Here is a 115,343-nt window from a genome sequence, read left to right on the forward strand (position 1 = left end):
CCTTTTCGTATTGAATTGTTTGATGAGGAAATTGAATCTATTCGTACTTTTGATCCTGAAACCCAGCGGTCATTAGAAAAAATTGAGCAGATTCAGTTATTTCCGGCACGGGAATTTCCGTTTACGGATGAGTCCATCAAGCATTTTCGTCAGGCCTTTAGAGCTGCTTTTCCTGAAGTATCGCCAAAAAATACGTTGTATGTGGATGTCAGCAAAGGCATTACGCCCAACGGTATTGAATACTATTTGCCGCTGTTTGTAGAGCAAACGGCGGCTTTGTTTGACTATTTACCGTCATCGGCAGTTTTAGTGGTATCTGATACTTTTGATGCGACCGCACAGGCTTTTTATGCAGAAGCCGATGAGCGTTTTCAGCAACGAAAATATGATATTGAAAGGCCGGTATTAAAGCCTGAACAGTTGTTTTTATCGGCTGAGGAATTGGCGACAAGAACCGCCGCATTCGCGCGTATTACCCTGGATAATAACGAGACGGTTAATGGCATTGCTTTTGCCTGTCATCCGTTGCCTAATGTAACGCTGGATGCCAAGCTCAATGAGCCAGCCAAGGCTTTGCAGCAATTTATCCAGGCATTTGACGGTAAAATACTTTTTGTGGCGGAATCGGCAGGACGCCGGGAAGCTCTGATTGATAAGTTAAGGTCTTATAAAATCACCGTTAAACAGGTAGATAGCTGGCAGGCATTTTTAACGTCCGAGGTATCGCCGTGCATGTTGGTCGCACCGATGGAATATGGTTTATGGCTAGGGCCTGATCAAAATAAATCACCCGCCATTGCCATTATCACGGAAAGCCTGTTATCCGGCGAAAAAGTTCTGCAACGGCGCAGAAGGCGCAAGTCTGCGGCTCGTGAGTTGGAAAATATTGTCAATAATCTTAATGAATTGACCATAGGTTCACCGGTTGTGCATCAGGAACATGGAGTCGGTCGCTACCTGGGGTTACAAACCCTTGAAGTGGGCGGTATTAAAGCCGAATTTCTGACGTTGGAATATGCCCATAACGACAAGCTTTATGTACCCGTTTCATCATTACATGTGATTGGTCGTTATACAGGCATGAGCCCTGAAAATGCACCTTTACATAAGCTGGGTGGGGATCAGTGGGGAAAACTTAAGAGCAAAGCTATCGCGCGTATCAGGGATGTTGCTGCGGAATTATTGGAAATTCATGCTAAAAGAGCATTGAAGAAAGGTCATGCTTTTGTTATTGAAGATGCCGATTATCAGGCGTTTGCCGATGCCTTCCCCTTTGAAGAAACTCCCGATCAACAATCTGCCATTGAAACCATATTGGAAGATATGGCCAGCCCTCATCCAATGGACAGGGTGATTTGCGGCGATGTGGGTTTTGGTAAAACCGAAGTTTCGATGCGGGCGGCATTTATTGCCGTGCAAAGTGGCAAGCAGGTAGCGGTATTGGTGCCGACTACTTTATTGGCTCAGCAGCATTATCAAAATTTTCGGGATCGTTTTGCCGATTGGCCGGTTCGTGTTGAAGTGATGTCGCGTTTTGTTAGTCCCAAGCAGCAAAAACAAATTGCCGAAGAATTGGCCGACGGCAAAGTCGATATTGTTATTGGTACGCATACCTTATTGTCCAATGAACTTAAGTATAAAGCGCTGGGACTGGTGGTTATTGATGAAGAACACCGCTTTGGTGTGCGTCAAAAAGAACACTTTAAAAAAATGCGTAGTGAGCTGGATCTTCTGACCCTAACCGCCACGCCTATTCCACGAACCTTAAATATGGCGATGGCAGGATTGCGGGATATTTCCATTATTGCCAGCCCACCGCCTAATCGTCATGCGATTAAAACCTTTATTAGTGAATGGGTCGATGCCCAAATCAGGGAAGCTTGCCTGCGCGAGATTAAACGCGGCGGCCAAGTGTTTTTTCTGCACAATGAAGTCAAAAGTATGGACAAAATGGCCAGGCAACTGGCCGAATTAATACCGGAAGCGCGGATTGAAATAGCTCATGGCCAATTGCCGGAACGTGAACTTGAGCGCATCATGCTGGATTTTTATCATCAGCGCTTTAATTTATTGTTGTGCTCCACGATCATCGAAAGTGGTATCGATATTCCCAGCGCCAATACCATTATTATTGATCGGGCCGATAAATTAGGGCTGGCACAATTACATCAATTGCGCGGTCGAGTGGGTCGATCACATCACCGGGCTTACGCGTATTTTATCGTGCCGCCAAAATCCTTAATGAGCAAAGATGCGATGAAGCGACTGGAAGCGGTTGAAGCCTCCGGCGATTTAGGCGCAGGGTTTATGCTGTCATCACATGATATGGAAATTCGTGGTGCCGGTGAGTTGCTGGGTGATGATCAAAGCGGTCAAATTCAGGAAATCGGTTTTAGCTTGTACACAGAACTGCTGGAGCGCGCGGTTAATTCCTTAAAATCAGGTAAACAGCCGGAACTGGATACGCCGATGAACAGAGGCGCTGAAGTTGATCTACAAACAGCGGCACTTATTCCTGAAGATTACCTGCCCGATATTCATGCGCGATTGGTGTTGTATAAACGCATATCCAGTGCCGATACGTTAGCCGATTTACATGAACTTCAAGTAGAAATGATAGACCGTTTTGGCTTGTTGCCAGAGCCGGTTAAAACCTTGTTTAGTGTTACTGAATTAAAACAAAAAGCGGAAAAATTGGGCATCAAAAAAATAGAAGCCAATGTTGCAGGTGGGCGGATTATTTTTACCTCGGAACCCAATATTAATACAGAACAGTTGATTACCCTGATACAAACTCAGGCAAAATGTTATAAATTTGACGGTGTGGATAAGTTAAGATTTATCAAGCCGTTTGAAACGACAGAACAAAAACTTGAGTTTATCAACAGGCTAATGGCAACATTAAGGCTGGAAGCCGTTAAGTAGCCCCAGTATTGCGTTCAGTGTATTGTCGTCTTGGAAAAAAGAACCAGTACAATCACGCCGGCGATTATCAGGGTAATGCCAATAATAGCCGCCATGTTGAGTGCCTGATGATAGATTATCCAGCCAATCAGTGCGAGCAGGGCTATGCCAACACCGGACCAGATGGCATAGGCGACACCGAGCGGTATGGTACGCAATGTCAGTGAAAGAAAGTAGAATGACGATGTGTAGCCAATAACGACAAGCAACGAGGGAACCCAGCGCGTAAAACCTTCTGTGGTTTTAAGTGCGGAAGTTGCAATAACTTCAGACATGATTGCTATTGACAGATAGATCCACTGCATGGTTTTACTAAAGCCTGAGGTAAAGTTGGCCGGACGTTGGCCAAAGAAAGTATAAAAGAAGATAACGACGTTTCGATTATGTTTGTTGTCAGGCGTATCTTACAGTAATTTGTAAACATCTATTTAATTGCCTTTTGTCTAACGCGTTATCGACCAACGATAATGATCAACTATTTCAGGAGAGTAACCCCATCATGCAAATACAAATTTTAAAACCCGATGAAGCTGATCAATTCTACTTCGATGAAGGTTGTTTTATTTTGGAATTATCAAATTCACCAGAAGATCCGGGTATGTCTATTGCCAGAGCCACGGTTAAGGCCGGGGTGACCACCAAATTGCACCGTTTAAACGGCATTGTCGAAAGATACGTTATTTTGTCAGGGAGTGCAAAAGTTGAGGTAGGTGAGTCGGGGGAGCAACAGTTATCAGCAGGCGATGTGGTTATTATTCCATCCTTGTGTTCGCAAAGAATTACCAATACGGGTACAGAAGATCTGGTTTTTTTAGCCATCTGCACACCACGTTTTACTGAAAAAGCCTATGAAAATATAGAGTAGGTTTGGGGATAATTATTCAGCCCCCGGCTTTGAAAAAGAGGAGTTAGGGGCAAGCCATTCCGAGAGTGTGTTGATTTTTGGTTGTAACTGACTGGCAAATCACGGCCAATACCGGACACCGAACAACACTGAAGTTATTGGTGCTTGCTTGAATTTATTTTTGAGAGAAAATATTTTTTTAGTTTGTTGTTGTGTTCTATCAGTTTAGTCGGTGGATTAAGCGGTGTGGAACTTAATGGCATAACAAAGTGACTATCAAAAATAAATATGATAGAATCGACAAAAATAAATAAAAGCTATAAGGATATACACTAATACTGCTACCGCAAATATAAAAAACAAAGTCAGAGGCTTAAACATGCCTCGTTTCTTGGCACCATCAGCAAAGGAAAGGGTTTTGGTCGGCGTTTGACTGCTCTTGGCTGGCTCTTACGTTTTTGTTTTCCAATGGCCGTTGATGCCATCGCTTTTAATAATTCACGCAAGGCGCTTATGAGTTGGTTCCCTGTCAAGCCTACCATCTGCTTGGCGGCTTGAATGACCAGTTGCACTGCTGACCTGAAACTCAGTTGGCGGGGTATCTTCTCATGCAGGCTGGCTGCCTGTGCCAAATTGCCACGAATGATGTTGTATGCCAATAAGTGGATAGCTATCTCCTTGCTTACCATGTCAGGTTTTTTGCACCGTAATATTTCCATGCCCATATTGGTTTTGATGGAACGAAAATCCAGCTCAATTTTCCAGCGCTGCTTATAAAGCATAGCCAGCTCTTGCTTATGAAAGCCCTTTGCATTTAGTAAGGTGGTCAAATAGATTCTGCCGTTTACCGCAAACTCTCGGACGGTAATCGATTCCGGCAAGTCGCTATAGTCCTGCTTGGACATCCACACCGGTTTCCGTTTGGGTTTCGTCCAGTCAATCAAATGATCTCTTGCACCCAGGTAGACACCCAAGCTGAAATCTACTTTTTTCCGGGCATGTAGTGGAAATAGCACAGGAATTTCACGAGCCTGCAAGAGCGCAATAATGGCGAAGGTACAGTAATAGCGGTCCGCCATCAGCAAGTCGCCAACTGACAGGCTGCCAAACAGTTGACTGAGTAACGATGTTTCGCCAGTTCCTTTGCCTTGATAGGCTCCCAGGCTATAGTCGAGCACGGTTCCTGCAGCCAAAGAAATCAACACAACCATGCGAGCAATCGGAAAGCCCAAACCAGGCTTTTGACTATCCAGCTGAGGAAAGTCTGCCTGATTCTCTGGTGTATCTGGCATTTGCACCGTTGCTCCATCAGTAAGGACAACGTTATAACCCTTCCATCGCCACGCGGCCAGAGACTGGTTATGAAGACGCAAACCAGCAGCTGTGGTGGCTGCTCTGAGTTCCTTTAGTGGTAAGCGTTGTCGGGCTTTACAGTAAGGTCCCGTGTTAACCGTATTGGCTGATTGTCCATCGACGATACGATCAATCAATACGCCTGCCACTGCCTGTTTACAGGAACCGTCATCACTTAATACTTGGAAAATGAAAGCTTTAAGCGTGACTAAGGGCAAGAACACCGAGGAGCGTTTATGCGGGGTATTGGCGATAATGTTGGTAATGCTGTCGGCTGAAAAAAATCCTCAACACCTAGTCCTTGGGATTGCAAAAATGACTTTTTGAAGCGGTCAATTTGCTGCTGAATACGGTTTTTTTTAATAGCTGGCATGGTTAAGTTATTGATCAGACTTTGTAATACTCAAAATTCTACCAGAATAGTGCTTGATCTTTATCTTATTATTTGCGTATCTAACTGTAACTTATAGATTAATTACATTTGCGGTAGCAGTATTAGGATATACACCTTATTTTGGGATTTTAAAAGACACCTTTTTAGGTGTCTACTTTACGTTAGGCTTTCCAAAAGAAAAAATAAAAAGAGATAATATGACTATGGTTTTTTGCAGAGGTTATGGGAAAGAACTTCATGAAACAGCTTCAATGTGTCCGCATTGTGGCTTTGTTCAACCAATTCAATCTGTACTTATAAAAGATTCACAATGGATGTCAGTGACCGCACTTGTATTATCGGTCATGTATTTTCTTAGTTGGTTTAATCTGCCTGATTGGGATAAGGATGTGAAGGTTGGGCTGTGGATGTTTTCAATTTCTAGTCTCGTACTTGCTGTTACAAGCATACAACAAAAAAGGAACGGTAAAATATTTTCGTTTATCAGCATTGCTGTATTTGTCATTACTATGCTCATACTAATTGGGAAATCAACGTAGATATTAAAAGTGCAATAAAATGGGCTGAGGTACGAAGCCCATCAATCGAGAAACAATCGCCTAACTCAACGTTCCAGCGGAGCTTCGCTACGCTGAACTTTGTGTTATGTTAAAAAATAAACCTTAATTTCTCGAGAGAAAATATATGAGTGAACTATCGATACTTATGGCGTTTGTTTGGATTATTGCAGAGGTTATTGGTTACTTTAGAAAAACAGAATTTTCACAGCGCATGAAAACGGGAGCAAAATGGTCAGTAGCGTTTGTTTCTTTAAGCACTTATAAAATCTATAAAATCGATGGAGCTGATAAAACTTCTTTGGTATATTTCGCCAGCGCAGTTTTCTTATATACAGCAGTTGCTATAGCAATTTATTTTTATAGGTTAAAAGCGTTTAATTTCATCAAAAAACAATTCGAAACCTCTACAGGCAATATTTCTGAATCAGAAAAGAGCATAGGAAAACTAATTGTTTTTCAATTTTCTAATGGATTAACTCAGTTAATTGCGATCATTGCGGGTTTTTATACTGGAGTTTTAATAAATGGTCTTGTGTTAGCGGCTATTATGCTTGTAAATCTTTCCGTAGCTGGATAATACATTGAAAAAATCAGATAGCGATTTTTTAAGCAACAATTTATCAATTGATATAGATTGGCTGGTACAAGAATTAAACTCTCCAAAAATAATCCAATTCAAACAAATACTGGGCTTATTTATTTCTAGTGCGATAGATTTGCTTGGGAAAAATAATTCAGAAAAAGAAATACTTGAACTTTTTAAATTATCCATTGCATCAAACAATAATGAGAAATTATACGAAATCATTGATTCACTAAGGCAGGCGTTCACATCTTATGCGTCAGGCGGGTTATTTGACCTGTATATTTATCAATCAAATGAATCATGGTATCCAAAAATAGTGCTTAAATCTGTACTTAAGCCTAATGACATTTCAGTTTTATCAAGTTCTATTGATGTATATCGAGGTTGTGATATTTCAGAATTTAATAGTAAGAGATACGGTCAGTCTTGGAGTACATCAATTGAAGTAGCCAAAAAATTTGCATACCAACACTATAATTCACAACCTTGGTATAAAAAAGAAAAAAGGTGTGTTTTGAAAGCAACAATAAAAAAAGAATCTGTATTTTTCTCACGACAAAATCACTACGAGAAAGAAATAGCTGTGAATATTGAAAAATTATCCAATGTACAAAAAACATAACAAAAACATGTACTCGGACAAAATAAAGTATCAGGCGATTACCGATAGCGTCGGTGTGCCAATTAACACGCAAAGTCCACTCGATATGGGCGGCGCGTTCATCTGGTTGTTCTTTTCGTTTATCAATCGCCAAGAGAAGGCTAAAAAACCGACCTCCGCAGGAAGTCAGCAATGAACTCAATAATTCCAAAATATCTATTCTGCGCGTTAGTTGTTTTTGCCCTGCTTGGTAATTCTGCGTTCGCAGAAGACACTTCATTTCGTTGGGTTCAGTTAGCCTACGGTATCTCGCTAGACGTTCCGTCACATTGGACGGTATTCTCGCAAGACAACCGCAGAAATCTCGGCGCTGCTGGCCAAGCAATAACTGACAACGCTGGCATTAAAGAGCTGAGTGGTCGTAAAGAATCCTTGCTGGCGATGAACGCCGCACCCAATCCAACCGGAGCAATGATTGGTGTAAGCATTACATCGCCACCTGATTACACGCAGAACGATCTTGCGGCTGTAACGCCAGGAGACCTTAAAGAGGTTAGCGCAGAAGCGCTAGGCATGTTTAGAAAGCTTGAAGCATCTGGCGGACCAAAGATCATTGAGATGCAGCCTGTACGCATTGAAAAATTCAATAATTATCGCGTTTTGGTTATGCCGTACGTTCGTACAGGCATTAATGGGCCTTCACCTTGGCAAGTGACGCAATACAAAATTCCTGTTTCCAATCGGCTTATCGAGATAACTCTATCACACAGGCAATCGGATGCCATTGTTTGGCGGCCAATACTGGAAAGAGTAAAGCGCTCGGTGCAGTTCTGATGTATCCCGACAACAAATCGCTCAACACGGACGTTCAAAAGCGGCGCTTCGCTCTGCTTTAGAACGTCGGTTAGCTCAAACGTTATGTGCCTCTTGCCGAACGAAGTTTAGTGATGATCTGAAGGTCGGTGAGAGATGTAATTCGGTGAAGGGAATATGATATGAAAAGAGTAAGAAATGAAATGGTATGAGTTACTAGCTTCGATTATAAGCGCTGGCTTCTGGGCATGGATTGGTTTAATTTTTTTTGGAGGTGCGATCGGTACTACAATTATTTTCTTTCCCTTCGGCACTTTGCCTATCCTATTCTTTGTAGGGGTAATTTTATACTTTTATGCTGATGATCTGTATCAGAAAAATGTTGGAAGTAAAGTAAGTAGTGGAATTACTGAGTTTCCCCTTGAAGCCTCTATGTGCTTATACGGTACCAATGAAAATAAGATCAACTTCAGTGAAGATGGCAGTAGTGTAGTTCTAACCATTGAAACTCCCAGCTATATCAATCTAGATACTCCTGCTAATGTAAGAGAATATCTGAAAGAAAAAATGCGGGGCATTGACAGCGTTGATCTCAATTGGGTGGATCAATACACCATAACTGCTATTAGCGAAAACGAAGAAGTTGGGTCGCACCAGATAGTTGTTTCCATTCCGGATGAGGTGGTGTTAACTGATAAATACATTAACCATGAGATCAAAAATGTTGGAAGAGTTTTCAAACGAAACAACGCGGGAAACTCTATTCGGTGGTTGCTATATCCTCAAGGAGAACGTCGAACCGAGAGAAAAGACGGAAGGCTATTTGTATACATAGACCGTTTGCAAATAGTCCCTGGGATTCTTGATGAAAAGCAGAAAATAATGTCAGAAAAGCAGATTACTAGAAATATAAAGAACCGCCTATGGAATAGAGTTGATGTTAAATGCATCAGTCTAGATGAAAAAACTTATTGCGGAGAAATACTGGGCGTTTAATCGATTAATTCAGGAATCATATTTGTTTAGCTTATTTATGGGTGCATTTAAACAAACGACAGGATTGTTTCATAGGATTTCTTACAAAGTCATATCTGGCGTGGCTTTGATCTACTTTCTGGCTTCCCAAAAAAGCACCCGTTTTTGATAGCTAAAATTGGGAAGTGGGTAATTGACGCTAAGCCTTATCAGCAATTCTCATTATGACGAAAACCTATCCAATTTCAGGCTTTGGGGGTCGGTTGATTGGGCTTCCCGGCTTATAAGACCAGCCTTCCAGCATGAAATCGAGCAGGTGCTCCCAGTTATCGAAACAAAGGTAGGTAGTCAGTGCCTTCATATCATCGAACAAACGTCTGCGTGAAGGTAGCCATGTCGGGTTAGCGATAGCGTAACCCGACATTTTAATTATTCATAGCCAATATTATCAGCCCCGTAACAAATGTGTCGGGTTACGGCTTTCGCCTAATCCGACGGGACTAACAGTAATTTTATTTTCAGCCAGTTATGGCGTGGCGTTAACAGAACCAGCGCAACATAAGGATCAACACAGTAAAATCAATACGCCACGAAAGATAAAGCCCTGCATGGGCTTAATACATCAGCATAGGGTGTCAGCCCTATGAAATTAGAATATCTATAAACCCCAAGCCCTGCAAGGGCGAAATCAAGCGGCTTAGGGTGCATGATTATCGTCGCTAAGGTATTATGCCCTTGCAGGGCTTTAGCATTGTTTTTTTGATTTCTGGCAATAAATGCCCCTTCGACTTAACTACATCGTGGGAACTTTAAATAAAATTCAGACTGATTCCAGTTCTATTCTTACTTTTTTTCCAAGAGCGGCAGCGGCACTCATTAAGGTTGTAAGGGTTAAACTGGTGTCTTTTTCATCCAACAACCTATTAAGCGATGCTCTGCTGGTATGCATTTTTTTTGCCATTGCCGTTTTACTCAGCTTAAGCGAAGACATACCTTCTGAAATTTGCCAAGCAATAACACGTTTTGTTGCTACGGCAGTTACTTCTTCGAGAATCGCTTCTTCGCTAAGAAAGTCGTCAAAACTGCTGCCAATATGAAGGTTTTCTTTGTGTTGATTATTCATCTTTTCCCCCGTAATGTCTTTAATCTTTGTTTTGCCAAATCAAGCTCTGGTTTTGGTGTTTTTTGATCTTTCTTGATAAAGCCATGCAGCAGAATCATTGTTTTGTTGACGATTACAAACAGAACTCGCGCTATCCGATTATCAAGCTGTGTCTGACTTCCCAAATGTCGCCTTCAATGTGATCGACTAACGGCATACCAAGAGGCCAACCGAATTGCACCGTTTTAATATCTTCGCCAATAGTTTTTCTATCTTGAGCAGATAAATCTTTTAACCATTCTCTAACGGGTTCGCTACCTGCTTCAGTTGCAAAAAAATTAACAGAAAGTATTGGTGTCACATTTGTAGTGTATCAAAAAAGATACGCAAAGAATAGCATGTAAAACAAGAATAGCCATGTAAGTAATCGTTCAAAAGTCTTTTAACATCCGGTTTTTGAGCTTGACTGAGGTAATCCCGGATAAATCAAGCTGTTTTTGTTAGTCATTCGGTTGGCTATCTGATCTCGGCTATGATTTGATGGACTCAATGGGCATCATTTTTTAAAATCAATGAATAAAAACTTTAATATCAAGTATAAGAAAAATGCTGTTCTGAACCCTTTATTTACCACCGACATGCATTGGCAGTAATACACAGGGTTATCAACGCTCTATAAAACCAAGGTGCAAAAACTTAAAGATTGAGTTAAAGATATCCTTAAGCACAGCTAAACCCTTAGGCCTGAAAAAAATATCCACAGTAAGGCACTAATCTTTTCATCAAAATGCCCATGCCAGTTATAATGAAATTAGTTCAATTCAATTTAATTATAATTAGAGAGACCGAGATGGATAAGATGACTGAAGAAGATCGTAAGCGTATTCTCGAAAGCCCCCCGGTAGGAACTTTTGCACTGATGTCGGCAGTTATTGGTGGTATGGTCGTTGCATGGCTATTTCTTTATTACGGCGTATTTTTGCCGCGAGGCTAGGGTTTCATTATGCAAACAGAACCATTAAAAGCGAAATGTGGACAGGTTTTTCGAAATTTTTGTGCGCAAGTTCAAGCCATTCATATTGATCAATTAGAACTAAAATGGATCACTATCTCAATGCTGGTGATCGCGCTTTTTGTTGGAATTATCACCATTGATGCATTTTTTCACGGTGTCAATCCACCCAGTAAAGTCGAAACTATTGATTCCGCCAGTCTGCATTTAAATAAAGAATTTGCTGAGGAAAATCTGGGCGTACAAATCGATGACAAAGGCGATATCACCATCAGAATGGTTGCCGGGCGTTATTCCTTCTTCCCCAAACACATTAATGTTCCTGCGGAGACTTCATTAACTTTTCGTTGGGTTAGTATGGATGTTTTACACGGTGTTCATATTCCCATGACGAACATGAGCACCATGATTGTGCCGGGTTATGTTGCGGAAATAACAACTACTTTCCCAAAGCCGGGTGAATATCCGGTTTTGTGTAATGAATATTGTGGCTTGGGCCATAACCACATGTGGAGCAATATTTCGGTCATCGCTAAAGAAGACTGGAAAGCTCCGGTAAAGTCGCCTGCTAAAGGAGGATCAAATAATGAATGATGCCGAAGAACGAAAGCTCGCGTTAAGCCACCTTTGGGTCGCTTTTATTGCCTTTATCGTCGCTTGTTTCATGGGTGAGTATCAAGTGCTGGAACGTAGCGGTTTTATTCCTGCACTAAACTCCCCAAGTGCCTATTTTGCCTCGGTGAGTACTCATGGGGTATTGATGGCATATGTCCTGACGACTTTTTTTATTATGGGCTTTGGTTATTACATCGCGACCACCAGCTTAAAGCAACCGGTATGGAACAAGCCGTTGGCATGGGGTGGTTTCTGGTTGGCATTAATTGGTGTTGTTATGGCGGCCATCCCTTTGTTGACCGGTAAAGCCTCTGTACTGTATACGTTTTACCCGCCCGTTGTTGCGCATGCCGCATTTTATATCGGCGCTACCTTGCTCGTCGTTGGTTCTTGGGTTTGGTGTGTCATTATGCTGGTGATGTTTGTGCAATGGAAAAAAGCCAACACGGGGCAACCTGTACCTTTAGCCATGTTTGCAACCACCATGAATGCGTTGTTATGGTTATGGACCAGTGCCGGTGTTGCCTTGGAAGTGCTTTTTCAATTGATTCCCCTGTCTCTGGGCTGGATTGATACCCTTGATCCGGGGCTGTCCAGAACCTTGTTCGCCTGGACGCTGCATCCCATTGTTTATTTTTGGCTGATTCCTGCTTATATCGCTTTTTATGTGTTTGTCCCTAAACAGGCAGGCGGTTTTCTGTTTAGTGATGAAATGGCCCGATTGGCTTTTATCGTTTTGGCCGTATTTGCTTTGCCAATAGGCTTTCATCATCTTTATATGGATCCGGAGCAAGCTAAGGGTTGGAAATTGTTACACGGCATCGGCACTTTCGTGGTGACTTTACCGACTTTGGTAACAGGATTTACTGTCATTGCCTCCCTTGAAATTGCCGGGCGTTTGCGTGGTGGTAAAGGCTTGTTTGGCTGGATAGGTAGCTTGCCCTGGACCAATACCATGGTATTGTCGGTTATTTTATCGTTATTGATGCTGATTTTTGGCGGCTTTGGTGGCGTAGTTAATGCCAGTTATGCGATGAATGGCATGATTCATAATACCGCTTGGGTACCGGGCCATTTTCACCTGATTTTTGCTGGCACTACCGTTATCATGTATTTCGCCATTGCCTATTACTTATGGCCTATGCTGGTTAAAAAACCATTATTTTCCAGTTCAATGGCTTTACTTCAGTTATGGACCTGGTTTATAGGCATGAGTATTCTGACGACCCCTTGGCATGTCCTGGGCTTATTGGGCCAGCCACGCCGTATTTCTACAGTTGTTTATAATAGTTTATTGACGTTGGCCTGGAAACCTTATGAATTTATGATGATATTTGGCGGTTTAATACTGTTGGGTTCGGCGTGTTTGTTTATCTATAATCTGGCGAAAACGCAATTTAACGCCTCGACTGAAGTCTTTGACGGGGAAATTGAATTTGCCGAGCCGATACATGCGGTAACGTCTCTTCCTGAATGGCTGAATGATTTTAAAATCTGGAACAAAGTGATTGCTGTTTTAATGGCTATCAGTTTTGGCTACCCCATCTTACAGTTCTTTATAATGGACACTTACGAATCATCGTCATGGGGATTTTAAGCATGAAACGACTATTACTATTACTGCTTTTTATTGTCCCTGTTGCTGTTAATGCTGAACCACCCTCTAAAGTGGCGTGGACACCTGAAGCGCTTAAATTTGTCAAGAACGGTAATCTTGACAAGGGTAAAGAACTGGCAGAATCTTGTAAAAGCTGTCATGGCGACAAAGGCCAGGGCATGAAAGCAGAAATCATTGATGATGAAACGCTGCCATCAATTCCCGCACTGGCAGGTCAGGTTGCCAATTATACCTACAAACAGTTGCGTGACTATGCTGATGGCAGTCGTAGTCATATTCAGATGACTGGTGTGGCTAAAGGGCTTACAGAACAGGATGCCGCAGATCTGGCGGTTTGGTTTGGCTCCTTACCGGCTGTCGAAAATAAATCAGGAAAACAAAATCTCGACAGAGCTGAAAAAATGGTTGAACAGGGTGACGGTAAACGCATTTTGCCGCCTTGTTTTGTTTGTCATGGGTCAAAAGGTCAAGGCGAAAAGCAGGATATTCCGGCACTGGCAGGACAGCATGCTGATTATTTTACAAGAACCTTGCTGGAATATAAAAACGGCCAACGTCACAACGATGTTTACAGCCGTATGCGTCTGATTGTTCAACAGCTAAGTAATGATGAAATCAAAGAGCTTGCTTTGTATTATCAGCAACTTAAATAGTATTTGTTAACCATCATCAGCGTCGGACATCGCTTTATAGGTGTCCGACCATTCATCTCAAGGTCAGGCAACAATAAAACGTTGCCTGTCTTATTCAAGCTGACTTCCCAAACTACTGCATAATTGGTCTGTTAAAATCATGTGGTTTTCACTCATTACATTTTATGTGACAGGTTTGGGCCTTGTTGGTAGCGTATTTATCTAAAAAGCATTGTTACCCTAACGAGTCGCCATGAATCAAAAAGAAACAAATAACCGTGACGCAGCTGATGCTTTTGATGGTAGCGAAATGATGCCCGTATTGTTTATCGGCCATGGCAGTCCCATGAATGCCATTGAAGATAATGACTTTACCAAGGGGTGGCGACAGGTAGCTAAAACCTTGCCTAAGCCTAAAGCTGTTTTGTGTATTTCAGCGCATTGGGAAACTCCCGGTACCCTGGTTACTGCTATGGAGAGACCGCAGACTATTCATGATTTTGGCGGCTTTCCTCAAGCGTTATTTGACGTACAGTATCCGGCTCCGGGCAGTCCATGGCTGACAGGATTGGTAAAGGCAACGATGCAGAAAACCATTGTAGGTTTGAATAATGACTGGGGTTTGGATCACGGTACTTGGAGTGTACTGGTACAAATGTTTCCTGCCGCTGATATTCCGGTGGTCCAACTAAGTCTGGACTATACCAAGTCGGCAGTTGAGCATTATGCCTTGGCAAAAGAATTGTTCGCCCTTCGGCAGCAGGGTGTTCTTATTATCGGCAGCGGCAATATGGTACATAATCTTGGCCGGCTGGTGATCAAGGATAACGGCCCTGGCGGTTTTAACAAACCTTTCGGATTAGATTGGGCTATCGCGGCTAACGAGCTTTTTAAGAGTCTGATTAACGATAACCGTCATTCTGAACTGGCTGATTATTTGTTATTGGATAATACGGTGAGATTGGCGGTGCCTACTCCGGAACATTATTTGCCACTACTTTATATACTCGCTCTAAAACAAGAAATTGAAACGGTCTCCTATTTTAATGACCAAATTGTCGGCGGTTCGCTTGCGATGACTTCGCTGATTATTGATACTAACTTGAAAAATGCTCAATACGCCCGGCAAATTTCGTTGGGGGGTCATTGATTAGGTGAGGGTAGGGCTATTTTGGTTTATGGTGAAAGTGAAAGGGATCAATACTGAATCAAATGTTTTTAAAAGTTTGCTTAAATAAAAAGTGAGGATAGGTTACTCTAAAGAAGGTAAGCCAAAGGTACGTTGCAAATAGCTCTTGCCGTTTGCTTGGCTTTAATTGATTTCATAAAACGATTTAGCCTGACGGAGATTGTATGAATCCACTGATTGCAAAAATGCTTGGCTTGGTAAAAAGTGATCAAAAAATAGAAAGTACCATTGATCTTTCCGATGATGATGATAATACTACTATTAGTACAGCTGCTGTGCCTCAAGCCGAGGAACCTGAGCCACTTCATCAAGGTAAAAGACGCTTAAAGGAAAGTTACACCAGTCACTGGGATTTGGATTATTTACCAAGAAAAGAAGTCGATGAAATAATGGCCAATCTTCATAATCATAAGGATTAAACAGTTAGTCAGCTTGAGAACAGGCTTTCCATACACACTATTTTATTAATAGTGAGGTAAAAACCACTCATATTAATATTGATTTTACTTCCGATTTTTTGCTGTAAAGCAACCTAAAACAGGCTAATGAGATGGATCCCGCTTTGCCAAAAAACTCATGTTCAGATTGCAGGTTAGCTGATTTATGTCTTCCTTATGGACTACAAATAAATGAGATAGAGCAACTTGCAAGTATTATAAAAAATAAACGGCCTTTACAAACTGATGAACTATTGTATGCACAGAATGATCAGTGCCAAAGCTTGTATGCAGTTAAGTCCGGTTCTTTTCGAAGTTTCATTATCAATGCCGAGGGTATTGAGCAAACGCTGGGATTTTATTTGCCAGGCGAGCTAATGGGTTTGGATGCTTTATTGCATGGACGCTTTAGTTGTTCTTCGGTTGCCCTTGAAACGGCGTCAGTCTGCGAATTGCCTTTATCTCGCTTAAATGATTTATATGCTCAAATACCGGGCCTTCAACACCAGATGATGCGGATTTTAAGTAAGGAAATTGCCTCGGATCGTGAACAAATATTGTTGCTTGGACATCGTACGGCAAAAGAAAGAATGGCAACATTTTTATTGATGCTATCCATACGCTATGGTGCTTTGGGGTATTCAAACACTGACTTTAACTTGAGTATGCGTCGCCAGGATATTGCAAATTTTTTGGGTCTTAGTAATGAAACGATCAGTCGCCAATTAACTGAGCTCAGTAAAGCGGGTGTTATTATCGTTAAGCAACGGGTTATTCAAATTATTGATCTTAATTTACTCAAGTCGATTGTCGAACCCTGTTACAGGGAAGCACTTGCTGTAAACTGACAGAGTAAAATCCATTAATATTGAAGGTGGTGATATTGCCGGTGAAATAGTTTATGTTTGCTGCGATTGATGATGTTTTGCACCCAAGAATGGACAACTGATCAGTTGTCCATTCTGGTAGCATCCACTCTACATCAACTTAATCCGCTTGAAAAAGCGCCTATTTTGCTAATGATGATGAAGTCTTTTCAGCCGCTGGTTTACTGGGGCCGGTACCTGAATCGCAGGCTGTAAGTGTCATGGTAGCAATAACAAGCAATAATAAATGGCTGATAATTTTCATGTGTTCTTCTCGTTTGTTAATATAAATAGACAGTTGCTGCTACCTGAAAATACCGGGGTAAGCAGAGTTTTTATCCTTATTCGGGAGCGGCTATTCTTGCATTAAAAGTTTAATTTGATATTGATCCAGATCAAGAACTCGTTAAATAAAGTAACTTCGTTTTTCTTATTGCGGGGCGTTTCATGGCCATGATCCAGAAACCATGGATAGCAATATTGGATTACGCAAACCAAATTTTAGCGATATAAAGCTAAGTTTGATCTGATTTTTCGCATCCCAGAGCCCAGGATTTTGGACAAATCTCGCTTTACTCTCACTACAAAGACGACGTTGCTTTTATTTTTGGAGATACTTATGGGCTACAAGCCAAGATTTAGTATTTCAATGGGATTGTTATACATAACTTTTTAACCTGAAAGACAGTGCTCTTCAACTATAACAAAATCACAGACATGGCTTAATATACAAAGCTCATTATTTCCTTGGTTATCCTTAACAGCCAATCAGATGATGATTTTAGTGACCTAAAAATCATTTCGAACGGCTATAACAAGGTGATTTTATGCAGAGCAGAGATACCATGCTGATTTTATAAAATGATAAGATAACAGTGTAAGTGGCCTAATAGTGAGCTATTTGTTCAAAAAATGACTTATTTGAAGTCATGTGCAACTTACCGCGTTTTTCGGTCGATAATTTTACAAGTGGCTCAATATATAAATAATAAAGTTTTTTCAATGACTGCCATTGGCATACAGATGAATTTCCTGTCGCAAAGTTGCTTGCTATAAAGTGGCCGGTAGAAATTGGCAGTAATCAGCAATCGACTAATATCCGTCTTATCTTTTACAATTTTATTGTCATATTACTTTTTACATTTAACGTTCAGCTAATGTTTGAACAATCGCACAACGGGCTTGGTTAACAATAGGTACATCTTTAAGCCAACCGCCTTGCGATTCCACTTTGGACTGTAAAAAGACTTCAATGTCTGCGTGACCTACCTTAATCATGGCTTCAATATAAAAACCCTCCAAGCTAATCTCATAATCTTCACCGCCTATGTGCAATTCGATGTTTACAACTTCATAATTTTTCATTTTAACTAACCTCTTTATTTAAAAGTTGATTGTTTTATATCAAATCTTGTGTGCATAAACATACTTCATCTTTCCTTACTTTGGATGCGTTTAAATAAACGACAGTGTAGTTATTATAGATATCAGGTATTGATAAACATTTTTTAGGTAAACCGGCGATTCAATGTTTAATAGCGGAATAAATACCCTTTAAGCCGGCAGTTGACTTATTTAGCTAGTTAATAGCAGTATAAAAGATAAGTCGTATCCTGTTGTTAAGTTTTATATCTGGAAAAGGCTTTACTTGACATGAATTATGGTTTTATCTTAGCCGCAAAACGAATAATATCGGGAAATAGTTGGAGATAGATAGCAAGCTTTCCTAAAATATCCACTGCATCGCTTGGCGGTTTGATGACACGCGTCTTAACATGCTCAATGATTTCAAGTAACATTTTTTTGCCCCGAAATCGATTGATTCCAACTTCCAGCAACGGTGCGAAAAAAGGCGCGATTACGAGTGTTGTCATTAATCCGCTGGTCGCACCAACCAAACCTACCCAAGCAGGAGCTCCGGTTAGGCTAACCCATAGACTGCCCCACCAGGACAGATTGCTTGTATAAATAGCTGTTGCAGCGGCTTGGCCTGTGGCAAGGCTACTTCCAAAGCCACTGGCTCCCAAACCTTTACCCATTAAGCCGGTCAATAAAAACATCAATGCTTCTCGTGAACCTTCAACAGGAAGAGACATTCGTTCAATATGATGGGAGAGTTGTTTTTCAACTTCCTCACGCTGATTGATTGGAAGTCCGTTAAGTAAACCACTTAATTCGGCATCGAAATTAGCTTGATAATGAGCGACATAATCTTGAAGCTTTTTGTCCAAACCTTGTAAATCAAGCAACTCGACTTCAATCGCGGTATATAATTCAAGTTGCTTACCCGATAAAGAAATAGAATTAAGTTTTTGTTCCGGTTGATTTTTCTTAACGCTAGTGACAGACTTGATAAAGCCCCAAGCAGATCGAGGTAAAGTCACTAATTCCTTAGGGATATCGCCTCGATGTCGCCAATGGCGACTTAAGACAACACTCGGAGAAGCAAAATGCTTCCAATAGATTGGCGTTACACGATTTTTTGCCTCGTTAAGGTGTAAATCAACGATGTCGTTTAAATTTTGTCGGTGTTGTTCGATAGTTTGTGCATAACAACAAGGAAAGCTCTTGTCCAGAAGCTTTGCTTGATCGTTTTTATTACCTGACTGAGACATTTAATTCACCAGTTTTGAGCTTGTCGAACAGTTGGGGAAATTAGCCCGTGTAAAAATAGCAATACAATTTATCCATGTTCTTAGCATCGGCTTCGTGCTTTACCCCCTCGTCCTTTATATATTTTTATCAGGATCAACTATAACATAAACAGGGTGTGTCGCAATTTGTATTGGCTGACATTATGCATATAGACAGCGGTACTCCGGTCAAGGAAATCCCGGTCAGTCAATTCTAGTGAATCAGCTGAGATTAATAAACAAGAATGGCAATGGAGGGATTGGTAATCTTCTTGTGTATTTTTCAATATATTTAAAATCGGAAGTACACTTTTAAATGCTAAAGCAGCTTATTTTTAAAGTTAGTCATTATAGGTATTTATACGGATTGATTTTTCTATTTTAGAAAATATAATTTCAAAAGTTTTGTTCGTGTTTGGTACAACTCTTAGCTTTAGAACATATGACTTGTTCCAATAAGCTCGTGGCGTTGACTGTTATTTTCAGTATCGCCTTTACAATTAGAGGTTGTGCTAATAATACACCTGCTCAAAATTAGGCTGTTACTAAAACTTGTTTATTTAAGGCAAGCTAAAAAAAAGCAACGACAATTCCAATAAAACCAAGCGGAGAGGTATCACCGTCTCTATTAGTATAAATCCTGATGGCTCACTTAATTTATTCTATAAGAGTAAGCCCCGTGACAAAGGCATCTGCCAACTTTCAAAATAACAACAGGAAATTATTCATGAAAAAATTATTAGTTTGTTTACTGATGGGTACTTTATTAATTGGCACAGCATTTACGGTAGAAGCGGCTAAAAAAATCGCATTTGGTAAAGGCAAAAGTTCTGCCTCTGTCAGTGGCAAAGTACAAGGCAGCAATGATGTGGACTATGTAATACGCGCCAGTGCGGGTCAAACCATGATGATTGATTTTAAAGCCAGCAAAGGTGCAGCTTATTTCAATGTATTACCACCAGGAAGTACAGGTGAAGCCATTTTTGTTGGTTCAAGTGAAGGCAATCATTTTAAAACCGTATTATCTGGCGATGGTGATTATACCATTCGTGTTTATTTGATGGGCGGCGCGAAAGATAGCGACAAACCTGTAACCTATACCTTGAAAGTTAGCGTTCCAGTCACAGCTAAATCTGCCAGTTCAGGTATAGCCAAAAGCGGGACAGCCGTCGCCGAAAAATCCTGTCTTGCAGCCGTTGCCAAAAAAGTGGGCGTCAGCGCAAGCAAACTGAAAGTGATTGATATTAAGAGTGCAGAGGCTGGTATTGGTGTAAATATTCAAGTGCCTGATGCTACTGCACCTTGGTCATGCTTGTCTGACAAGAAAGGTCATGTGCAAGGTGCCAGCTTTACTGGTTCAGAAGGGGATAAGTAATAATCAGCGGATAGCCGATTAAATCTGTTGTTAGGAGTCCAAAACAAGTTTTGGATATTTTAAATCCGTCCAGGTTATTTCTTGGGCTCCGAACTATAGAGAGCTAAATTAAAACATATAAAACATAGAGTTAATCCACTACCTGTCAGCTCAGCACAAGAAGTTCTTAGGAGTGTTTTGTCAGCAAAGCATCACCTAGACAGTGGCTGATGGTTACACATAAACAGTAATATAGAGGTAAATACAATGGATACTAATAGCTTGTTGGTTATATTGGTAATTGGTGCCATCTCAGGCTTTCTGGCTGGCACCGTTATGAAAGGCGGCGGGTTTGGTCTTATCGGCGATATTATTGTCGGCATAATCGGCGCTGTGGTGGGTGGTTATGTATTTGGGTTTTTTGGCATCAGTGTAGGTATCGGACTCATTGGCTCAATTATAACTGCCACGGTAGGCGCGATAATCTTGCTTTTCGTCATTAGAATAATCAAACGCGGCTGAAAAAAATCTGTTAATCCTTATATAAAATGCCCAACAGTAATTGGGCATTCTCATTTTTTAACAAAAAAATACCAGTGATAAAAATATTATTAGCAACCTTGTTAGCCAGTTCGTGACTCTATGGTACAAGCACTGTGTTGGCTGAAAAAACCAACACCCGTTGAAAAAAATCAGGCCAGTGAATCGTTACCATCCGTAACCTGACTTCCTGAGGAAGCTTCACCTTGATCCTAGAACTCATGTTGCTTGTTGTTTAGGAACGTGCATGATATAAAATCACCAAACATTAGACAGGAATGAACAACGTAAATCCCTGCATTTTTTCGCTCCAATTATCGGGTTACTTTATCGCTCCATGCCAGCTTACAAAATGTATTGGTGTTTCAAATGGCAAGCTTATTTCATGTACTTGCTTTTGTTTGATGCCGGTAATAGGTTTTTGCTGTGTCTGTCCGTAACTGTTTAACGCCAGGAGTTGCCTGATGCTACGAAAACTAAAACATGCCATCGCCTCCGCGTGGATATTGGGCAACATTTTTATCTTGCCGGGAATTCCCGCTTTTGCCGAATCGCTTGGGGTAGATGAGGTGTTGCGTGTATTGGGAATGGATAAGGGACAGATTGCCGAACTAGCGCAGGGCGAGCCTGTCGCTTATGCCTTAAGCGAAGGCAGCGCCGACGAGCTTGCCGTAGGCTTAACCTGGTATCTTCCGGTTTCTTTGGACAAGGTCGCAGGACAATTGCGGCTGGAGGATCCTGATCCGCTGGACGTTGATGTTAAAGCTCACGGATTATTAACGGAGCATAGCGGGGCGGGTTCGCTTGCACCTGTCGTTCTGTCCAAGGAAGAAGCCCAAGCATTGTTGAATGCCGAGCCTGGGGATGAATTCAACTTGTCCGCCCATGAGATTGATAAACTTAAAGTTTTCAAGCAGACGCTTAAACGGACGCCCCAAAGGGCCATCGAAGACGCAGCCGGAGAGCATTTTCGGGAGATTCTGTTACAGCGTTATGAAGCCTATCGGCGCGGTGGAACGAATGCGATAGCGCCTTATGCGCGGAAGGAGAGTACAGCCAAGCCTTCCCTGGAATTGCGCCAGGCGGCAAACGCAAACGCTATTCTGTCGCATTACTTTCCAGCCTTGCACAAGGTTTGGCTGGACTATCCGAAAGCTTTGCCGCCGGGAGCCAGCGAGGTGTTCCCCTGGGTAGAAAAAAACGTGGAAGGTCGGTCTGCGACCATCCTCAGACACCGCATCAATATGGATTGGAATGGCGGCATCTTGGTATTGACAAGGGAGATCTATGCACCGCATTCCTACAATTCCAGCCAATGGATAACAGGGAGCCTGCCCTATCGTGGCGGTACCGTGGTCTTTCAGCAGGTGCGGAGCTTCACCGATCAGGTGACAGGAGTCGCCAGCAATGTCAAGCATATCGTGGGTAGGGAGTTGCTGAAAGACAAAATGATCAAGTCATTTGATCGCCTTTGCAGTGTCTTGGGTCAATGTAATTGATTAGCTGATAGGCCTGGTTTCTTGATACTCCTGTTGAAACTCGTTAAATTCTTTTTGCCAGGGCTCTTTACTGTAGCCCCAATTGCCCTCGATCAGAAGTTTTTGCCCTAGCGCGACTTCGGCTTTTACCTGAGGTAGGACAGTCTCGTCATCTTCATCCCAAAGTGCCTGGGCATAAAACAGATGGTTAAGCGGATGCTCTGGATGTTCTTTGACAGCCTTTCCTAACAGTTCCAACGCCTTGTCGCGGTCACCGATGCCATTGGGCCAGGTTGGGGCTTTGAGATAAAGCATTCCCAAAAGTCGTAGTGGTCCACCGTGATCAAGATCCGGGCTCAAGGCTAGCGCCTGTTTCATTTCATCTTCCAACCGGCCAAGATTCCCTATGGCCAGCGTGGGGTGTTCGCGTACAGCCATACCAAGGTTGGCGGCCAGGTAATAATGTACGGCACCTTCACCGGTACCTCCGTGCGCCAGGGCGGTTTCGGCAAAACTTACACCCTCGGCGGCAAGTTTTTCACGGTTTTCCTGGTTGGTTTCGCGTTCGGCAAGGTGCATACATATATGGCTGCCCAGCGCGGTACGATGTGCCGCTGAATCGTGGGTGTTGCGCAAAACGGTCAGTGCGCATTTCAAGGTATGGGTATCGGCCAAGGGGCCGAGTTGATCTTGTCCTGCGATCAGCGAAGCTACGGTTTGCTTGGGGCAGCCGGAAAGCTGGTCAGACTGGACATGGTCGCGCTCAACTCCGGCGCAGCCGGTCAGGAATGCCAGAAATACCAGTATTGAAACGTTAGGAAGAAGTTGTGCTTTGCTCAAGTCCTTATTTTCCTTCTGTCCAGAGTTTGACCATAGGCTCGAACACAGTCGCGTTGACGCTGGTGAAAGATTCCACGCCGAACAGGTCGCAAAGTTTTTTACCTTCGGTGTCGGTACACATCCCTTCAAGCGCCTTACCGAAGCGGGCGCGTTCTTCCGCAGTTGTGGTGGCGTTGTTGGCCACCACCCCCATCAGCGGGATATCTTCAGACGTAAAGACAGCTTCAAGAGGTGTATTCATCTTAAGTGAAGCGAGTCCGTTGAATTGTTGCTCGTTCAAAATGACGGCATCCAGTTCTCCTGTGTCCAAAGAACGCAAGGCGCGGATGGCCTGATTGGACGGTTTCAGGACAAAAAAACTGGTGGGATCGTATTTCCCGGCAAAAACGATCTTGCCGATGAAGGATGGTTCTTCCAACACCGTGCCACCCAGGGTTTTACCTTTCAGCTCATCCAGGCTCTTGTACTTATTTTTCTGTACCATTACCCGGTAACGATCACTAGTGCTGGTTTTGATCTTGGGTTGAACCACTGGTATCAACTTGTGACTAGTGCGAAGTTCCAAATAGAGACCCAAGGAGATAATAGCGAACTTGGGATTTTTTTCAGACATCTGTTTGCTGCATTCGTCTAATTTGGTGGTGAACAAGCTGTTGAAGCTGTTTGCCTGCCACTGGCCGACGCGTTCTACCACCCGCAGCATGGAGCTCATTGCTCCATTGGCGTCCTTGGCATTGACGGAGCCGCCAGGGTAGCACACCACAATCATTTCTGGATTGGGTGTGGCATTTATGGATAAGGGGGCCAACAGGCCGGCAAGTAAAATGAGGTAAATTTTGCGCATTACGGTTTTCTCTTTGAATCAAGTAATTGTCCGATGGCTGGGGCCACCACCAGGGTTGCAGTCAGGCAACACAGCAGCCCAAGAGTGATGCTCATGCCCAGCGAAGAAACGCCTCGGTAGCTGGCCAGAGTGATGGCACCAAGACCAGCCAATTCAGTGCCTGCAGCCAGCCCGATTACCTTGCCGGCGGAAAGGGTGACTTGCAAGGGAGTATAGCCCTTCAATTCGTTCCAGCGATAGCTGAACCACACGCCATAATCCACCGCCAACGCAATCACCAGAGGCAGAGCGACGATATTGGCGAAATTGTAGCGAATGCCGCCCAATGCCATCAGCCCCAGCATCCAGCCGCCACCAATCAGCAAAGGCAGTGCCGCCAGCGCGAAGCCGCGGACGCTGCGTGTGACCACCATGATCCAGAGCAGGCAAAGCCCCAGAGCCAAGTTTGTGCCACTAGTGAAACCTTCTACCACGAGCTTGGAAAATACTTGGTGCGTGGTCGGGAATCCGGTCGCTTCCGGCGAGACGTTATACACGTCTTTTATCAAGGCGTCGAGGTTATCGGGTTCGTATACGGATTTCGCAGGGAAGGCATAGACTGCGATGCTACCGTCAGTACCAAAGAAGCGGTCACGTAAAGCGGACGGCAGCTGTTCAGGACTTAGGGGTCGAGCTTGCTGCCATGCGTTGATGACTTTGAGTCCGTCATTGGTTTCTGATAGCAAAGCGCGCAAAAAGCTTTCGCTACGTATCCGTCCCTGTTCGCCGTCTGTGGCGAGTTTGGCCGAAATAGCTGAAAGCTGTCCGCGCACATTCTCCAAACTTTCGACCAGTTTGGAATGCCCTGCCGAGAATGCCTGCTCCTGGGCATCATCAATGATGGTGGAGCTGTTTTCCAGCAGTGTTTGCAATAACTCGAATGATTTTTTTGTCAAGCCAGCACTAGTGAGCTCGCCGATCTGCCTGGTGTAGTCTGTTTGGGCGAACGATTTTCCGATACTCATGGCTTTACGGAGGCGTTCGTCAGCGTCCGCAGGAAACAGGTTGGTCAGTGACTGCGCTTGGGCAATCGTCTTGAGCTTGCCCGCCTCGCTGGTGATTCGCCGGGCCTCGGCCATGTCCTTGGCTGTGAAAATGATGACTTCGGCCTGGTAGTCACTCTCCGCTACCATGCGGCGTTGGTAATAAGCCGCTTGGGAATTTTTAGGCAACATGCCCAGCAGGTCGTAGTCGAATGGGATGCCCAGGCCCTTCATTCCGCCGAAGACAGCGCAACCTATGGCCATTACAACAAGAGCCACCGCGACGGGTTTGGGGAACGCGCCGCTGTATTTTCCTGGTCCGGTGGGAGCGGGTGGTGTAATGATTTTCAGCTTGGGTGGCAGCAAGGCGTAAAGCGCAGGTTGGACCATCCAGGTGCTCATCAGAATCATCACTACGCCTTTGGCCGCCACGATGCCCAGTTCGGCAAAGCCGGGGAAATCGACTGTGGCCAAGGCGCTGAAAATCAGTAGTGATGCCCCGCCTGCTGTCAGGACGGCTATAAAAGATGAGCCAATACCCGCACCGATGGCTTCAACCAAGGGTTTGCCTGATCTACGCTCCTCAGCAATGCGCGAGGAGGTGAAAATACCGTAGTCCGCTCCAAGACCGAACAGGATAGCGATAAAGGCGGCAGTAATGATGGTCAGATGGCCGACGGTGACAAGGGCCAGGCCCAAGCTCCATAGTACACCAAGCCCCATTGGTATGAAAATTAGTACGGCCCAGCGCATGCTGCGCACCACCAGCAGGATCAGTGCGGCGATCAGACCGGCGGAGGTGAATATTACCATTGTAATATCCTTGCGGATATTGACGTATTCTTCATACTCAATGGCCGGTAATCCGGTCAGGCCAACGATGGGCGGAGTGTGTCCGGCAGCTTTAGCTTGTCCTGCCAAGGTTGCCGATACCTGTTTGACTTTATCGACGAAAGGGCCAAGGTTAACAAAATCACCGGAAGGGTTTTTCGGGTGAACGAACAAAAACAGCATCTTACCGTCGTGTGAAGCAAAATAACCATCGGCCTCGTTTTTAGCCAGCAGTCGGTTCCAGTCCAAGCGGGTCGGCACTGTTTCCGCAGATAGCCAGCGCTGCCACTCTTCCAGGAAAAACGCCGTCAAGTTCAGGCCGGCTTCTGCGGTTTGCAGGTCAGTGTCTGTGCCTCCCAGCGGTGGGTGGTCATTGCTCCAATTCAGCGCTTTGCGCAGGTTTTCTTCCAACCCTCCACCATCCGGTTTGGGCTGTTTTGCCATCGTAGCCAGCTTGTCCAGTGCCTCGGTCGGCATTAGCAAGTAGGAGTGTTCCAGGAAGAACGTCATGTCGAGACGGGAGGTGGCTTGACCGATCTCGGGCTCTGACTGGAGTTTGACAGCCAGATCGTTGGCAAAAGACTCCAGTTCACTACGGGGGGCACCCTCCAGAACAATCATCAGATCCGAGGCGGCACCAAAGTTTTTCAGGAAACTGTTGAAGCGTTTCGCCACTTCCGTGTTCTGGGGAAGCAGCGCCTGCCGAGAGGTGTAGACCGGAAGCTGTGCGGTCGCCCAGCCGGCCAGAATCGACAGTACCAGGGCCACTCCCAAAACCCGCCAAGGATTTCGGGCAAAGCATTCGGCGAGTTTGGCTGCGCGCTGAGTTATTTTCATTGATTTAGGGTTGCGTTAATCATTCCGATTGAGTAGCCTGCGGTGTTTCTTTTCGGGCCAGATGTTCTTCCCATTTGCGCGCGGTAAGTCGCTGGAACATTGGCACCACGGGATTAAGTTCGATAGGCGGTTCATCCCAGTAGGTTTCGTAGGCCAACATCTCTGCTTCCAACGCGACACCGTCTTCTTCGAGTATGGGTTTAAATACCAAAGGCTTGGCGATATTCAGTACTATTTGAGTCAGCCACTTGGGAGTTTTCATGGAAATCAGCGGAATCGTCAGGGCATCGAAATAAAACAGGAAAAACACCCGCGTGGTCCGTTCGTCGATGGGCAGCATAAACGACCAATTCTTGATGCTGTCACCGGTGTTGGTCCATTGATAGGGGTATTGGTAACACAGCTCGATAGAGCGGGTATTGACTCGATTGCGATCAACGAAAATCCCGGAAATTCTACCGCCGGCCATGTATGCATCATAAGTCAGATAAACTCTGTCGTCATCGGCTTCGTGGTGGGTCAATTTAGCATCGATGAAGGGTTTGTATTTGCGGTGTAGGAAAGCATGAGAAAAATCGCAGATATTGTCCATGACCATGGAATGATGGGTGTGCCAGGTTAAGTCCGAGACAAAGTTGGCCCACGGGCTGTCGCCGGTAAGCTCAGGAATTTCCGGGATTTTGTGTTCACCTGCCAGTTCCGGATCGCCGGGAAACAGCCAGATAAGACCATAACGGACTTGTACCGGGTAGGTTCGCAGTTGCTTTTTGATAAGCGGCTTGCCAAAGCTGTCATGCGAGTAGTCTTCCAGTCGTCCGTCCCTGTTGAAGGACCAACCATGGTAGCTGCAACGCAGATTGCACTGATCCACTGCGCCAAGGGTGAGCTTGAGTTGGCGGTGCAGGCAACGGTTCTGCAAGGCAACGAGTTTACCGTCATCGCCACGGTACAGGGCAATTGATGTGTTCCAGAAAGTGACCTCTTTTACTTGTTCTTTTTTAACTGCGCTGTCGTATTCCACTACATACCAGTGATTTGGATCCATTCCGGAAGCGCGTGCCTTTTGCCGGGGATTCTTGGCTTCAGCAAAGGCCGGGGGGGATTTTGTCTGTGTGTTGTTCATGATTAAAGCCCTTGTTTGTAGCTAAGGTGATAAATCGTTTATTTGGGCTTGACGATCAAGCCCCTGCGCACGAAATCTTCGTAGGCTTCCCGAACTGCTTGGATTAATTGGGTGGGCTGGTAGCCCAATTCTTGTTTCGCTTTGAGGTGGTCTGCCCGGCGGTGCATCTGAAGCAAGCGCACAGCACCCGGCGTAAAGCGCCGGGGCAGATTCGGGAATGCCCGGAACCAGGTTTTGTCTGCGACTTCGGCCAGTGTGGCCATCAGCATCGGTGACAGCCGTAGCCGTGGCAATGGCCGGCCGGTGACTTCCCGGAACATCGCCATCAGATCGTCCACGCTGGCATAGGCGGTACTGATAATATATTTCTGTCCGGAACGTCCATGGCGCATGGCTAAAACATGTCCTTCGGCTATATCATGGCTGGACACGAACTCGAAGCCTCCGGGAATATAAGCGCTGAGAGAGCCGTGTGCATAATCGATGAGTACGCGACCCATACGAGAGGGCACATAATCGTAAGGGCCGATGATGGCGCAGGAGGTGGCGACGACCACATTCAAACCGTTGGCGTGAGCCTTGAGGCATTCATGCTCGGTAAGATGCTTGGTAAAACCGTAGGGTAGATGGTGATCAAAGGGATAGAAGGGCATCTCCTCGTGGCTGGAAATATCCCGCTCATAACCTGTGGCGCTGAGAGAACCCGAAACGACTACCTTGTCAATGCCGTGGAGCTTGGCTGCTTGGAGGATATGGATGGTACCGCGAACGTTGGTATCGAATATTTCTCGTTTATGGGCCGCATTACCTTCGATCGTTGAAACCAGAGCCGCGCAATGGTAGATGCGAGCGCATCCGTACACTGCAGTTGACACCTCTTCGCTGTTGCGCAGGTCGGCTAGGACGCGCTCGACGTCAAGGCCGTCCAGTGCGCCATTGTCGCGCTCGGCGCGGATCATTACCCGCACTTGTTCACCCTCTGCCAGCAGGCGGCGAACCAGATTGGCACCCAAGTGTCCGGTGGCCCCTGTAATCAGTGTGATGCCGGCGCTCATGTCATTAATCCGTGGGAGTAACAACAAGAATGGAATCGAAAGATCAGGTAGATGAATTTAGGTATCATGGAGCCCTCTTTAAAAGCTGTCTAAAAAACATCAAGCGTATTTTGCACAGCGTTATTCTGATCATTTCAATCATATTTTCAAAAGTCCACTTTAATATTGCTAAACACTTTGCCAAGCGGCGATTGTGATTTAACCACGAGAAGGTGTGTTAAAACAACCCTACTTTTCGGTAAAACGGTGTAATTGCCTTTAATCAATCTTCCTTACAGGTTTAAACCTAGGCCTTAAGGCTGAATGGAGCGCCCTGCAACAAGCGAAGGGAGGTTGCTTTATCGGGCGCGGATTGGGGAAGGGGTGCAGACCCCTTCCCAACCTTTGGCTTCATTCCAAAAGGATGTTTCCTCATTATTGCTTTTTTTAGAAATAATGAAGTTCAAGTTTCTCACCGATAAATTTAACGGAGATTCCTCGATAATGTGCATTATCTGAACAGGAAGATGCTTATTACAGGAAGATGCTTATTATAAGTTTGGCTTAATTTGGCGATTCATGCGGCGCAATACGCTATGATATTGGTGCCCTACGGATTGCACCTTTCCGTGTTTTATTTACGCAGAAAACAGGCTGTAACCCTTATAATTTAACCCTTATCAGTAAGCTGATTGCACTTTACGAACAAGATTTTAATGCTTTTAATTGTATCCACAATACGTATAACTACCTATCAATCTACTAGCTAAAAAAATAGGCGGCTTTATCATGCCAATGCACATTTTTAAAACATTAAAGACTGTTTTAAGGTATTATGATATGGATTTAAGCTTCACGATACTGGCCATTGACAAGGTATTTAGCGCGATCGCTCCTTGTAAAAGAACTGGCTTACCAGCATACCCAGACTCAGTCTCTAAGCAACCGGCGTTGTAATTGGATACACAACCAAGCGGCCGCAATCGCCAATAACCAACGACCACCCATTTCGCAAAACACCATCCATTCGACGAACCACGGCACCGGCCGCGGGTTTTGACCGGTTAGTGCAATATTTTGAAATGAAATCTCCAGTTTTCCCAACAGCAGCGACGGCAAAGTCAACATAATAACCAGAGCGGCTGTCAGTAAACTCAAGATAATTAACAAATACCGTTGCGTCCAGTTTTGCACCGGCCAAACCAGTAGTACTGACATTTCAATGACCAGCGGAACCAGGAGGTGCAACAAGTGAGACGATGATTTCAACTTGGTGCCCGGTGCAATGAATTGGCCGGCGTTCAGATAAACAGGGCGAAGCACCCAGGTGGATAATTCAATCGAATGGTCAAGTTGGGATTGCGCTGACTTTATTAGTTTCAAGTTTGGGGAAATTTCGGATGTCATGGTCATGATGACCACTATAGTGGACCCCAAAATCCGGACAGTCGATTAAGATGGTGTCTTCCATAAAAAAAGTAGACAGGAATGAGTGAAAAAAACGTAAGATTTTGACGGGGGCACAAAAAGCTAAAATAGCGTTAGAAGCTTTGAAGGGGCAAAAAACGGTAAATGAGATTGCTCAAGAGTATGGCGTTCATCCTACCCAAATTGGTTTATGGAAGAAGGCCTTATTAGAAAATGCCAGCCAACTGTTTGAGGTAAAGCGTGGCTCGAAGCCCCTTGATCCTCAGAGCGATCCGGTACGATTGTATGCCAAGATTGGTCAGCTTAATATGGAACTGGACTGGCTTAATACCCGCACGGGGCACTAGAAAAAAGTCAGGAATCAGTTTTTAAGCGAAAGACAGAGCTGGATCGATCCCCATGATGAACTGGCGTTGGTTCGGCAGTGTAAATTAGCGAGTATTGCCCGATCCACCGTCTACGCTAACAAGACAGTAGTTGTGAATGAATACGAGCTGTTATTGCTGCGCTTGCTGGATGAAGAATATACCCGCCATCCTTTTTATGGCAGCAGGAAAATGACAGTCTGGCTACGCGGACAAGGGCATGGCGTGAACCGAAAACGAGTGCAGCGTTTGATGCAAATACTGGGGTTGGTTGCCATGGTGCCTGGTCCTAATACCAGTAAAAAACATCCGCAACATAAGGTTTATCCGTATTTACTCAGAGGATTAGCTATTGTCCGACCGAATCAGGTCTGGAGTACGGATATAACTTATATACGACTCGCGCATGGCGTTATGTATCTGGTCGCAATCATTGTTGGTACAGTCGTAAAGTGTTGGCGTGGAAGGTTTCAAACACCATGGATGTTGGTTTTTGCCTGGACTGTTTGACTGAGGCGCTTAATCAATATGACGCACCAGAAATTTTTAACACCGATCAGGGATCGCAGTTTACCAGCACCTTATGGGTCAATAAATTACTGGAACACAGCTGTAAGATTAGTATGGACGATCGGGGTCGTGCCTTGGACAATATTTTTGTTGAACGGCTATGGCGTAGTGTCAAATACGAGGACATTTACCCGAAAAACTATGTCATTGTGCCTGAATTGTTGTTGGGTCTGACCGCGTACTTTATATTCTATAACAGTGAGCGGTTTCACCAGGCATTGAGCTATAAAACGCCCAATGAAGTTTATCGGACAGGCATCGGCGGCGGCGTAAAAGTAGTTGATCATTTTAGTGACAAACGGGTTTCTTCAAAAGAAGAAGTGGGACAGCGCCAATCTGCTGTAACGGAATCGATGCCCTCTTAATTAGGCTTAAATATTGTCTGGACAATGGGGTCCACTTTACCACGACGTTCAATTCCCAGTATCTTCAAATGCTAAATGAGACTGAAGGAGTGCTGTATTTCTAACGGAAAATGAGTCTGACAAACGTTTGCATATCGTTCATGATAAGAGAATGAAACCTATCATGAACATAAACGACCTCAATACCATTGAACAAATGGAAGAGTTTTTAACCGGCAGCCAAGCCGTCGCTGAACACCGCCTGCACAGCATTCGGATTAGCTTGCAGACTGATCCCAAGAGTCATGGGCGCCCTTGGTTTTGATGTCAATTCTCTGAATAACGACGCGTCAACATAGATTCGGTTTAACTTGTCTCTCTGTACCATACCTGCTAATTATGAATTAGCTTTTCCTCAATGCTCACTACCAGCACTCTTAAGACAAGCAGCTTGAGGGGGTTTAAAGCCAGTTTCCGACAACAGACTTTGATGGGCCTACCATCCCTTCCAATGAGCTTATACACATCTGACCATTATTTTCATCTAGTGCCAGCCTGTGTGCCTGTGGCGCACTCCAAGATTTTCAGCGAATAAATACATTCAACTTTATACTACCATTCCCGCTGGAATATAAACGGGAATTTTACAAGAAGACTGCTTAAGAAAGTGTCCTGTTTTACTTGATCATTACAGGCAGGATAGGGTAGTTGACACCGGACATAAACGGTCGGATACTGCTCAATCCGTAAAATTGCATGGCTTAAGGAACTAAAATCGTTAAAAATAAAATTACGCAACAGTATCCGATTGTTTTCGAGAGTAGATGTAGTAAAGTTTTTACTCTAGCGACTTTAAAGAATGTTTGTTAGGTTAGGTCATTAGCTGTTCCACTGCTCCCAACCAACCAAAAAACACTACATGTAGTATATTTTGAATAATATAAACTACTAGGTTCTGTTGACGTTTCACCTCAGCCATAAAAGCACCGAGGAAAATGATAGCATCCCCATGTAATTAATAGCTTTTTTCTCATATCGTGTAGCAATTCTGCGATAGTGCTTGAGCTTACCGAACATACATTCAATGGCATGCCGCTCCTTATAATGCCAATAATCGCACTCAATATCTTCTTTTCGGTTCGATTTAGGTGGGATAACCGCTTTTATTTCACGACTGGCTAACCACTCCCGCAACTCGTTCGTGTCGTAGGCTTTGTCTGCTAAAACGGCTGAAGCATTAACATTTTCCAATAAAGATATGGCTTGCTTGCATTCAGCCTCCTGCCCGCCTGTCAGGATAAATTTGATGGGCATGCCCAAGCCATCACAAAGCGCGTGAATCTTACAACCAAATCCACCTTTGGAGCGCCCAAGTGCTTCATTCTCAGCAGAACTATATGCCGCTCCAGCTGCGCAGGCATGTGCTCTAATAACTGAACCATCCATGGAAACATCTTGTAAATCAGCGTCTTCAGCAAGATGACAGAGAATTTCACCCCATATGCCATTGATACACCAACGTGAAAAACGCTTGAAGATGCTATTCCATTTACCATACGTTGACGGTAATACACGCCACTGTGCTCCCGTACGTAATATCCACAAAATGGCATTAACAAACTGCCTGCAAATATCGGGTAAACCGATATGAACTCCAGGCAATTTTTTTAAGCTTGCCAAAATACGAGTCCACTCTTCATCACTTAATGTTATCCGCTTCATTTCATTCAAAACGACTTATTCTACCGGATTGGTGAAACGTCAACAGAACCTAGGAAAAATTAACGACTGTGAATAATAATTTAGGAAAACTCAAATGCTAAAAAAAATTAATATTCGGGACGTAAAACTAGGAATGTATATCCAGGAAATCTGCGGCAGTTGGATGGATAATCCATTCTGGAGGAAATCCTTCAAGCTGACCGACCCAAAAGATTTAAAAACGCTGACTGAGTGCAGACTACATGAAGTCTGGATCGATACAAAAAAGGGCTTGGATATTAAAGCTATTCCTGTAGGTTTGAGCGAAGAAGAGTTACAGAAAGAAATAGATCTACAATTACAATGGACAGCACAGTCCACAGTAACATTTATTCCTCACGTTCCTGTACATGAAGAGTTTGAGCAAGCCCGCAAAGTACATGGCAAGGCAAAAAAAGCAGTCACCTTGATGTTTCAAGAGGTGCGTATGGGCAAGGCGATACAAACCGACGAGATTGCCCCGTTGATAGAGGATATCTATCAGTCTATTACGCGCAATCCAGAAGCATTTTTAAGCCTATCTAGATTAAAAAACAAGGATAACTAGTGCCTGAACGAAAAAGCCACTTTTCAAAAAAACCAGCTCAACATCCGGAAATATTTTTTGGAAAAATCTTTCCGGAGTGGAACAAACGACTCAATTTCTGCTTTACCATCAGTTTTTCAGAATTATTCCTAACAATCATAAATTATAAGCGCACCTTTCCTGTGGAACCTGTTGGCTGTTCTCAAAAAAGTGTCAGGCAACTAGTTTTTGTTGCCCGTTAAAAAGCCTTAGCCGGTCCATGTCGCGTTTAATTGTGCCGAGCTTTTGAATGTTACGCGATAACACGGCTAAGCCAACATAACGCTCGAAAGCCTCAATGCCATGATCAAGGCACTTATCCAGTCCATGTACTTCTAGCGCATTAATAGCCGATTCTACGGCGGAATGTTGCTTTTTTGCCTGTTTAAATTCCGCTGCGTATTCACGATTCTGGTCGGCTTTGGATAGCTTGCCTTTTTTGGGTAAAACGACTTGCTCAAGGAGGGCTTTCAGGTCGGTTTGATTGGCGGGACTGTGGAAGCCTTTGTCAAAGCTACAGGCGTTAAAGCGTAGGAATTTTGCTTGAGTCGCTTTAACCATCGGTACGGCGACTTTGTCGTCGGTAGTTTTTTGCATGACTTGACTGTGCAAGATAAAGCCCTGATGATCTTCCATGATACAGACCCGCAAGCCCAGTTCAACCGGGACTCCGGCTTTGCCTTTGCTGATCCATTCGGTGTGGGTCTGGAACAGGGAAAAGACTTTTTCATCATGGGGAATGGTTTCTCCTTGAATAGCGCGACGTCTAATCTGCTCGATTTGACGTTCGGCATGCAGGCTAAAAGTGCTCAGATCGGTAAGCAACACTTCTGGTATGTGAAAGTGATTTTTTAACGTCAACATACTGGCTTTAGTGCGCTCAAGATAAAACCCTGCCAAATCAATATAGTCCTGGTAGGCCTGTTTGATCTCAAGTGCTTTGGCGGCCTTGATAGCGTCATTTTTTGACGTGGAATGTTTGAGTTTTTGCAGCGTGCGATACCGCCTTTTAAATTTAGACAGGTTGTGCTTATGCAATCGCCATTCAGGCAAGGCATGTTGCAAGCTCCATTTGACGCACGTCCGAATCAGAATCCGGATCGCATCATGCAGTAAACTGATATCGGTTGGAAAATGCACGTTGGTTTTTAACACAAAAGAATCGCAACGGCCTCTGATCAGCGCATGAATATCCAGATCCAGTAATTGATAGCCGGCTCGAATAACTTCAGTACTAATACGCGCCATGATCGCTGGCGTAAACAGCTTGAGATTGTCTTTCAAGGTTTGCAGGCGATAGCGTTTGTCGGCATCAAAGCAACCAAGACCGAGCATTTCACGTAGGGTGTTATGCTGATTGGCCAACTCCAGAATGCGATCATAGTCTGTATTCAGTCCTACGCGTAGCGATCCTAACACCAAAATCGACCATTGATTCATACCGGGGCGGCCTTTGTCGATGGCAACGATTTTTGTCACTTCGGCGTCAATTTTAGTAGGCACCACATCCTCCAGTATTTTAAAAACAGCATCCCTTAATGGCTGAGTCGTATAAATGTGTTGCAAGCCCAGCAAGATGATCGGAATGTCATCACGGGAGGAAACATCTATTTTGATATCAGCAATATCGCGTTGACCGATGCTCATTTGTGGAGAAAATACCTTTCTCATCGGGAGTTTTCCAACGAGAATTTGAAAGCTGAGGCGCTTATCCGGGAGGTAGCTTTTGCCAAGCCCTTTTCGATGAAAATAATAATCATAATTATCAGCAAGTTACTTAAATTCAGCATTTTATACGCCAATAGGCTGTTATTTGATTTTCAATAGCCTATTTTATCGCAACTTATTGTTTTGTATTAAATAATTTATTACCGTTCAAACACTAACTACATTTACCTGCATTCAATTGCAGTGTGCGCGTTGATGATGGCTCTCGGCAAACAAATGGGTTTGGATCAAACGCTGATGAAAGATCTGGGAATGGCAGGTTTGTTGCTTGACATAGGCAAAACGATGATCCCTAATGATATTCTCAACAAACCCGGACGCCTCACCAATGAAGAATTCAATCTGGTTAAAAATCATCCGCTTCAGGGATGGCAAATACTCAAGGGATCAGAAGGTGTTTGCGAGATGGCACTTGATGTATGTCGACACCACCACGAACGGGTAGACGGTGCAGGTTACCCGGATAAATTGTCTGGAGATGCTCTGTCGCTGTTTGCGCGCATGGCAGCAGTGTGTGATGTGTATGACGCAATAACCTCCTATCGATGCTATAAAGTGGGCTGGAGTCCCGCTCTATCGATACGTAAAATGACCGAGTGGCAAGAAGGGAGCTTCGACAAAGCTATCTTTCATGATTTCGTAAGGACCATTGGTATTTATCCGTCTGGCACACTGGTAAAACTAGAATCTACTCGCTTAGCTGTTGTACTCGAACAGTCAGAAAAGAATTTGCTTGCTCCTATCGTGAAAGTGTTTTTTTCAACCAAAGCCAATGCACGTTTATTGCCAACTATTATTGACCTATCAAAGTCTACGGATAGCATTTTAAATACCGAAGACCCCAAAAAATGGAGATTTAATTTAAAGCAACTGAGAGAAATCTAAACAACGCCAAGAAGTCATGTCTACTAAATCGTTTTTCACAACATTAATGGACAAGCGGGGAGTCGCTATTTTACGATAGATTTTTCCGGGTATCCTGCTCGAAAAATCAGCAAAAAATCGCGCGACCACTAATGCCTCTGACTGCCCCGATTCGTTCTGCTTTGCTCGCTCCAACCCAACAAGGGGTTGAAACATCACTACGCAATGTCTTGACGCCCGGTAATTGTCAATGTAGTTGTCGCATCGACGGTTAAATCTTACTCTGGTTTGTTTTCTGAATAATCACTTCCTTGATAGCATTTTTTTGTTTAGGCCTTGTCTGGGTTAAGGTGGACTGTCTGGATTTTTCCCCAATTACGGGAGCTTCCAGTCCAGCGTTGCGGATGTTTAGCACGTGCTGCTTTGTAGACGGCTTTACGGTTATCCAGAAGCTTGTCGTCCAAGCCTTCATGACGTTGTGCTGGTGTAACAAAGCGGATAGCGCTGTGACGATGCTCATGGTTGTACCATTCCACTAAGCTTGTGACCCACTGACGCGCTTCCGTAACATCGGCGAACGGCTTTAGCGGATAGTTAGGACGATATTTCAAGGTCTTAAACAGCGATTCTGAGTACGGATTATCGTTGCTAACCGATGGCCGACTAAACGAAGGCATGACACCAAGCTGTTGCAAGGTCGCCAGCATAGTCGATCCCTTCATTGGGCTGCCGTTGTCAGAATGCAGGATAAGCTGTTCTGCCTGTATACCTTCACGATGACAAAGATCACGTAACAATTCGCCAGCCAAGGCGCTGTTTTCTTCTTCATATACCTGCCAACCGACGATCTTTCGGCTGAAAATATCAACAAATAGATACAGATAGAAAAACTGTCCACGGATCAGTGATGGCAGATAAGTAATGTCCCAACTGTACAGTTGATTAGGTGCTGTAGCACAGACCGCGCGCGGCTTGGTGCGTATTTGAACTGGCCGTTCGCTACGCCGATGGGTAAGCTGTTTTTCCTCGCGCAGGATGCGATAGAAGGTCGACTCAGACGCCAGATAGCTGCCTTGGTCGGCCAGTCGTGGCACGATCTGACTCGGTGGCAGATGACCAAATTCATCTGAATTGGCGAGTGTCAGCACCTCGGTGCGCTCGATTGCTGTTAGTTTGTGTGGCGGTTGATAGTCACGCAAAGGGCGTTGATCGCAGTGAATCGTCTCACCGGTCTGCCAGCGTTGCAAGGTCCGTTCGCTCAGGCCCAGCACCTCACAGGCTTTAGCTTTGCGAGCCCCCGCTGTTACCGATTCATTCAGTAAAACAATCACTTGCTTGCGCTCTTCGTGGGGAGTCATTCGACCTCTCCCCCCAAGAGCGCACGGAACTTTTTTTGCAGCACCAACAGCGCTGCGGCCTCTGCCAAGGCCTTGTCTTTACGTAATAATTCGCGCTCAAGAGTTTGGTTTTCTTCTTTCAATGTACGTAAAATCCGCGCTTCTTCACGTTTGCCTACTGAGTCACCCTGGCTACAAAAATCTGTTTTCCACTGCTCCAGTTGATGAATAAAAACGCCGCGTTCACGACACCAGGCATTTAAGTCTTCACCGATCAAATTATAGGTTTTTTGTAAAGCGGTAAAACGTTCTTCAGAACTCCAATCCTCGGGACGCTTTGATTTCCGGGGTGCAGGTTTGACGTTCTGTTCCTTCTGTTTCATCCAAGCCTTCAAGGTTGTTAAATGGATATTCAATTCGTTTGCGACGGACTGAACTGATTGGTCATTACCACGATTGTATACTTTTACCAGGGCCTGCTCTCTGAAGCCTACTGAATACCTTTTATATTTTTTCATTTTGAATCTCAAATTTTATTTTTTCTTAAAATTTGAGGCGACAACTATTCTGACGCAGGGGGACGCCGCTTCGTAGAGCCTACATTTTCACTACGCTACGCTTCGTGAAAACATATACACTGCGGCTATCGCGGACTAAAAATCTTTACTACATTGACGCTCCGTTTCCACAATTTTCAGCCAGCGAATGTCCAACCATTTAAAGCCGTCACTCAGGCGACGCAGTTGATTGATGCTCGATGATATATCCTTGGACAAGGGTACTGTATCGCTACTCCTGAAAATGAGCATCTGGAAAGTGCTGAAATTAAAGGGTTGTGATAATTCAAAGTTGCTCCAGTTATTTCATGGATGTGCCTAAATGCCTTTAGCCTGACTTTTAATATTATTATTGCACATATCTACGTTGTCTAATTGTAGATTAGCCTCACAATAACCATTCTCTGCAAACCAAACTATCGCATCATTAATTGCTTCAGCTGCGGGGCGGTATTGATAATTTAACTCGCGCATCGCTTTAGCACTGGAAAAATACATTAACCTTTTCGCCATGCGTACGCCGTCAACCGTCGCACGTGGCTCAGTGCCTGTCAATTGGGCAGTTTTTTCCATTAGCCATGCAATAGGTAAAACTAGATTATGTGCCAAACACAAGCGATTTGTGGGTTTGTCCGTCAGTTTATCAATCGTGGTTAAAATTTGTAGCAAACTCATATTTTCACCGCCTAATACATAACGTTCGCCTGCTTGACCTTTTTTAAAAGCGGCTAAATGGCCTTTAGCCACATCATCTACATGTGCAACATTTAGTCCTGTCGCCACATAAGCAGGCATTCGCCCTAGTAAGGTGTCCAGCACAATCCGGCCCGTCGGCGTGGGTTTGATATCGTAAGGGCCTATGGGTGTAGAAGGGTTAACGATGACCAAGGGCAATTGATAGCGGTCAGTGAGTTGCTGCACGACTTGCTCGGCGAGAAATTTTGAGCGTTTGTAATGCCCAGTCATCATACACAAGGATGATGGCGTATTTTCATCAGCAGGACTACTGTCTTGGTTATATCCTAAAGTTGCTACGCTGCTGGTGTAAACCATGCGGCTGATGCCCGCTTCTGCGGCGGCAAGGATAAGCGATTGTGTGCCTTGTACGTTGGTGGCATACATGGCTTGGGGGTCGGGTATCCACAAGCGGTAATCTGCGGCGACATGAAATAAGTTGGTGCAGTCTTTGACGGCACGCTTTAATGAGGCGGTATCGCACAAGTCGCCGACACATATTTCTACGGGGTAATTATGGATATTTCTCCAATCGCTATTCGCCCGCAGTAATACTCGCACTTCATGCCCCACTGCCAGCAACTGCCGCATTACGGCAGAGCCTAAAAAGCCATTTGCACCTGTTACCAGTGTTTTCATGTGTGACTCCATTAATTGGGTTTGGCGAATACCAAGCTTCGGATAACGCTTGGTCTACTAGATGCTGGAATCACTATGGGTGTTTGGTATTCCCGCACTACTAGCTTTACGAAAGCAATCTTAAACGGTGAAGGTTTCACCGTCTGTGCGTTAGCGAACATTGTTAAGTCAATCTGATTTCAAAGCACTTCCGAAATGGACTCGGAGCTCTAAACGATCATTTTCCGCCAAATCAAAGCCCTTTCACCGATGGTGAAGTTGGTAAAAACCGAGTTATGATCAGCGAGGTTGACTTTTGTTAGGTAGTGTTTGAACGGTAATAAATTATTTAATACAAAACAATAAGTTGCGATAAAATAGGCTATTGAAAATCAAATAACAGCCTATTGGCGTATAAAATGCTGAATTTAAGTAACTTGCTGATAATTATGATTATTATTTTCATCGAAAAGGGCTTGGCAAAAGCTACCTCCCGGATAAGCGCCTCAGCTTTCAAATTCTCGTTGGAAAACTCCCGATGAGAAAGGTATTTTCTCCACAAATGAGCATCGGTCAACGCGATATTGCTGATATCAAAATAGATGTTTCCTCCCGTGATGACATTCCGATCATCTTGCTGGGCTTGCAACACATTTATACGACTCAGCCATTAAGGGATGCTGTTTTTAAAATACTGGAGGATGTGGTGCCTACTAAAATTGACGCCGAAGTGACAAAAATCGTTGCCATCGACAAAGGCCGCCCCGGTATGAATCAATGGTCGATTTTGGTGTTAGGATCGCTACGCGTAGGACTGAATACAGACTATGATCGCATTCTGGAGTTGGCCAATCAGCATAACACCCTACGTGAAATGCTCGGTCTTGGTTGCTTTGATGCCGACAAACGCTATCGCCTGCAAACCTTGAAAGACAATCTCAAGCTGTTTACGCCAGCGATCATGGCGCGTATTAGTACTGAAGTTATTCGAGCCGGCTATCAATTACTGGATCTGGATATTCATGCGCTGATCAGAGGCCGTTGCGATTCTTTTGTGTTAAAAACCAACGTGCATTTTCCAACCGATATCAGTTTACTGCATGATGCGATCCGGATTCTGATTCGGACGTGCGTCAAATGGAGCTTGCAACATGCCTTGCCTGAATGGCGATTGCATAAGCACAACCTGTCTAAATTTAAAAGGCGGTATCGCACGCTGCAAAAACTCAAACATTCCACGTCAAAAAATGACGCTATCAAGGCCGCCAAAGCACTTGAGATCAAACAGGCCTACCAGGACTATATTGATTTGGCAGGGTTTTATCTTGAGCGCACTAAAGCCAGTATGTTGACGTTAAAAAATCACTTTCACATACCAGAAGTGTTGCTTACCGATCTGAGCACTTTTAGCCTGCATGCCGAACGTCAAATCGAGCAGATTAGACGTCGCGCTATTCAAGGAGAAACCATTCCCCATGATGAAAAAGTCTTTTCCCTGTTCCAGACCCACACCGAATGGATCAGCAAAGGCAAAGCCGGAGTCCCGGTTGAACTGGGCTTGCGGGTCTGTATCATGGAAGACCATCAGGGCTTTATATTGCACAGTCAAGTCATGCAAAAGACTACCGACGACAAAGTCGCCGTGCCGATGGTTAAAGCGACTCAAGTAAAATTCCCAAGTTTTAACGCCTGTAGCTTTGACAAAGGTTTCCACAGTCCGGCCAATCAAACCGACCTGAAAGCCCTCCTTGAGCAAGTCGTTTTACCCAAAAAAGGCAAGCTATCCAAAGCCGACCAGAATCGTGAATACACCGCGGAATTTAAACAGGCAAAAAAGCAACATTCCGCCGTAGAATCGGCTATTAATGCGTTAGAAGTACATGGGCTGGATAAGTGCCTTGATCATGGCATTGAAGCCTTCGAGCGTTATGTTGGCTTAGCCGTGTTATCGCGTAACATTCAAAAGCTCGGCACAATTAAACGCGACATGGAACGGCTAAGGCTTGTTAACGAGCAACAAAAACTAGCTGCCTGACGCTTTTTTGAGAACAGCCAACAGGTTATCCACAGGAAAGGTGCGCTTATAATTTGTGATTATTAGAAATAATTCTGAAAAACTGATGGTAAATCAGAAAATAAGTCGTTTGTTCCACTCCGGAAAGATTTTTCCAAAAAATATTTCCGGATGTTGAGCTGGTTTTTTTGAAAAGTGGCTTTTTCGTTCAGGCACTAGGTAGCATTGAGGAAAATGGCTGTGCCGTGGACATATCGGTCAACCGGTCAAGATAATTGACGCCGACCGGACAGGGTAATTGTTGCCGAACAGTTCATCAATCTAATCAAGCGCTGTCAGCGCTAATCAGAGTTATAGGTAGCGAAAAATAAAATGTTGTTCCTGTCCCAACTTGGCTGTTAAATTTTAAATGACCTTCATGGGCTTCGATAATTGAGCAGGAAATAGATAAGCCCATGCCCATACCTTCTGCTTTGGTGGTGTAAAAAGGCATTAATATATGTTGTTGCTGCTCTTCAGGAATGCCGCAGCCATTGTCTTTTATCCTGACTTCTATGCCATCATTCGGCGTTAGCAAGCTATAAATGGATATCTCTTTTTGTCGGTTTTCATTACAGCCATCCAAAGCATCCTCGCTATTTCTTATCAGGTTTATGATAACCTGTTCAATTTGAATATGATCAACATGAATAAGCGGTAAGGAATTTTGTAAATGATACGTTAACGCTATATTGTTGAGCCTTAGCTCAGGTAAGCACAGACTGCACGCTTCTTGAATTAACTCATTAAGGTCAACGGCTGAACGGTGTTTATTATTTTTTTTAACAAACTCTCGCATACGACGAATGATTTCCCCCGCCCTTAATGCCTGTTGCTGGGTTTTATAGAGTACCTCGGCAAGCTTGACCAAATCAGGGTATTCAGCTTTTATCAGGTTTAAACTGACTTGCGTATAGGTAGCAATAGCCGTTAAGGGTTGGTTAACTTCATGGGCAATGCCTGACGCCATTTCGCCCATCAAGCCAAGACGGGTGACATGAGTCAGTTGGTTTAAATGATCTTTGTCTTGCTGCTCCTGGCGTTTACGCTTGGAAATATCGGTATTTGTCCCAATCATCCGTAAGGGTGCCCCCTCTTCTGTATAATTAACCACCAGGCCATGACTCAAAATCCATTTGTAGGTATTATCCTTGCAGCGCAGGCGATATTCAACGACGTAAGTTCCAGTCTTTTTATCCAGGTAGGCCTGCAGCGCTTCTGTAACAAGCAACTGATCATCAGGATGAATATGATCCAACCAATCCCGTTTAACAGATAATGTCTCGTTTTCGGTATACCCAAGCATCTCTTTCCATAGACGCGAACAAACGACTTGGTTGGTCGGGATATTCCAGTCCCAGATGCCGTCACCAGTACCTTCTATGGCAAATTTACAGAGAAATTCGCTTTCATGTAGCGCATCCTCTATTTGTTTGCGCTCGGTGATATCCACTGTAGAACTAATAAAGTTAGTCAATTGGCCTTGTACGTCAAACATGGGAGAAATCGTCAATTCGTTCCAGAATAACGTACCGTCTTTACGATAATTGAGTATTTCACCGGAAAATGGCATGCTATTTTTAATAGCCAAACGTATATTATTCAGTGTTTTTTGATCGGTAAGTGGTCCATTCATAAAATGACAATTTTGATCAAAAGTGTCTGCTTTGCTATAACCGGTGATTGACGTAAAGGCAGCATTAACCCACAAGATCTTCTGCTCATAACTGGTGATCATTATGCCTTGGCTGATGTGTTTCAAGGCCGCGTTTCTCAGGCGCAGCTTATCTTCCATTTGTTTGCGTTCAGTGATATCACGAGCCGCAGCAAACACACCAAGTATAGCCCCCTTGTTATCACGGTAAACACTGGCATTATAAAGCACGTCAGTGACCTTGCCGGTGACATGCTTTATAGTCAACGGATAATCGGTAACAAAACCGCTCGAGAATATTAATTGATAGCCATCGCGGGCTTTTTTTGCGTCGGTAAAATAATCTGCGAAGTCAGTGCCGACCAGCTGTTTTCGATTCAGACCGGTTATCTGCTCAGTAGCACTGTTGACGCCGGAAATCTTGCCTTCTGATGAAATCGTTACCAAGGGATCCAAGCTTGCTTCAAGTAAACTCCGGGTATACTGAGCGGTTGCGTGAAGAGCTTCTTGCGCCTGCCTGATCTCGGTGATGTCAGTGGCAACACCACCAATCCCATAGAGTTCTCCCGAAACAGATTGAATAGGAAACTTCGTGACCATCAGCGTACGTGGCAAGTTGTCGACATTATTCAAGATCTGCTCTTCAAAATCCAAACGCTTCCTTGTTATCAACACTTTATTATTGCTGGCTATTTTGTTGGCTGCAATTTCCATTGGAAAAATTTCATGAAGCGTTTTCCCCAATACGTCTTCTTTATGCTTCCCGTAAAACTCAACCGCCGCCTTGTTCGCTAAAATAAACCTGCCTTGTAAATCAACAGCAAAAATACTTGAAGGCGTACTATCGATGATGCTGTTCAGCAGTTCCCTGTTTAGACGCAGATTTTCTTCCAATAGCTTACGCTGGGTTATATTTTCGCAGAAAATAATAATCCCACCAACTAAGCCTTTATCATTAAACCAGGGCGACACTGTCCAGCGTACCCATAGTTTACTGCCATTTTTTTGTACCCATAAATCATCATCATTCTTCAAAAATTCACCGGTCAAGCCTTGCTGATGGATAAGCTTCCATTTAGCAGGCAAGTCCGGGTGCGCTTCGTAATGATTAAGGCCAAGGAGAGATTGGTAACCTTGCCCAAACTCCATCAACCATCTGTCACTATTTGCTATATAGATCATATTAAGGTCAAACATGGCAATGCTAAGCGGTGCCTGCTTGATAAATGACTTCAGTTCATGGCGAGATTTTTTAAAGTTTTTTTCTATTTGCTTGCGTTCCGTGATGTCGGTAGTAAAACCATACCAGAGCGTAGAGCCATCCGCTTCCCGTTGTGGCAGTGAACTGCTCAATAGCCATCGCACCTTACCATCGTCATGCTGCACTCGATATTCATGACTAAACGGGGATAACTCTTGAGCCGATTTTTGCATAACGGCGATGAGATCATCCAGATCATCCGGGTGAATCAGAATAAATAATTTGGAGGCATCCTCGCGGACGTCTTCCGGGCTAAATCGGTATATATCTTTAATGGCTTTACTGACATAAGGAAAGCAGGTACTGCCATCGGTGCGCAAATGAAATTGAAAGATCATGCCCGGCAACTGACTGGCTATTTTTTGAAGACGACTTAGCGGCTCTCCGTGAATCGTTTCTATCCTCAGATCTTCAATACTGTTAAGGTTTTTTTCCTCAGTTTTACGCAAGACGGACGTAGCGACTTCGATTTCAGTGAGATCGATCAGGGTAACACGCAGTATTAAATTACTGCACTGGCAGTCCAGTCGAACCAATAATTCGGTGTCGGTATAACCGGTCAGGCTCAACTCGATACTGAGTCGCTTGTTATGCCTTACTATTTCATCGATAAACAGAGACCACCGGTTATTGTCTTTTGGCGTGATCATGTTGGCAAAATGACAGTGTAGTAATAAACTGCGATCTACACCCAACAACTCGGCAGCCGTCAGGTTAATTTCAGAAATAAGGCCATCGTGCGTTAAACCCAGGTAAGCCACTGGCGAGTAATCATATAGATCCCTATAACGATTACGAGATTCCTCCAAAACGCCATTAGAGTGCAGCAATGCCTTATTCTGCATTTCCAGATCAAACTGGTGTGCTTGAAGTTCATGCAGCAATTTTTGTGCAGAACAACCCACCGATGCTGTTTCGCTGGTACAGCATAACGGTGCTTTTATCTTCGCCGGAAACGCGGCAGGTTTACCAGGGTTTTTGTTCATAGAAATTTATAGTGGTTGTGATTAAATTGCCTCAAGCTCAAGACAAGTATTCCTGTGTTAGCGCCACATCACGAGGTAATATTAAATCGGTATTTTTATCCTGCGAGCCATTAAATGATACTGACATGAAAATTAATAAATAATTATGTTTTCGAGTGAGATTAACCCGATTAGAAATAACCACTGAAAAATATAATCTTCTTATTCACTATAAACACTAGTTCGTTTATAGCTCATGCCAGCCATTAGTAATAGCATTTTTAGTTTAAAAGCTGCATTGAAAGTCGTAACAAACAAGTAAAAGCAGGCAACTAAAAAATAAAACATCCTGGCCGAATAGCTAGTCATTTTTGTGGATAATAATATATTTATGTTGTATTTTACAAGTAGACTAACACACTGTCGTTATTTGCTTACTCTAAACAAGAGAATAACGTTATCAGCAATATAAATATATTTATTAGTCATAGACCGCTAGTCAAAACTATGTACTTTAGTCCAAGGCTTTAGCTGCTAGACATTTCCCGTATGAAAAAATGGGACTGCGACATTCAGTTGGAGTGTGAACAGGGCAGCATCTTAAATTAAGATATTATTTGTCTGGACAGAGGGATCCACTTTATTAACTCAAAAAAATAATTTTCAAAACCATCTGTTGTTGAGTATTAAAGATCGGCCGTCTGGCCTGTTCAACCAGATTAGCCGTTTAATAACGCAATGGTCATCATTGCCTGCATATTTTTATCATAACTAATGCATTATTAATAGCTATCTATTTGACTTTAATATAAAAAGTTATATGATAATCTTATCATAACTATTCATATATCCTGTTAATGCGACCTAAAAACGTAGTGGCTCGTGAGAGACTTGATTCAGTCATGCTGCGAAGTGGGCTTGACTCAGCGATAAGTTTAAGCGATAAATTAGGAGTCAGTGTAGCAACCCTGCACCGAATACTTCATGAACGCGGCGATCAGATTGTGCGACTGGGTTCAACCAAGCAAGCGCGTTTTGCACTGCGTCGATTAGTCCGAGGTAAAAGAGCTCCCATCCCTGTCTATCTTATAAATGAACTGGGGCAGGGGCTTAACTGTGGAAAGTTAGACCTGATTGCCCCGGAAGGCTCGGTATTTCCCCTGCATCATTTAGGCTGGCCAACTGATGCTGAACACGCAAATGGTGTCTGGGATGGCTTGCCTTATCCGCTCTACGATATGCGTCCTCAAGGTTATCTGGGACGTATTTTTGCACGGCAGGCGGCAGTAGACCTTGATGTGCCAACAGACCCTGAACGGTGGTCTGATGATCATATTATTGATGTCTTAAGTCGCCGGGGAGCGGACACGCCTGGTAATCTTATTGTCGGTGACGATGCTTATCGCTTATGGCTTCAGACGGTAGCATCACCAACACCGGCTATCCTGGAAGGTTTGGAGGCGGAGCAATATCTGGTATTGGCTAGCGAAGCGACAGCACTCATAGGGGGTGGTTCCAGTGCAGGCGGTGAATTTCCAAAGTTTACGGCGAAGCGAATGTTGGAGGATAGCGACACGCCCCATGTCATTGTTAAGTTTTCTGGCGCTGATAACTCTATACCAGTTCGTCGGTGGTCAGATCTTCTGGTTTGTGAGCACCTGGCCCTGCAAGCTCTTCGAACCAAGACGCAATTATTGGCTGCAAAAAGTCGTATTCTCATGACCGAGGGTCGAACATTTCTTGAAGTTGAACGCTTCGATCGTTGTGGTGAATTTGGTCGTTTACCCCTCATTTCACTTGCTGTTTTGGATGCCGCCTTTATTGGATCTGGTAATGGTGATTGGCCTACACTAATTGAAAAACTGGTTAGTTTATCTATGGTGTCAAAAGCGCTGGTGCAAGACGCCCAGGTTTTATGGTGGTTTGGTCGATTGATAGGCAATAGCGATATGCACCTTGGTAATCTATCCTTTCAATTAATTAAATGTGAAGGGCAGTCTGTTAGTATGCGCTTATCACCCGCCTATGATATGTTACCCATGCTCTATGCACCTTTATCTGGCGGTGAAGTTCCCTTGCGGCAATTTACTGCGGCGTTACCGCTTCCCCAGCAAGAGATTGCTTGGCGGATAGCCTATGATGCCGCGTGCTCTTTCTGGAAGACGGCTAGTCAAGATGAGCGCATTAGCCTGACCTTCCGAGAAATAGTTCTGATGAACCTGGAACAGCTGGTTCAATTGCAATCAATCAAGCCCCATTATTAAACAAGAAATTAATGAGTTTGAAATAAGCATTCACCCAATATATCGAAGCATTAAAAGTCGTTGTTAATAAATCCTCCGAGATATTGAAGCTAGACTCAAGAGTATTGAAGCATGGGCAGTGCTTGTAAGGTCTGTGGTATTAATTTAGTTGTCGCTTGGCTTAACAGAAAAGGTACTGGAGTCAGGTCTTCTTTTTCAGATAAGCATTCGTTGACTTGATTAAGAATTGGTACATTTCGCTAAGTCTTGTTGAGCCAAGGTTGCTGCTCTTTAGCTTGTATGAAAGAATTGATGTCTTTTCGATTGTAGCTAATTCTTTGGCATCCTGAAAACAGGTAGTTTTCAAAGAGATGATAAATTCAAGGCAACCGAATAATGGCCTTAGCAGGACGGGAATGCGGCGTCTGTAATAAATTAAGTTTGACGGCGTTTAATGAGGTAATAGGGCGAAGGGGTGAGCATGTTTTCTCTCCTGTTCGACATACTGCGTGTAACAATGTGTGTAGCAGTTTGTGTAACACAGAGAAATTTACTCTCCTCGTTTTGATAAAAACGTGGTAAATCAAGCAAGAAAGGAACATAAATTTTGGTACCGAGAAGAGGACTTGAACCTCCACGAGCGTGCGCTCACTAGCACCTGAAGCTAGCGTGTCTACCAATTCCACCATCCCGGCAAAGAGTTGCTGTAAAAGCAAAGTGAAGGCGCACTATACTCACACCCCCTGTTTTTGTCAATTAAATCTATAGTCAAGCTTAGGTGAAATTGCTGCGTTTGTTAGGCTTTATAACATAAGTTCAAAAGGATTTTCTATTTTTCAATTCTAATCGTTAAGCTAAGCATGTATCATATAAAGATATTACTTAATTGTGTCAATCATCTTGTATCTTATTATTTAAATGTCATCGAAGTCTAAAAAAGACGTTGATTTTAATTCAACAAAAGATCCATACGCTCAGCGCGAAGCTGAAAAGTATGAAAACCCCATTCCTAGCCGTGAGTTAATACTTTCAGCTTTAGAGCATGCGGGAAAACCGTTGTCGCGCGTTGATATCGCGAAGGCATTTTCTCTTGAAAATGAAGATGACCTCGAAGCTCTCCGCCGACGTTTGAGGGCAATGGAACGCGATGGCCAATTATTATTTAATCGGGGACAGCAATACTGTCTGGTTAATAATAAGGATTTAATTGTTGGCCGCATTATTGGTCATCCGGATGGCTTTGGTTTTGTTCGGCCGGATGATGGTTCCGACGATTTGTACTTGTCACCCCGCGAAATGAATCCCTTGCTGCATAATGATCGAGCTATGGTACGTATAGCCGGGATTGACAAGAAAGGCCGTCGTGAGGGCGCAATTGTTGAAATTCTGGAAAGAAATACTCACCAGATAGTCGGACGTCTTTATAAAGAAGACGGCTTTACCTACGTTGTGCCTGATAATAAAAATATAGCGCAAACGCTTTTAGTGCAGAAAGGTGGCGCTGGTAAAGCCAAGCAAGGACAAATTGTTATTGCTGAAATTACCGATCAACCGACTAAATTACGCCAGCCTATTGGCCGGGTTATTGAAGTATTAGGTGATCATCTTGCGCCCGGTCTGGAAATAGAAATGGCGATTCGGTCTCACCAATTGCCTAATATCTGGCCAGATGAACTGTTGGAAGAAATCAAGTCGCTGAGTGCGGAAGTCCCTGAATCTGCCAAGGAAGGTCGCGTTGATTTGCGAAATACGGCATTGGTTACCATTGATGGTGAAGATGCACGGGATTTTGATGATGCCGTGTATTGCAAAAGAACGCCAAAAGGCTGGAAATTACTGGTAGCGATTGCCGATGTTTCGCATTATGTGCAGGTCAATAGCGAATTGGACAAAGAGGCTAAAAATCGAAGCACTTCAGTCTATTTTCCTGAGCAAGTCATTCCCATGCTGCCGGAAATATTATCCAACGGCTTGTGTTCACTAAATCCTGATGTTGATCGCTTGTGTATGGTTTGCGAGTTAGGCATAGATGAACAGGGTAAAGTTGTACGGTCACGTTTTTATGATGCGGTCATGCGTTCTCATGCACGCTTGACTTACAACGAAGTTGCAAAAATACTGGTTGATGGCGATAAGGTTCTGGCTGAAAAATATAAGCCAATAATGCCGCATTTACGTGAGTTATACGCACTTTATAAAGTCATGCGCGTGAGTCGTGAAGAGCGAGGGGCAATGGATTTTGATACCCAGGAAACCCGAATTGTTTTTGGTGAAGAGCGGAAAATCGAAAAGATAGTGCCGGTAGTGCGTAACGATGCGCACAAGCTGATTGAAGAATTTATGATTACCGCCAACAGTGCGGCAGCGAAGTATTTGAATGCCAAAAAAATACCCAAGCTGTTACGGATACATGATGGTCCAAGCGCGGATAAATTACTGAATCTGAAAACCTTTTTGGGTGAGTTGGGCTTAAAATTTGGTGGCGGCGTTAATCCGACACCGCTGGATTATATGCACCTGGTGGAATCGGTTAAGAACCGACCAGATGCGCATTTAATTCAGACTGTTTTATTGCGATCCATGTCGCAAGCGGTTTACAGCCCTGATTTAAAAGGTCATTTTGGCTTGGCGTTGGAGGCTTATGCGCATTTTACCTCGCCTATTCGACGTTATCCTGATTTGTTGGTACATCGCGCCATTCGCCATTGTTTACTCGGTAAAAAAATAGAAACATTTGTTTATGGCGTTCCTGACATGATTTTGTTGGGTGAGCATTGTTCGGCCAATGAGAGACGCGCTGATGATGCGACTCGCGATGTAGTCAGTTGGCTTAAATGTGAATATATGTTGGATAAAATCGGTGAAGAATTTCCCGGTATTATTTCCGCAGTAACTTCATTTGGCTTTTTTGTTGAGCTTGCCGATATTTATGTAGAAGGCTTGGTGCATATCAGTAATTTGGGGCAGGATTATTATCATTTTGATCCGACAAGTCACCAGTTAAAAGGTGAGCGCACCAATATTAATTTCCGTTTGGGTGATAGCGTCTTAATCAAGGTGGCTCGTGTTGATCTTGATGAAAAGAAAATGGATTTTGAATTGGTGCAAAAAGACGGTTCTGCAAAAAAAGCCGGTGCTGTAAAAAAAGCAGAAGGTACGGATAAGCCTAAAAAAAGACGCAGGAAAAGGAAACCTTCACCTAAAGTTTAGTCGATTTTTAGCCTGCACTTACCAATTTTATGATGGGGAATTGCAGGCTCTTAAAGCTTCCGATGTAAAATATCAAGTTTCCTATTCAAAACGATAGTTCCTCACACTTCATAATAAATGAAATCAAGCAAATTATTTGGTCTACATTCCGTACAAGCAGCACTGGATTATTCTCCTAAAAAAATTCATAAGGCATGGGTTGATAGCAGTCGACAAGATAAACGCCTGACTCAGGCTGTTGAAGACTTGTTAGCCTTAGGCATAGAGCCTGAAAAAGTCGATAGAAAAAAGCTTGATCGTTTGGCTGATGGTAGTAATCATCAAGGCATTGTGATTGAAGTTGAAATGCCGGGTGAGCTGTCAGAAAGCGAGTTAAAAACGGCAGTCGAAAACCTGTTAGAAACACAAACCGCTTTGTTTTTGGTGCTTGATAATGTTCAGGATCCACATAATTTCGGTGCGTGCCTTAGAACGGCTGATGCGACCAGTGTACAAGGCGTTATTATTACCAAAGATAATGCAACGGGCATCACGCCTACGGTTTGTAAAGTTGCCAGTGGCGCTGCAGAAACGGTACCGGTTTATCAGGTGACTAATTTGGCTCGAACTCTCCGCTGGTTGAAAGGCGAAGGTTTATGGATTATGGGTGCAGCGGGTGGAACGGCGCAGACTGTTTATAACGCCGATTTTACCGTGCCGATGGCTTTGGTTATAGGGGCTGAAGGTAAAGGGTTAAGACGGTTGACTAAAGAGCAATGTGACGTTTTGGTATCGCTGCCTATGCTGGGTCAGGTAGAAAGCCTTAATTTGTCAGTTGCTACAGGGGTATTGCTCTATGAAGCGGTACGTCAGAGATCACTTGCCGCTAAATAATGGGCATAAAACCGGCTTACCTGCTTAAAGGTACTGACTTAAGTTGTATTCGGGATAATCGTGTCTTGTTTGAAGGACTGGCATTTGAGCTGGTTTCCGGCCAGGTCTTGTTGCTGGAAGGCAAGAATGGTAGCGGTAAAACCTCGTTATTGCGTATTTTATGTGGTTTTAGGGAACCTGATGCCGGTCAGGTATTTTGGTGCGGTGACACCATTAGTGATAGTCAGTACTACGTTGATATGGCTTATGTTGGTCATTTGGACGGCGTTAAAAAAGAATTGACGGTGCTGGAAAATTTAAAAGTATCGTTGGCATTAGGCCGTCCCGGACAATATTCGATTGAGCAGGCACTGACTAATGTCCATTTGGCAGGCTACGATGATGTCTTGGTTCAAGCATTGTCTGCGGGTCAGAAAAGGCGCTTATCATTGGCCCGGCTGTTGATTACCAAGAATGTTGTGTGGATACTTGATGAGCCGTTTACGTCGCTGGACAAACAAGGCATTGTCCTGATTGAAAGCTTAATGTCTGCGCATTGTGCCAGTGGCGGCATGATTGTTTTAACATCACATCACGACATCGAATTACACGATGTTGATGTACAACGAATTAATTTATCCTGATGTCTTTATCCCGTGCATTTTTTGCCATTATTCGGCGCGATTTGGTGTTGGCTTTGCGCCGCCGCTCGGAAATTGCCAATCCCCTGTTCTTTTTTATTTTGGTTATTACCTTGTTTCCTTTAGGTATTGGTGCCCAACCGCATTTGTTGCAAGCTATTGCACCAGGCATTATTTGGGTTTCCGCATTGTTGGCGGCAATGTTATCGTTGGATGGTTTGTTTCGCTCGGATTTTGATGATGGTTCGTTGGAGCAAATTTTATTAAGTCCTTATCCGGCATCTATTTTGGTATTGGGCAAGATTATTGCGCACTGGTTGGTGACAGGATTGCCGTTGTTGATAGTGGCACCATTATTGGCAATTTTTTTAGGCATGCCGACGCATTCGCTAGGTATTTTATTATTAACCTTACTGCTGGGAACGCCGGTGTTAAGTTTAATTGGCGCGATTGGTGTTGCTTTAACTGTAGGTTTGCGCCGGGGCGGCATGATTTTATCTTTACTGGTTTTACCTTTGTATGTTCCGGTATTGATTTTTGCCAGTAATGCCGTAGAAATAGCGGGTAGTGGTCTACCGGTCGATGCCCAGATCAATATTTTAATTTCAATTTTATTGATGGCTTTGGTGCTGGCACCCTGGCCAACAGCCGCTGCATTAAAGATGAGTATTAATTGATTAACAGATACATTACATCTTTTTTAAAGATATAAAAATCTAATAATATCGTTATATTGCACATGATGATTGTTTTATGATGTCCATAGAAATTACATGTTTTGACTTGATAAAATATATTTCAAGCGCTCATAAATGCTGAAACCTGATTTACAGTTGGCTTTATTGGTTCATTAAAAATCAGCAAGGTTAACTGTGCAGTAAGCTAATCCTTGTCGTAATTTAATATAAATTACATAACATCAAGTATTAAGTACCGCTATCCCGTAAAATAACGGCTTACCTTATTAACCTGGAGCAATAGACTATCAGTCCGGCTATCCAACTGTTTTTTGTTAACTTGGAGCCGTATAGTCAACTGGTACGAATGGATTTGTTCCTCCCAATAGTGAATTTACCTTTAATAAAATTCTTATGTTTTTAGTACCAAATTTCGTAGGTCGATTTTTTCATCGCATGGCATCACCCCCGCATTTTTACGCGTTTACCGAGCGCTTAATGCCGTGGTTAGTGGTTATTTTTGTACTGTTAACAGCCGCAGGGCTTTATGGCGGCTTATATTTGGCACCTGCTGATTATCAGCAAGGTGATAGTTATCGCATTATTTATATTCATGTTCCCAGTGCCTGGATGTCATTATTTATTTATATTGTCATGGCAGTTTCTGGTGCAATTGGCCTGATTTGGCGGATTAAACTGGCTGAAATCGTGACCATCAGTAGTGCGTCTATCGGTGCCAGTTTTACCTTTATCGCTTTGGTTACCGGTTCGCTGTGGGGAAAACCCATGTGGGGAACCTGGTGGGTTTGGGATGCCCGTTTAACGTCTGAACTGATTTTGTTGTTTTTATATCTGGGTGTAATAGGTCTTTATGAGGCGATAGACGATAAACGGGTGGCGTCCAAAGCGGTGGCTATATTGGCTCTGGTCGGTGTGGTTAACATCCCGGTTATTCATTATTCGGTTGAGTGGTGGAATACCCTGCATCAGGGGCCTACGGTAACCAAAATGGACAAGCCCTCCATTCATGTGACTATGCTGATACCATTGTTATTAATGGCGTTATCTTTTAACGTTTATTATGTGATTGCCTTAATACAGCGGATGCGTGTTGAACTGCTTCAGCGGGAACGCAATTCACAGTGGGTTAAAACAATGGTCTTGGAGAAAAAACGATGACTATACAAGAATTTTTTGCCATGGGCGGTTATGCTTTATATGTCTGGACCTCTTATGGTCTGACTTTAATTGTCCTATTGGCCAACATTATTATTCCTGTGGTACAACGTAAACAGTTTTTTCGTCAAAGCCTAAAGCAAAAGCGGTAAGAAATTATGAAGCCAGCCAGAAAACAGCGTTTAATTCTTATAGCCTTGATGGTGATCGGGGCGAGTATAGCAACGGCATTTGCCTTGAAATCTTTTAATGAAAATTTGATGTACTTTTTTTCGACAACCGATGTCATCGAAGGAAAGGCACCCAAAGACACCTTGTTTCGCTTGGGCGGTATGGTTATTAAAGGCAGCGTTGAAAGGCCCAATGACGGGTTGATGGTGCGTTTTAAGTTAACTGATTTCAGTAAAGAAGTGACGGTTGAATACACGGGTATTTTGCCGGATTTATTCAGGGAGGGGCAGGGTATCGTTGCCCATGGCAAGCTAAATGCTCAGGGTGTTTTTGTTGCCGAGGAAGTGTTGGCCAAACATGATGAAAATTATATGCCACCGGAAGTGAAAGACAGTTTAAAAAACCAGCCAACAGCAGGGAAAGGTCAATAGCATGATTGCAGAACTCGGACAATTTTCATTGATACTCGCCTTATGCATGGCGCTGGTATTAGGCATCGTGCCAATTATAGGCGCATTTCGCAGTCAGGCCGGCTGGATTGCCGTTGCCAAACCTGCCGCATTTGCGCAATTGTTGTTTATGGCTTTGTCTTACGGTTGCCTGACTTATAGTTGTTTGACGCATGATTTTTCGGTTAAATACATCGCTACCAATTCCAATACGTCATTGCCTGTGCTGTATTTAATTTCAGGGGTGTGGGGTGCACATGAAGGTTCATTATTACTATGGGGCTTGGTGTTAACCATATGGACCGGTCTGGTGGCGCAGTTTAGTAAAAGTATTCCGGCTGCTACGTTGGCCAGAGTGTTGGGGGTAATGGGACTGGTATCCATCGGTTTTATTCTGTTTTTACTACTGACTTCCAACCCGTTTGAACGTCTGTTTCCTGCCCCTTTGGAAGGACGGGACTTAAATCCTTTATTGCAGGATCCCGGTTTGGCAATCCATCCTCCCATGCTTTATATGGGTTATGTAGGTTTTTCTGTGGCCTTTGCTTTTGCCATTGCCGCTTTGCTTGAAGGTCGGCTTGATGCCGCTTGGGCTCGGTGGTCCAGGCCGTGGACTAATATGGCCTGGATGTTTTTAACGCTGGGTATTGCCTTGGGCAGCTGGTGGGCTTATTACGAATTAGGCTGGGGTGGTTGGTGGTTTTGGGACCCGGTAGAAAATGCCTCGTTTATGCCCTGGTTGGTAGGAACCGCTTTAATGCATTCGTTAGCCGCTACTGAAAAACGTGGTGTGTTTAAAACATGGACCGTTTTATTGGCTATTTTTGCCTTTTCTTTAAGTTTATTAGGTACCTTTTTGGTGCGTTCCGGGGTATTAACGTCGGTGCATGCCTTTGCCAGCGATCCTGCACGTGGCCTGTTTATTTTGATATTTTTGGCGGTCGTGGTCGGCGGTTCGTTATTGCTATACGCAGTCAGAGCGCCATCGGTCAAGAGCAGTGCCACTTTTGAATTAGTATCAAAAGAATCTGCAATTTTACTTAATAACGTACTTTTGGTAGTAACTGCTGCCAGTATTTTACTGGGTACCTTATATCCCTTGGTTATTGATGCCTTGGGCTTAGGCAAAATTTCTGTCGGCCCACCGTATTTTAATGCCGTGTTTGTCCCCTTAATGGCACCACTGTCGATTGCCGTGGGCTTGGGGATGTTATTACGCTGGAAAAAAGATTCTCTTGGTCAGTTGGCATTGCGGGTGCGTTGGATTATCGCAGCCTGTGTTGCCGGTGGATTGTTACTGCCCATATTGATGCCTTTTTATTCATGGGGAGCCGCTTTGGGTTTAACGTTGGCGTTGTGGACGGTTGCGGTTACCGTACTGTCATTTATTGATCGCCTTGGAGCTAAAGGTTTTTCATGGCAACGACTGCAAACTATACCCGCCGGTTTTTATGGCATGACCATCGCGCATTTAGGCATTGCCGTCTTTGTGACCGGTATTACCTTAACATCCGTGTACAGTGTTGAGAAAGATGTGCGCATGGCACCCAGTGAAACTATCGATATGTCCGGTTATATTTTTGAGTTTCATGGTGTAAAACAAACCAAGGGCCCCAATTATGTGGCTCAACAGGCCTTTGTAACCGTCAGTCACGACGGCAAGCAGGTTGCCCAGCTAGAACCACAAAAACGGGTTTATCAGGTACAGACCATGCCGATGACGGAAGCTGCGATTGATGCCGGATTATCCAGGGATTTGTTTGTTGCCATTGGTGAACCACTAGGTGACGAAGGTGCCTGGAGCTTACGGATTTATTACAAAGCCTTCATTCGCTGGATATGGATGGGCGCAGTATTTATGGCGGTCGGTGGTTTGTGTGCTGCTTGTGATAAACGTTATCGAGTTGCCAGAATACCGGCAGACTAGCCTTACAATGACTTATTTGAAAAATAATCTTAAGAACTGTTGAATGATGAAACTGAAAAAGTTATCTGCGCAGGTTAGTCAGAATATCATTTCAGTTTTATTCGATAACATTGTTAATGCTAAACCATTTTTAGAATACGGCACCTTAAAAAACCAACATAATGCTTAAGTACATCATTCCCCTAATTTTATTCATCATCCTCGCGGTATTTTTGGCGCTGGGTTTAAACCTTAAACCCGGAGAAATTCCATCGCCATTGCTTAATAAACCAGCACCACAATTTTCGGCTCCCAAGCTGAATGCACCGGAAGAAAAATTAACGCCTGCCGATTTAACAGGTAAAGTCTGGCTATTTAATGTTTGGGCGTCGTGGTGTGTATCTTGCCGTGCCGAACATCCCATATTGAACCAGTTAGCCCGGCAACAGGCCGTGGTTATTGTTGGTTTAAATTATAAGGATGAGCCAATTAATGCCAAAAAATGGCTGGATACGTTGGGTAATCCCTATAACGTCAGCATTATGGATCAGGATGGGCGTATCGGTATAGACTGGGGGGTTTACGGTGTGCCGGAAACTTTTGTTATGGATAAAACAGGCCTGATTCGTTATAAACATACCGGACCTGTTACTGCGGAAGATGTGCAACAAATTTTCCTTCCTCTGATTGCAAAATTACAAGCTGAGTCTTAATGAAGCATTTATTGTTTGTTTTTCTGTTGATGCTGTCTTGTAGCATTTATGCCGTTGATTCCCGTCAATTGTCTGATCCGAAGCAGCAAGAAAGTTATGAAACGTTAACCTCGGAGTTGCGTTGTCTGGTGTGTCAAAACCAAACTATCGGTGACTCTAATGCCGAACTGGCAGCAGATTTACGCAGGCAAGTTTATGAAATGTTGGAACAGGGCAAATCTAAAGAAGAAATTGTCCGGTTTATGACCGATCGATATGGCGACTTTGTGTTATATAAGCCGCCTTTTAAAGGAAAAACCAGTGTGTTATGGATCGCTCCGGTGGTTTTTTTATTAGTTGGGTTAATCACGGTATTTTTCGTTATTCGGCGTAAAAAAGCCGTTGCCAGTTTGCACCCTGATGCTGGAGCTTTGCAAAGGGATGTTGAAAAACAAAAAAAAATTCGTAGTTTGCTCGAAAAAGGTGACCGCTCTTGAATATGCTATTTTTACTGATTGTCAGTATCCTGATATTAATTGCTTTTTTGCTTATTCTGCCGCCGTTATGGCGCAAACAATCTGCTCAAGCGACTGACCTTGATCAGCGTAATATACTGATTGCGCAAAATCGCCTCGCCGAGCTTAAAGAAAGCAGGCAATCAGGTGCACTAAGTCAGGCCCAATATGATGATCAATTAGCCGATCTTGAGCAGGCATTAAGTGATGATCTGGAAATAAAAAGCCATGTTACCTCAACACAAAGTCAGGGCAGGTGGCTAGTTTATGTGTTGGTTTTAGGTATTCCTTTGCTGGCGGGATCACTTTATTTAAGTCTGGGTAATTATCAAGCGATTAGTCACAGTGCTGAAATGGCGATTGACCCGGATACACTCAAGCTTGCCGAAGTTAACAAAATGGTTGCAGGTTTGGCTGAGAAGATGAAGGCAACTCCTGATGATGCAAAAGGTTGGATTATGTTGGGTCGCTCTTATAAAGCTTTGGAGCAATATCCCAAAGCCGTTGAAGCATTTGCCAATGCGTATCGATTGTTAGGTGATCAGGTCGACATTATGTTGCTTTATGCCGATGCGATTGCTTATGCAAGTGATAAAAATTTGGCAGGAAAACCTACTGAATTGGTGTTTAAAGCCTTGGCTTTGGAACCTGATAATATGAATGCCTTATGGTTGGGTGGTATGGCCAAAGCCCAACAAGGTGATCCTGCTACGGCGATAAAGTTATGGAGAAAACTGGCTGCGTTGTTGCCACCCGAATCTGATGCCCAGAAAGAGATAAACGCTTTACTGGCTAAAATTGAAAGTGAGTCGCCTCAAGCAGTGGCTCAATCTGAAGCCAGCCAAGCAGCCAATGTGGCCGATGTTGCTATTACAGTAAAAATCAGTATGGCTCCTGAATTACAAAAATTGACTAGCCCCAGTGACACCGTTTTTGTCTATGCCCAGGCATTATCAGGCCCTAAAATGCCTTTAGCCATCGTTCGTAAACAAGTTTCCGATTTGCCGCTAACCGTTAGTTTAAATGACGCTATGGCGATGATGCCGAACATGAAATTATCAAACTTTGCTCAGGTTAAATTATTGGCGCGTATTTCCAAATCCGGTAATGCCATGTCTCAACTGGGTGACTTAATCGGCGTTATTGATCAGGTTGCTCTAACGGACAAAAATGAGCATATGATAGTCATTAACGACGTCGTTAAATGATCGACCAATCTCTCAAGTTCGACTTGGGTCTTATCAATCGCTATGATAAGGCCGGGCCGCGTTATACCTCATATCCTACGGCATTGGAATTACATGACGGCTTTGGTGATAAAGAGTATCGCCAACATATAGCAAAATCCAATGCCGCTGGTGGTCCGTTATCGTTGTATTTTCATATTCCTTTTTGCGATACTGTGTGTTTTTATTGTGCCTGCAATAAAATTGTCACTAAAAATCGTAAACATGCTGAACCTTATCTGGATAATCTGTATAAAGAAATTGCCATGCAAGGGGATTTGTTTGACTCCAGTCGGGTGGTTAATCAACTGCACTGGGGCGGTGGTACGCCGACTTTTTTAAGCTACCAGCAAATGCAGAAATTAATGATGGTAACCCGTCAGCATTTTTTGTTAAAGGATGACGATAGTGGTGAATATTCCATTGAAGTTGACCCCAGAGAAACTCATTCTCTGACCATTAAACAATTGCGTGAATTGGGTTTTAACCGAATCAGCCTGGGCTTGCAGGATTTTGATCCTGCCGTACAAAAAGCCGTCAATCGTATTCAAAGTGAAGAGCAAACCTTTAGTGTTTTGGAATCGGCTCGCGCAGAAGGTTTTCGCTCAACCAACATCGATTTAATTTACGGTTTGCCGCTACAAACAGTAGCCACTTTTGCCAAGACTATTGATACCATACTGGCCGTTGCACCGGAACGCTTCTCGATTTTTAATTATGCCCATATGCCGGTACGCTTTAAAACCCAGCGGCAGATTAACGATGCTGACATGCCAAGCGCAGAAGTTAAACTGGATATTTTACAAATGGTTGGGCAAAAATTGATGGCAGCCGGTTATGTTTATATCGGTATGGATCATTTTGCCAAACCGGATGACGAGCTGGCGATTGCCCAGCGGGAAGGTAAGTTGTATCGAAATTTTCAGGGTTATTCAACGCATTCAGATTGTGACCTGATAGGTTTTGGCATTACGTCCATTGGCAGGGTAGGAGATGCTTATAGCCAGAATATCAAAGAACTGGATGAGTACGCCCGGCTTATCAGTGAAAAAAAATTACCTGTTTTTAAGGGTGTTGAACTGGATGATGACGATAAGTTACGCCGTGTCGTGATTACCCAAATAATCTGTCACTTTGCATTAACTTTTACAGTTATTGAACAGAAATTTTCCATCAACTTTAGCGATTATTTTGCCAAAGAACTGCAGTCACTGGCACCCATGCAAGCCGATGGCTTGCTAACCGTATCCGCTACCGGCATGCAAGTATTACCGGCAGGCCGTTTATTGATCCGTAATATCTGCATGGTCTTTGACAAATATCTGGCGCAAAAACAACATCACCAATTTTCAAAAGTTATTTAAAATCCTTATGAATGATAACCGAATAATAGAACTGGAAATCAAGATTGCCTATCAAGAAGATTTGCTGCAAGAACTCAACAAAATAGTCGGTCAGCAACAGCAACAGATAGGTCGTTTGGAAGCAACGTGCAAGTTGCTTAATGAGCGCATAAAAAGTTTGTCCACAGAAGGCAGTGGTGGCGGTGGTGAACATGTTGAAGAAGTACCGCCGCATTATTAGCATCAGTGCTTGTGCTGCAATGCCTTTGGCAATGATATCTGACCTTCTGGTTGCTGTTGATTTTTATTGAAACAGGCGATGTCTGGACTTTACGTGGTTAGCTGGCTATCATGCCTGATACGTTATTTTATATGGCGTTATACTTTACTATTTCGTGAGTTTATTAAAGGAGATTTTTATGCTGGAAAACCAACAAAAAGCGCCACTGTTTAGTTCGCCCAATCAGCTTAACCAGCTGGTTAATTTGTCTGATTATGCCGATAAAAAGAATGTCGTTTTATATTTTTACCCTAAAGATGACACGCCAGGTTGTACCATAGAAGCTAACGATTTTACCAAGCTTGCTGAAGAGTTTGACAAGTATGATACGGTTGTCATCGGTGTCAGTAAAGATTCTTGCCAAAGTCATGTCGAATTTATTAATAAATTTGGCTTAAAAATTGATTTACTGGCCGATACCAGTGGCGAACTTTGCGAAAGTTACGGCGTATGGCAAGAAAGAGAGAAAAATGGGGTTAAGAGTATGGCTATCATGCGATCTACTTTTATCATCGATAAAAAAGGTACGCTGGTTGATGTTGCTTATGGCGTAACACCTGATAATCATGCTCAGGAAGTTCTGGAAAAAGTAAAAAGCCTTTAGTTTACGTTGTTATACAAAACTGAAACAAGCCAGGCTCTGTTTCCCTTTGGGAGTAACAGAGCCTGGCTTCATACTTTTAAAGAAACTCATTATTTTTAGGAGTACCCACATGGTACCAGAGCAAAAATTAAATCTAACCGGCAAGGTAGCGCTGGTTAGCGGTGCCGGAGTCGGCATTGGCCGAGCCGTGGCGTTGGCGTTAGGACAAGCCGGTGCGTTTATTGGTATACATTACCATTCCAGTAAGGAAGGCGCTGAAAAATTGCTGGATGAATTATTGGCACAAAATATTAACGCGCTGTTATTACCAGCCGATCTGACCAACGAGGCAGAAGCCAATGCCGTTGTTGATAAACTGGTAGCAAAAGCCGGGCATTTGGATATTTTGGTCAATAACAGCGGCGGCTTGGTTAAGCGTGCCAAAATTGAAGATTGCACCCTGGAAAACTGGAACAAATCTTTGGATCTTAACCTCACCAGTGCTTTTTTATTGACCAAGCAGGCTATCCCACATCTTAGGGCAACAGGCAGTGGTCGTATAGTCAATATTCTTTCGCTTTCGGTACAAACGGGTGGTGCTAACGGTGGTGGCTCTTATGCTGCGGCTAAAGGCGGTCTTATGGTATTTACCCATACTCTCGCTAAAGAACTGGCTCCCCATGTACGCACCAATTCGGTAATGCCTGGAACGGTAGAAACCCAGCATCATGAGATTCATTCTACCGCCGAGATGCTGGAAAATTATCGTAAACAGACGCCGTTAGGACGAAATACGTTTGCTGAAGAGGTGGCCAGTAGTGTGCTTTTTCTTGCCAGCGATATGTCATCGCATATTAATGGCGCCTTGATCGATATTAGCGGCGGCAGGTTTTTACGTTAACTTAACCCCGTCATTAAATCAAGCTTGGCAGGAGTTGCTTAATTTGTTGGACTATTCCTGCAGCAAAGCGAGTATTTTACCTTCCAGATCAGGGTGCGTGCCAAATCCACAATCTTTTAACAATCCTTGTTTATCTACCAGAATATATGACGGCGTGCCTTGCAGGTTAAAAAGTTCAAACGTTTCTGCATGATACGTCAAGGATTGAAAATAATGCTCTACTTGTTGCCAGACTTTTAGTTGATGGGGTTTTGTTTGTTGCTCAAAATCAGGAACACGCTGATTGATAAAAAGGGCTATTTCATCTTGAGTGATATCAGCTTCGCGTTTTTGTAAGCGATCCATTGCTACTGGAAAAGGGATATTAAAGGGCAGACGATCGGCTATTAATTTTCCCTGCTGGTTTAGTGCACGGTGTGTTTCACCAATAACTTCGCCTTTTTCAAGTAAGCGGGTTAAATTTTCCAGATTGTTTTTATCAAAGTCTTCAAACGCAGTTGCAACACCCAATACGGATAAACCGTGATCGAAATAGCGTTGATACAAATCTATTGCCTGTGGCAAAGCATATAAAAAACAACCCGGACAATTCACCTGAAAAACTTCTACCAGTACAACGCGATCTGATAACTGATCAAAATTGCCGGGCTCACCCTGAACCCAGTCGGATACTGATAATAATGGCGCTTTTCGGCCTATTTGTGCTGTCATCAGGTGATTTGTCTTTTTGATGCGTCAACCATCATGATTTTGCTCTTGCAACACTTTTTGATGACGTTGTAACTTCGCTTCACGTTTGGCAATCAGTGATTTTGCCGCATCAGCACCGATATGCGCTTCACCACGCTGTCTGGCCAACTCCATTTGTTTTTCACGCTCCATAAAACGTGATTTCTGAACGTCAGTGACTTTATCATAACAATGTGGACAGCTAACGCCTTGCTGGTATTTATCGCTGGCCTTGTCGGCTTCAGTAATCGGTAAACGACAGGCATTACATTGATCGTAGTTGCCTTTTTCAAGTTGCAAATTAACCGTGACGCGATCATCAAAAACAAAACATTCGCCTTCCCACAGGGTTTCTTGCGCCGGCACTTGTTCCAGGTATTTCAAAATACCACCTTTAAGGTGATAAACCTCATCAAAGCCTTGTTCTTTTAAAAAAGCGGTAGATTTTTCGCAACGAATTCCGCCAGTACAAAACATGGCTATTTTTTTATGTTTTTCAGGATCGAGGTTTTCTTTAACATAGCGGGGGAAATCACGAAAACTTTCGGTATTGGGGTTGATGGCATTTTTAAACGTGCCTACTTTAAATTCATAGTCATTGCGCGTATCTACCAAAATAACATCAGGATCCAAGATCAGTTTATTCCAGTCTACGGGACTGACATAGGTCCCCACTACACGCTTGGGATCAATGCCTTCTATGCCCATGGTGACTATCTCTTTTTTGAGTTTAACTTTGGCGCGGTTAAAAGGCAGACTATCGGTGAAGGATTCTTTATGGTCTATATCAGAGAGGCGAGGGTCGTTACGCAACCAGTTCAGGACATTGTCTATAGCAGCGCGTGATCCGGCTATAGTGCCGTTAATGCCTTCGTTAGCCAGTAGCAAGGTGCCGCGTACCTGATTGGTATCCATTACATCGTGCAATGGCTGGCGTAGAGCCTCAAAATTTTCCAGAGTGACAAATTTGTACAGCGCACAAACGACTATTTGGGTCATGTTACATCCTCATTGCGAGCTGGAACGTAAATCCAGAGCAAAAAAAGGGTAATTATACGTGAAAAGGGAACGGTTGTCGGTTATAAAAACGCCCCGGTCGAGAATACTTTGGCTGCATAACTATTTTGACAATACAGTAAATGCATAAAAAGATCAGCAAACCGGGACTATTATTCGCAGGAAATCACCTGATCACATTTGTGATTGTAGATAATTCTGTAGACCTATTTGGTCAATTAATTCGAGTTGGGTTTCCAGCCAGTCCAAATGTTCTTCTTCATTTTTAAGTATATGTTCAAAAAGATCTCTGGAAATATAGTCACTGATGGTTTCGCAATAAGCAATGGCATCTCTCAGGGGTGGAATTGCTTCATGTTCCAGTTTTAAATCACATTTCAGCATTTCCAGTGGATTTTCACCAATTAATAATTTGCCGATATCTTGTACGTTGGGTAAGCCTTCCAGAAAAAGTATGCGTTCAATTAATAAGTCTGCATGCTTCATTTCATCGATAGATTCGTGATATTCTTTTTCATTGAGCTTTGCAAATCCCCAGTTTTTGTACATGCGGGCATGTAAAAAATATTGGTTAATCGCGGTAAGTTCATTGGTCAGTGCTTTATTGAGAAACTCAATAACTTTTTTATCGCCTTTCATATGATACCTACTTTAAATAGTGCGTTAAGGACAGGTTGATTTGCTGCAGTTCGCATTATAGGTTGTTGTTGCAGGTGATCGTCAAGCAATTCTTTAACATATTTATTACACTTTCCACAATCACCACCTACACCAAAGCAATGAAATAACTGTCTGCGAGTACAGACCCCGCTGTTAATGGCATTTTTTATTTGGCTGTCGGTTACACCTTTACAAACGCATACATACATGAAGTATCTCCACAATGAATCTCACTTATACAAATGATAACAATTCTCATTGGAAAAATAAAGAAGACTTTTACACATGCCTATTAAAGTTGCTGGAGATAACTATTAGACAGGCATCAAACAACATGTTGTATTTCGAGAGTAAAAGAAAGTAATTGAGATCAATATTTATATCAGTAACGTAAATGGTAGTTGGAGTCGCATTATTTTTTTAACAGCGTAATTGATTGTGATTTATCATCAATATTTATTTGATAGCGCCCTAAAGCACTCATTCCCAATAAGCTGTTTTTTCCTAAAAGCTGATCTGCAATAAAAGCGACATCGACGTTTTCAATGATTTCCCCTGCGATTCTCAGTTCCTGTAACTTGCCTATTTTTGCATCGGTTGTACCATTTGCAGTTTGCATTTTTTTATGGGTAAAAGTACTATCTGCCAAGCCTAATTGAGCTATCATGGATTCTGGCAAAACAACTAAATCTGCACCTGTATCGATGATCATATCAAACGAATGCCAGTTGTTGCCCTTACCTGAAATAGCGACGGAAACCATAAAATGATTGCCCTGTTGAGTGGTTGGTAAAATAATACGCTCGACTTCTGTTTTTTGTTTTTTATTAACAATGACGATACGTTCAATATGTCCCTTATTATTTCGACTGATGATGTGATTGTAGGAAGCCAAGAGCAGCTCAATTTGCTGTTCTAAATTACCACGGGTAATAATTTTTTCTTCATTTTGGATTTTTTCCAAGCCGGTGATTTGAATGGCCATTAGGCTTTGCAGAGACTGGATTTGGCCAAATAAATCGTCAGCATCTTCAGTATTCTGAGCTTCGGCGCTTACGGCAAAAAATATCAAGCAAAAAATAGCAACTAAACGCAAGTGTTTATTAGCAGAGATAATGGGGGAGATTATTAACATCAAATTTTCTATCTACTTAAAGTAATCAAGAGGTTGCTGACGGTCAAGAAAAACACAAAACGTTTCGAAAAGCCAATTTTGGTTATACTTGACATGTTGCTTACAGCAGTATTTCAGGTCTATTTATTTATAACATGGTAAAAGGTTATTCATCATGACAACTATTCAAGTAGGCTGCGACTTAACGTATTCGGTCACCAGTTCCACCAGTTTTATGTTTAATGTAGCGGCAGCGCGAACTGCACACCAGAATATCAATGGGGAAACTCTGCAGTTAATCCCCGCTGTTCAATACGAAGTCGGCAGTTTGGGGTCCGAAGCCATTCAAGTGTATCGATTAACTGTTGAACCCTGCGATCTGCAGCTCCAATACCGTGCAATTATAGATTTAAGCCCTGAAATGTACGATACCTCCGGTATTATTGAGACCGGGTATTCCCAATTGCCAAACGAGGTATTACTTTACCTTAATCCGAGTCGTTATTGCGAGTCCGATCGTTTGGCTCATTTTGCCTTGCAAACCTTTGGTAACGTCCAACCTGGATTTTCCAGGGTTACTGCAATTTGTGACTGGATTAATGCTAATCTCGACTATCAAGCCGGCAGTACCGGTGAAAGTACCAGTGCTTGCGATGTATTGATACAGCGTGTTGGTGTATGTCGGGATTACGCGCATCTGGCTATTGCCTTGTGTCGGGCATTATGTATTCCGGCGCGTTATGTTTCAGGATACGCAGTGGCTTTACAACCACCTGATTTTCACGGTTTTTTTGAAGCTTATCTGGGCTCTCGCTGGTATTTGTTTGATGCCACGCGTATGGCGCCGGTGGAAGGGTTTGTACGAATTAGTACTGGTCGCGATGCTGCCGATTCTTCATTTGCGACCATCATCGGCGCAGCGACGCTAACGACTATGGCGGTCTGGGCTGAACAAACGAGACCGGATCAAATTACTACTCAAACGGTACAAGAGTCGGCGGTTTCAACAACTAATTAATCTGTGTGGATGCCGTCGATAGCATTACTGGTATTATTAAACGCAAAATGCAAAGTCAGTTTAGGGCAACGTAATCCACTGCTTTACTAAATTGATAATTTTTCTTTAAACAGTGGTCCAGCCATTTTTGTAAAAAATAGTTTAAGCGCCATTTATAATTCATGATTTCTCGGCTTAAACCAGGGTCTTTAAATATTTGTGCAACGCTGGCACGGGTATGGTCACTTAATACCTCAGCCAGTTGTGCATCCAGATAAATCCGTATTTTAAGGGCAGGTTCCATAAACTCATCCCTGTTTTTGTTAAAACAATGGCTTAGTTGAACCGTCATTGTGTAAGATGTGTTTTCAATAACGGTAATATGAAGAGTCGTGTTGTGGTTTGCAAGCCCTATAGCTGTTTCTTTAAGATTAAGTAAATCCGGGATTAATTTAAGCAATTTTTGGTAGTTGGATTCACAGATTTGTTCCAGGCAAAATGATTTGTTGACCGGATTAACAAAACTCATGGTTAGTATCAGTTTTCCCGGTAGCAGGCATTGGCACTTGCTGTTTCCCATAATACAACTTGGGCAACGTTAAACCCCGCTTGTTTTAGATGTTGGTAAATCATCTTGCTCAATACTTCAGCAGTGGGGTGTTCATCAAGAGCAAGAAAACGTTCGTTGTTTTCTATCAGCATCGGGATAATCGGGTCATCTTTATGTAGCAGAAAGTTATGATCGAGAGTGTTGTCAATATAAGCTTCTACGCAATTTTTAATATCAGAAAAATCGCAAACCATACCTTGGTCATTGAGTTGCTCCTGTTGTATTGAAATGGATGCTTTGACACTATGGCCATGTAAGTTACGGCATTTACCGGCGTGATTCATTAATCGATGCCCGTAACAAAAATAGACTTCTTTGGTAATTGTAAACATAAGTTAAGTGAAGCGGTTAGGGTGATGGTTTGGCAGGTTTACCACGAACGGTTTAAGGGAATGCTACGACAGCTTAATTTTGAGTTATCAACTCTTAATTTGGTAGCCTTATGGGCGGATTAGGATGGCTTTAGTGAAAGTTTACTATAAAATGGTGTTTAAAGGTGGTTGATAATGGTCAATTATGTAATTAATTTAGAATTAATTACATAATTTCTATAAAATCTACCGTTTAACCACGCAGCTCAGATGACGCCTCTATGGATCTAAAATTTCTCGATTTCGAACAACCCATCGCTGAATTAGAAGCGAAAATCACAGAACTCCGCAATGTAGAGTTTGACAATAAAATCAATATTTCCGATGCACTTAAGCAATTGGAAGATAGAAGCCAGGCACTGACGGAATCAATTTTTAGCAACCTGTCTGACTGGCAAATTTCTCAATTATCCAGGCATCCAGGGCGACCTTATACACTGGATTATGTTGAACATATTTTTACTGATTTCCATGAATTGCATGGTGATCGGGCTTATGCCGATGATCCTGCGATTGTGTGCGGTTTGGCCCGTCTTGATGGCTTGCCCGTGATGATTATTGGCCATCAAAAAGGCCGCGATACCAAAGAAAAAATTTATCGAAACTTTGGTATGCCTCGCCCTGAAGGCTATCGTAAGGCTTTGCGTGTCATGAAAATGGCGGAGCGCTTTAAAATTCCGGTTATTTGTTTAATCGATACTCCGGGTGCTTATCCCGGGATTGGTGCAGAAGAGCGAGGGCAGAGTGAGGCCATTGCCAGAAACCTGTATGAAATGGCCAAGCTGAAAACCCCTGTTATTTGTACAATTATTGGTGAAGGTGGTTCGGGTGGTGCGTTGGCAATTGGTGTTGGCGATCGTTTAATTATGCTCGAATATAGTACTTATTCGGTTATTTCACCGGAAGGCTGTGCATCCATTTTGTGGAAAAGCGCTGATAAGTCGCAATTGGCAGCCGAGGCTATGGGAATTACCTCTGACCGGGTTCGTGAGCAGGGTTTTTTGGATGAAGTTGTCAGAGAGCCTTTGGGCGGCGGTCATCGGAATTTTAAAATTATTGCCTTGAATTTAAAAGAAGCACTGATTCGTCATTTGGCAGAATTAAAAGAGCAAAATATTGATGTGCTATTGGAAAATCGTTATCAGCGTATTATGGGCTTTGGTGTTTATACAGAGGAAGCAGGTAAGTAACTATTGGTTAATTTTGAGATTGCCCATAAAAACCATGGTTTCTATTGAATGAAAAACCGGTTTTTTTAATAATGAAATTTGCCAAGGCGGATACTTCCTAATCTGCTGTTGGTTAATTTCATATATAATGCAGCCTTTATTGATGCGTTATTTTATTTACATATTTTTATTTACATGCCGAAAAAGAAAAGTACGACTTTATTTGAAGACTCACTGGCAGAACTTGAACAATTGGTTACTCAGTTGGAGCAAGGTGAAGTTTCGCTGGAACAGTCATTAAAGTCTTTTGAACGCGGGGTGACGCTTACCCGAACCTGTCAAAAAGCCTTGCAGGAGGCAGAACAGAAAGTTCAGATTCTTATCGAAAAGAACGGCACTCAAACCCTGGAGCCATTTACCGATGAGTAATGCGTTAAAAGAATATCTTAGCTTTTGTCAAAATCGCATTGAAAAGGCTTTGGATGATCGTCTTCCTGCCGGACAGTTGCTGCCGCAAAAACTTCATCAGGCAATGCGTTATAGTGTGCTTGATGGCGGCAAGCGTATGCGTCCGGTGCTAACCTATTGTACCGGAAAGGCGTTGGGTATTACCCCTGAAGCTCTCGATGGCCCGGCTTGCGCTGTAGAATTTATTCATGTGTATTCTTTAATACATGATGATCTTCCTGCGATGGATGATGATGATCTCAGGCGTGGAAAAGCGACTTGTCATGTGGCTTTTGATGAAGCAACCGCTATTTTGGCTGGAGATGCGTTACAAGCTTTGGCATTTGAAATATTGGCTCATGACCCCAGCATTACAGCGACGGCACAAGATCGCTTAAAAATGATTATTGCTTTGGCAAAAGCGAGTGGCTCTCAGGGGATGGTCGGTGGTCAGGCAATTGATTTACAATCGGTAGGCATGAGTTTAAATTTGCCTGAGCTGGAAAATATGCATATCCATAAAACAGGTGCTTTAATTCGTGCCAGTGTCAAGCTGGCAACGCTGGCAAAAAATGATATTGACCCGACTGTTGCGACAAAGCTGGATCATTATGCCAAATGTATTGGTTTATCCTTTCAGGTTAAAGATGACATTCTTGATGAGGAAAGTGATACCGCTACGTTAGGTAAAACTCAGGGCAAAGATCAAGATAACGATAAACCTACCTATCCTGCTTTATTAGGATTGGTTGGTGCCAAACAAAAAGCGCAAGAACTTCATGAGAAGGCGATGGACAGTTTGCGCATTTTTGGCAAAGAAGCGGATTTATTACGTGATTTATCGCTTTACATTATTCAGCGAACTCACTAATAACCGACTTGATTGATCGGGATTTAATGTGGATAATCAGCGGATGATTAAGTAATTAGTCACTTCTCATTAGTTACCGATAAATTTGCCAGATCTTTGAACCTAAGGCATTGAAGATCTACATACTAAACAGTGAGATGCCACAAACACCGTGCCGACTCAAGGAATCGACTTACACATGAATAAATCAGGAAGTTTTCCCCTATTAGACACTATCAATAGTCCCGCTGATGTACGCAAGCTCAGTAAAGACCAGCTCAAACCCTTGGCGAAAGAACTGCGGGATTATTTAACGCATACTGTGAGTATTTCCGGTGGGCATTTTTCGGCGGGTTTGGGTACAGTCGAGCTTACCGTGGCTTTGCATTATGTTTTTGATACCCCGTCTGACCAGTTGGTTTGGGATGTGGGTCATCAGGCGTATCCGCACAAGATTTTGACTGGCCGTAAAGAACGGATGACGACTATACGTACCCTCAACGGGGTATCGGCATTTCCCAATCGTGCCGAGAGCGAATACGATGCCTTTGGTGTTGGCCACTCCAGCACCTCAATTAGCGCAGCCTTGGGAATGGCGATAGCGTCGGAACTGAAAGGTGAAGACAAGCAAATGGTGGCGATTATTGGTGATGGCAGCATTACCGGTGGTATGGCTTTTGAGGCGATGAATCATGCCGGGGCTATTGATGCCAATCTGCTGGTTATTTTGAACGACAACGATATGTCGATTTCACCGCCAGTCGGGGCGATGAACAACTATCTGACCAAAATCTTGTCGAGCAAGTTTTATTCGTCAATGCGCGAAGAAAGCAAAAAAGCCTTAAGTAAAATGCCCAGCGTTTGGGAGTTGGCGCGTCGTACCGAAGAGCACATGAAGGGCATGATTGTCCCGGGTACGTTATTTGAAGAACTGGGCTTTAATTATATTGGCCCGATTGATGGCCATGATGTGGACATGCTGGTGTCGACGCTGGAAAATCTGAAAGCCATCTCCGGGCCACGCTTTTTACATATTGTCACCAAAAAAGGCAAAGGTTATCCGCCCGCCGAGAAAGATCCGTTGGCTTATCATGGCGTTCCGGCCTTTGATCCCAGTCTGGATTGCTTGCCCAAGTCAGCCCCGTCAGTGCATCCCACTTATACCGAAGTGTTTGGCAGTTGGTTATGTGATATGGCCGAGCAGGATGAGCGTTTACTGGGTATTACTCCGGCGATGCGAGAAGGTTCGGGGCTGGTGAAGTTCTCCGAACAATATCCCAAACGTTATTTTGATGTGGCCATTGCCGAACAACATGCGGTAACCCTGGCAGCCGGTCAGGCTTGTCAGGGTGCAAAACCGGTAGTTGCCATTTATTCAACGTTTTTACAGCGTGCGTATGACCAGTTGATTCATGACGTAGCCATTCAAAACCTGGATGTCTTGTTTGCGCTGGACCGGGCCGGCTTGGTCGGTCCTGATGGTCCTACCCACGCCGGTAGTTTCGATTACAGTTATATGCGCTGTGTGCCAAACATGCTGATTATGGCACCGGCTGATGAAAATGAATGCCGGCAAATGCTTTATACCGGCTTTTTGCATAAAGGCCCTGCATCGGTGCGTTATCCTCGCGGTAAAGGCCCCGGCGTAGCGGTAATAAAAGCCATGACCGCACTACCGTTGGCTAAAGCCGAAATTCGCCATCAAGGCAGTCGTATGGCTATTTTAGCCTGGGGCAGCATGGTAACGCCAGCATTGGCAGCGGGTAAACAATTAGGGGCAACCGTCGTCAACATGCGTTTTGTTAAACCTATTGATGAGCAACTGTTGCTGGAATTGGCGAAAAGTCATGAAGTATTTATTACCGTGGAAGAAAACGTCATTTCCGGGGGGGCAGGGAGTGCGGTCAATAATTTTCTGCAAGCACAGCAGATACTGATGCCGGTATTAAATATCGGTTTGCCTGACAGCTTTGTTGAGCAAGGTACCAGAGAGGAGCTACTGGCCATTTGCGGGCTGGATATTCAGGGAATTACTGCCAGGATTGAGGCTTTCTGCGCTTAGTTGTGGCTACATTATAGATCTTGCAGGGTTGCTTTAACGGTCAGTGACCATTAAAGCAACCCTGCAAGATCTTGTTAATTAAATCCCCCCCTTTTATAAGTTGAAATAATGGATAGATTAAGAAATAAAATTCGTGATATTCCTGATTTCCCCAAACCGGGGATTATTTTTAAGGATATTACACCGCTGGTAAAAGATCCTGCGATGTTAAGGCTTGCTGTGCATCAATTACTGCAGCCTTTTTTAGGTCGTGAAATTACGGCAGTAGCCGGTATGGAGGCGCGCGGTTTTATTTTCGGTGCATTGGTTGCATGGGAGTTGGGACTTCCTTTTATACCTTTGAGAAAGCCCGGAAAATTACCTTATGATGTGCAGAGCGTGTCTTATGATCTTGAGTACGGTTCAGCGGCACTAGAAGCGCATATTGATGCTTTTGATGTCAATGATCGGGTGTTATTGATCGATGATTTATTGGCTACTGGTGGAACTGCAAAGGCAAGTTGTGATTTGGTTGAAAAGCTGGGTGCCAAGGTTGAAGCGTGTGCTTTTGTGGTGGAGTTGGACTTTTTGGAAGGAAGAGAAAAGCTGGGTAATTACGAAGTCTATTCGTTATTACATTTTTAGTTGATGCCCTGCTTATCGGCTATCTCCGTTATACACATTCAGCTTGTTTTTTTTGATGTTTAAAAATAAGCTGAATGGCTTAAATAATGGGGCAATAACCACAGTTAAATGAGTTATTTAGCTTCGGTGTTTTGTGGAGCAAGTAGCTTTAAGTTGTTTGTAGTGCCATCGGGGCTTTTATCGGCAGGTTCTCCATCGTCATTCAGTTCATCATCGAAATCTAAAGATACCTCGAATTTGCCATCGGTAGCCAGATTATGGCGCCATTGTAAAAAAGCCTCTCGAGTAAATACGTAAGGGTCCAGCGAGGCTTCATTAATGAATTTTAATGAGCCTTCTGCATTTGCACGAGTATTTAGCAAGGATATCAGTTGTACAGGCATGCCTACATAACTGGAGGGGTTTGCCGCTGTATCAAATATCGCACCAGGAATGCCGCGAATCGTTGTTGGTCCCAGTAAAGGGATTACCAAAAATGAGCCCTTAGGAACGCCCCATACAGCCAGAGTCTGGTCAAAGTCCTCCTCATTTTTTTCCAGACCGACAGGTGTTGCTACATCAACAAAACCGCCCAGACCCATTGTCGTATTAAGTGCCAAGCGTCCGGTATCGTGAGCACTTTGTGCAAATTTGGCTTGTAGAACATCATTAACAACCACGTTGATGTCTTTAAGATTACTAAAAAAATTGTAAACCCCGGTTTGTACAAATTGAGGTGTTACCCATTTATAGCCATCCGAAATAGGCTTGGCAACATAGTTATCGACACGGTCATTAAAAAAGTACATTTTTCGATTAAAGTGCTCATAAGGATCGTCCTTATTTATCACCTGTTGCTGCTCAGTAACACTATTTGTTGCACAGCCACTCAGGAAAATGGTGGAAGCAATGAGCATGCCTAAAATAATATTCTGACTTTTGGCATTACGGTTGCTGCTGTATGGTTTGTTCATTTTGGTATAGAACCCGTAGCTTATAGTTTTGAATAATTATCAATTTTTTCGTTTATTTTCGTTATCAAAGCATCAAAGCCTTCGCGTTGTAATATGGTGGTGTATTCTGATCTTTTTAAGGCTAAGTCACTGACACCATTAGCTATTATGTTAATAATGCGCCAGCTATCGCCTTTTTCTTTTAGCATGTAATCGAATTTAACCGGTTTATCGTCCGGAATAATCAAATGACTATGCACAACAACGCCACCTCTCGTCGTTTCTTCTTCTGAATCAAAGACGAATGCTTCGCCAGAAAAATCTTTAAAATTGTATGCATAAGAGGCAATACTTAAACGAATAAAGACATCTACCAGTTTTTGTTGCTGTACTTCAGATAGTTTTTCCCACTCTTTACCAACGACTATCCGGGCAATTTTTGTTAAGTCGTGGCTATTCGACACGGAGACATTTAGTTTGTCATATCTTCCAGCATAGCCTAATTGCTTGCCGTTTTTCATGACGGCGATGAGTTCTGTCTGAAATTTTTCAACGACTTGTTTGGCAGTTGCTGCACTTTCAGCCTGCGCGGAAGTGTGGATTGTTGCAAATAAGCAAAATACAAATATAGTAGCTAGCTGCATATTTTTTAAAATCATAGTCAAAACCTCATAAAATGTGGCATTTTATTAAACGTTTTTTGCGATGCCTGTTGAATTAACATGTCTATTAATTCAACAGGCAAAACTTTAGTCCTGCATTGCCCTTTATCAATAAGGCAGATCAGGCTAAAGCTTTAAATTTGTTAGGATTGGTGTAGTTACCTTGCATTTGATCCGGACAAAAATACAATTAAGATTGTTGCCATAACTAATTTGAAAGAGTAGTCCTGCTCGCCGTTAATCAACTATTTCTACTCTGATAGGAATCCCTGAAAGCGTTGACAAAGGCTTCTCTTCCACATAGGTAGGCATGGGTTCAGGCATCATGTCACCTTCGGTTTTAGGGCCTCTGATAGACGTTAATAATGCTTTCAATGGATGTTTTAACATGTCTTCAACGGCTGTCGCTTCATAACCACAATGAGCCATGCAGCTTGCACATTTAGGGTTGTTAACGTTACCGTATTTATCCCATGGTGTTGTATCAATAAGCTCTTTAAAGCTTGCTGCATTACCTTCATCTGCCAGTAAATAGCAGGGTTTTTGCCAGCCAAAAACATTTCGTGTGGGATTGCCCCATGGCGTACATTCATAGTTTTGATTGCCGGCCAAAAAATCCAGATAAAGTGATGAATGATTTAATTGCCATTTGCGATTTTTGCCTATTCTAAAAATGCCCCTGAATAAATCTTTAACATCTTTACCTTTAATAAATACATCTTGTTGGGGGGCGCGCTCATAACTAAATCCTGGAGCAATAGTAATCCCTTCTACACCCAATTCTGTCGCATAATCCAAGAAATCAGCAACTTCTTGAGCATTTTCACCTTGAAAAAGAGTACAGTTTATATTAACTCTAAAGCCTTTTCCTAATGCCAACTTAATCGCTTCAACGGCCCTGTCAAAGACGCCTTCTTGACATACTGAGGCGTCATGTCTTTCCTGCATCCCATCTAAATGGATTGAGAAAGTTAAATAAGGAGAGGGCGTATAGTCATTAATTTTCTTTTTTAATAACAAGGCATTCGTGCATAAATACACAAATTTCTTGCGTGCAATGATACCGGCAACAATTTGTGGCATCTCTTTATGGATGAGCGGTTCACCACCCGGAATCGACACCATGGGTGCGTTACATTCATCAACGGCCTGCATACATTCTTCAAATGATAAGCGTTTGTCGAGAATGTCATCAGGATAATCAATTTTACCGCAACCGGCACAAGCCAAGTTGCATCGAAACAATGGTTCCAGCATTAGTACTAAAGGATATTTTTTAACCCCTTTTAGTTTTTGTTTAATTAGGTAACTACCGACTGCTAACTGCTGACGTAAAGGAACACCCACGAGCAAACCCTCCAAAATTGTTATAACTATTAATGGTCATTTATATTGGCCATCCTAAAACCACATGCATGATGTGGGGGGTGATAATGTTTGTGCCTATAAAACAACAGGAAATAATTGTTTAAGTAAATAGTCTTTGTCAAGATTTTTCAATCTTGAAGTTTAGATATTTAAACAGGCCTGCTTTATAATACAATCGCTTATCTATTACTGAGTAGAATACTATCTTTTAACTAACGACTCCAGTTTTTACGTTAAATTATCTATGTTACTGCTATATTGCCGGTAGTTTTGGGCCAAGTTGTACAAATGCAACGTAAACTGTTAAATTATTGTTTTTATTATTAATAAGTACCTGTACAGCCCAGCTAAACAAGGATGTTAACAATAAAACAACATTGCTTTGCAAAATACCAACAAACAGGCTATTATTGCCGTCAATTAATTTACTAAACCCACTTGGGCCGACATCTACAATATTATGAGCGAAACCCTAATATCACTGGATAACCCTAAATCACTGAGCCAATTATCTGATAATGATTTTCAGACACTCTTGCTTGAAGGTGTATCCAGAACATTTGCTCTAACTATTCCCCAGTTACCAAAGCAGCTCTATAGTGCAGTTGCCAATGCCTATTTGTTATGCCGTATAGTTGATACGATTGAAGATGAAGTTTCATTGTCTGCAGCGCAAAAAAAATATTTTTGTTCAGAGTTTATTGACGTTGTAAAAACCGGTTTTAATGCTGAACCCTTCGCGGTAGAGCTTGCGCCATTGCTTTCTGAGCAAACTATTCCGGCTGAACACACCTTAATACATGTATTGCCTCGGGTTATACAAATCACGCATAGTCTTGACGATGATCAAATTGAGGCACTGGCTTGCTGTGTAGAAACCATGGCTGAAGGCATGCCAATATTTCAGGCGCAGAATCTGCATGATGGTCTGCCAATATTGTCAGATTTAGACAGATATTGTTACTACGTTGCCGGTTGTGTCGGTGAAATGCTGGCCAAACTTTTTTGCCATTACTCTCCTGAAATTGCCAAGGATAGAGAAGAATTGCTAACGCTATCGGTTTCTTTTGGCCAGGGTTTGCAAATGACCAATATTTTGAAAGATATCTGGGATGATGCGCAGCGTGGTGTTTGCTGGTTGCCACAAGATATTTTTACCGAAACGGGTTTTGATCTTAAAAACTTGAGTCCAGAAACAACCAACGAAAATTTTAGGCTAGGTCTGGAGCGCTTAATCAGTATTGCTCATGGTCACTTAAATAACGCCTTGTTATACACCTTAAAAATACCGACTCATGAAACCGGCATTCGAAATTTTTGTTTATGGGCATTGGGTATGGCCGTTTTGACCTTAAAAAAAATCAAACAAAATCTGGATTTCAATCATTCTGACCAGGTCAAAATAACCCGTAAAAGTGTTAAAGCGACTATTCTGGCAACGAAATTAATGGGCCGCAGTAACTTTTTGCTGACAGTGCTTTTTAATTTAACCAGTCGAGAATTGAAAGCTATTGACTGGACTTATTCAATACCTTCCTCAAAAGCCAATTCAGACCTTTAAGGACGTCATTATGTTTACCGATACTAATATACATACACAGACGAGTAATGTTTCCAGCTCATCAACCACTATTTATTCCAAGGCCTACAATCTTGATAAAGCCATTGGCAGAGCAAGCGATAAACTCTTAAGCCTGCAAAATATAGATGGTTATTGGCTGTTTGAGCTGGAGGCAGACTGCACAATATCTGCAGAATATATTTTGATGATGCACTATCTGGGCGAGATTGATGAGTCCTTACAAGTCAAGATAGCTAATTATTTACGGTCTCGTCAATCTAAAGATGGCAGTTTTCCTCTTTTTACCGGTGGCCCAGGCGATATTAGCGGTAGCGTCAAGGTTTATTATGCCTTAAAGCTTGCTGGCGACACTCCTGATCTGGCGCACATGAGCCGTTTAAGAAATTACATTCTTGGGCAGGGTGGTGCGGCGACAGCTAATGTTTTTACACGCATTGAGCTGGCAAAATTTGAGCAGATACCCTGGCGGGGGGTTCCGTATATTCCTGTAGAAATCATGTTATTTCCCGGATGGTTTCCCTTCCACTTGGACAAAGTTTCCTACTGGTCAAGAACAGTTATGGTGCCATTGTTTATACTTTGTACTTTAAAAGCAACCGCTAAAAATCCTAATAAAGTCAGTATACTTGAGCTTTTTGTCACCCATCCTGATGAAGAGCGGCACTATTTTCCTGAAAGAACGCTTTTAAATAAAATTTTTTTGGGCCTGGATCTGTTGGGTCGAGCAACACGCCCGTTAATCCCCAAAAAAGCTCAAGATCTAGCTCTTAAAAAAGCCAAAGACTGGATTATTGAACGACTTAATGGCGAAGATGGATTAGGCGGTATTTGTCCGGCTATGATGGCCGCTTATGAAGCTTTGATGCTGCTAGGCATGCCTAAAGATCATGAGCTTATTGTCACAGCCCGCAAAGCCATAGATAAGTTGTTGGTTATTAACGAGCATGATGCCTATTGCCAGCCCTGCTTGTCACCGGTTTGGGATACGGCGCTGACTGCATTAGCTTTACAGGAAGTTGACAAAAGTTCTGAGATAGTCAATCCGGTGATTAATTCAGCGCTAACGAACGCTTATGACTGGCTTAAAAGTAAACAATTATTAGATGAGCCGGGTGATTGGCGTATTGCCAAGCCTGATTTGGCTGGTGGCGGCTGGGCATTTCAGTTTGAAAATCCACATTATCCGGATGTCGATGATACCGCTGTCGTCGCTTTTGCCATGGCTGATTCTAACTTGCCTGATTTGGATCAATCAATACATCGGGCAACGCGTTGGGTGGTCGGTATGCAATCCAAAAACGGTGGTTATGGAGCTTTTGATGTAGATAATACCTGTTATTACCTCAATGAGATTCCGTTTGCTGACCATGGTGCTTTATTGGATCCACCAACATCGGATGTCAGTGCACGTTGTGCCATGTTAATGGCCAGAGTAGCCAACAACCATGCTGAATATCTGCCAGCTTTGGAACGTACTCTGGAATATATACGTAACGAACAGGAAGATGATGGTTCCTGGTTTGGCCGTTGGGGAACCAATTATATTTATGGTACCTGGTCTGTTTTACTCGGGTTGGAACAAACCAATCTACCCAAGACTGATCCAATTTACACTAAAGCTGCAAAATGGTTAAAAAGCAAGCAACGTGAAGATGGCGGTTGGGGTGAAGATAACTATACTTATCACGATAAAAGCGTTAGCGGAAGCTATCATTTTAGTACGGCATTTCAAACGGCTTGGGCTGTTTTAGGGTTGATGGCTGCAGGTGAAGCGCATAGCCCCGAAGTAAAATCCGGTATTGATTTTATTTTACATAACCAGCAAACTGATGGCGTTTGGAATGATAAATGTTTTACTGCACCGGGATTTCCCAAAGTTTTTTATCTTAAATACCATGGCTATGATAAATTTTTCCCACTTTGGGCATTGGCTCGCTACCGCAATGAACTAAACAAAAAGTGATCACCGGTATTGTTGTCGCTTTACCTGAAGAGCTGGCTACCCTGACGTCTAAAAAGATCAGTAAAGGCCATTGTGTTTTTATAGCGGATAAATTACTGGTTGCTTATTCAGGTGCAGGCCCGATAAATGCCCACTTGGCTGCTGAATTACTGATTGCTAAAGGTGTTGGAAGGCTTGTAAGTTGGGGGTGTGCGGCAGCTCTTAGTGCATCATTAAAACCAGGTGATCTGATTCTGGCTGATAAACTGATAGATGCCGGAAATAGTGAGATGGCTGTGAATGCTGATTGGCATGGCGACATCAAAAACAGACTGGCCAAGTTTATGGTCGTTCATAGTGGAACTTTAGCGGAGAGTATCAGTATTGTTTCATCCAGTATCGATAAAAAACAACTACACTCAATAACGGGTGCAGTTGCACTGGATATGGAAAGTACCGCTATTGCCAAGGTCGCAAGTCAACACGTGTTACCTTTTATTTCCATCCGGGCGATTGTCGATCCGGTAGTAATGAACTTACCTTTAGCGATTAATTATTCCCTTAATAACGGCGGGGATATTGTGTTAGGCAAATTATTATTATTTCTTTTGCTACATCCCGCCGAGTTACCCGGATTAATAAAACTGGGTTTACATTTTAATGCAGCAAAGAAATCGTTAAAGTTGGCTGCCAGCCTCCTGGGCACAATAGCCGATTATTAACACATGAAATACAATACCTATTTTCTGCCGCGTGAATAAACAAAAATCCTTGGCCACTTGGGTATATTAATTTTTGGATATCACCTTAAGAGTTTAAGTCAAAAAAGGAAGCTACTTAAATTCTGTGCTTTACTCAAGATATCTTTAACCTTTAACCTTGAATAGCGAATATGACTTTCAGCATAGCCGAACTTTTTACTCAACATAATACTGATAAATTTGATCTGCATGAGCAGCATCTTAATAATCAAATGGTCAGAATGTTAAAGACTATAGGCTACGACCGCCACTATGAGCGTGCCGTAGGACAATATCTTTATGATCAGTCGGGTACCGAGTATCTGGATTTGTTAAGTGGTTTTGGCGTATTTGCGATTGGTCGTAATCATCCTACCGTTATTAACGCTTTAAAGGAAACGTTAACCCTCGAGTTGCCAAATCTTGTGCAACTGGATGTATCTGTTCTCAGCGGTTTATTGGCAAAAGAACTTTTGAAAACGACGCCTGAAAATATTGATAAGATGTTTTTCTGTAATTCAGGAACAGAAGCCTTGGAAGCCGCAATTAAATTTGCCCGTTACACCACCAAACGGGAAAACATCGTTTTTTGTGAACATGGTTATCATGGACTGACAATGGGCGCCCTTTCCTTATGTGGCGAAGAAATTTTCCGAGAAGGCTTTGGTCCATTATTGCCGGGTTGTAAAGCCATTCCTTTTAATGATATTGAGGCGCTGGAAAAAGCGTTAAGCAATAATGATGTTGCGGCTTTTATTGTTGAACCTATTCAGGGCAAAGGCGTTAATGTACCTGATGATAATTATTTACCTGAAGTTGAGCGCCTGTGCAAAAAATATGGCACTTTATTTGTCGCCGATGAAGTACAAACAGGCTTGGGACGTACCGGGAAATTTTGGGCTATAGACCACTGGAATGTTAAACCTGATATGATTTGTATGGCTAAAGCTCTGTCAGGCGGTTTTGTGCCGGTTGGCGGCGTGGCGATGACCCAAAAAATCATGGATACCGTGTTTAATCGTATGGATAGAGCCGTTGTCCATGGATCAACTTTTGGTAAAAACAATTTGGCGATGGCCGCAGGTTTGGCAACTTTGCACGTCATGGAAGAAGAAAAGCTGGTAGAGAACAGTTTAAAAGTTGGCACTGATATTATTAACAGCTTGCAAGCATTATCTGAAAAATATGAATTCCTGAAAGGTGTTCGTGGTAAAGGTATGATGATTGCCATTGAATTTCAATCGCCTAAAAGTCTTCGGTTAAAAGCGGCGTGGGCCATGCTGGAAGCGGCTAATAAAGGCTTGTTCTGTCAAATGATCACCATCCCTTTATTTAAGGATCACCACATACTAACTCAGGTTGCCGGGCATGGTATGAATGTGATTAAGCTATTGCCGCCATTAAACCTGACGCAAAAAGATCGTGATCATATTGTCAATTCATTTGATAAAGCGATTGCCGATACGCATCAAATACCGGGCTCTATTTGGGAGTTAGGCAAGAATTTGGCAGGCCACGCTTTAAAAAGCAAAAAAAGTCGCTGAGGTCAAAATTATGAAAAAGTGGATTAAGCTAATCCTTTTATTGTTGGTTTTTGGTCAGGTAACGTTAGTTATCGCTCACGCGGTTGTGACCGATTATTCATTAAAAGTGACGCCCATTCATGCTAACCAGCCAGGCAAGGTCGAGCTAACTTTTAATTCCAAAATAGAACTGGGTCTGTCGCAAATTTTTTTAGTGCGTAAAGGTGACAAGCATGAGTTATTGCAAACAGAAACCGGCAGCAAGCAAGGGCAAATTATTATCCATATTCCAGCGCTGGAACCGGGTGATTATGCCATCAGATTTAAAATATTCGCTGCTGATGGTCATTTAACTGAAGATGTTATTCATTTTTCAGTCTCTTAACAGGATAGATAATGGCGGGTATAGCTGATTTTCTCGATTCGCTGATAGGCGGGTTTGACCTGATTTGTTATTCATTAACGATTGGTGGCCTGTTTTGGGGGCTTTTTGTTTTGCGCCCCTGGAATAATCAGGATGGATACAACGCTGTATTACTACAAAAGACGATCGCACTTATTTACAAAGGCGGTTTTTTACTGGCAGCAGCGCAACTTTTTAAAATAATTCTTAAAATCTGGTTGATGACTGCGGTTCTTGAGCGTTGGCCATTTCCTGAGTTTGCCGGTACTACCCAGTTCGTTGGCGGTATTATACGGACGCTGTTGGCTATTTTTCTGGCCGGTTATTGTTATCAGACGCTCAGTAAAAATCCGTTTTCTAGGGCGCATTGGACAACTGCCAGCATTGTGGCCTTGCCGATGATTATTTCAGGTGCATGGCTGGTGCATGCGGCGGGACGTTTTGACGATCGGTTTATGTTAATGTCGTTAACCGTTCTTCACCAGCTGGCCGCTGCCGCCTGGATTGGCGGAATTTTTCAACTGGTTAATCTCTGGTTATTACGTCAAAATAACTTGGTTACCGCCGAATTATGGCCTTTAATGCTACATCGATTCTCCCGGTTTGGTATCGCTTCAGTTGCCATGATTTTGGTTTCGGGGGTACCTATCGCCTGGCAATATATTGATACCTGGAACGGTCTGATTGGCACGGGCTATGGTAATTTGTTAATCGTAAAAATAACATTATTGGTAATTGCCTTGGGGTTTGCCTGGCTGAATAAAAGTGCCGTACAGGAATACGGTATTTCCGGTGACCATTATGCATTAAACAACCGGGTGCCTTATTACATTGAAGCGGAAACTGTCGTTTTAATCACGTTGTTATTTACCGCTGCCAGTCTGGCTTCACAACCACCGGCGATTGATATCTCTAACCTGACAGCAAGCTGGCAGGAAGTACTCAATACGTTTAGCCCACAGATTCCTCAAACCAGTTCGCCCAGCCATAATGCGCTGATAGCCGGTGAAGCAGGTCGGGTTGCCATTATTGATCAAGTGCCTTCAATGGCAGCAACCGAATGGTCAAATTATAACCATAACATCGCAGGTATTTTCCTTACGACGATGAGTTTTTTTGCGATGCTTTCCTATATAAAGCATTTACCGTCTTCTTTTTCAGCTTTTGATAAATATCTGCCCTTAACCCGATATTGGCCACTGGGCTTTGTCGGCTTGGGGATTTTTCTGTTTTTCCGCAGTGATGCTGAATCCTGGCCGTTAGGGCCGATAAGTTTCTGGGATAGTACTTTTAATAACGGTGAAGTGTTGCAACATAGAATTGCCACGTTGCTGGTGTTCACTTTGGGTATGATTGAACTGAGTGCCAGAATAACCAAAAACCCTCATAGCAAGCTGGCATTTGTATTTCCCATACTGGCAGCTTTTGGTGGCTTAATGTTACTTACTCATTCACATGTCGGTTTTCAGGCTAAAAGTGCATTTCTTATCCAGGTGGGCCACACAACTATGGGTATTTTTTCTCTCATTCTGGCATGTGGTCGTTGGCTGGAATTAAAACTGGACAGACCGGGTAAGGATATTGCCGGTTTTATTTCTGTTGCCGCCCTTTTTCAGATTGGCATCGTTTTGATGTTCTATCGCGAGCCACTTTATTAATATGAAGACACTACCTGATTATCCACTACTTAATAATATCAATAGTCCAGCTGATGTACGCAAGCTCAGTAAAGACCAGCTCAAACCCTTGGCGAAAGAACTGCGGGATTATTTAACGCATACTGTGAGTATTTCCGGTGGGCATTTTTCGGCGGGTTTGGGTACAGTCGAGCTTACCGTGGCTTTGCATTATGTTTTTGATACCCCGTCTGACCAGTTGGTTTGGGATGTGGGTCATCAGGCGTATCCGCACAAGATTTTGACCGGCCGTAAAGAACGGATGACGACTATACGTACCCTCAACGGGGTATCGGCATTTCCCAATCGTGCCGAGAGCGAATACGATGCCTTTGGTGTTGGCCACTCCAGCACCTCAATCAGCGCAGCCTTGGGAATGGCGATAGCGTCGGAACTAAAAGGTGAAGACAAGCAAATGGTGGCGATTATTGGTGATGGCAGCATTACCGGCGGTATGGCTTTTGAGGCGATGAATCATGCCGGGGCTATTGATGCCAATCTGTTGGTCATCTTAAACGACAACGATATGTCGATTTCACCGCCAGTCGGGGCGATGAACAACTATCTGACCAAGATCTTGTCGAGCAAGTTTTATTCGTCAATGCGCGAAGAAAGCAAAAAAGCCTTAAGTAAAATACCCAGCGTTTGGGAGTTGGCACGGCGTACCGAAGAGCACATGAAAGGCATGATTGTCCCGGGTACGTTATTTGAAGAGCTGGGTTTTAATTATATTGGCCCGATTGATGGCCATGATGTGGACATGCTGGTGTCGACGCTGGAAAACCTGAAAGCCACCTCCGGGCCACGCTTTTTACATATTGTTACCAAAAAAGGTAAAGGTTACCCGCCTGCCGAGAAAGATCCGTTGGCTTACCATGGCGTTCCGGCCTTTGATCCCAGCCTGGATTTTTTGCCCAAGTCAGCACCGTCAGTGCATCCCACTTATACCGAAGTGTTTGGCAGTTGGTTATGTGATATGGCCGAGCAGGATGAGCGTTTACTGGGTATTACTCCGGCGATGCGAGAAGGTTCGGGGCTGGTGAAGTTCTCCGAACAATATCCCAAACGTTATTTTGATGTGGCCATTGCCGAACAACATGCGGTAACCCTGGCAGCCGGTCAGGCTTGTCAGGGTGCAAAACCGGTAGTTGCCATTTATTCAACGTTTTTACAGCGTGCGTATGACCAGTTGATTCATGACGTAGCCATTCAAAACCTGGATGTCTTGTTTGCGCTGGACCGGGCCGGCTTGGTCGGTCCTGATGGTCCTACCCACGCCGGTAGTTTCGATTACAGTTATATGCGCTGTGTGCCAAACATGCTGATTATGGCACCGGCTGATGAAAATGAATGCCGGCAAATGCTTTATACCGGCTTTTTGCATAAAGGCCCTGCATCGGTGCGTTATCCTCGCGGTAAAGGCCCCGGCGTAGCGGTAATAAAAGCCATGACCGCACTACCGTTGGCTAAAGCCGAAATTCGCCATCAAGGCAGTCGTATGGCTATTTTAGCCTGGGGCAGCATGGTAACGCCAGCATTGGCAGCGGGTAAACAATTAGGGGCAACCGTCGTCAACATGCGTTTTGTTAAACCTATTGATGAGCAACTGTTGCTGGAATTGGCGAAAAGTCATGAAGTATTTATTACCGTGGAAGAAAACGTCATTTCCGGGGGGGCAGGGAGTGCGGTCAATAATTTCCTGCAAGCTCAGCATATACTGATGCCGGTATTGAATATCGGTTTGCCTGACAGCTTTATTGAGCAAGGCACCAGAGAGGAGTTGCTGGCCATTTGCGGGCTGGATATTCAGGGAATTACTGCCAGGATTGAGGCTTTCTGCGCTTGGTAGTGGCTACACTAGATGACATTCGGGAACGATAAGAAGGGGATTGTTTTTTAAAAATTGCTTCGAAGTTTTACTTCGGCTCGATGCAGTCCTTTTGATCGCAGCCGAAGATGACTAAAGTCTAACGTGACGTTATGCGACCATTTTCGTCAGACAGGATAATTTCTACGCGTCGATTCAATTGCTGACCGCCGGCATTACTATTGCTGGCAACCGGGAAACCTTCACCATAGCCGCTCTTGCTGATACGGTCACTGGAAATTGACATATTCATTAAAGCCATTTGTACGGCATCGGCGCGTCTATTAGAGAGTTCTTGATTATGTTCATCACTACCGCGACTGTCGGTGTGACCTTCAACTGATACTTTGTATTGCGGATAATGGTTAAGAAAATCGGCCAGTTTTTGTACATTGCGTATACCGCCTGATTTCAGCTGCGCTTTATCGGTGCTGAATAAAACGTCACCCAGTGTAATCATCATACCTCGCTCAGTTTGTTTAGCGTTTAACGCTTTGAGCTGGGCTATTTTGGCATTGGCTGCATCGACTTCAGCCGTTCTGGCATCAAGACGAACCGTAGCGCGCTGGGAACCGGCATCAGCTACTGCTAATTCAGCGGTTTTTAACTCGGTAGTTTCCTGTGCAATGCTTATTTTCTGCATGGCTATGTAGGCAAGATGATTAACGGTTTCAGTATCTTCATCTTTCTCGAAGGCATATTCAGCCTTGTTTAAAGTTTCACTGGCATCTTTTAATTCAAGTGGGGCCAGATTGGTAATTTGTGGATTAACTCGTACAATGTTGTAATTGCTACGTGCTTCAAGAAGGGATTGGTTAGGCACCGTACTACAACCGGAAATAATTGCGACAGCGAGCAGGGACAAAGGGAAATAGCGATTTTTTTGCATGATGAACTCCATTTATAATTGTTGGGCTTTACGATCTAATTCCTGGCGCAGTATACCGTTGCCTTTCTGCAATGCGTTGGCGGCTTCCTGTGCTTTGACTGACCGAGCTGTCGTTGCGGCTAATTGTGCATCAACTTGTGCCTGTTCTGCCAGTTGCCGTGCAAGTGCATAGTTTTCTTCGGTCATGGCCCGTTCGGCAGCATCCATTTTATCCATTGCTGACTTCATTGGTAATGGTGCAAACTGATTTCCTCCTGAACTGGTGGCATTGTTTACGGCAACTTTGGAAACGGCCATCTGTTCTGTTGGTGGGAGACTTGCGCAACCGGCTATAAAAACAACACCTACTGTCATTGCCCGGATGCCACACATCATTTTATGTGAGCTAAGGTAGTTTAATTTTTTCATTATTTTTCCTTTGAGTTAAACGTCAAACACAATCGTTGTAATAGTTCTGTTAAGCGGAGTAAAAATAACCAGTTTTAAAACCATTGGGGTTAATTAGACACTTTTTCAGACAGATACACCGTTCGTTAGCGCACATATTGATTTGTGGACGTTAAATTTATTAAGGAATAAAAATTAATTATTGATGATAAATGCTCTATGTATACTCCGCGCAGTCACCACTGGGGATTTTTAAAAGTGTTTTTCGCCTTATATTACAATGGGTTAATGTATTTCTATTTTCCGCAATTTCGACCGCGCGGAGTATAAGAACGTGCAGGAGATAAGGTGACCAACTTGAAAAACAAGTTCTGATCATCTATCAATAGACAATGCGAGAGGTTATGCTTGTCAAAAGATGAATTTTCTCAAGTTAAATTGTGTGGATTTCTAAGCACATTTGCCAAAATAGATCTGGCTTTGGGATAATCATAATGCATTAGGGAATCTAATAGTCTTTGATATTCTTGTAATTTATTTCTATCTATTACTGCATGTATTTTGTTAAGTAAGGCAGTGTCGATATAAGTATTTTCGAGTAACTGTGCATCAAGCTCTTGCAATAACAGGATAATGTCAGCTTGTAATACCCCGTCTTTGTGCGGACTATCAAAACAGTGTGTAGACAAAAATTCAGTAATGGCTTGTATAGTGTCAGATAAAACAATCTTCCATTGATCCCAGGTTTCAGTCTCAATATGTCTATTTTCAAGCTGTAACTCAAATTGTTTGGATAAATGAGAAAGCCTGATTGCTCCAATATCATCCGCAAAAATTTTTATTTTGTGTAATTGCAGCTTTACCTCATAAAGATACCCCTTACTTATATTGGCAGATAATTCATCAATAATAGACGGATATTCCTCATTGAACGCAGTCAATATATTACATAATTGCGAGTCCTTGTCATTATGTAATAAAAAAGGTTCAGATAGATTAAAATCAGGCATTTGTTCATTAGACATCTTTCCTAAATACAGCCATAGCGTAAGTTAACAAGAGCAGCCACTAAATTCCATGTCAAGGAGTAATGCTTGTGTTTGCCCCGATAAACATCTTTGGCAATCCTGAAAATTTTGCATCGGCGATTAACATGCTCAATAAAAATACGCTGTTTTGATAGTGCCTTATTATCGGCTTTGTCTTCTGCCGAAAGCGGTTGGCCTTTTTTCTTTTTAACCGGTAGAGTCGAGTTCTGATGGTGTTTCTTTATCCCTTGGTATCCGGAATCCGCCAACAACAGGGCATCAGGATGTAACAATAGACGGCTATCTTTGAAGATCGAAAAATCATGCTGTTGACCTTTACCTATCACTACGGAGAGTATAGTCATCGTCAATAGGCAGATCACGAGTTGGACTTTGATCGTGTGGCGTTTTTTTTCCTGAAAAGTACGCTTTCTGGTTTTTAACAGGGCGCTCGATAGGCTGCTCCGAAACATCAATGACCACGGTAGCTGCGGGATCTTCCAACAGTGCTTTGCGGTTGGGCAGTTTTTCGATTTTGATCAATAGTCTTACAGTGCGAGTATAGATTTTATGGCAATACGATTCGCTGATGTCGAAGACCGCAGCCAGATTTATCAACGTCGGATAGTGACGAAGATAATAGAGTGTCAGTAACAAGCGGTCTTCCAAAGCCATCTTGGAGTCTTTTCGTCCCCGTCTAGTCAGTGGATTAAGGACTTTTTGTTCGTCCAGGTAAGTCACCAGCTTACCGTGAAGATGCAGAAAATCTTCTGGTGACAGGCCGACAGTCCTTAAAAATTCTTCAGGCTTGTGTCTTGGCAATTGGGCATAAGGAGTCATGGCTATCCGTGTTTTCAGAGGTAGATCGCTATTTTAACCCTATCAAAGCCAAATTCTATGTCAATTATTTAGGAAAGATGTCTATTGACTAAAGGTTGGGTCAGCAATAACGGTAAATCAATTTCAAGTTCTGTATTTAAATCAGATTTAGTCTCGGCTTTCTCGCGTAGCCATAAGGTAAACTCCGCAACGCTACCTTCTCCGGGCTGGCTGGATACGTTGATGGTGCCACCCATCAGGCCAACCAATTGCAAGCCCCATTCCGGTTCCACCAAATTTACGGGAGAGTGAAGTATCAGCCTGAGTAAAAGTCTGAAAAAGTAATTCAAGGGTTTCTGTGGGGATTCCTATACCGGTATCCCGTATCAAAAAGCGGATGGCAAACTTGTTCTGCTCTTGTTTGATAACATCAATGGTTACCTCAATTTTGCCATGTTCGGTAAATTTAATGGCATTGCCAATTAGTTTGATCAAAATTTGCCGAATGCGCTGCTGGTCACCCCAAATAATAGCGGGGATTGCAGAATCAATCGTTATAAAAAGTTCTAACTGTTTATATTCAATCGATGTAATAAAAAGATCAGTAAGACCTTGCAATAGTATTTTTATTGAAAAAGCATCCTCTTCGAGTTCAATTTCTCTTGATCCGTTTTTGGAGAAATCGAGAATGTCATTGACGATAAGTAACAAGGATTGTGATGACTGCTTAATTCGAGTCAAGTAATGTTTTTGTTTTAGATCATTGGTGCCGTCTTGAGCCAATTCGGCCAGGCCGCTAATTGCGTTAAGAGGGGTGCATAGTTCATGGCTCATGTTGGCTAAAAACGCCCCTTTGGTATAGCAAGCTTGCTCAGCTTGTTTTTTAGCGCCAATAGCGCTTTCCAAGTTGAATTTTGCCAAGCGTAATTCTTGTAAGGTCATTTCCAGTGCTTGGTTGTGGCGCTTTGATTCTTTGTACAGCAGGCGCACTTCCAACATATTGTATATACGCGTCAGCACTTCAGTTTGATCAAACGGTTTGGCGATAAAATCCTTTGCTCCGAGTTGCAGTGCGTCTATTTTATGACTTGGTTGAGCCGTGATCACTAAAACGGGAAGATATTCATTCTGTTCTATGTTTTTTAGTGCCTTCATTACTTCGAAGCCATCCATTTCAGGCATCTGTAGATCAAGCAAAATCAGGTCGTAACGGTTGTTTCGATAGAGTTCGCAAACTTCGCGGCCATCTAATGTTGACGTGATTGAGGTATAGTTGGCCCTGCGCAGTATAAGCTCAAGAAGAAGCACGTTGGACTTCTTATCATCAACGATCAGTATATTGGCGTTAAAAATATCGAGTTCATGGCCACGCGGTTTTATTTGCAAAGGTTGGTCTCCTTAGTTGCAAATTCCAGTGCCTCGTCCAGTGTACTGAAAAATTCGTTCACTTTAACAGGTTTGGTCAGATAACGAAAAAAACCGGCCTCCATGCCGATTTCAATGTCACGAGGTATCGCATTGGCACTGATAGCCACCACCGGAATGTGCGCAGTTGTTGGATCTTCGCGCAATATCTTTAGCGCTTCGATACCGCTTATACCAGGCAAATTGATGTCCATCAAGATTACCTTGGGCTGAAATTCCCTGGCAATTTGAATACCCATCAGGCCATCTCCTGCGCTCAACAGTTTCATATCGGGGCGACGGGCAATTAATTGCTCGACAAGTTTCAAGTTTGCCGAGTTATCTTCTACATAGAGCAGTGTACGTAATACATTGTCGTTTTGAACTTGCATTTGAACAATTGTCGGAATAGATTCAATGATAGTGCTACTTAAATTTTGTGGTGAGGTTGCCGCAATGAGTTCGATCCAGAACACGCTGCCTACTCCGATGGTGCTTTCTACGCCGATGACACCTCCCATCAGTTCGACCAGTCGTTTTGTTACAACCAAGCCGATGCCGGTACCTTCTGTGATATCGCTTTCCTGTCCGAGACGATTAAATGGCTGGAATAGTTGTTCCATTTTTTCTGCAGATAATCCCGCACCGGTATCAGTGACACTAATACGGATGCGCCCCCGTGAGTTTCGCGTAACAACAACGGCCACCGCGCCGTTTTTCTGGTTGTATTTGATCGAATTGGACAGCAGATTGATCATAACCTGCTTGACTCTGGTTCGATCGGCTTGCACAAAACAAGAAATATCGAATTGTGGGAAAGTCATATGAATTCCACGCTTTTGTGCCTGTGGTTCGATCATGGTTTGGCATTCAAGCATAACTTCGGCCAGTGACACTGATTCCAGTAACAGAGACACTTTGCCTGACTCGATTACTGCCAGATCCAGAATTTCGTTAATCAGATCCAACAGATACCAGCCTCCATTGAGAATTTGTTCAATACTCTCCATTTGCGAGGATGTAGGTGGAGGCGAATCTGATTCCATTAATTGGGCGAACCCCAGGATAGCATTAAGCGGACTACGTAATTCGTGACTCATGCTGGACAGAAAATCTGATTTTGCCTGATTGGCTTTTTCTGCTGCGGACTTGGCATTGGTTAGTGTAATTTCAACTTGCCGACGTTCAGTGAGGTCACGAGTTAATTTGGCAACACCGCGTAAATTGCCGAGATGGTCTCGAATTGCTGTGTAAACTACGTTAGCCCAAAAACTCGATTTGTCTTTGCGAACGCGCCAGCCTTCATCCTCAAAGCGACCGTTAGCTATCACTGCGTCGAGGTCACGTTGAGGTTTGCAATTAATGATATCTTCTTCAAGATAAAACTGTGAGAAGTGTTGTCCGACAATATCTTCCGTAGTATAGCCTTTGATCCGCTCAGCACCGGCATTCCAACTCATAACGCATCCCTCAGTGTCAAGCATTACAATGGCGTAATCGGTCACACTCTCCACCATTAAACGGAAGCTTTCCTCAGTCCAGCGCAGCTTTTCCTCTGCATGTTTGCGTGCGGTATTGTCGGTACCAATCAATAAATAGCCTATGATGGTATCATGGGCATCGCGTAGCGCCGTGACCGATACCACAGCCGGAAATCGGCTCCCATCCTTGCGGATATAGGTTAGCTCGTAGATATCCTCAATACCTCGAGAAGCCTTAAACACCAAGGCTTCAAAGCCTGGGGTAATTGGGGTTCCTAGTTCAAGGCTTAAGGATTCGGCGCGAGCTATCACTTCTTGGGGATCGGAAATATCGGCTGGGGTAATTTTATTCATCACTTCGGCAGCGGTGTAACCCAGCATCTGCTCGGCCCCGACGTTAAAAATCTGAATAACGCCATTTCCATCGGTTGCGATACTCGAGAAATTGGCGCTATTGAAGATCGCGCTTTGTAGGGCTCCGGCCTTAAGTAGTTCTTCTTCGGCTTGCTTGCGGGCAGTATTGTCGGTACCAATCAACAAATAGCCAATGATGGCATCGTGCGCATCGCGTAGTGCCGTGACTGATACTACTGCTGGAAACCGACTCCCATCTTTGCGGATATAAGTCAACTCATAGATGTCTTCGATGCCGCGCGACGCTTTAAATACTAGAGCTTCAAAGCCTGGCATAATTGAGGTTCCGAGTTCAAGGCTTAAGGATCCAGCGCGCGCTATTACTTCCTGCGGATCGGAAATATCGGCCGGCGTGATTTTGTTCATGACTTCGGCGGCCGTGTAACCCAACATCTGCTCGGCTCCGACATTAAAAATCTGAATAACGCCATTCGCGTCGGTGGCGATACTTGAGAAGTTGGCACTATTGAAAATCGCGCTTTGCAGAGCTCCGGCCTTGCGCAGCTCTTCTTCAGCGTGCTTACGAGCAGTGATGTCGCGTGCTGCGGCGAACACGCCCAGGACATTACCATTGCCATCCCGATACAAACTGGCATTATAAAGTACGTAAGTGATTTTTCCAGAGACGTGCCGAATCGCTAAAGGATAATCAGTCACAAAGCCTTGTAAAAATGCTTGTTCATAACCTTCTCGGGCTTTCTCTGGATCGCTAAAATATTCAGCGAAGTCGCTGTTGATAAGATCATTTCGGGATATCCCCGTCACTTGTTCCGTAGCAGCATTAACATCGGTTATTTTGCCCTGCGCGCTAATCGTAACTAACGGATCCTGACTTGCTTCAATCAAGCTGCGAGCGTATTGAGAGGCGGCATGAATAGATTCTTCTGCATGTTTACGGGCAGTATTGTCGGTACCAATCAATAAATAGCCGATGATGGCATCGTGCGCATCGCGAAGCGCTGTGACGGAAACCACTGCCGGAAATCGACTGCCATCCTTGCGGATATAGGTTAGCTCGTAGATGTCCTCAATGCCTCTCGATGCCTTAAACACCAAGGCCTCAAAGCCTGGGGTAATAGGAGTTCCGAGTTCAAGGCTTAAAGATTCGGCGCGAGCGATTACTTCCTGCGGATCGGAAATATCGGCCGGGGTGATTTTGTTCATTACTTCGGTGGCCGTGTAACCCAACATCTGCTCGGCTCCGACGTTAAAAATCTGAATAACGCCATTCGCGTCAGTGGCGATACTTGAGAAGTTGGCACTGTTGAATATCGCGCTTTGCAATGCACCTGCTTTTAGTAGTGCCTCTTGGTGGTTACGTTCGATAATGCCATTTATTGGGGTGGCATGGTCATCGTACGGGAGTATATCAGGTGCTCTTTCGGTCATGGGCTTACTTACATGTTTTAATAGGGTAATATGAAAGTTAAGGGCGAATTTTCTATCAAGATCATGGCTGGCTACAATATTAGTGCAAAAAGTAGTCTGGACACAGTATTGCTATAAATGGATTTATAACCTCAGTTGTCCGGATATATACATCTTAAAAAGGTTAGATTGTTTAGTTAAATTTTACTGTTGCTTCATCATTAATGTTTGGTTGTTGCCACGTGTCTTTCTGAATCCATGTATAAAATTCATTTGACGGCATCGGCTTGGCTATTAGATAGCCCTGTGCAATATCGCAGCCCATCTCAGCAAGAGCAGTGTATTGCTGGGTAGTTTCGATCCCTTCAGCGACAATTTCACGAGAAAATGTTTTTGCTAAAGCAATAATGCCGGTAACCATTGCATAAGAGGCATTATCGATTAACATATCCCGCACAAAAGATTGATCAATTTTGATGGTACCAGCGGGTAATTTACATAAGTACGTCAATGAGGAATAACCTGTACCAAAATCATCCAATGCAAAGTTTACGCCTAATTCTTTTCCCGCTTCTATTGTTTTAATCGCAGAATCAAGATGATGCAATGCTGCTGTTTCTAAAATTTCTACCTGTATTGCGCCCCGGGAAAGCTCAGGATATTGGCTAAGTTGTTGCTGGAAATTAATTATGAAATTGGGGGATTGCAAGTGACTGGCACAAATATTGATTGACACTTCAATTTTCAGACCTTTTTGATACCATTGACGCTGTTGCATCAGAGCCGTTGTAATAACCCATTCACCCAAGGTGACTTCCAGATCAGTTTGATGAATCTGGGGCAGAAAATGATTGGGTGAAAGCACCCCCCGTTCAGGATGCCGCCAGCGGATTAAAGCTTCGGCGCCTATGACGGTATTATTATGAAAATTGATTTTTGGTTGATAAAATAACTCGAACTCACCGTTTTCGATAGCCTGACGAATGCCTTGCAATTCATCGTTCAAATTACATATACGTTGATTTTCAGCGACATCAAAGAAATGATAACAGTTTTTACCTGATATTTTTGCTGTACACATGGCTTGATGGGCGTGTCGTAACAGCATATCTTGATCATCATTATCATGTGGATAAAGCGTCACACCAACGCTGGCGGTAATCCGGTAAATAGCATTGATATCTTTTGAAATTGATTTAAGTGCTTGTTCCAGCAGCACTGTGCATTCCCGAACATTGTGTATACCTTGGAACAAGATTACAAACTCATCACCACCGACTCGTGCAATCGTATCCATTTCTCCCAGTACCAGGCTTATACGTTGTGCGCATTCAATTAATATCGCATCCCCTGTTGTCGACCCCAAGTTATCATTGATCAATTTAAAGCCATCAAGATCCAAATAACAGATTGCCAGTGAACCATGCCCGTTATCGCTTTCTGCAATAGCCTGTTTGAGCTGTCCGTCTAATGACAGGCGATTAGGCAGGCCGGTTAAGCTATCGTAATGAGTAACTTTTTTTAGATCTTTTTGGTGCTTTTTAAGCATCGTCATACCACTAAACACGCCCAAATAATGTTCAGGGTTATCTTGTTCATCATTTATCAAGGTCACCGAAAGCCATTCCGGTAATATATCGCCATTTTTTTTATAATTAATGATTTCACCTTGCCATTGACCGTTACCAATAAGACTCTGCCACATACTGTTGTCAGATTCTTCATCCGGGTTTCCAAAATCCTGCAAGCTCATCTTGTTATCCAAAATATCCACTTTTGAATAACCGGTAACTTTTTTAAAGCTTGGGTTAACATCCACTATCATGCCTTGTAAGTCTGCGATCACAATGCCTTCGAGAGAATTTTCAAAGACTTTTGACAGTAATCGTAGCCGGGTTTGTGTCTGCTTACTTTCGGTGATGTCTACACCCAGACTTAACACGGCAATAATTTTGCCATTGACATCATAGAATGGTGATAATCTTAATTCCAACAAGCGTCGTGTACCCTTGATGCCGACAATATGTACTTGTAACTCTTGATTTTTACCTGTTAGTGCTACTTGATTAGCAAGGCTATAGTTGTTGCGATCAAGTTCATCGATAAATTCCAGGGGATTTTGTTGATTGGCCTGATACAGGCTTTGACATTCTTGCAAAGCCAAGCTGATATTATTGAGTAACAGCCATTGGTGATCTGGCGACAATACCGAAATAGCCAAGGATGCATTCTCAATTATGCTGGATAGAAAGCCGAGATTTTGGGTGATGCGTTTTCTGGATTGCCCAAGCTCAATATGAGCTTTTACCCGTAATTGCGTGATTAATCGATTTATAGGCTTTGTTATATAATCGACCGCACCCAAATCAAAGCCTTCATTTTCTGATTGAGGGCCGGCTGCTGTAACAAAAATCACCGGTATATCCTTGGTTGCCGGATTGGCTTTTAGTTGCTTGCATACATCAAAACCATTCAGTGTAGGCATCATAATGTCGAGTAATATCAAGTCAGGTTGCGGATCTCGCATGGCGATATCAAGAGCTGTTTTACCATTAGTAGAAACTTTTATCTGGTAGTCGCGATTTAATAAACCTGCAAGCACATCAATATTAGTCGGTTCGTCATCGACAACGAGCACTATGGGTTTGCCTGGAACTGAAAAAATCATGTTGCTTCTCCTTGCACGGAACTAATAATATTTGTCAAAATATGCCTGGCTTCTGGATAATCGAAATACATTAGGCTGTTCAATAACTTTTGATGTAGCCGGTTTTGATTTTTGCCTAGCGCGGAGTCTATTTTTTCTAGTAATTCACTATTGATATAAGCATTTTCAATCAATAGTGTATCGAGTTCTTGTAATAATTTACTGATATCTTCAGACACAGTAATGCTGACTTGTTGCCTATCAGTTTGAATACTAGTCGGGGATTGCTCGGCTATCTGTGTTGGTAATTCAGTACAGCTAAAGTCTTCTTGTTTAATTGCCTGAATCGCATTGAGTAGCCGTGAGGGAAATACAGGTTTGTTGATCAGGACTTTGGGCTTGACGGTTAAATTCGCCAGATGTAAAGAGTCTGGATAATTGCTGTTAACTAATAGAATGATTTCCGGCACGAATTGTAGTTCAGAACTTTCTATTGCCTGAATGATAGATATGCCGTTTACTTGCCACATTTGGCCATCCAATAACAGTAAATCGAAAGGCCGGGAGTATTCCCAAGCTTGCTGCATTTCAATTATCGCCTGTGAACTTGATAAGGCCCGAGTAACCTTACATTGCCATTCTTCCAGGTAATACTGTAGTACCATACAAGATGTAGTGTTATCATCAATTAACAATACCTGTAATCCGGACTGGAATGTTGTATTAAATGCGTTATGTGTACTGGTGGGTTGGGTACGTAGCCCGAGGGTAAATTCAAAGGTACTGCCTTCTCCTAACTGACTGGATACATTGATAGTGCCAGCCATCAGGCTAACCAACTGTTTACACACTGCCAGTCCTAATCCCACTCCTTCGAATTTACGGGAAATTGACATATCCGCCTGAGTAAAAGTCTGGAACATTGAATCAATGGCGTCTGTGGAAATGCCGATACCGGTATCTCGCACTGAAAACCGCACTCGCCGCTGATTCTGCTGTACTACAACATCGACTGTTATCTGAATTTCGCCATGCTCGGTAAATTTGATTGCATTACCGATCAGTTTGATCAAAATTTGTCGAATGCGCCGCACATCGCCAAAAACTATAGGGGGAGCCGCATGATCAATTTTTATAAACAGCTCCATCTGTTTGTTTTCAATCGAGTGTATAAAAATATCAGCAAGACCTTGCAACAGCTCTTCGATTGAAAACGCCTTATCTTCAAGTTCAATTTTGCCAGCGTCGTTATTGGAAAAATCAAGAATATCATCGACCATAAGCAATAAAGATTGTGAAGATTTTTGAATTTGAGTCAGGTAACGTTTTTGTTTATTATCAACAATCCCGTCTTGGGCCAACTCGGTCAATCCGGTAATTGCATTCAGGGGTGTACGTAGCTCATGGCTCATGTTGGCTAAAAAAGCGCTTTTTGCATAGTTAGCCAGTTCAGCCTCCTCTTTTGCACCAACCAACTGTTGTTCGGCATTTTGTAATTGATCTGCCGTCAATAACATTTGCTCAACCGTCGATTTAAACTCATTAACCTTGTAGTCTGGCGTATCCGGCTTAAAATTACCCTCGCCAATTTGAATGGCCATCTTTTTTATGCCTTGTAGCGGATCTGATATTTCATGGCTTAAGCGCTTGGCACGCTGATACAAAAAAACAAAAAATAATAGATAGAAAAAAAACAGGCTACCAATTAAATACCAACCAATCGTAGTCAACCGTTTTGATAATTCTGTTGCAGGTTTGAAAACTTCCTTTTGCGGAGCAAACGTCACTAAACGCCAACCGGTGCTGGGTAATGTTTTACTGGCGACCAGATAAGGTTCACTAAAGTTAACAACAGCGACGCTTGATTGGTTATTTGTCAAAGCTTTTACCAATTGTTGCATATCAGTACGATGATAGATATTAAAATCATCGGGCTTAAATGTTTGTTGCCGGATGGCTTGGTCATAATGATGAACTGTTAGCTCATGTAGATTAAAGAGTTTTTCAGCCCGTTCTGGAACCGCCAATAACATCCCGTCCTTGCTAATCAGTACTGCAAATCCCTGCCATGGAATAGACAAAGCCAGTACCTGTTTGATAATCGTGTCGAGCGTAATATCCAGACCGACAACCCCTTCAAGAAAATTGCCGTTATAAACCGGTGAAATAACCGAGACCATCCAGCCTTGCCCTGCTGGATCCAAATAGGCATCTATCCAGCGCGTTTTACGTTCCGGATTATGTTTGGCATCTGCTTCGTAATAAAAACCATAAGATGGAATATTCATCTTTGGTGGATATTGGCTCAACACATCAAAATACGGCCAAATTCTATTCAGAGAGTCGTAACTATTAAAGTAAGCTTGGACCGTCAGGATATTGATATCGACAATACGGCGCAACATTGGATCAAGGTGAGCGGTTCGGGCAATTTTTTGCTTTTTTTCCTGATTAATTTTAACAAAACCGCTAAAAAACACCGCCGCTCCGCCATCGTTAGCTCGGGTATAAAGTGCACCATCATCGGTGGTCGCATAACGACTAGAGGATTCGATTTTTTGATCTGCTGGCTGATTAAGTACATCCTGGGTTTCTTGTCTGAGTAATTCGACCAATTGCGTCACCCCTGCTAATTGGTACTCAATCGCCTCGGCCTGATTTTCGACTAATCTCGATAATTCGTTGTTTGCCACATTCTGCATAGCTGCAATATTTTCAGTTCGTGACCACCCGTGAGAAACCATATAAATGGCGAGTAGCGATAGCTCAATCAATAACAGAGGCGTCAGTGCAGCACGAATAAAAGCGCTTAATACCCACTGATGCAAAAATATACTCTGTGCTGACTTTATAGAAGAAAGGCGATTTCCAAACATGGCATAACTAAAATTTTAGCGAAAAAAAACAGGATGATCTTAAAAACTGCAAACTTAAGCCGGTGCAGATAACATCATTTAAATTAATGTTATTTGTGAAATCATCCAGCTTTAAAATTGGAAGCCATCTATAAAAGATACTAAAAATAGTACGCAGGCTTTAAGCGCTTTGGCTGACGAGTTATGGCTTTGAAACATCATTTACTTTTTTCGTGCTAAGTGTGGATGATTCTTTTGGTAGATTCATTATTGAAAAGTACCTTAAGGCTCCGTTGTATTTGCGATATTTTAACTAATTTTTTTTATTTGTTCCATTATATTCAATTTAAATTTCTATATTTGCAATTATTATATTGTTAATTTATCATTGTGCCATAATTTTAGTTAATGCAGTATGTTACTTATATCATGCAGTTTCGTCTTGGTTTTTTCATGAAACACTTAGTCTTTTTGCTCGTTGGGTTAATACTGCAACCCTCTCTATCCAGTGCTACTGAAGCAGGTGGTAGTAATTATTTACCGGGATTTTATGGCGATTTTGGGATGGCAGTTCTTCCAGATCAGGGAACCTATTTTAATAACTTTTTTGCTGCTTATCAGGATACAAAGTCAGAAACTGGAACATTATTGGAAATGCCCGGTATTATTCATGTGACCGATCAAAAAGTACTGGGCGGCCAATTTATGGCCGGAATTTATCCCGGATTGCTGGTAAGCAAGGATCACAGTGGTTCTAATAATTTTGATCGCGTCGGACTCGGTGATTTTTATTTTGTACCTGGCGGATTAAACTGGAAATGGCATAATATTACGGCTTTGTTGTTTGAAGGGATTGTCGCACCGACCGGTCGGTATCAGAAAAATGATTTTAATACCGGTCGTAATTATTGGACATTCGACCACAATCTGATGCTCACTTGGGGACTTGCTGGAAATAACGAGATTTCAGTCGATATAGGCTATATGAACAACCTTATAAATCCCGCTACCGATTATAAAAGTGGCGATGAATTTCATTTTGATTATACGGTAGGACATTATCCTGTGAGTGCTTTAGGAATTGGTATAACGGGCTCCTATTATAAGCAAGTCACTAAGGACACAAGTTCGCAATCGCTTAGCGTTGCCGAGTCAGGGGAAGCATCCAGTATAGGTCCGGTCGTTATGTACACACCACACATTAATGGTCAGGATGTTACCCTGTCATTAAAATGGCTACGAGAATTTAATGTGAAAGGTCGATCCCAGCAGGAATATATAGTTTGCCGAATCTTTACAACCTTTTGAAAAAAATGATAACCGTAACAAACAGGGTTTACGAAAAAAAACGTTAGGAAGCTATCCAAGAATAAGAATCGTAGCGGGGGGATGCTATTTTGAGTGAGATTTTTTGGTGATTTAAGGTAAGTGCTTGTTCTGTAAAATGAAAATGAGTGTAAGGCAGGGAAAAAATAGCTTTTCCGCAGCAGGTTTTCTATTCTAAGGCAGTCTCCTAGGCAGCTTAATTGCTACTGTTCGTATCTTTACTTGACTCAAGCAGTTTATCTAAAAGCACGACTACACTATTAAGATGCAAGGTTATATTGCTATATTTGCAGTTTATAACTATTTATTTTAAAATAATGTAGTGATTTTTATGCAAAATTTTATTTACAGACGTCTTAATCGTAATTTACATATGAAACTGTCTTTACTCTGGACTTACATTGTAACTAGGGGCTGTCCGAGAACTAACATGCCTGTCAGTGGCTATCAATATGTAGTGCTTTTAAATTGTATTAAGGCACTATATACAACAGTAGGCGAATTAGTTAAACGTTAGTTATCGGACAGTCTCCAGTACTATCCAGCTCGACTAAAACTGGCAAAATTACATTTTTATTACACTACATTAATGATAAGTACATTTATGTGTTCGTGTACCAAGTTCATATTACCAAATTCATATGTCTAAAGATAACGATAAATCTGGTTTTTTATTGTCACCAGCAGCAACATCGGGACTATCTTTGTCTTGGCTGTTACAAATTCTGGGCTTGACATTTGCTTACTTTATAACCGGAAAAATCGGTAGTTATCTGGCTATTCCACCAGGTTATGCAACCGCTATCTGGCCACCTTCCGGCATTGCCTTGGCAAGTATTCTAATTTATGGAAACCGTATCTGGCCGGGTATATTCCTTGGTTCGTTTCTGATTAATCTTTCAACCTCATTGCTTGCGAATATCCCCACAGAAAATTTTTATTCAGTTGTTATTACCCTAGCAATTGCTTGTGGATCAAGTTTACAAGCTCTCGTTGGCGCTTATTTACTTAAACGCTTTGCCGGTTTTCCGAATTTGCTTAATAGTGAGAAACAAGTGTTTTTGTTCTTGCTCTTTGGCGGCATTTTTAGTGCCCTGATTAATTCAACTATCGCCGTTTCGACCTTGGTCGCCATCGGACGAATTCAGGTAGAAAATTTCCTGATCAATTGGGGAACCTGGTGGATGGGCGATGTGTTAGGTATATTTATTTTTACCCCGCTGATGATTTTCTGGTTTCAGCAGCCAAGTGAAAGCTTGCGTAATAGGCGCTATGTAATAACCCTACCTATTATCACGATGTTTATACTCACAACGACAGCTGTTTTTTATGAGTCGCAAAATGACAGTAAGCGATTAAAACTTGATTTTAATCGACGTGCTTTGGAGTTAGCACTAGTCTTTAAAAATTCGGTTTCTAGCCATATGAACGTACTGCATTCTCTCGGAGGTTTCTACGCAGCTTCAGCAACGATTAATCGACAAGCGTTTAAAGTCTTCGTGACTCAGTCACTAGAAGATTTTCAAGGCATACAGGCGCTGGAATGGAGCCCTGTTATTCTGGCCTCTGAACGGGATGAGTTTGAAAAAAGCGTAAGGCAGGATGGCTACGAAAACTTCCAGATTACGGAGCGGGACGTTAATGAAAAAATGGTGCGTGCTGGGAATCGATCTCGATATATCCCCATTACGTTTCTTGAGCCTTACCAAGGCAATGAAAGCGCCTTGGGGTACGACTTCAATTCCAGTCAAGAACGACAAGAAGCGCTTGATAGGGCAAGGGATACGGGAGATTTGGCTATTACTAGCAGGGTTAACTTGGTTCAGGATAAAAGCAAACAACATGGACTGGTTGCGTATAGACCCATTTACCGTAAAGGCCTGCCACACCAAACGTTGGAAGATCGACGTAACAATATTACCGGTTATGTCGTTGGCATTTTCAGGGTCGTAGACATTATTACGGCTGCACTTAAAAATGTGAATACAGACGAGCTCTCCTTTCGGCTTATTGATGAGAGTGCACCGGTAACCGAGCAGTTGTTGTTTCCGGGTGGTCAGAGCGAAATGCCGCTTCTTGTTCAGCAAGAATCAGGCGTGTTCGGAAGGCATGTTTCGTTAGTGAAAACGTTAGTTCTGCCAGTCGGGGGACGCTCATGGCGGATTGAGATTACTCCCACCCAGGATTATTTTGCTCATCATCGCTTTGGCAATCAATGGTTTATTTTATTGGCAGGACTGATACTGACCAGTTTAGTCGGCGCATTTGCTATGGTGTCCTCGGGCCGTGGTTATCTGCTTCGGAAGTTGGTGGAAGAGCGCACATTGGAGCTCTCGCAAAGCGAGCAGCGTTTTCGTCTCGTTGCCGATGCGGCACCCGTACTAATTTGGTTGGCGGGTACAGACAAGCTCTATTTCTGGTTCAATCAAATCTGGCTGGACTTTACCGGTCGATCGATGGAGCAAGAAACCGGCAACGGTTGGTCTGATGGGGTGCATCCCGATGATTTACTGTATTGTCTGGCTATTTATATCAACCATTTTGACAAACGTGAACCTTTTCACATGGAATACCGACTGAAGCGTAACGATGGCGAATATCGATGGTTAGATGACCACGGGGTGCCCCGCTTCGATACTAATGGCGTTTTTACAGGTTACATTGGCTCCTGTGTTGATATTACTGAAATACGTCAGATACAAAACGAGTTACAGGCAAGTCATGACCAGTTCACCGCGTTATCCCGGCAAGTTCCGGGGATGGTTTACCAATTCAGGCTTTTTCCGGATGGGCATTGTAGTTTTCCGTTTGCCAGTGACAATATTAAGGATATTTATGAACTCACCCCGGAACAAGTTAGTGTCGATGCCGCACAGGTATTTACGATTTTTCATCCGGACGACTATGATCTGATCGTCTCTAATTTTAAGTCGTCAGCTGACACCTTGCTACCTTGGCAGATGGAATACCGGGTTAATCTACCGGTGAAAGGTTTGCGCTGGCTGTCCAGCATGGCTCAGCCAGAACTGCTGAACGATGGGAGTGTTCTCTGGCACGGGTTTATAACCGATATCACCGAGCAAATTGTTATCCGAAATGAGGCTAACAAAACCAAAGAAGCGCTGGAGAGTGTGCTTTCTGCGGCAACCAATATCAGCATTACCTCTACGGATACGCAGGGTGTATTCACAACCTTTAATCGTGGTGCCGAGCTTATGCTGGGTTATAGCTCCGAAGAAATAGTTGGCATTCGTACCCCCGCTATCATCCATGATCAGCAAGAAGTTTCACAGCGTGGGCAAGAGTTGACGCTTGAGTTGGGGAGGCCCGTTTCCGGGTTTGAGGTTTTTGTTAAAAAAACTGATCAAGCAGGGTACGAAAAACGGGAATGGACTTATATTCGTAAAGATCAATCAACCTTAACCGTTTCACTTGCTGTGACTACTATTCAGGATCAGAATGGCGAGATTACCGGTTATCTGGGTATTGCCGAAGATATTACCGAACGTAAGGAAAATGAAGTAGTGGCCTTATTGGCTAAAGAACGGGCGGAAGCATTAGCCCAGTCCAAGTCGGAATTTCTCGCCAACATGTCGCACGAGATAAGGACCCCGATGAATTCAATCATCGGACTATCTTATCTGGCACTGGACAAAGACATACCTGATGATGTACGGGATTATCTGAAAAAAATTAACAATTCCGCCAATAGTCTGTTGAGCATACTTAATGACATCCTTGATTTCTCCAAACTTGAAGCTGAGCGTTTAACTATTAATCAAAAGGCTTTCATTCTTGATGAGGCGATTGATAATCTTGGTAATCTGTTTGCGATTAGTGCGGAGGAAAAGGGTATCGACTTCAATATAACTGTTGCGTCCGATGTTCCTCATAACTTGATCGGCGACACGTTTAGATTACAACAAATTTTAATCAATTTGCTGAGTAACGCAATCAAGTTTACCAATCATGGCATAGTGACACTTGCTATTACGCTACGACAAATTGATCAGTCGCAAGCCCGGTTGTTATTTTGTGTCACGGATACCGGTATCGGTATGTCAAGTAATGACTATGATAAACTATTTAAACCATTCAGTCAGGTGGATAGTACGATCACCCGGCGCTTTGGCGGCACCGGTCTCGGACTGGCAATTAGTCATAACCTGTTGCAGTTGATGGGGGGCGAATTTTTAGTAACAAGTATACCCGGACAAGGTTCTACCTTCAGTTTCGAACTTGTTCTAGGGGTACCGGTTACTTCCGGTGAGCACAACTCGAAAAAACATGTCTTGGAACTTGCAGATTTAAACCGATTACTTGTCGGTACACGAATTCTGGTAGCGGAAGATGACATCATCAATCAACAGGTTATACAGGAATTTTTGGCTTTGTCGGGTATTACCGTAGAGATGGCCAATAATGGTCAAGAGGCACTGTTATTATTGGAAACTGAGGAGTTTGATGCGGTTTTGATGGATATTCATATGCCGGTAATAGATGGCTTTGAGGCAACGAAGCTGATCCGCAGCCAAACACGGTTTGCAAGGCTACCGATTATCGCGTTGACGGCTGGAGTCACCAAAAAGGAACAGGAACAATGTTTAGTTGCAGGTATGAACGATTTTATTGGCAAACCTATTAATCCCGAAAAACTGATGTCGACGCTGGTGCAATGTCTAAAGCTTGACGAGCTGATTGCCCTAGACATAGACATTGCAGAAGAAAGCTTACAGAATCTGTTAAATATTAATGACTTGCCTGTTTTTGATTGGCGCAATTTATTATTGATGCTGAATAACGATCAAGAGCATTTAACGCGATTGTTACTTGCTTTCATGGAAAACATGAAAGATATGCCTGACGAAATTGAGATTATGATTTCTATCGGAGATTTTATCTCCGCCGGGCAATTACTACACAAGATTAAAGGGACATCCGGCAACATTGGTGCCATGCGACTGCATAAGGCTTCTGAAGCACTGGAAACTGAACTAAAAGAAGAATTGTCAGTAGCTGTGTTCAATACTTTTAAGGAGGTATTCAACCAGACAATGTTTGTTATCGCAACACAGCATCTGCCTGAAGAGTCACTTCCGTCTATCGGCGGTAATATTGAAATGCTAAAGCATGCCGCTGCCGAACTTGATGACCTACTTAAAGAAAATAATTTTATTTCTGATGCCTTGCTGAATTCACTTAAGCCTTATCTGGCCATTGATCAACTTGACTTGTTTAGCCAACTAGCCAAACGGATCAATGCGTTTTTATATGATGAAGCACGTGATATTCTGCGACAACTGGTAGAGCTCCCCGATAATAAATAAATCCGGCAGCATTGTTTGATGCAGAGTTGTTGGACAGTGTTCACTATAAGGCGACGCATTCAAGCGGGTAGAAGGGCTTTCTTTTGGAAATTAGTCTCTACGTGGCTTCTCTGGGGGAGCATGCATCTAAAGTAAGCGATTAGACATTGCACATTATTTGCACTTTTTTTTCAAACTGTTTGCATTTTTCATGGTTAAAGTAGCAACCAAGAGCAGGAAGTCGCTGTTCTTTGAATTTAGCCCATCCCAGTCATCATAGGAATTAACCATGAAACATACAATGAGAATTACCCTAATGGCACTTGCCATATCAGTTTTATTATCAGGTACGAACGTACTGGCTGAAACAGTAAATGCTGCCAGTATTGACACCTTAAAACCTGTGAGTGAAGAAGCCAAAAAGTGTGACCACTTGGACAGACGAGATCGGCAGCAGGCAGAACTTAAATCAGCTCTAAAACTCAGTGCAGGTCAAGAATCTGCCTGGAATGAATGGGTTGGCAAGATCAATGAGGGTCGTAAGGATCGCGATGAGAAGCGAAAAAATGAGGAATCGTTGACCGGTTTATCTGCACCTGATCGAATGGAAAAGAAACTGGCTTTTGCCAAAGAGCATATTGCCCGGGAGGAATTGCGTTTGGCAGCCACGAAGATTTTTTATATCTCACTGTCACCCGAGCAGCGTTTGACTTTTGATAAAGGTTTTGATGTCAAAAAGCATCACAGTCATTTGGGCAAGCACGGAAAATACTGGAGTAAATAAGAGTTTTGTGAGGTGGACGATTTAAGTGCAGTGCTGATTTAGCGATTTATTGGCTAAGCCATCCAACTTTGATTTAACAGGAGTTATCGTTATCGCTTTTTTGCGCAATAAAAAGCCATAAGTGTGTAACGATACCCAACAATGTTTTTGGGGTAGAGGGTCAGTGGCAGGAAAAAAAGCTTGGATAATTAATCATAAGTAAACCCCCAGCTCTGCTGAGGGACTCATAAAGTTTGACAATTACGGGAATCATCGAGAGTCTCCCTATCTGTGAACCGCCTAAAGTTCAAAAGATAAGGAAACAAACGATGAATTCACCAGAGAGTTTAAGTCATACAAAATGGGAATGTAAATACCATATAATCTGGATTCCAAAGTATAGAAAAAAAAGCCTTTATAAGGAGTTGAGGCAATATCTGGGATCAATACTAAAAGATTTAGCCTTACAAAAGGAATGCAAGATTGAGGAAGGACATTTGATGTCAGATCATGTCCATATTCTAATCTCAATTACAGCCAAATATTCAGTATCACAGGTTGTTGGCTTTATTAAGGGTAAAAGCGCTATATCCATTGCACGAACTTTTATGGGGCGAAGAAAGAATTTCACCGGACAAAGTTTTTGGGCAAGAGGATATTATGTTTCAACAGTGGGCAGGGATGAAGTCACTGTACGAAACTATATCAGGCATCAAGAAGAAGAGTATAAACGAATAGAACAACTCGATTTATTTTAAGGCATTGTCACCTTTAGGTGGCATAATTATTAATCCGCTTTGAGCGGTTCACATTTTCAAGCCTCCGGCTTTGCCGGAGGTTTTTGACTGAATCAATAAGCCAGCGTTAAGTTAAGGCTTGTTAACAACTTCATCTTTTAATACATCAAATGCGTTAAAGGCAATAGCTAGACTGAACTTCAAGTTAATAATACAGGCGATAGTCGTGCTGGTGAAAATGCAGACCATAATGGCAATTTGATATTTCACTGCCAGCCACGGTTCACTGCCACCCAGAATTTGTCCGGTCATCATACCTGGTAGAGATACCAATCCCATGGTCGCCATGCTGGCGATAGTTGGATTAATTGCCGCTTTGATGGCATCCCGAAAATATGGACGCACGGCTTCCCAACGTGTTGCCCCCAGCATTAAAAAAGTTGCATATTCGTTCTCGTTCTTGCGAAGAGCAGAATAAAAGCGTTCCAACGCAATGACGTTGCCTTGCAGACAGTTGCCGAGAATCATCCCAGCCAACGGCACGATATAACGGGCATCATAAAAGTGTGTTGGTTGGATGACCAAAATCACCAGATAGGCAGTTGAGAATAGTATGCTGGAGGCAATAGCGGTAAAAGTAGCGAGAGCAAAATAGCGTGCTTTAAGTCCGGCTCGCTTTAGAATGCTTAAATCAGCGACTATTAACATCACCAATATCCATAAGCCGTTCAACCAGGGATTATTAAGTGTAAATAGTGTTTTTAGATAAACTCCAACCAGCATTAACTGAATGCTCATACGCAGGATACTGATGCCAATATCCCTACTTAAGTGCAGACCGATGAGCCAAAGCAATACCCAAGGAAGTAAGCAGAGACCATAGAGTAGCACCATCTGAGGCAGGGCAATATCAAGTGTTTCCATGCCGCTTTATCCCGGTCAATTGACCTGCGTCAAGTTCAAAAATAATACCACAGCGTTCCAGCCATTCAGGGTCGTGAGCTACTGAAAGAACTGTCAGCTGAGGATCCGAGAAAACATCGAATACGGCTTGTTTACTTTGGGCATCTAATGCGCTGGTTACTTCGTCCAGTAGATACAAGGTTTTTCCAAGTAACAGACCACGTGCCAGAGCAATACGTTGTTTTTCTCCGCCGGAAATACGGTTGCTTTGCCGGTTTAAAATATCCGGAGGCAGTTGTAGCCGATGTAATACCTCAATCAGTTGCTGGTCATCAGGTCTATGGTCGCGATGCGCTTTAAACTGAAAAGGTAATAACAGCGCTTCTCGCACACTTTCTGCGCCTAGTACCGGTTCTTGCCCAATGTAAGCGGTACAGTTTCTAATGGTTTGAATAGATGCCGGAGTTAACGGTTTTTCTTGAAAGTAAACGTTGCCAGATTTTAGCGGGTGCAGTCCCAACAAGGTTCTCAGTACACTGCTCTTACCTGAGCCGGATTTACCATATAACACCGCTTTTTCTCCCTGAAAAAGAGCAAAACTGATATTGGCTAGAATGACTTTTTCGTGGGCAGTGACCGATACTTGATCGAAGCGGATGATAGGAGGCATTAAGTGATTATTCTATAGATTTTCAAATAAATAATTTCGATGCTAACAGACACCATTTCTTCGAGATTATTCGAATAAAAAATAATTTATTTTAACGCGGGATTGAGTCAGGCGATAAGCTTTAACAAAAGAGCTTATCGCCTGTTTGACCTTGAAAAAATAATCAGTCTTTTCGCAACTGATCCATAACAGGCAGTTGACGAATACGTTGGCCTGTTGCCGCAAATATTGCGTTGCATAATGCGGGTGCAATTGGCGGTAGTCCTGGTTCACCGACCCCGCCAAGTGGCGTATTGAAATCGGTTGGCGGCAGCAGATGAACCCTGATTTCATAGGGTGCATCATCCATACGGGTGAGCTGGTAGTTATGGAAATTATCTTGCATTACTGCGCCGTCTTTAAAGCTGATTTCACCCAGCGTGGCCAAGCTGACCCCCATAATACAGGCTCCCTCAATTTGCGAACGGATACGTTCCGGATTAACTTGCGGCCCACAATCAACAGCTATATCAATACGCGGTATGCGTAATTTTCCGCTCTCATCGACGCTTACTTCAACCACAACGGCAACGTAAGTGACGAAGCTGTAATGAGCGGCAATACCTAGCCCATGCCCCTTGGGTAGAGTACGTCCCCAACCTGATTCCTTTGCTGCCGCTTCGATGACACCACGAAGACGTCCGGTATCTACCGGGTAAATTTCGGGTGATTCCCCATAATTCCAGGTATCACCAAGGGTGTCTGGATTAATACGGCGTGGAGGACCAATCAGCTCAAGCATGAAATCTTTAGGATCGCGTCCTGCTGCAATAGCCAATTCGGTGACAAAAGACTGGATGGCGAAGGCATGTGGAATATTGTATACCGAACGAAACCAGCCAATACGGGTGTGCGCTTCTGCTTCCGGATTTTCGATGCGTAAATTGGCAATGGCATAGGGCACATTGATGGCACCCATACCCAGTTCTGAAGGGGTTTGGTGCTTGCTGTCGGGCCCAAAAGTAGAGGAAATACTCGGTGCTACGGTTCTATGCAACCAGGCAACTGCTTTGCCTTGAGCGTCCAATCCAGCCTCGAGTCGCTCGATTGAAACGGTATGAAAGTAAGAATGTTGCAGGTCGTCTTCGCGGGTCCAGGTTACTTTTACCGGCTTACCTTTCATAGCCTGCGATAATAGTGCCGCTTCGACGACATAATCAGGTTTGGATTTGCGTCCAAAACCACCACCTAAAAGAGAGACATTGATAGTGACATCGTCTTCGGCCAGCTTGAGCCATTTTGCCACACTCTCTCGAGAAACTTGTGGTGCCTGGGTGCAACTCCAAATCTCACATTTTCCTTTTACTATCCGCGCTGTAGCTGCCGGAGGTTCCATAGGAGCCTGAGCCAGGTGGGGGATATAATATTCAGCTTCTACCCGTTTAGCAGCGCCTTGCAAGGCGACATCAACGTCACCATTGTTGCGAACCACTTTACCCGGTTTACGTGCAGCGGCTTCAAGTTCGGTTTTATAGGTAACAGAATCGTAGGTACCATTAGGCCCTTTGTCCCATTCAATCTTAAGAGCCTTTCTACCCTGAATGGCTGCCCAGGTATTGTTGGCAATTACGGCGATTCCACCCAATGGGTTGAAGTTGGCTGGCATAGGGCTACCTTTAAGTTCGATCACGCTTAACACGCCCTTCACCTTAAGGGCTTCTTTGGCATCGTAATTCAACACTTTGCCACCAAATACGGGTGGGCGAGCGATTACGGCATAAAGCATGTCCTTAATACGGGTATCGATACCGTATTGGGCTTGGCCTGTGACCATGTCCTTACCGTCATAAAGCGCTGTTTTACCTTTGCCGATATAGCGAAAGTCAGCGGGATTTTTCAGGCGTAATGTTTCGCTGGCAGGTACTGGCAGTTTTGCTGCTGCTTTGGCCAACTGACCGTAGCCGAGTGTTCTTCCCGTGGCCGGATGCAGGACATGGTGCTGTTCGGCACGAACCTCCCTGACTGGGACTTTCCATTGTGCGGCTGCTGCCGATTCAAGCATGGTACGTGCTGCAGCGCCAACTCGCCGCATGGGCAGGAAAAAATGGCGCATACTGCGGGAGCCATCGGTATCCTGGTTACCATAACGAGGTTCATTGCCGGGTGCCTGCTCGACACGGACCTGTTTCCAGTCGGCTTCAAGTTCGTCAGCTACCACCATAGGTAAGCTGGTACGAACGCCCTGGCCCATTTCAGAACGGTGACAAACGATGGTAACAATACCGTCTGCTGCAATTGCAACAAATATAAGGGGGTTGTCTACCCAGCCGTTCGGCATGCCATCGGCCCCGTATTTGCCTTTTTCTGTGGGTGGGGTAATTTCGTCGGCTTTAGTCAGCGACGGAAACCCTGCTGCCAGAACAAATCCGGTAAGCGCCATATTTTTAATAAAAGCGCGTCGACTGATATTCGTTATCTCTATGTTACCGTCTACATTACCCAAATTGACATTCAATTTAATAGAATCCATTGGCTTTTTCATGACTTGAGCTCCTTTATTCCGGCGGCTTGTTTAATTGCGCTACGTATCCGGGGATAAGTGCCGCATCGGCAAATATTACCGCTCATTGCCGTGTCAATATCAGCATCGGTAGGATCAGGTTTTTGTTTGAGCAGAGCAGTGGCCGCCATTATTTGGCCAGACTGACAATAACCGCATTGCGGTACCCCTAATGCCAGCCAGGCTTCCTGAATTTTTTTCCCGATGGCATCCTGATCGATAGCTTCGATAGTAACGATTACTTTGCCTACGGCAGCTGAAATAGGTGTCACACAGGCACGAACTGGTTGTCCGTCAAGGTGTATGGTACAGGCTCCGCACAAGGACATCCCGCAGCCAAATTTTGTTCCAGTCAGTCCGACGTAGTCACGCAAGGCCCAAAGTAGCGGCGTATCTGTCGGCAAATCAATCTTATGGCTTTTACCATTGATATTGAGTGTGGTCATATGGTGATTCTCTTTTCGATAGATGGAGTAAAGAGCCGCTGTGCAACATCGTGTAGATGTTCGCGGTGTATTAGTTGAATATTACACGGGTCATATCAGGCAGTAAATACGATTAAGTAACGGTTGATGTTATTTTAATCGGCTGGTTATAGTCTGTTGTCGACAGTCTTTTACTTAACAGGTTACCCTGCCCACCGCGTCTTACCAGTATCATTTCACTGGCGATAGACAAGGCTATTTCTTCCGGCAGTTTCGCTCCCAAGTCAAGGCCTGCGGGGGCACGTACTTTGGCTAAACTGGACTCCGGGAAACCTTCCAGTCCCAAGCGCTCCAATACAAGTTTTGCCCGCTTACGACTGGAAACCAGCGCAATATATAGGGCTTCAGATTGCAGGACTCGCGTCAGGGAGTCGTAGTCTCCTTTGTGATGGGTTGCTATGACAACGAAGTCGCCTGATTGCGGCTGTAATTTTTGATAGCGGCAATCATCATTAATGATACGGTAGGCAGTAGGAAAGTGTTCTACCCTGGCTTGTGGATCATTGACGATCACTTCAAAGCCTAATTGGTTGGCAAATTCACAAAGACTTTCCACGATACGGCCATGGCCCATTAGCCAGAGCAAGGGTTTTGGCATAATGGGTTCTACGTACACCCGCATACTGCCACCACAGGGCATGCCAGCACCAAAAACTTCATCGTTCAGGTCTATTTCAATCATGCCAGGTTCTCCTGTTTCAAAGCATTTAAGCGCTGTTTCTGACACCATGGATTGCGCGCAGCCGCCACCAACCCAACCGGCAATAACTTTGCCTGAGAGGTTGATGAGTGCCTTGGCCGCAGGTTTGGCAGAAGATGATCCCAGTATTTCTACTACGGTTGCCAGTGCGTAAGGACGCCGCTGTTCGCGCAGTTCCAACTGAAGGTCGAGAATATTCTTGATCATGAGTGTTTTTTAAATTTTTTTGAAGGGTTCAAATCTTCCGGTTTGTCTATGTCACAAAGTATGCCCGAATCATTGCAGGTAATAATTTGAAGCTGTTCAAGGTAGCTTTGAATCAGGATCTTGGCACCTTCATCACCCTTTAAAGTAGTCAATTCAGGACCTAGGGCTTGTGAAAAACCTACCGGGTGGCCACGCCGCCCCTGCCAAGAGGGAGCAGCGATAGTTGCACCCAAGCGAAGTGCATTCGCCACCTGACTTATCGTCACTGGATCTATCCACGGCATGTCCGCCAGGCCAATTAACCAGCCGGTAGCGTCGGGGCAGGAGCGTATGCCGAAAATAAGGCTCCTGCTCATACCTTGTTCGGCGTCAGTGCACGTTACAACGCTTGCACCTTCGGCCCGTAATACAGTCGCCAGACGTTTGCTGCCTGGTCGCACTACCGCGAGCACGCTGTCTGTGCCAGCTAACAGGTTGCGGCAGGCTTGTACTGCTACCAATTCGCCATTGGGTAAGATTTGAGTCAGTTTGTCTGCACCAAAGCGTCGACTGGCCCCAGCAGCAAGCAAAATACCGACAATCAAGCTCATTAGGTAGTGGCTATTTTAGCAAGCCAATGTATGTTATTCATTATTTTGTCCGGATTTAGCTTAAGTATACTCTAATTAACTTATCATTATATCTGCTGATTGGCAATATTGTTTGCCGAATATTTACTTTATTATATATAAAAATCATATGGTTAGTATTATATTAAAGGGAAAGAGGTTAAAGAGTAATTACTGTGGTTTTTATTTTGGCATGGATGGGTAATTTGCGTAGCGTCATCAGATGTTTCTTCTGAGATCACTATCTGCTTCCAAACCATAACGACAAAAACATTTTTAAGCTATAATTGAGCCTTTTTTACTGCCTAAAGTGTAGAAGCCGTGTCGAATACAAACAACGATTCATCAACTTTTCAGGGGCTTATTCTGGCCTTACAAGACTATTGGTCAAGTCAGGGTTGTATTTTATTACAACCTTTAGATCAGGAAGTCGGAGCAGGAACCTTTCACCCGGCTACTTTTTTGCGGGCTATAGGTCCTGAACCCTGGAATGCTGCCTACGTTCAGCCGTCCCGCCGTCCTACAGACGGTCGCTTTGGTGAAAATCCCAATCGCCTACAGCATTATTATCAGTTTCAGGTGGTTTTAAAACCATCGCCGGATAATATTCAGGAGCTGTATCTCGGTTCGTTACGTCATTTAGGTCTTGATTTACTCGAACACGATATTCGTTTTGTTGAAGATAATTGGGAATCTCCTACCTTGGGTGCCTGGGGATTGGGTTGGGAAGTTTGGTTAAATGGCATGGAAGTCACCCAGTTTACTTATTTTCAGCAAATAGGCGGTTTGGAATGCAGACCTGTTACCGGAGAAATTACCTACGGTCTTGAACGCATTGCCATGTATTTGCAGGGCGTTAAAAGTGTTTATGATCTGGTTTGGACGAATGGCCCATTTGGTGTGGTTACTTATGGTGATGTATTTCATCAAAATGAAGTTGAAATGTCAGCTTACAATTTTGATCATGCCAATGTTGATTTTATGTTTCAGTGTTTTAATACTTACGAGCAAGAATGCCAAAAATTGATTGAACTCAATCTGCCATTGCCTGCTTACGAAATGGTATTAAAAGCATCACACACGTTTAACTTGCTGGATGCACGCCATGCGATTTCGGTAACCGAGCGCCAACGCTATATTTTAAGGGTTCGTACTTTATCCAGAGCCGTCGCTGAAGCCTATTATGCTCGCCGCGAATCACTGGGATTTCCGATGTTGACAGGGCAAGGAGCATAAAATGACAACAAGCAAACATTTACTTTTTGAATTAGGTTCGGAAGAGCTTCCTCCCAAAAACTTGCTTAAACTAAGCAATGCCTTGCTGGACGGTATTGTTCAAGGTTTACAGGCCGCCGAACTAACATTTACCGCCAGTAAAGCTTATGCGACCCCCAGACGCCTGGCGGTTTTGATTGGAAATCTGTCAACAGCGCAACCGGATAAAACCGTCGAAAAACGTGGGCCCGCGATACAAGCCGCTTTTGGGCCGGATGGCGCACCCAGCAAAGCAGCTTTGGGTTTTGCGCTGAGTTGTGGCACGACTTTTGAGCAACTGGAACGCTTAAAAACAGATAAAGGTGAATGGCTCAGTTTTACCCAAGTGGTTAAAGGGCAGCCAACAGAAGCTTTAATCCCGGATATCATTCGTCAAAGTATTGCCGGATTACCCATTGCCAAAAGGATGCGCTGGGGTAG

General features: G+C 43.3%; 102 protein-coding genes, 1 tRNA gene and 3 pseudogenes (2 of these 106 only partly in view). 58 read left to right on the forward strand and 48 right to left on the reverse strand.

Going from position 1 to position 115,343, the window contains the following annotated elements:
* On the forward strand, positions 1-2,925 hold the 3' portion of the coding sequence (gene mfd, locus KKZ03_RS12625) for a transcription-repair coupling factor (protein ID WP_243217191.1). 546 nt of this gene lie to the left of the window's left edge; only the last 2,925 of its 3,471 coding nucleotides appear in the window; its start codon lies beyond the left edge, outside the window; the stop codon is at positions 2,923-2,925.
* 14 nt (positions 2,926-2,939) lie between these two features.
* On the opposite strand, the gene KKZ03_RS12630 is transcribed toward mfd, so the two are convergent.
* A complete protein-coding gene (locus tag KKZ03_RS12630) occupies positions 2,940-3,269 on the reverse strand; it encodes a multidrug efflux SMR transporter (protein ID WP_243217192.1) in 330 nt (109 codons plus the stop codon).
* Positions 3,270-3,463: 194 nt separating this feature from the next.
* Between KKZ03_RS12630 and KKZ03_RS12635 the strand changes: the two genes are divergently transcribed.
* Positions 3,464-3,829, forward strand: a complete 366-nt coding sequence (locus KKZ03_RS12635) for a cupin domain-containing protein (RefSeq protein WP_243217193.1) — start codon at positions 3,464-3,466, stop codon at positions 3,827-3,829.
* 344 nt (positions 3,830-4,173) lie between these two features.
* On the opposite strand, the pseudogene KKZ03_RS12640 reads toward KKZ03_RS12635, so the two are convergent.
* A pseudogene (locus tag KKZ03_RS12640) lies at positions 4,174-5,534 on the reverse strand (IS4 family transposase).
* A gap of 53 nt (positions 5,535-5,587) precedes the next feature.
* Between KKZ03_RS12640 and KKZ03_RS12645 the strand changes: the two are divergent.
* The 6 genes from KKZ03_RS12645 to KKZ03_RS12670 all read left to right on the forward strand — a co-directional run bounded on the left by KKZ03_RS12645 (position 5,588) and on the right by KKZ03_RS12670 (position 9,111).
* Positions 5,588-6,094, forward strand: coding sequence for a hypothetical protein (locus tag KKZ03_RS12645; protein ID WP_243217194.1), 507 nt, complete (start codon positions 5,588-5,590; stop codon positions 6,092-6,094).
* Positions 6,095-6,239: 145 nt separating this feature from the next.
* Positions 6,240-6,692 (forward strand): hypothetical protein, encoded by a 453-nt coding sequence (locus tag KKZ03_RS12650; RefSeq protein ID WP_243217195.1) that lies wholly within the window; start codon positions 6,240-6,242, stop codon positions 6,690-6,692.
* 4 nt (positions 6,693-6,696) lie between these two features.
* Positions 6,697-7,323, forward strand: a complete 627-nt coding sequence (locus KKZ03_RS12655; protein ID WP_243217196.1) for a hypothetical protein — start codon at positions 6,697-6,699, stop codon at positions 7,321-7,323.
* Positions 7,307-7,498 carry a hypothetical protein gene (locus KKZ03_RS12660; RefSeq protein ID WP_243217197.1) on the forward strand — a complete coding sequence of 64 codons (192 nt, stop codon included), beginning with the start codon at positions 7,307-7,309 and terminating at the stop codon, positions 7,496-7,498. Before KKZ03_RS12655 ends, KKZ03_RS12660 begins: the two co-directional genes overlap by 17 nt.
* Positions 7,495-8,136, forward strand: a complete 642-nt coding sequence (locus KKZ03_RS12665; RefSeq protein ID WP_243217198.1) for a hypothetical protein — start codon at positions 7,495-7,497, stop codon at positions 8,134-8,136. Before KKZ03_RS12660 ends, KKZ03_RS12665 begins: the two co-directional genes overlap by 4 nt.
* Before the next feature lie 177 nt (positions 8,137-8,313).
* The gene (locus KKZ03_RS12670; RefSeq protein WP_243217199.1) at positions 8,314-9,111 is read left to right on the forward strand and encodes a hypothetical protein; all 798 of its coding nucleotides are present in this window, start codon (positions 8,314-8,316) and stop codon (positions 9,109-9,111) included.
* A 214-nt stretch (positions 9,112-9,325) separates the two neighbouring features.
* Here the strand turns inward: KKZ03_RS12670 and KKZ03_RS12675 are convergent, their stop codons facing one another.
* From KKZ03_RS12675 to KKZ03_RS21810, 4 genes are all read right to left on the reverse strand, one after another.
* Complete coding sequence (locus KKZ03_RS12675; RefSeq protein ID WP_243217200.1) at positions 9,326-9,514, reverse strand: hypothetical protein; 189 nt, start codon at positions 9,512-9,514, stop codon at positions 9,326-9,328.
* A gap of 396 nt (positions 9,515-9,910) precedes the next feature.
* Positions 9,911-10,213 carry an XRE family transcriptional regulator gene (locus KKZ03_RS12680; RefSeq protein ID WP_243217201.1) on the reverse strand — a complete coding sequence of 101 codons (303 nt, stop codon included), beginning with the start codon at positions 10,211-10,213 and terminating at the stop codon, positions 9,911-9,913.
* The gene (locus KKZ03_RS21805; RefSeq protein ID WP_256451970.1) at positions 10,210-10,311 is read right to left on the reverse strand and encodes a type II toxin-antitoxin system RelE/ParE family toxin; all 102 of its coding nucleotides are present in this window, start codon (positions 10,309-10,311) and stop codon (positions 10,210-10,212) included. The genes KKZ03_RS12680 and KKZ03_RS21805 overlap by 4 nt, the downstream gene beginning before the upstream one ends.
* Positions 10,312-10,343: 32 nt before the next feature.
* Entirely contained in the window at positions 10,344-10,553 is a 210-nt protein-coding gene (locus KKZ03_RS21810) for a type II toxin-antitoxin system RelE/ParE family toxin (protein ID WP_256451971.1), read from the reverse strand.
* A 489-nt stretch (positions 10,554-11,042) separates the two neighbouring features.
* On the opposite strand from KKZ03_RS21810, the gene KKZ03_RS12690 reads away from it, so the two are divergent.
* From KKZ03_RS12690 to fnr, 7 genes are all read left to right on the forward strand, one after another.
* A complete protein-coding gene (locus tag KKZ03_RS12690; protein ID WP_243217202.1) occupies positions 11,043-11,186 on the forward strand; it encodes a hypothetical protein in 144 nt (47 codons plus the stop codon).
* Between the two features lie 9 nt (positions 11,187-11,195).
* Positions 11,196-11,798, forward strand: a complete 603-nt coding sequence (locus tag KKZ03_RS12695) for a cytochrome C oxidase subunit II (protein WP_243217203.1) — start codon at positions 11,196-11,198, stop codon at positions 11,796-11,798.
* A complete protein-coding gene (locus tag KKZ03_RS12700) occupies positions 11,791-13,416 on the forward strand; it encodes a b(o/a)3-type cytochrome-c oxidase subunit 1 (RefSeq protein WP_243217204.1) in 1,626 nt (541 codons plus the stop codon). The genes KKZ03_RS12695 and KKZ03_RS12700 overlap by 8 nt, the downstream gene beginning before the upstream one ends.
* Before the next feature lie 2 nt (positions 13,417-13,418).
* Positions 13,419-14,090, forward strand: a complete 672-nt coding sequence (locus tag KKZ03_RS12705; protein ID WP_243217205.1) for a cytochrome c — start codon at positions 13,419-13,421, stop codon at positions 14,088-14,090.
* Between the two features lie 232 nt (positions 14,091-14,322).
* Complete coding sequence (ygiD, locus tag KKZ03_RS12710; protein WP_243217206.1) at positions 14,323-15,219, forward strand: 4,5-DOPA dioxygenase extradiol; 897 nt, start codon at positions 14,323-14,325, stop codon at positions 15,217-15,219.
* A gap of 203 nt (positions 15,220-15,422) precedes the next feature.
* Positions 15,423-15,677 carry a hypothetical protein gene (locus KKZ03_RS12715; protein ID WP_243217207.1) on the forward strand — a complete coding sequence of 85 codons (255 nt, stop codon included), beginning with the start codon at positions 15,423-15,425 and terminating at the stop codon, positions 15,675-15,677.
* Positions 15,678-15,820: 143 nt separating this feature from the next.
* Entirely contained in the window at positions 15,821-16,543 is a 723-nt protein-coding gene (gene fnr / locus KKZ03_RS12720) for a fumarate/nitrate reduction transcriptional regulator Fnr (protein WP_243217208.1), read from the forward strand.
* Positions 16,544-16,703: 160 nt separating this feature from the next.
* Here fnr and KKZ03_RS21815 read toward each other — a convergent pair whose 3' ends face one another.
* From KKZ03_RS21815 to KKZ03_RS12730, 3 genes are all read right to left on the reverse strand, one after another.
* The gene (locus KKZ03_RS21815; protein ID WP_256451972.1) at positions 16,704-16,826 is read right to left on the reverse strand and encodes a hypothetical protein; all 123 of its coding nucleotides are present in this window, start codon (positions 16,824-16,826) and stop codon (positions 16,704-16,706) included.
* A gap of 878 nt (positions 16,827-17,704) precedes the next feature.
* Positions 17,705-17,926, reverse strand: coding sequence for a hypothetical protein (locus KKZ03_RS12725; RefSeq protein WP_243217209.1), 222 nt, complete (start codon positions 17,924-17,926; stop codon positions 17,705-17,707).
* A 293-nt stretch (positions 17,927-18,219) separates the two neighbouring features.
* Entirely contained in the window at positions 18,220-19,176 is a 957-nt protein-coding gene (locus tag KKZ03_RS12730) for a hypothetical protein (protein ID WP_243217210.1), read from the reverse strand.
* Positions 19,177-19,921: 745 nt separating this feature from the next.
* Between KKZ03_RS12730 and KKZ03_RS12735 the strand changes: the two genes are divergently transcribed.
* From KKZ03_RS12735 to KKZ03_RS12745, 3 genes are all read left to right on the forward strand, one after another.
* Complete coding sequence (locus KKZ03_RS12735) at positions 19,922-20,569, forward strand: hypothetical protein (RefSeq protein ID WP_243217211.1); 648 nt, start codon at positions 19,922-19,924, stop codon at positions 20,567-20,569.
* Between the two features lie 246 nt (positions 20,570-20,815).
* Positions 20,816-21,070 (forward strand): GlsB/YeaQ/YmgE family stress response membrane protein, encoded by a 255-nt coding sequence (locus KKZ03_RS12740; RefSeq protein ID WP_243217212.1) that lies wholly within the window; start codon positions 20,816-20,818, stop codon positions 21,068-21,070.
* 482 nt (positions 21,071-21,552) lie between these two features.
* Positions 21,553-22,587: a hypothetical protein gene (locus KKZ03_RS12745; protein WP_243217213.1), complete on the forward strand. Its 1,035-nt coding sequence runs from the start codon at positions 21,553-21,555 to the stop codon at positions 22,585-22,587.
* Here the strand turns inward: KKZ03_RS12745 and bstC are convergent, their stop codons facing one another.
* From bstC to KKZ03_RS12775, 6 genes are all read right to left on the reverse strand, one after another.
* Positions 22,588-23,406, reverse strand: coding sequence for a sterol transporter outer membrane protein BstC (gene bstC / locus KKZ03_RS12750; RefSeq protein ID WP_243217214.1), 819 nt, complete (start codon positions 23,404-23,406; stop codon positions 22,588-22,590).
* A gap of 4 nt (positions 23,407-23,410) precedes the next feature.
* Positions 23,411-24,250: a sterol transporter periplasmic substrate-binding protein BstB gene (gene bstB / locus KKZ03_RS12755; RefSeq protein ID WP_243217215.1), complete on the reverse strand. Its 840-nt coding sequence runs from the start codon at positions 24,248-24,250 to the stop codon at positions 23,411-23,413.
* Positions 24,250-26,940 (reverse strand): sterol transporter cytoplasmic membrane protein BstA, encoded by a 2,691-nt coding sequence (bstA, locus tag KKZ03_RS12760; protein ID WP_243217216.1) that lies wholly within the window; start codon positions 26,938-26,940, stop codon positions 24,250-24,252. The genes bstB and bstA overlap by 1 nt, the downstream gene beginning before the upstream one ends.
* A gap of 19 nt (positions 26,941-26,959) precedes the next feature.
* Positions 26,960-28,063 carry an aromatic ring-hydroxylating dioxygenase subunit alpha gene (locus tag KKZ03_RS12765; protein WP_243217217.1) on the reverse strand — a complete coding sequence of 368 codons (1,104 nt, stop codon included), beginning with the start codon at positions 28,061-28,063 and terminating at the stop codon, positions 26,960-26,962.
* Between the two features lie 38 nt (positions 28,064-28,101).
* Entirely contained in the window at positions 28,102-29,118 is a 1,017-nt protein-coding gene (locus KKZ03_RS12770; RefSeq protein WP_243217218.1) for an NAD-dependent epimerase/dehydratase family protein, read from the reverse strand.
* 909 nt (positions 29,119-30,027) lie between these two features.
* Positions 30,028-30,510 (reverse strand): hypothetical protein, encoded by a 483-nt coding sequence (locus KKZ03_RS12775; RefSeq protein WP_243217219.1) that lies wholly within the window; start codon positions 30,508-30,510, stop codon positions 30,028-30,030.
* A 95-nt stretch (positions 30,511-30,605) separates the two neighbouring features.
* On the opposite strand from KKZ03_RS12775, the pseudogene KKZ03_RS12780 reads away from it, so the two are divergent.
* Both KKZ03_RS12780 and KKZ03_RS12785 read left to right on the forward strand, forming a co-directional pair.
* Positions 30,606-31,825, forward strand: a pseudogene (locus KKZ03_RS12780) (IS3 family transposase).
* A gap of 163 nt (positions 31,826-31,988) precedes the next feature.
* Positions 31,989-32,129 carry a hypothetical protein gene (locus tag KKZ03_RS12785; RefSeq protein WP_243217220.1) on the forward strand — a complete coding sequence of 47 codons (141 nt, stop codon included), beginning with the start codon at positions 31,989-31,991 and terminating at the stop codon, positions 32,127-32,129.
* Positions 32,130-32,770: 641 nt separating this feature from the next.
* On the opposite strand, the gene KKZ03_RS12790 is transcribed toward KKZ03_RS12785, so the two are convergent.
* Positions 32,771-33,526: an IS5 family transposase gene (locus KKZ03_RS12790; RefSeq protein ID WP_243217187.1), complete on the reverse strand. Its 756-nt coding sequence runs from the start codon at positions 33,524-33,526 to the stop codon at positions 32,771-32,773.
* 94 nt (positions 33,527-33,620) lie between these two features.
* On the opposite strand from KKZ03_RS12790, the gene KKZ03_RS12795 reads away from it, so the two are divergent.
* Positions 33,621-34,112, forward strand: coding sequence for a DUF3391 domain-containing protein (locus KKZ03_RS12795; protein ID WP_243217221.1), 492 nt, complete (start codon positions 33,621-33,623; stop codon positions 34,110-34,112).
* A 192-nt stretch (positions 34,113-34,304) separates the two neighbouring features.
* Here the strand turns inward: KKZ03_RS12795 and KKZ03_RS12800 are convergent, their stop codons facing one another.
* Positions 34,305-35,801: an ISNCY family transposase gene (locus KKZ03_RS12800; RefSeq protein ID WP_243217103.1), complete on the reverse strand. Its 1,497-nt coding sequence runs from the start codon at positions 35,799-35,801 to the stop codon at positions 34,305-34,307.
* Between the two features lie 234 nt (positions 35,802-36,035).
* Between KKZ03_RS12800 and KKZ03_RS12805 the strand changes: the two genes are divergently transcribed.
* Positions 36,036-36,743: an HD-GYP domain-containing protein gene (locus tag KKZ03_RS12805; protein ID WP_256452028.1), complete on the forward strand. Its 708-nt coding sequence runs from the start codon at positions 36,036-36,038 to the stop codon at positions 36,741-36,743.
* A gap of 308 nt (positions 36,744-37,051) precedes the next feature.
* Here KKZ03_RS12805 and KKZ03_RS12810 read toward each other — a convergent pair.
* Positions 37,052-38,577: pseudogene (locus KKZ03_RS12810) on the reverse strand (IS3 family transposase).
* A gap of 357 nt (positions 38,578-38,934) precedes the next feature.
* Entirely contained in the window at positions 38,935-39,990 is a 1,056-nt protein-coding gene (gene hpnA, locus KKZ03_RS12815) for a hopanoid-associated sugar epimerase (protein ID WP_243217223.1), read from the reverse strand.
* Positions 39,991-40,507: 517 nt separating this feature from the next.
* On the opposite strand from hpnA, the gene KKZ03_RS12820 reads away from it, so the two are divergent.
* The gene (locus tag KKZ03_RS12820; protein WP_243216937.1) at positions 40,508-42,004 is read left to right on the forward strand and encodes an ISNCY family transposase; all 1,497 of its coding nucleotides are present in this window, start codon (positions 40,508-40,510) and stop codon (positions 42,002-42,004) included.
* A 304-nt stretch (positions 42,005-42,308) separates the two neighbouring features.
* Here the strand turns inward: KKZ03_RS12820 and KKZ03_RS12825 are convergent, their stop codons facing one another.
* Positions 42,309-45,923: a PAS domain S-box protein gene (locus tag KKZ03_RS12825; protein WP_243217224.1), complete on the reverse strand. Its 3,615-nt coding sequence runs from the start codon at positions 45,921-45,923 to the stop codon at positions 42,309-42,311.
* Positions 45,924-46,759: 836 nt separating this feature from the next.
* Here KKZ03_RS12825 and yjjJ point away from each other — a divergent pair.
* On the forward strand, positions 46,760-48,166 hold the full coding sequence (yjjJ, locus tag KKZ03_RS12830; protein WP_243217225.1) for a type II toxin-antitoxin system HipA family toxin YjjJ: 1,407 nt from the start codon (positions 46,760-46,762) through the stop codon (positions 48,164-48,166).
* Positions 48,167-48,347: 181 nt separating this feature from the next.
* On the opposite strand, the gene KKZ03_RS22065 is transcribed toward yjjJ, so the two are convergent.
* A complete protein-coding gene (locus tag KKZ03_RS22065; protein WP_371744901.1) occupies positions 48,348-48,581 on the reverse strand; it encodes a DUF6538 domain-containing protein in 234 nt (77 codons plus the stop codon).
* Positions 48,582-48,753: 172 nt separating this feature from the next.
* Positions 48,754-48,840, reverse strand: a tRNA-Leu gene (locus KKZ03_RS12835).
* A gap of 223 nt (positions 48,841-49,063) precedes the next feature.
* Between KKZ03_RS12835 and rnr the strand changes: the two genes are divergently transcribed.
* The 15 genes from rnr to KKZ03_RS12910 all read left to right on the forward strand — a co-directional run bounded on the left by rnr (position 49,064) and on the right by KKZ03_RS12910 (position 62,767).
* Entirely contained in the window at positions 49,064-51,355 is a 2,292-nt protein-coding gene (rnr, locus tag KKZ03_RS12840) for a ribonuclease R (RefSeq protein WP_243217226.1), read from the forward strand.
* 117 nt (positions 51,356-51,472) lie between these two features.
* The gene (gene rlmB, locus KKZ03_RS12845; RefSeq protein WP_243217227.1) at positions 51,473-52,228 is read left to right on the forward strand and encodes a 23S rRNA (guanosine(2251)-2'-O)-methyltransferase RlmB; all 756 of its coding nucleotides are present in this window, start codon (positions 51,473-51,475) and stop codon (positions 52,226-52,228) included.
* The gene (gene ccmA / locus KKZ03_RS12850; protein WP_243217228.1) at positions 52,228-52,851 is read left to right on the forward strand and encodes a cytochrome c biogenesis heme-transporting ATPase CcmA; all 624 of its coding nucleotides are present in this window, start codon (positions 52,228-52,230) and stop codon (positions 52,849-52,851) included. The genes rlmB and ccmA overlap by 1 nt, the downstream gene beginning before the upstream one ends.
* Positions 52,851-53,525, forward strand: coding sequence for a heme exporter protein CcmB (ccmB, locus tag KKZ03_RS12855; RefSeq protein ID WP_243217229.1), 675 nt, complete (start codon positions 52,851-52,853; stop codon positions 53,523-53,525). The genes ccmA and ccmB overlap by 1 nt, the downstream gene beginning before the upstream one ends.
* Before the next feature lie 414 nt (positions 53,526-53,939).
* A complete protein-coding gene (locus KKZ03_RS12860; protein WP_243217230.1) occupies positions 53,940-54,704 on the forward strand; it encodes a heme ABC transporter permease in 765 nt (254 codons plus the stop codon).
* Positions 54,701-54,853 (forward strand): heme exporter protein CcmD, encoded by a 153-nt coding sequence (gene ccmD / locus KKZ03_RS12865; protein ID WP_243217231.1) that lies wholly within the window; start codon positions 54,701-54,703, stop codon positions 54,851-54,853. The genes KKZ03_RS12860 and ccmD overlap by 4 nt, the downstream gene beginning before the upstream one ends.
* A 6-nt stretch (positions 54,854-54,859) precedes the next feature.
* A complete protein-coding gene (gene ccmE / locus KKZ03_RS12870; protein ID WP_243217232.1) occupies positions 54,860-55,303 on the forward strand; it encodes a cytochrome c maturation protein CcmE in 444 nt (147 codons plus the stop codon).
* A gap of 1 nt (position 55,304) precedes the next feature.
* Entirely contained in the window at positions 55,305-57,248 is a 1,944-nt protein-coding gene (locus KKZ03_RS12875; protein ID WP_243217233.1) for a heme lyase CcmF/NrfE family subunit, read from the forward strand.
* 161 nt (positions 57,249-57,409) lie between these two features.
* Positions 57,410-57,940, forward strand: coding sequence for a DsbE family thiol:disulfide interchange protein (locus KKZ03_RS12880; RefSeq protein WP_243217234.1), 531 nt, complete (start codon positions 57,410-57,412; stop codon positions 57,938-57,940).
* On the forward strand, positions 57,940-58,416 hold the full coding sequence (locus KKZ03_RS12885; protein WP_243217235.1) for a cytochrome c-type biogenesis protein: 477 nt from the start codon (positions 57,940-57,942) through the stop codon (positions 58,414-58,416). Before KKZ03_RS12880 ends, KKZ03_RS12885 begins: the two co-directional genes overlap by 1 nt.
* 2 nt (positions 58,417-58,418) lie before the next feature.
* Positions 58,419-59,642, forward strand: a complete 1,224-nt coding sequence (gene ccmI / locus KKZ03_RS12890) for a c-type cytochrome biogenesis protein CcmI (protein ID WP_243221623.1) — start codon at positions 58,419-58,421, stop codon at positions 59,640-59,642.
* Positions 59,639-61,024, forward strand: coding sequence for an oxygen-independent coproporphyrinogen III oxidase (hemN, locus tag KKZ03_RS12895; RefSeq protein ID WP_243217236.1), 1,386 nt, complete (start codon positions 59,639-59,641; stop codon positions 61,022-61,024). Before ccmI ends, hemN begins: the two co-directional genes overlap by 4 nt.
* Before the next feature lie 7 nt (positions 61,025-61,031).
* On the forward strand, positions 61,032-61,244 hold the full coding sequence (locus KKZ03_RS12900) for a SlyX family protein (protein WP_243217237.1): 213 nt from the start codon (positions 61,032-61,034) through the stop codon (positions 61,242-61,244).
* 178 nt (positions 61,245-61,422) lie between these two features.
* Positions 61,423-61,887, forward strand: a complete 465-nt coding sequence (locus KKZ03_RS12905; protein WP_243217238.1) for a peroxiredoxin — start codon at positions 61,423-61,425, stop codon at positions 61,885-61,887.
* Positions 61,888-61,996: 109 nt separating this feature from the next.
* Entirely contained in the window at positions 61,997-62,767 is a 771-nt protein-coding gene (locus KKZ03_RS12910) for an SDR family NAD(P)-dependent oxidoreductase (RefSeq protein WP_243217239.1), read from the forward strand.
* A gap of 51 nt (positions 62,768-62,818) precedes the next feature.
* On the opposite strand, the gene KKZ03_RS12915 is transcribed toward KKZ03_RS12910, so the two are convergent.
* The 5 genes from KKZ03_RS12915 to KKZ03_RS12935 all read right to left on the reverse strand — a co-directional run bounded on the left by KKZ03_RS12915 (position 62,819) and on the right by KKZ03_RS12935 (position 66,308).
* Positions 62,819-63,478, reverse strand: coding sequence for a TlpA family protein disulfide reductase (locus KKZ03_RS12915; RefSeq protein WP_243217240.1), 660 nt, complete (start codon positions 63,476-63,478; stop codon positions 62,819-62,821).
* A gap of 24 nt (positions 63,479-63,502) precedes the next feature.
* A complete protein-coding gene (locus tag KKZ03_RS12920; RefSeq protein WP_243217241.1) occupies positions 63,503-64,495 on the reverse strand; it encodes a rhodanese-related sulfurtransferase in 993 nt (330 codons plus the stop codon).
* Positions 64,496-64,687: 192 nt separating this feature from the next.
* A complete protein-coding gene (gene bfr / locus KKZ03_RS12925) occupies positions 64,688-65,152 on the reverse strand; it encodes a bacterioferritin (protein WP_243217242.1) in 465 nt (154 codons plus the stop codon).
* Complete coding sequence (locus tag KKZ03_RS12930) at positions 65,149-65,382, reverse strand: bacterioferritin-associated ferredoxin (RefSeq protein WP_243217243.1); 234 nt, start codon at positions 65,380-65,382, stop codon at positions 65,149-65,151. The genes bfr and KKZ03_RS12930 overlap by 4 nt, the downstream gene beginning before the upstream one ends.
* Positions 65,383-65,585: 203 nt before the next feature.
* Positions 65,586-66,308, reverse strand: coding sequence for a TIGR02281 family clan AA aspartic protease (locus KKZ03_RS12935; protein WP_243217244.1), 723 nt, complete (start codon positions 66,306-66,308; stop codon positions 65,586-65,588).
* A gap of 154 nt (positions 66,309-66,462) precedes the next feature.
* Between KKZ03_RS12935 and KKZ03_RS12940 the strand changes: the two genes are divergently transcribed.
* Positions 66,463-67,305 (forward strand): transglutaminase family protein, encoded by an 843-nt coding sequence (locus KKZ03_RS12940; protein ID WP_243217245.1) that lies wholly within the window; start codon positions 66,463-66,465, stop codon positions 67,303-67,305.
* A 55-nt stretch (positions 67,306-67,360) separates the two neighbouring features.
* Here the strand turns inward: KKZ03_RS12940 and KKZ03_RS12945 are convergent, their stop codons facing one another.
* Positions 67,361-67,813 carry a DUF1249 domain-containing protein gene (locus tag KKZ03_RS12945; protein ID WP_243217246.1) on the reverse strand — a complete coding sequence of 151 codons (453 nt, stop codon included), beginning with the start codon at positions 67,811-67,813 and terminating at the stop codon, positions 67,361-67,363.
* Positions 67,814-67,821: 8 nt separating this feature from the next.
* Entirely contained in the window at positions 67,822-68,226 is a 405-nt protein-coding gene (locus tag KKZ03_RS12950; RefSeq protein WP_243217247.1) for a 6-carboxytetrahydropterin synthase, read from the reverse strand.
* A gap of 260 nt (positions 68,227-68,486) precedes the next feature.
* Here KKZ03_RS12950 and accA point away from each other — a divergent pair, with 260 nt between their 5' ends.
* From accA to KKZ03_RS12975, 5 genes are all read left to right on the forward strand, one after another.
* A complete protein-coding gene (accA, locus tag KKZ03_RS12955) occupies positions 68,487-69,455 on the forward strand; it encodes an acetyl-CoA carboxylase carboxyl transferase subunit alpha (RefSeq protein WP_243217248.1) in 969 nt (322 codons plus the stop codon).
* A 174-nt stretch (positions 69,456-69,629) separates the two neighbouring features.
* A complete protein-coding gene (locus KKZ03_RS12960; protein WP_243217249.1) occupies positions 69,630-69,863 on the forward strand; it encodes an exodeoxyribonuclease VII small subunit in 234 nt (77 codons plus the stop codon).
* Entirely contained in the window at positions 69,856-70,752 is an 897-nt protein-coding gene (gene ispA, locus KKZ03_RS12965) for a (2E,6E)-farnesyl diphosphate synthase (RefSeq protein WP_243217250.1), read from the forward strand. Before KKZ03_RS12960 ends, ispA begins: the two co-directional genes overlap by 8 nt.
* A 178-nt stretch (positions 70,753-70,930) precedes the next feature.
* Positions 70,931-72,793 (forward strand): 1-deoxy-D-xylulose-5-phosphate synthase, encoded by a 1,863-nt coding sequence (dxs, locus tag KKZ03_RS12970; protein ID WP_243217251.1) that lies wholly within the window; start codon positions 70,931-70,933, stop codon positions 72,791-72,793.
* Between the two features lie 108 nt (positions 72,794-72,901).
* Complete coding sequence (locus KKZ03_RS12975; protein ID WP_243217252.1) at positions 72,902-73,417, forward strand: adenine phosphoribosyltransferase; 516 nt, start codon at positions 72,902-72,904, stop codon at positions 73,415-73,417.
* Between the two features lie 113 nt (positions 73,418-73,530).
* On the opposite strand, the gene KKZ03_RS12980 is transcribed toward KKZ03_RS12975, so the two are convergent.
* The 3 genes from KKZ03_RS12980 to hpnH all read right to left on the reverse strand — a co-directional run bounded on the left by KKZ03_RS12980 (position 73,531) and on the right by hpnH (position 76,358).
* On the reverse strand, positions 73,531-74,370 hold the full coding sequence (locus KKZ03_RS12980) for a VacJ family lipoprotein (RefSeq protein ID WP_243217253.1): 840 nt from the start codon (positions 74,368-74,370) through the stop codon (positions 73,531-73,533).
* A 20-nt stretch (positions 74,371-74,390) separates the two neighbouring features.
* Positions 74,391-75,008 (reverse strand): ABC transporter substrate-binding protein, encoded by a 618-nt coding sequence (locus KKZ03_RS12985; RefSeq protein WP_243217254.1) that lies wholly within the window; start codon positions 75,006-75,008, stop codon positions 74,391-74,393.
* 240 nt (positions 75,009-75,248) lie between these two features.
* On the reverse strand, positions 75,249-76,358 hold the full coding sequence (gene hpnH / locus KKZ03_RS12990; protein WP_243217255.1) for an adenosyl-hopene transferase HpnH: 1,110 nt from the start codon (positions 76,356-76,358) through the stop codon (positions 75,249-75,251).
* 481 nt (positions 76,359-76,839) lie between these two features.
* Between hpnH and KKZ03_RS12995 the strand changes: the two genes are divergently transcribed.
* The 7 genes from KKZ03_RS12995 (at position 76,840) to dxs (KKZ03_RS13025) (ending at position 86,094) form a co-directional block, all read left to right on the forward strand.
* Positions 76,840-77,940 (forward strand): phytoene/squalene synthase family protein, encoded by a 1,101-nt coding sequence (locus tag KKZ03_RS12995; RefSeq protein ID WP_243217256.1) that lies wholly within the window; start codon positions 76,840-76,842, stop codon positions 77,938-77,940.
* 10 nt (positions 77,941-77,950) lie between these two features.
* Positions 77,951-79,924 carry a squalene--hopene cyclase gene (gene shc, locus KKZ03_RS13000; protein ID WP_243217257.1) on the forward strand — a complete coding sequence of 658 codons (1,974 nt, stop codon included), beginning with the start codon at positions 77,951-77,953 and terminating at the stop codon, positions 79,922-79,924.
* Entirely contained in the window at positions 79,921-80,625 is a 705-nt protein-coding gene (locus KKZ03_RS13005) for a phosphorylase (protein WP_243217258.1), read from the forward strand. The genes shc and KKZ03_RS13005 overlap by 4 nt, the downstream gene beginning before the upstream one ends.
* A 170-nt stretch (positions 80,626-80,795) precedes the next feature.
* Positions 80,796-82,187 (forward strand): aspartate aminotransferase family protein, encoded by a 1,392-nt coding sequence (locus tag KKZ03_RS13010; RefSeq protein WP_243217259.1) that lies wholly within the window; start codon positions 80,796-80,798, stop codon positions 82,185-82,187.
* A gap of 10 nt (positions 82,188-82,197) precedes the next feature.
* Positions 82,198-82,551 carry a copper resistance CopC family protein gene (locus tag KKZ03_RS13015; protein ID WP_243217260.1) on the forward strand — a complete coding sequence of 118 codons (354 nt, stop codon included), beginning with the start codon at positions 82,198-82,200 and terminating at the stop codon, positions 82,549-82,551.
* An 11-nt stretch (positions 82,552-82,562) separates the two neighbouring features.
* Entirely contained in the window at positions 82,563-84,227 is a 1,665-nt protein-coding gene (locus tag KKZ03_RS13020; RefSeq protein WP_243217261.1) for a copper resistance D family protein, read from the forward strand.
* Position 84,228: 1 nt separating this feature from the next.
* Positions 84,229-86,094: a 1-deoxy-D-xylulose-5-phosphate synthase gene (dxs, locus tag KKZ03_RS13025; RefSeq protein ID WP_243217262.1), complete on the forward strand. Its 1,866-nt coding sequence runs from the start codon at positions 84,229-84,231 to the stop codon at positions 86,092-86,094.
* A gap of 118 nt (positions 86,095-86,212) precedes the next feature.
* Here dxs (KKZ03_RS13025) and KKZ03_RS13030 read toward each other — a convergent pair whose 3' ends face one another.
* The 10 genes from KKZ03_RS13030 to KKZ03_RS13075 form a co-directional block, all read right to left on the reverse strand.
* Positions 86,213-87,001 carry an OmpA family protein gene (locus tag KKZ03_RS13030; protein WP_243217263.1) on the reverse strand — a complete coding sequence of 263 codons (789 nt, stop codon included), beginning with the start codon at positions 86,999-87,001 and terminating at the stop codon, positions 86,213-86,215.
* A 12-nt stretch (positions 87,002-87,013) separates the two neighbouring features.
* Entirely contained in the window at positions 87,014-87,409 is a 396-nt protein-coding gene (locus KKZ03_RS13035) for a DUF4398 domain-containing protein (RefSeq protein WP_243217264.1), read from the reverse strand.
* 407 nt (positions 87,410-87,816) lie between these two features.
* Positions 87,817-88,413 (reverse strand): hypothetical protein, encoded by a 597-nt coding sequence (locus tag KKZ03_RS13040; protein WP_243217265.1) that lies wholly within the window; start codon positions 88,411-88,413, stop codon positions 87,817-87,819.
* A 5-nt stretch (positions 88,414-88,418) separates the two neighbouring features.
* The gene (locus KKZ03_RS13045) at positions 88,419-88,799 is read right to left on the reverse strand and encodes a transposase family protein (protein WP_243217090.1); all 381 of its coding nucleotides are present in this window, start codon (positions 88,797-88,799) and stop codon (positions 88,419-88,421) included.
* A complete protein-coding gene (locus KKZ03_RS13050) occupies positions 88,753-89,256 on the reverse strand; it encodes a transposase family protein (protein ID WP_243217091.1) in 504 nt (167 codons plus the stop codon). The genes KKZ03_RS13045 and KKZ03_RS13050 overlap by 47 nt, the downstream gene beginning before the upstream one ends.
* Positions 89,257-89,324: 68 nt before the next feature.
* On the reverse strand, positions 89,325-89,492 hold the full coding sequence (locus KKZ03_RS13055; protein WP_243217266.1) for a hypothetical protein: 168 nt from the start codon (positions 89,490-89,492) through the stop codon (positions 89,325-89,327).
* Positions 89,449-90,621, reverse strand: a complete 1,173-nt coding sequence (locus tag KKZ03_RS13060; RefSeq protein ID WP_243217267.1) for a response regulator — start codon at positions 90,619-90,621, stop codon at positions 89,449-89,451. Before KKZ03_RS13060 ends, KKZ03_RS13055 begins: the two co-directional genes overlap by 44 nt.
* Entirely contained in the window at positions 90,612-93,923 is a 3,312-nt protein-coding gene (locus KKZ03_RS13065; RefSeq protein WP_243217268.1) for a PAS domain S-box protein, read from the reverse strand. Before KKZ03_RS13065 ends, KKZ03_RS13060 begins: the two co-directional genes overlap by 10 nt.
* 172 nt (positions 93,924-94,095) lie before the next feature.
* Positions 94,096-96,570: an EAL domain-containing protein gene (locus tag KKZ03_RS13070; RefSeq protein ID WP_243217269.1), complete on the reverse strand. Its 2,475-nt coding sequence runs from the start codon at positions 96,568-96,570 to the stop codon at positions 94,096-94,098.
* Entirely contained in the window at positions 96,567-99,425 is a 2,859-nt protein-coding gene (locus KKZ03_RS13075) for a hybrid sensor histidine kinase/response regulator (protein ID WP_243217270.1), read from the reverse strand. The genes KKZ03_RS13070 and KKZ03_RS13075 overlap by 4 nt, the downstream gene beginning before the upstream one ends.
* A gap of 432 nt (positions 99,426-99,857) precedes the next feature.
* Between KKZ03_RS13075 and KKZ03_RS13080 the strand changes: the two genes are divergently transcribed.
* From KKZ03_RS13080 to tnpA, 4 genes are all read left to right on the forward strand, one after another.
* A complete protein-coding gene (locus tag KKZ03_RS13080; RefSeq protein WP_243217271.1) occupies positions 99,858-100,712 on the forward strand; it encodes a transporter in 855 nt (284 codons plus the stop codon).
* A 659-nt stretch (positions 100,713-101,371) separates the two neighbouring features.
* The gene (locus KKZ03_RS13085; protein WP_243217272.1) at positions 101,372-106,057 is read left to right on the forward strand and encodes a CHASE domain-containing protein; all 4,686 of its coding nucleotides are present in this window, start codon (positions 101,372-101,374) and stop codon (positions 106,055-106,057) included.
* A 268-nt stretch (positions 106,058-106,325) separates the two neighbouring features.
* Positions 106,326-106,820, forward strand: coding sequence for a Spy/CpxP family protein refolding chaperone (locus KKZ03_RS13090; RefSeq protein ID WP_243217273.1), 495 nt, complete (start codon positions 106,326-106,328; stop codon positions 106,818-106,820).
* Positions 106,821-107,128: 308 nt separating this feature from the next.
* Positions 107,129-107,557, forward strand: a complete 429-nt coding sequence (gene tnpA / locus KKZ03_RS13095) for an IS200/IS605 family transposase (RefSeq protein ID WP_243217274.1) — start codon at positions 107,129-107,131, stop codon at positions 107,555-107,557.
* A gap of 111 nt (positions 107,558-107,668) precedes the next feature.
* Here the strand turns inward: tnpA and fetB are convergent, their stop codons facing one another.
* The 6 genes from fetB to KKZ03_RS13125 form a co-directional block, all read right to left on the reverse strand.
* A complete protein-coding gene (fetB, locus tag KKZ03_RS13100) occupies positions 107,669-108,460 on the reverse strand; it encodes an iron export ABC transporter permease subunit FetB (protein ID WP_243217275.1) in 792 nt (263 codons plus the stop codon).
* A complete protein-coding gene (locus KKZ03_RS13105; RefSeq protein ID WP_243217276.1) occupies positions 108,447-109,109 on the reverse strand; it encodes an ATP-binding cassette domain-containing protein in 663 nt (220 codons plus the stop codon). The genes fetB and KKZ03_RS13105 overlap by 14 nt, the downstream gene beginning before the upstream one ends.
* Before the next feature lie 163 nt (positions 109,110-109,272).
* Entirely contained in the window at positions 109,273-111,630 is a 2,358-nt protein-coding gene (locus KKZ03_RS13110; RefSeq protein WP_243217277.1) for a xanthine dehydrogenase family protein molybdopterin-binding subunit, read from the reverse strand.
* Positions 111,627-112,094 (reverse strand): (2Fe-2S)-binding protein, encoded by a 468-nt coding sequence (locus KKZ03_RS13115; RefSeq protein ID WP_243217278.1) that lies wholly within the window; start codon positions 112,092-112,094, stop codon positions 111,627-111,629. Before KKZ03_RS13115 ends, KKZ03_RS13110 begins: the two co-directional genes overlap by 4 nt.
* Positions 112,095-112,206: 112 nt before the next feature.
* Complete coding sequence (locus KKZ03_RS13120; protein ID WP_243217279.1) at positions 112,207-113,040, reverse strand: XdhC family protein; 834 nt, start codon at positions 113,038-113,040, stop codon at positions 112,207-112,209.
* Entirely contained in the window at positions 113,037-113,630 is a 594-nt protein-coding gene (locus KKZ03_RS13125) for an NTP transferase domain-containing protein (protein WP_243217280.1), read from the reverse strand. Before KKZ03_RS13125 ends, KKZ03_RS13120 begins: the two co-directional genes overlap by 4 nt.
* A gap of 339 nt (positions 113,631-113,969) precedes the next feature.
* On the opposite strand from KKZ03_RS13125, the gene glyQ reads away from it, so the two are divergent.
* Both glyQ and glyS read left to right on the forward strand, forming a co-directional pair.
* Positions 113,970-114,884 (forward strand): glycine--tRNA ligase subunit alpha, encoded by a 915-nt coding sequence (gene glyQ / locus KKZ03_RS13130; protein WP_243217281.1) that lies wholly within the window; start codon positions 113,970-113,972, stop codon positions 114,882-114,884.
* 1 nt (position 114,885) lies between these two features.
* Positions 114,886-115,343, forward strand: partial view of a glycine--tRNA ligase subunit beta gene (gene glyS / locus KKZ03_RS13135; RefSeq protein ID WP_243217282.1) — the beginning only. Its footprint extends 1,612 nt past the window's final position; only the first 458 of its 2,070 coding nucleotides appear in the window; it begins with the start codon at positions 114,886-114,888; its stop codon lies off the right edge, out of view.

The organism is Methylobacter sp. S3L5C, from assembly GCF_022788635.1.
In the GTDB taxonomy this organism is placed as follows: Bacteria; Pseudomonadota; Gammaproteobacteria; order Methylococcales; family Methylomonadaceae; genus Methylobacter_C.

What these genes read in the sequence shown, in the direction of transcription:
- KKZ03_RS12775 (WP_243217219.1), bottom strand. Translation starts at nt 30,510, where the DNA reads ATGACCATGACATCCGAAATTTCCCCAAACTTGAAACTAATAAAGTCA.
- KKZ03_RS13115 (WP_243217278.1), bottom strand. Translation starts at nt 112,094, where the DNA reads ATGACCACACTCAATATCAATGGTAAAAGCCATAAGATTGATTTGCCG.
- accA (WP_243217248.1), top strand. Translation starts at nt 68,487, where the DNA reads ATGGATCTAAAATTTCTCGATTTCGAACAACCCATCGCTGAATTAGAA.
- KKZ03_RS12880 (WP_243217234.1), top strand. Translation starts at nt 57,410, where the DNA reads ATGCTTAAGTACATCATTCCCCTAATTTTATTCATCATCCTCGCGGTA.
- KKZ03_RS13120 (WP_243217279.1), bottom strand. Translation starts at nt 113,040, where the DNA reads ATGATCAAGAATATTCTCGACCTTCAGTTGGAACTGCGCGAACAGCGG.
- KKZ03_RS12930 (WP_243217243.1), bottom strand. Translation starts at nt 65,382, where the DNA reads ATGTATGTATGCGTTTGTAAAGGTGTAACCGACAGCCAAATAAAAAAT.
- KKZ03_RS12650 (WP_243217195.1), top strand. Translation starts at nt 6,240, where the DNA reads ATGAGTGAACTATCGATACTTATGGCGTTTGTTTGGATTATTGCAGAG.
- KKZ03_RS12715 (WP_243217207.1), top strand. Translation starts at nt 15,423, where the DNA reads ATGAATCCACTGATTGCAAAAATGCTTGGCTTGGTAAAAAGTGATCAA.
- KKZ03_RS12985 (WP_243217254.1), bottom strand. Translation starts at nt 75,008, where the DNA reads ATGATTTTAAAAAATATGCAGCTAGCTACTATATTTGTATTTTGCTTA.
- ccmB (WP_243217229.1), top strand. Translation starts at nt 52,851, where the DNA reads ATGTCTTTATCCCGTGCATTTTTTGCCATTATTCGGCGCGATTTGGTG.
- KKZ03_RS12905 (WP_243217238.1), top strand. Translation starts at nt 61,423, where the DNA reads ATGCTGGAAAACCAACAAAAAGCGCCACTGTTTAGTTCGCCCAATCAG.
- KKZ03_RS21815 (WP_256451972.1), bottom strand. Translation starts at nt 16,826, where the DNA reads ATGAAAATTATCAGCCATTTATTATTGCTTGTTATTGCTACCATGACA.
- KKZ03_RS13065 (WP_243217268.1), bottom strand. Translation starts at nt 93,923, where the DNA reads ATGACCGAAAGAGCACCTGATATACTCCCGTACGATGACCATGCCACC.
- hemN (WP_243217236.1), top strand. Translation starts at nt 59,639, where the DNA reads ATGATCGACCAATCTCTCAAGTTCGACTTGGGTCTTATCAATCGCTAT.
- dxs (WP_243217262.1), top strand. Translation starts at nt 84,229, where the DNA reads ATGAAGACACTACCTGATTATCCACTACTTAATAATATCAATAGTCCA.
- KKZ03_RS12950 (WP_243217247.1), bottom strand. Translation starts at nt 68,226, where the DNA reads ATGTTTACAATTACCAAAGAAGTCTATTTTTGTTACGGGCATCGATTA.
- ygiD (WP_243217206.1), top strand. Translation starts at nt 14,323, where the DNA reads ATGAATCAAAAAGAAACAAATAACCGTGACGCAGCTGATGCTTTTGAT.
- KKZ03_RS12820 (WP_243216937.1), top strand. Translation starts at nt 40,508, where the DNA reads ATGAGAAAGGTATTTTCTCCACAAATGAGCATCGGTCAACGCGATATT.
- KKZ03_RS12910 (WP_243217239.1), top strand. Translation starts at nt 61,997, where the DNA reads ATGGTACCAGAGCAAAAATTAAATCTAACCGGCAAGGTAGCGCTGGTT.
- KKZ03_RS12700 (WP_243217204.1), top strand. Translation starts at nt 11,791, where the DNA reads ATGAATGATGCCGAAGAACGAAAGCTCGCGTTAAGCCACCTTTGGGTC.
- KKZ03_RS12900 (WP_243217237.1), top strand. Translation starts at nt 61,032, where the DNA reads ATGAATGATAACCGAATAATAGAACTGGAAATCAAGATTGCCTATCAA.
- tnpA (WP_243217274.1), top strand. Translation starts at nt 107,129, where the DNA reads ATGAATTCACCAGAGAGTTTAAGTCATACAAAATGGGAATGTAAATAC.
- KKZ03_RS12860 (WP_243217230.1), top strand. Translation starts at nt 53,940, where the DNA reads ATGTTTTTAGTACCAAATTTCGTAGGTCGATTTTTTCATCGCATGGCA.
- KKZ03_RS13070 (WP_243217269.1), bottom strand. Translation starts at nt 96,570, where the DNA reads ATGATTTTTTCAGTTCCAGGCAAACCCATAGTGCTCGTTGTCGATGAC.
- KKZ03_RS12670 (WP_243217199.1), top strand. Translation starts at nt 8,314, where the DNA reads ATGAAATGGTATGAGTTACTAGCTTCGATTATAAGCGCTGGCTTCTGG.
- KKZ03_RS13080 (WP_243217271.1), top strand. Translation starts at nt 99,858, where the DNA reads ATGAAACACTTAGTCTTTTTGCTCGTTGGGTTAATACTGCAACCCTCT.
- KKZ03_RS12790 (WP_243217187.1), bottom strand. Translation starts at nt 33,526, where the DNA reads ATGAAGCGGATAACATTAAGTGATGAAGAGTGGACTCGTATTTTGGCA.
- ccmD (WP_243217231.1), top strand. Translation starts at nt 54,701, where the DNA reads ATGACTATACAAGAATTTTTTGCCATGGGCGGTTATGCTTTATATGTC.
- KKZ03_RS12980 (WP_243217253.1), bottom strand. Translation starts at nt 74,370, where the DNA reads ATGAACAAACCATACAGCAGCAACCGTAATGCCAAAAGTCAGAATATT.
- KKZ03_RS13125 (WP_243217280.1), bottom strand. Translation starts at nt 113,630, where the DNA reads ATGAGCTTGATTGTCGGTATTTTGCTTGCTGCTGGGGCCAGTCGACGC.
- KKZ03_RS13040 (WP_243217265.1), bottom strand. Translation starts at nt 88,413, where the DNA reads ATGTCTAATGAACAAATGCCTGATTTTAATCTATCTGAACCTTTTTTA.
- KKZ03_RS12915 (WP_243217240.1), bottom strand. Translation starts at nt 63,478, where the DNA reads ATGACAGCACAAATAGGCCGAAAAGCGCCATTATTATCAGTATCCGAC.
- KKZ03_RS13055 (WP_243217266.1), bottom strand. Translation starts at nt 89,492, where the DNA reads ATGGGTGGCACCATCAACGTATCCAGCCAGCCCGGAGAAGGTAGCGTT.
- fetB (WP_243217275.1), bottom strand. Translation starts at nt 108,460, where the DNA reads ATGGAAACACTTGATATTGCCCTGCCTCAGATGGTGCTACTCTATGGT.
- KKZ03_RS13050 (WP_243217091.1), bottom strand. Translation starts at nt 89,256, where the DNA reads ATGACTCCTTATGCCCAATTGCCAAGACACAAGCCTGAAGAATTTTTA.
- KKZ03_RS12690 (WP_243217202.1), top strand. Translation starts at nt 11,043, where the DNA reads ATGGATAAGATGACTGAAGAAGATCGTAAGCGTATTCTCGAAAGCCCC.
- KKZ03_RS12800 (WP_243217103.1), bottom strand. Translation starts at nt 35,801, where the DNA reads ATGAGAAAGGTATTTTCTCCACAAATGAGCATCGGTCAACGCGATATT.
- KKZ03_RS12695 (WP_243217203.1), top strand. Translation starts at nt 11,196, where the DNA reads ATGCAAACAGAACCATTAAAAGCGAAATGTGGACAGGTTTTTCGAAAT.
- KKZ03_RS13105 (WP_243217276.1), bottom strand. Translation starts at nt 109,109, where the DNA reads ATGCCTCCTATCATCCGCTTCGATCAAGTATCGGTCACTGCCCACGAA.
- KKZ03_RS12630 (WP_243217192.1), bottom strand. Translation starts at nt 3,269, where the DNA reads ATGCAGTGGATCTATCTGTCAATAGCAATCATGTCTGAAGTTATTGCA.
- KKZ03_RS12785 (WP_243217220.1), top strand. Translation starts at nt 31,989, where the DNA reads ATGAACATAAACGACCTCAATACCATTGAACAAATGGAAGAGTTTTTA.
- KKZ03_RS13090 (WP_243217273.1), top strand. Translation starts at nt 106,326, where the DNA reads ATGAAACATACAATGAGAATTACCCTAATGGCACTTGCCATATCAGTT.
- KKZ03_RS12825 (WP_243217224.1), bottom strand. Translation starts at nt 45,923, where the DNA reads ATGAACAAAAACCCTGGTAAACCTGCCGCGTTTCCGGCGAAGATAAAA.
- KKZ03_RS12960 (WP_243217249.1), top strand. Translation starts at nt 69,630, where the DNA reads ATGCCGAAAAAGAAAAGTACGACTTTATTTGAAGACTCACTGGCAGAA.
- KKZ03_RS12920 (WP_243217241.1), bottom strand. Translation starts at nt 64,495, where the DNA reads ATGACCCAAATAGTCGTTTGTGCGCTGTACAAATTTGTCACTCTGGAA.
- KKZ03_RS12705 (WP_243217205.1), top strand. Translation starts at nt 13,419, where the DNA reads ATGAAACGACTATTACTATTACTGCTTTTTATTGTCCCTGTTGCTGTT.
- KKZ03_RS12665 (WP_243217198.1), top strand. Translation starts at nt 7,495, where the DNA reads ATGAACTCAATAATTCCAAAATATCTATTCTGCGCGTTAGTTGTTTTT.
- bfr (WP_243217242.1), bottom strand. Translation starts at nt 65,152, where the DNA reads ATGAAAGGCGATAAAAAAGTTATTGAGTTTCTCAATAAAGCACTGACC.
- hpnA (WP_243217223.1), bottom strand. Translation starts at nt 39,990, where the DNA reads ATGAAAACACTGGTAACAGGTGCAAATGGCTTTTTAGGCTCTGCCGTA.
- KKZ03_RS21805 (WP_256451970.1), bottom strand. Translation starts at nt 10,311, where the DNA reads ATGATTCTGCTGCATGGCTTTATCAAGAAAGATCAAAAAACACCAAAA.
- rnr (WP_243217226.1), top strand. Translation starts at nt 49,064, where the DNA reads ATGTCATCGAAGTCTAAAAAAGACGTTGATTTTAATTCAACAAAAGAT.
- ccmE (WP_243217232.1), top strand. Translation starts at nt 54,860, where the DNA reads ATGAAGCCAGCCAGAAAACAGCGTTTAATTCTTATAGCCTTGATGGTG.
- ccmI (WP_243221623.1), top strand. Translation starts at nt 58,419, where the DNA reads ATGCTATTTTTACTGATTGTCAGTATCCTGATATTAATTGCTTTTTTG.
- KKZ03_RS12635 (WP_243217193.1), top strand. Translation starts at nt 3,464, where the DNA reads ATGCAAATACAAATTTTAAAACCCGATGAAGCTGATCAATTCTACTTC.
- KKZ03_RS12940 (WP_243217245.1), top strand. Translation starts at nt 66,463, where the DNA reads ATGACAACTATTCAAGTAGGCTGCGACTTAACGTATTCGGTCACCAGT.
- yjjJ (WP_243217225.1), top strand. Translation starts at nt 46,760, where the DNA reads ATGCGACCTAAAAACGTAGTGGCTCGTGAGAGACTTGATTCAGTCATG.
- shc (WP_243217257.1), top strand. Translation starts at nt 77,951, where the DNA reads ATGTTTACCGATACTAATATACATACACAGACGAGTAATGTTTCCAGC.
- KKZ03_RS13010 (WP_243217259.1), top strand. Translation starts at nt 80,796, where the DNA reads ATGACTTTCAGCATAGCCGAACTTTTTACTCAACATAATACTGATAAA.
- KKZ03_RS13035 (WP_243217264.1), bottom strand. Translation starts at nt 87,409, where the DNA reads ATGAAAAAATTAAACTACCTTAGCTCACATAAAATGATGTGTGGCATC.
- bstB (WP_243217215.1), bottom strand. Translation starts at nt 24,250, where the DNA reads ATGCGCAAAATTTACCTCATTTTACTTGCCGGCCTGTTGGCCCCCTTA.
- KKZ03_RS12660 (WP_243217197.1), top strand. Translation starts at nt 7,307, where the DNA reads ATGTACAAAAAACATAACAAAAACATGTACTCGGACAAAATAAAGTAT.
- KKZ03_RS12885 (WP_243217235.1), top strand. Translation starts at nt 57,940, where the DNA reads ATGAAGCATTTATTGTTTGTTTTTCTGTTGATGCTGTCTTGTAGCATT.
- bstA (WP_243217216.1), bottom strand. Translation starts at nt 26,940, where the DNA reads ATGAAAATAACTCAGCGCGCAGCCAAACTCGCCGAATGCTTTGCCCGA.
- KKZ03_RS12745 (WP_243217213.1), top strand. Translation starts at nt 21,553, where the DNA reads ATGCTACGAAAACTAAAACATGCCATCGCCTCCGCGTGGATATTGGGC.
- KKZ03_RS13085 (WP_243217272.1), top strand. Translation starts at nt 101,372, where the DNA reads ATGTCTAAAGATAACGATAAATCTGGTTTTTTATTGTCACCAGCAGCA.
- KKZ03_RS12795 (WP_243217221.1), top strand. Translation starts at nt 33,621, where the DNA reads ATGCTAAAAAAAATTAATATTCGGGACGTAAAACTAGGAATGTATATC.
- KKZ03_RS13015 (WP_243217260.1), top strand. Translation starts at nt 82,198, where the DNA reads ATGAAAAAGTGGATTAAGCTAATCCTTTTATTGTTGGTTTTTGGTCAG.
- dxs (WP_243217251.1), top strand. Translation starts at nt 70,931, where the DNA reads ATGAATAAATCAGGAAGTTTTCCCCTATTAGACACTATCAATAGTCCC.
- KKZ03_RS13030 (WP_243217263.1), bottom strand. Translation starts at nt 87,001, where the DNA reads ATGCAAAAAAATCGCTATTTCCCTTTGTCCCTGCTCGCTGTCGCAATT.
- KKZ03_RS13020 (WP_243217261.1), top strand. Translation starts at nt 82,563, where the DNA reads ATGGCGGGTATAGCTGATTTTCTCGATTCGCTGATAGGCGGGTTTGAC.
- KKZ03_RS13075 (WP_243217270.1), bottom strand. Translation starts at nt 99,425, where the DNA reads ATGTTTGGAAATCGCCTTTCTTCTATAAAGTCAGCACAGAGTATATTT.
- KKZ03_RS12675 (WP_243217200.1), bottom strand. Translation starts at nt 9,514, where the DNA reads ATGTCGGGTTACGCTATCGCTAACCCGACATGGCTACCTTCACGCAGA.
- KKZ03_RS12995 (WP_243217256.1), top strand. Translation starts at nt 76,840, where the DNA reads ATGAGCGAAACCCTAATATCACTGGATAACCCTAAATCACTGAGCCAA.
- KKZ03_RS12945 (WP_243217246.1), bottom strand. Translation starts at nt 67,813, where the DNA reads ATGAGTTTTGTTAATCCGGTCAACAAATCATTTTGCCTGGAACAAATC.
- KKZ03_RS12735 (WP_243217211.1), top strand. Translation starts at nt 19,922, where the DNA reads ATGAAAAAATTATTAGTTTGTTTACTGATGGGTACTTTATTAATTGGC.
- KKZ03_RS12975 (WP_243217252.1), top strand. Translation starts at nt 72,902, where the DNA reads ATGGATAGATTAAGAAATAAAATTCGTGATATTCCTGATTTCCCCAAA.
- KKZ03_RS12765 (WP_243217217.1), bottom strand. Translation starts at nt 28,063, where the DNA reads ATGAACAACACACAGACAAAATCCCCCCCGGCCTTTGCTGAAGCCAAG.
- KKZ03_RS12740 (WP_243217212.1), top strand. Translation starts at nt 20,816, where the DNA reads ATGGATACTAATAGCTTGTTGGTTATATTGGTAATTGGTGCCATCTCA.
- KKZ03_RS12875 (WP_243217233.1), top strand. Translation starts at nt 55,305, where the DNA reads ATGATTGCAGAACTCGGACAATTTTCATTGATACTCGCCTTATGCATG.
- ispA (WP_243217250.1), top strand. Translation starts at nt 69,856, where the DNA reads ATGAGTAATGCGTTAAAAGAATATCTTAGCTTTTGTCAAAATCGCATT.
- rlmB (WP_243217227.1), top strand. Translation starts at nt 51,473, where the DNA reads ATGAAATCAAGCAAATTATTTGGTCTACATTCCGTACAAGCAGCACTG.
- KKZ03_RS12680 (WP_243217201.1), bottom strand. Translation starts at nt 10,213, where the DNA reads ATGAATAATCAACACAAAGAAAACCTTCATATTGGCAGCAGTTTTGAC.
- KKZ03_RS12770 (WP_243217218.1), bottom strand. Translation starts at nt 29,118, where the DNA reads ATGAGCGCCGGCATCACACTGATTACAGGGGCCACCGGACACTTGGGT.
- KKZ03_RS12725 (WP_243217209.1), bottom strand. Translation starts at nt 17,926, where the DNA reads ATGAAAAATTATGAAGTTGTAAACATCGAATTGCACATAGGCGGTGAA.
- KKZ03_RS12935 (WP_243217244.1), bottom strand. Translation starts at nt 66,308, where the DNA reads ATGTTAATAATCTCCCCCATTATCTCTGCTAATAAACACTTGCGTTTA.
- ccmA (WP_243217228.1), top strand. Translation starts at nt 52,228, where the DNA reads ATGGGCATAAAACCGGCTTACCTGCTTAAAGGTACTGACTTAAGTTGT.
- KKZ03_RS13110 (WP_243217277.1), bottom strand. Translation starts at nt 111,630, where the DNA reads ATGAAAAAGCCAATGGATTCTATTAAATTGAATGTCAATTTGGGTAAT.
- KKZ03_RS12730 (WP_243217210.1), bottom strand. Translation starts at nt 19,176, where the DNA reads ATGTCTCAGTCAGGTAATAAAAACGATCAAGCAAAGCTTCTGGACAAG.